This is a genomic window from Paenarthrobacter sp. NPDC091669 (genome assembly GCF_044756725.1).
GTDB lineage: Bacteria > Actinomycetota > Actinomycetes > Actinomycetales > Micrococcaceae > Arthrobacter > Arthrobacter bambusae_C.
The window spans coordinates 1-115,343 of record NZ_JBIVTK010000013.1 but is presented as its reverse complement, the minus strand read 5'-3'; the positions used below and the strand labels follow the sequence as shown (position 1 = coordinate 115,343).

The 115,343-nt window shown below is 63.6% G+C and carries 85 protein-coding genes, 3 tRNA genes and 1 riboswitch (1 of these 89 running past the window's edge); of the genes, 22 read left to right on the top strand and 66 right to left on the bottom strand.

Annotation, left to right across the window (positions count from 1 at the left end; all coding sequences use genetic code 11):
• The 5 genes from ACIQLI_RS19610 to rpsB all read right to left on the bottom strand — a co-directional run.
• On the bottom strand, positions 1–899 hold the 5' portion of the coding sequence (locus ACIQLI_RS19610; RefSeq protein ID WP_400391462.1) for a phosphatidate cytidylyltransferase. Its footprint begins 37 nt before the window's first position; the window shows 899 of its 936 coding nt (coding positions 1–899); it begins with the start codon at positions 897–899; its stop codon lies off the left edge, out of view.
• Complete coding sequence (gene frr / locus ACIQLI_RS19605) at positions 899–1,456, bottom strand: ribosome recycling factor (protein WP_159707894.1); 558 nt, start codon at positions 1,454–1,456, stop codon at positions 899–901. Before frr ends, ACIQLI_RS19610 begins: the two co-directional genes overlap by 1 nt.
• A 102-nt stretch (positions 1,457–1,558) precedes the next feature.
• Positions 1,559–2,296 carry a UMP kinase gene (pyrH, locus tag ACIQLI_RS19600; RefSeq protein WP_207596961.1) on the bottom strand — a complete coding sequence of 246 codons (738 nt, stop codon included), beginning with the start codon at positions 2,294–2,296 and terminating at the stop codon, positions 1,559–1,561.
• Between the two features lie 120 nt (positions 2,297–2,416).
• The gene (tsf, locus tag ACIQLI_RS19595; RefSeq protein WP_026541489.1) at positions 2,417–3,253 is read right to left on the bottom strand and encodes a translation elongation factor Ts; all 837 of its coding nucleotides are present in this window, start codon (positions 3,251–3,253) and stop codon (positions 2,417–2,419) included.
• Positions 3,254–3,373: 120 nt separating this feature from the next.
• Positions 3,374–4,276, bottom strand: a complete 903-nt coding sequence (gene rpsB, locus ACIQLI_RS19590; RefSeq protein WP_400391457.1) for a 30S ribosomal protein S2 — start codon at positions 4,274–4,276, stop codon at positions 3,374–3,376.
• Between the two features lie 407 nt (positions 4,277–4,683).
• On the opposite strand from rpsB, the gene ACIQLI_RS19585 reads away from it, so the two are divergent.
• The gene (locus ACIQLI_RS19585; RefSeq protein ID WP_400391455.1) at positions 4,684–5,193 is read left to right on the top strand and encodes a M23 family metallopeptidase; all 510 of its coding nucleotides are present in this window, start codon (positions 4,684–4,686) and stop codon (positions 5,191–5,193) included.
• Positions 5,194–5,230: 37 nt separating this feature from the next.
• On the opposite strand, the gene ACIQLI_RS19580 is transcribed toward ACIQLI_RS19585, so the two are convergent.
• The 6 genes from ACIQLI_RS19580 to ACIQLI_RS19555 form a co-directional block, all read right to left on the bottom strand.
• On the bottom strand, positions 5,231–6,421 hold the full coding sequence (locus tag ACIQLI_RS19580) for an acyl-CoA dehydrogenase family protein (protein ID WP_400391452.1): 1,191 nt from the start codon (positions 6,419–6,421) through the stop codon (positions 5,231–5,233).
• A 134-nt stretch (positions 6,422–6,555) separates the two neighbouring features.
• Positions 6,556–6,629 (bottom strand) — tRNA-Ile (locus ACIQLI_RS19575).
• Between the two features lie 84 nt (positions 6,630–6,713).
• A complete protein-coding gene (locus tag ACIQLI_RS19570; protein ID WP_400391449.1) occupies positions 6,714–7,910 on the bottom strand; it encodes a glycosyltransferase in 1,197 nt (398 codons plus the stop codon).
• A 109-nt stretch (positions 7,911–8,019) separates the two neighbouring features.
• Positions 8,020–8,925 (bottom strand): DMT family transporter, encoded by a 906-nt coding sequence (locus ACIQLI_RS19565; protein WP_354232262.1) that lies wholly within the window; start codon positions 8,923–8,925, stop codon positions 8,020–8,022.
• A complete protein-coding gene (locus tag ACIQLI_RS19560) occupies positions 8,925–9,548 on the bottom strand; it encodes a CDP-alcohol phosphatidyltransferase family protein (RefSeq protein WP_207596955.1) in 624 nt (207 codons plus the stop codon). The genes ACIQLI_RS19565 and ACIQLI_RS19560 overlap by 1 nt, the downstream gene beginning before the upstream one ends.
• Positions 9,549–9,595: 47 nt before the next feature.
• The gene (locus tag ACIQLI_RS19555) at positions 9,596–10,444 is read right to left on the bottom strand and encodes a phage holin family protein (RefSeq protein WP_400391445.1); all 849 of its coding nucleotides are present in this window, start codon (positions 10,442–10,444) and stop codon (positions 9,596–9,598) included.
• Between the two features lie 174 nt (positions 10,445–10,618).
• On the opposite strand from ACIQLI_RS19555, the gene ACIQLI_RS19550 reads away from it, so the two are divergent.
• The 5 genes from ACIQLI_RS19550 to ACIQLI_RS19530 all read left to right on the top strand — a co-directional run bounded on the left by ACIQLI_RS19550 (position 10,619) and on the right by ACIQLI_RS19530 (position 16,433).
• Entirely contained in the window at positions 10,619–11,848 is a 1,230-nt protein-coding gene (locus ACIQLI_RS19550; RefSeq protein ID WP_400391442.1) for a multidrug effflux MFS transporter, read from the top strand.
• Positions 11,849–11,871: 23 nt separating this feature from the next.
• On the top strand, positions 11,872–12,051 hold the full coding sequence (locus ACIQLI_RS19545) for a glycine zipper domain-containing protein (RefSeq protein WP_089594322.1): 180 nt from the start codon (positions 11,872–11,874) through the stop codon (positions 12,049–12,051).
• A 125-nt stretch (positions 12,052–12,176) separates the two neighbouring features.
• Positions 12,177–14,675, top strand: coding sequence for a bifunctional lysylphosphatidylglycerol flippase/synthetase MprF (locus ACIQLI_RS19540; protein WP_400391439.1), 2,499 nt, complete (start codon positions 12,177–12,179; stop codon positions 14,673–14,675).
• Between the two features lie 22 nt (positions 14,676–14,697).
• Positions 14,698–15,981, top strand: a complete 1,284-nt coding sequence (locus tag ACIQLI_RS19535) for an alpha/beta hydrolase (RefSeq protein ID WP_400391437.1) — start codon at positions 14,698–14,700, stop codon at positions 15,979–15,981.
• A gap of 44 nt (positions 15,982–16,025) precedes the next feature.
• On the top strand, positions 16,026–16,433 hold the full coding sequence (locus ACIQLI_RS19530) for a hypothetical protein (RefSeq protein WP_354232249.1): 408 nt from the start codon (positions 16,026–16,028) through the stop codon (positions 16,431–16,433).
• A gap of 48 nt (positions 16,434–16,481) precedes the next feature.
• Here the strand turns inward: ACIQLI_RS19530 and ACIQLI_RS19525 are convergent.
• The 9 genes from ACIQLI_RS19525 to ACIQLI_RS19485 all read right to left on the bottom strand — a co-directional run bounded on the left by ACIQLI_RS19525 (position 16,482) and on the right by ACIQLI_RS19485 (position 26,572).
• Positions 16,482–16,554: transfer RNA gene (locus ACIQLI_RS19525), tRNA-Asn, on the bottom strand.
• Between the two features lie 116 nt (positions 16,555–16,670).
• A tRNA-Asn gene (locus ACIQLI_RS19520) sits at positions 16,671–16,743 on the bottom strand.
• A gap of 53 nt (positions 16,744–16,796) precedes the next feature.
• On the bottom strand, positions 16,797–18,686 hold the full coding sequence (gene dnaG / locus ACIQLI_RS19515) for a DNA primase (protein WP_400391434.1): 1,890 nt from the start codon (positions 18,684–18,686) through the stop codon (positions 16,797–16,799).
• A gap of 59 nt (positions 18,687–18,745) precedes the next feature.
• A complete protein-coding gene (locus ACIQLI_RS19510) occupies positions 18,746–20,062 on the bottom strand; it encodes a deoxyguanosinetriphosphate triphosphohydrolase (protein ID WP_354232245.1) in 1,317 nt (438 codons plus the stop codon).
• A 64-nt stretch (positions 20,063–20,126) separates the two neighbouring features.
• Positions 20,127–21,308: a tRNA dihydrouridine synthase DusB gene (gene dusB, locus ACIQLI_RS19505; RefSeq protein ID WP_014921229.1), complete on the bottom strand. Its 1,182-nt coding sequence runs from the start codon at positions 21,306–21,308 to the stop codon at positions 20,127–20,129.
• A 136-nt stretch (positions 21,309–21,444) separates the two neighbouring features.
• Positions 21,445–22,944 (bottom strand): YibE/F family protein, encoded by a 1,500-nt coding sequence (locus ACIQLI_RS19500; protein WP_400391430.1) that lies wholly within the window; start codon positions 22,942–22,944, stop codon positions 21,445–21,447.
• A gap of 128 nt (positions 22,945–23,072) precedes the next feature.
• Positions 23,073–24,035: a GNAT family N-acetyltransferase gene (locus tag ACIQLI_RS19495; RefSeq protein WP_400391428.1), complete on the bottom strand. Its 963-nt coding sequence runs from the start codon at positions 24,033–24,035 to the stop codon at positions 23,073–23,075.
• A 2-nt stretch (positions 24,036–24,037) separates the two neighbouring features.
• Complete coding sequence (locus ACIQLI_RS19490; RefSeq protein ID WP_400391425.1) at positions 24,038–25,423, bottom strand: glycine--tRNA ligase; 1,386 nt, start codon at positions 25,421–25,423, stop codon at positions 24,038–24,040.
• A gap of 144 nt (positions 25,424–25,567) precedes the next feature.
• The gene (locus tag ACIQLI_RS19485) at positions 25,568–26,572 is read right to left on the bottom strand and encodes a DMT family transporter (RefSeq protein WP_400391422.1); all 1,005 of its coding nucleotides are present in this window, start codon (positions 26,570–26,572) and stop codon (positions 25,568–25,570) included.
• Between the two features lie 23 nt (positions 26,573–26,595).
• On the opposite strand from ACIQLI_RS19485, the gene ACIQLI_RS19480 reads away from it, so the two are divergent.
• A complete protein-coding gene (locus ACIQLI_RS19480) occupies positions 26,596–26,823 on the top strand; it encodes an RNA-binding S4 domain-containing protein (RefSeq protein ID WP_311214361.1) in 228 nt (75 codons plus the stop codon).
• Positions 26,824–26,906: 83 nt separating this feature from the next.
• Here the strand turns inward: ACIQLI_RS19480 and ACIQLI_RS19475 are convergent, their stop codons facing one another.
• Positions 26,907–27,557, bottom strand: coding sequence for an alpha/beta hydrolase (locus tag ACIQLI_RS19475; protein WP_400391418.1), 651 nt, complete (start codon positions 27,555–27,557; stop codon positions 26,907–26,909).
• 70 nt (positions 27,558–27,627) lie between these two features.
• Here ACIQLI_RS19475 and ACIQLI_RS19470 point away from each other — a divergent pair, with 70 nt between their 5' ends.
• The 3 genes from ACIQLI_RS19470 (at position 27,628) to ACIQLI_RS19460 (ending at position 30,158) form a co-directional block, all read left to right on the top strand.
• The gene (locus ACIQLI_RS19470) at positions 27,628–28,470 is read left to right on the top strand and encodes an SGNH/GDSL hydrolase family protein (RefSeq protein WP_400391415.1); all 843 of its coding nucleotides are present in this window, start codon (positions 27,628–27,630) and stop codon (positions 28,468–28,470) included.
• Position 28,471: 1 nt separating this feature from the next.
• Complete coding sequence (locus tag ACIQLI_RS19465) at positions 28,472–29,641, top strand: winged helix DNA-binding domain-containing protein (RefSeq protein ID WP_400391412.1); 1,170 nt, start codon at positions 28,472–28,474, stop codon at positions 29,639–29,641.
• 76 nt (positions 29,642–29,717) lie between these two features.
• Complete coding sequence (locus ACIQLI_RS19460; protein ID WP_400391409.1) at positions 29,718–30,158, top strand: hypothetical protein; 441 nt, start codon at positions 29,718–29,720, stop codon at positions 30,156–30,158.
• A gap of 39 nt (positions 30,159–30,197) precedes the next feature.
• Here the strand turns inward: ACIQLI_RS19460 and ACIQLI_RS19455 are convergent, their stop codons facing one another.
• Both ACIQLI_RS19455 and ACIQLI_RS19450 read right to left on the bottom strand, forming a co-directional pair.
• Positions 30,198–31,319: a homoserine O-acetyltransferase gene (locus tag ACIQLI_RS19455; RefSeq protein WP_400391407.1), complete on the bottom strand. Its 1,122-nt coding sequence runs from the start codon at positions 31,317–31,319 to the stop codon at positions 30,198–30,200.
• Positions 31,320–31,334: 15 nt separating this feature from the next.
• A riboswitch (SAM riboswitch) is annotated at positions 31,335–31,451 on the bottom strand.
• Positions 31,452–31,637: 186 nt separating this feature from the next.
• A complete protein-coding gene (locus ACIQLI_RS19450) occupies positions 31,638–32,978 on the bottom strand; it encodes a bifunctional o-acetylhomoserine/o-acetylserine sulfhydrylase (protein WP_400391404.1) in 1,341 nt (446 codons plus the stop codon).
• Positions 32,979–33,179: 201 nt separating this feature from the next.
• On the opposite strand from ACIQLI_RS19450, the gene ACIQLI_RS19445 reads away from it, so the two are divergent.
• Positions 33,180–33,818: a VOC family protein gene (locus ACIQLI_RS19445; protein ID WP_089594306.1), complete on the top strand. Its 639-nt coding sequence runs from the start codon at positions 33,180–33,182 to the stop codon at positions 33,816–33,818.
• Between the two features lie 121 nt (positions 33,819–33,939).
• On the opposite strand, the gene ACIQLI_RS19440 is transcribed toward ACIQLI_RS19445, so the two are convergent.
• Positions 33,940–34,713, bottom strand: coding sequence for a CPBP family intramembrane glutamic endopeptidase (locus tag ACIQLI_RS19440; RefSeq protein WP_400391401.1), 774 nt, complete (start codon positions 34,711–34,713; stop codon positions 33,940–33,942).
• 23 nt (positions 34,714–34,736) lie between these two features.
• On the opposite strand from ACIQLI_RS19440, the gene ACIQLI_RS19435 reads away from it, so the two are divergent.
• The gene (locus tag ACIQLI_RS19435) at positions 34,737–35,417 is read left to right on the top strand and encodes a histidine phosphatase family protein (protein WP_400391398.1); all 681 of its coding nucleotides are present in this window, start codon (positions 34,737–34,739) and stop codon (positions 35,415–35,417) included.
• A 24-nt stretch (positions 35,418–35,441) separates the two neighbouring features.
• On the opposite strand, the gene ACIQLI_RS19430 is transcribed toward ACIQLI_RS19435, so the two are convergent.
• The 5 genes from ACIQLI_RS19430 to ACIQLI_RS19410 are packed head-to-tail and all read right to left on the bottom strand — an operon-like array spanning position 35,442 to position 39,921.
• Positions 35,442–36,233 (bottom strand): DeoR/GlpR family DNA-binding transcription regulator, encoded by a 792-nt coding sequence (locus tag ACIQLI_RS19430; protein ID WP_354232218.1) that lies wholly within the window; start codon positions 36,231–36,233, stop codon positions 35,442–35,444.
• Positions 36,234–36,257: 24 nt separating this feature from the next.
• A complete protein-coding gene (locus ACIQLI_RS19425) occupies positions 36,258–37,112 on the bottom strand; it encodes a ketose-bisphosphate aldolase (RefSeq protein WP_400391394.1) in 855 nt (284 codons plus the stop codon).
• On the bottom strand, positions 37,094–38,062 hold the full coding sequence (locus ACIQLI_RS19420) for a hexose kinase (RefSeq protein ID WP_354232214.1): 969 nt from the start codon (positions 38,060–38,062) through the stop codon (positions 37,094–37,096). The genes ACIQLI_RS19425 and ACIQLI_RS19420 overlap by 19 nt, the downstream gene beginning before the upstream one ends.
• On the bottom strand, positions 38,059–38,994 hold the full coding sequence (locus ACIQLI_RS19415; protein WP_400391390.1) for an ROK family protein: 936 nt from the start codon (positions 38,992–38,994) through the stop codon (positions 38,059–38,061). Before ACIQLI_RS19415 ends, ACIQLI_RS19420 begins: the two co-directional genes overlap by 4 nt.
• Before the next feature lie 9 nt (positions 38,995–39,003).
• A complete protein-coding gene (locus ACIQLI_RS19410) occupies positions 39,004–39,921 on the bottom strand; it encodes an SIS domain-containing protein (RefSeq protein WP_400391387.1) in 918 nt (305 codons plus the stop codon).
• 352 nt (positions 39,922–40,273) lie between these two features.
• Between ACIQLI_RS19410 and ACIQLI_RS19405 the strand changes: the two genes are divergently transcribed.
• Positions 40,274–44,602: an endo-alpha-N-acetylgalactosaminidase family protein gene (locus tag ACIQLI_RS19405; protein ID WP_400391385.1), complete on the top strand. Its 4,329-nt coding sequence runs from the start codon at positions 40,274–40,276 to the stop codon at positions 44,600–44,602.
• A 67-nt stretch (positions 44,603–44,669) separates the two neighbouring features.
• Here the strand turns inward: ACIQLI_RS19405 and hutI are convergent, their stop codons facing one another.
• Together hutI and ACIQLI_RS19395 are read right to left on the bottom strand one after the other, a co-directional pair.
• On the bottom strand, positions 44,670–45,908 hold the full coding sequence (hutI, locus tag ACIQLI_RS19400) for an imidazolonepropionase (protein ID WP_400391382.1): 1,239 nt from the start codon (positions 45,906–45,908) through the stop codon (positions 44,670–44,672).
• A gap of 11 nt (positions 45,909–45,919) precedes the next feature.
• Entirely contained in the window at positions 45,920–47,017 is a 1,098-nt protein-coding gene (locus ACIQLI_RS19395) for an NAD(P)/FAD-dependent oxidoreductase (RefSeq protein WP_400391379.1), read from the bottom strand.
• Between the two features lie 132 nt (positions 47,018–47,149).
• Here ACIQLI_RS19395 and ACIQLI_RS19390 point away from each other — a divergent pair, with 132 nt between their 5' ends.
• Positions 47,150–47,866, top strand: coding sequence for an AAA family ATPase (locus ACIQLI_RS19390; protein WP_400391376.1), 717 nt, complete (start codon positions 47,150–47,152; stop codon positions 47,864–47,866).
• 117 nt (positions 47,867–47,983) lie between these two features.
• Here the strand turns inward: ACIQLI_RS19390 and ACIQLI_RS19385 are convergent, their stop codons facing one another.
• Both ACIQLI_RS19385 and tdh read right to left on the bottom strand, forming a co-directional pair.
• The gene (locus tag ACIQLI_RS19385; RefSeq protein ID WP_400391374.1) at positions 47,984–49,177 is read right to left on the bottom strand and encodes a glycine C-acetyltransferase; all 1,194 of its coding nucleotides are present in this window, start codon (positions 49,175–49,177) and stop codon (positions 47,984–47,986) included.
• A gap of 55 nt (positions 49,178–49,232) precedes the next feature.
• A complete protein-coding gene (tdh, locus tag ACIQLI_RS19380) occupies positions 49,233–50,279 on the bottom strand; it encodes an L-threonine 3-dehydrogenase (RefSeq protein WP_026547146.1) in 1,047 nt (348 codons plus the stop codon).
• Positions 50,280–50,386: 107 nt separating this feature from the next.
• Here tdh and ACIQLI_RS19375 point away from each other — a divergent pair, with 107 nt between their 5' ends.
• Positions 50,387–51,325 (top strand): LysR family transcriptional regulator, encoded by a 939-nt coding sequence (locus ACIQLI_RS19375; protein ID WP_400391371.1) that lies wholly within the window; start codon positions 50,387–50,389, stop codon positions 51,323–51,325.
• Between the two features lie 10 nt (positions 51,326–51,335).
• Here ACIQLI_RS19375 and ACIQLI_RS19370 read toward each other — a convergent pair whose 3' ends face one another.
• From ACIQLI_RS19370 to ACIQLI_RS19350, 5 genes are all read right to left on the bottom strand, one after another.
• On the bottom strand, positions 51,336–52,520 hold the full coding sequence (locus ACIQLI_RS19370) for a Gfo/Idh/MocA family protein (RefSeq protein WP_400391368.1): 1,185 nt from the start codon (positions 52,518–52,520) through the stop codon (positions 51,336–51,338).
• A 26-nt stretch (positions 52,521–52,546) separates the two neighbouring features.
• Positions 52,547–53,599 carry a LacI family DNA-binding transcriptional regulator gene (locus tag ACIQLI_RS19365; protein WP_400391365.1) on the bottom strand — a complete coding sequence of 351 codons (1,053 nt, stop codon included), beginning with the start codon at positions 53,597–53,599 and terminating at the stop codon, positions 52,547–52,549.
• Positions 53,600–53,655: 56 nt separating this feature from the next.
• Positions 53,656–55,314, bottom strand: a complete 1,659-nt coding sequence (locus ACIQLI_RS19360) for a sugar ABC transporter substrate-binding protein (protein ID WP_400391362.1) — start codon at positions 55,312–55,314, stop codon at positions 53,656–53,658.
• Between the two features lie 72 nt (positions 55,315–55,386).
• The gene (locus tag ACIQLI_RS19355; protein ID WP_207596922.1) at positions 55,387–56,310 is read right to left on the bottom strand and encodes a carbohydrate ABC transporter permease; all 924 of its coding nucleotides are present in this window, start codon (positions 56,308–56,310) and stop codon (positions 55,387–55,389) included.
• Between the two features lie 43 nt (positions 56,311–56,353).
• The gene (locus tag ACIQLI_RS19350) at positions 56,354–57,388 is read right to left on the bottom strand and encodes an ABC transporter permease (protein WP_400391358.1); all 1,035 of its coding nucleotides are present in this window, start codon (positions 57,386–57,388) and stop codon (positions 56,354–56,356) included.
• A 674-nt stretch (positions 57,389–58,062) separates the two neighbouring features.
• On the opposite strand from ACIQLI_RS19350, the gene ACIQLI_RS19345 reads away from it, so the two are divergent.
• Positions 58,063–59,058 (top strand): formylglycine-generating enzyme family protein, encoded by a 996-nt coding sequence (locus ACIQLI_RS19345; RefSeq protein ID WP_400391355.1) that lies wholly within the window; start codon positions 58,063–58,065, stop codon positions 59,056–59,058.
• A 13-nt stretch (positions 59,059–59,071) separates the two neighbouring features.
• On the opposite strand, the gene ACIQLI_RS19340 is transcribed toward ACIQLI_RS19345, so the two are convergent.
• The 5 genes from ACIQLI_RS19340 to ACIQLI_RS19320 all read right to left on the bottom strand — a co-directional run bounded on the left by ACIQLI_RS19340 (position 59,072) and on the right by ACIQLI_RS19320 (position 65,121).
• The gene (locus ACIQLI_RS19340) at positions 59,072–59,629 is read right to left on the bottom strand and encodes a DUF5666 domain-containing protein (protein ID WP_400391352.1); all 558 of its coding nucleotides are present in this window, start codon (positions 59,627–59,629) and stop codon (positions 59,072–59,074) included.
• A 74-nt stretch (positions 59,630–59,703) separates the two neighbouring features.
• Positions 59,704–61,212: an Asp-tRNA(Asn)/Glu-tRNA(Gln) amidotransferase subunit GatB gene (gene gatB / locus ACIQLI_RS19335; RefSeq protein WP_089594286.1), complete on the bottom strand. Its 1,509-nt coding sequence runs from the start codon at positions 61,210–61,212 to the stop codon at positions 59,704–59,706.
• Positions 61,212–62,774 (bottom strand): Asp-tRNA(Asn)/Glu-tRNA(Gln) amidotransferase subunit GatA, encoded by a 1,563-nt coding sequence (gene gatA, locus ACIQLI_RS19330; RefSeq protein WP_400391348.1) that lies wholly within the window; start codon positions 62,772–62,774, stop codon positions 61,212–61,214. The genes gatB and gatA overlap by 1 nt, the downstream gene beginning before the upstream one ends.
• 4 nt (positions 62,775–62,778) lie before the next feature.
• Positions 62,779–63,075, bottom strand: a complete 297-nt coding sequence (gatC, locus tag ACIQLI_RS19325; protein ID WP_089594284.1) for an Asp-tRNA(Asn)/Glu-tRNA(Gln) amidotransferase subunit GatC — start codon at positions 63,073–63,075, stop codon at positions 62,779–62,781.
• 543 nt (positions 63,076–63,618) lie between these two features.
• Positions 63,619–65,121 (bottom strand): SLC13 family permease, encoded by a 1,503-nt coding sequence (locus tag ACIQLI_RS19320; RefSeq protein ID WP_354232180.1) that lies wholly within the window; start codon positions 65,119–65,121, stop codon positions 63,619–63,621.
• A gap of 156 nt (positions 65,122–65,277) precedes the next feature.
• On the opposite strand from ACIQLI_RS19320, the gene ACIQLI_RS19315 reads away from it, so the two are divergent.
• Complete coding sequence (locus tag ACIQLI_RS19315) at positions 65,278–66,978, top strand: ATP-binding protein (protein WP_400391345.1); 1,701 nt, start codon at positions 65,278–65,280, stop codon at positions 66,976–66,978.
• A complete protein-coding gene (locus ACIQLI_RS19310; protein WP_400391342.1) occupies positions 66,971–67,630 on the top strand; it encodes a response regulator in 660 nt (219 codons plus the stop codon). Before ACIQLI_RS19315 ends, ACIQLI_RS19310 begins: the two co-directional genes overlap by 8 nt.
• Before the next feature lie 70 nt (positions 67,631–67,700).
• On the opposite strand, the gene ACIQLI_RS19305 is transcribed toward ACIQLI_RS19310, so the two are convergent.
• Both ACIQLI_RS19305 and ACIQLI_RS19300 read right to left on the bottom strand, forming a co-directional pair.
• The gene (locus ACIQLI_RS19305; RefSeq protein ID WP_354232174.1) at positions 67,701–68,093 is read right to left on the bottom strand and encodes a RidA family protein; all 393 of its coding nucleotides are present in this window, start codon (positions 68,091–68,093) and stop codon (positions 67,701–67,703) included.
• 57 nt (positions 68,094–68,150) lie between these two features.
• Positions 68,151–68,663 (bottom strand): GNAT family N-acetyltransferase, encoded by a 513-nt coding sequence (locus ACIQLI_RS19300; protein ID WP_354232172.1) that lies wholly within the window; start codon positions 68,661–68,663, stop codon positions 68,151–68,153.
• A gap of 299 nt (positions 68,664–68,962) precedes the next feature.
• On the opposite strand from ACIQLI_RS19300, the gene ACIQLI_RS19295 reads away from it, so the two are divergent.
• Positions 68,963–70,330: an LLM class flavin-dependent oxidoreductase gene (locus tag ACIQLI_RS19295; RefSeq protein WP_400391337.1), complete on the top strand. Its 1,368-nt coding sequence runs from the start codon at positions 68,963–68,965 to the stop codon at positions 70,328–70,330.
• A 37-nt stretch (positions 70,331–70,367) separates the two neighbouring features.
• Here the strand turns inward: ACIQLI_RS19295 and ACIQLI_RS19290 are convergent, their stop codons facing one another.
• The 19 genes from ACIQLI_RS19290 to ACIQLI_RS19200 form a co-directional block, all read right to left on the bottom strand.
• A complete protein-coding gene (locus tag ACIQLI_RS19290) occupies positions 70,368–71,576 on the bottom strand; it encodes an AAA family ATPase (RefSeq protein ID WP_400391334.1) in 1,209 nt (402 codons plus the stop codon).
• A gap of 10 nt (positions 71,577–71,586) precedes the next feature.
• Entirely contained in the window at positions 71,587–72,411 is an 825-nt protein-coding gene (locus ACIQLI_RS19285) for an inositol monophosphatase family protein (protein WP_354232169.1), read from the bottom strand.
• Complete coding sequence (gene ligA, locus ACIQLI_RS19280) at positions 72,408–74,726, bottom strand: NAD-dependent DNA ligase LigA (RefSeq protein ID WP_400391331.1); 2,319 nt, start codon at positions 74,724–74,726, stop codon at positions 72,408–72,410. Before ligA ends, ACIQLI_RS19285 begins: the two co-directional genes overlap by 4 nt.
• A gap of 42 nt (positions 74,727–74,768) precedes the next feature.
• Positions 74,769–75,377 carry a hypothetical protein gene (locus ACIQLI_RS19275; protein ID WP_400391328.1) on the bottom strand — a complete coding sequence of 203 codons (609 nt, stop codon included), beginning with the start codon at positions 75,375–75,377 and terminating at the stop codon, positions 74,769–74,771.
• A 97-nt stretch (positions 75,378–75,474) separates the two neighbouring features.
• A complete protein-coding gene (locus tag ACIQLI_RS19270; protein WP_400391327.1) occupies positions 75,475–79,929 on the bottom strand; it encodes an FtsK/SpoIIIE domain-containing protein in 4,455 nt (1,484 codons plus the stop codon).
• Entirely contained in the window at positions 79,926–80,630 is a 705-nt protein-coding gene (locus ACIQLI_RS19265; RefSeq protein ID WP_026541428.1) for a hypothetical protein, read from the bottom strand. Before ACIQLI_RS19265 ends, ACIQLI_RS19270 begins: the two co-directional genes overlap by 4 nt.
• A 45-nt stretch (positions 80,631–80,675) precedes the next feature.
• Positions 80,676–82,442, bottom strand: a complete 1,767-nt coding sequence (locus ACIQLI_RS19260) for a serine/threonine protein kinase (protein WP_400391323.1) — start codon at positions 82,440–82,442, stop codon at positions 80,676–80,678.
• The gene (locus ACIQLI_RS19255; RefSeq protein ID WP_400391320.1) at positions 82,439–84,439 is read right to left on the bottom strand and encodes a hypothetical protein; all 2,001 of its coding nucleotides are present in this window, start codon (positions 84,437–84,439) and stop codon (positions 82,439–82,441) included. The genes ACIQLI_RS19260 and ACIQLI_RS19255 overlap by 4 nt, the downstream gene beginning before the upstream one ends.
• Positions 84,426–85,352 (bottom strand): PP2C family protein-serine/threonine phosphatase, encoded by a 927-nt coding sequence (locus tag ACIQLI_RS19250; RefSeq protein ID WP_400391317.1) that lies wholly within the window; start codon positions 85,350–85,352, stop codon positions 84,426–84,428. Before ACIQLI_RS19250 ends, ACIQLI_RS19255 begins: the two co-directional genes overlap by 14 nt.
• Positions 85,349–86,935 carry an RDD family protein gene (locus ACIQLI_RS19245; protein WP_400391314.1) on the bottom strand — a complete coding sequence of 529 codons (1,587 nt, stop codon included), beginning with the start codon at positions 86,933–86,935 and terminating at the stop codon, positions 85,349–85,351. Before ACIQLI_RS19245 ends, ACIQLI_RS19250 begins: the two co-directional genes overlap by 4 nt.
• A complete protein-coding gene (locus ACIQLI_RS19240) occupies positions 86,928–89,423 on the bottom strand; it encodes a transglutaminase domain-containing protein (protein ID WP_400391312.1) in 2,496 nt (831 codons plus the stop codon). Before ACIQLI_RS19240 ends, ACIQLI_RS19245 begins: the two co-directional genes overlap by 8 nt.
• On the bottom strand, positions 89,420–90,823 hold the full coding sequence (locus ACIQLI_RS19235) for a DUF58 domain-containing protein (RefSeq protein ID WP_400391309.1): 1,404 nt from the start codon (positions 90,821–90,823) through the stop codon (positions 89,420–89,422). Before ACIQLI_RS19235 ends, ACIQLI_RS19240 begins: the two co-directional genes overlap by 4 nt.
• Positions 90,824–90,897: 74 nt before the next feature.
• Complete coding sequence (locus ACIQLI_RS19230; protein ID WP_089594270.1) at positions 90,898–91,869, bottom strand: MoxR family ATPase; 972 nt, start codon at positions 91,867–91,869, stop codon at positions 90,898–90,900.
• A 54-nt stretch (positions 91,870–91,923) separates the two neighbouring features.
• Positions 91,924–98,124 carry an Ig-like domain-containing protein gene (locus ACIQLI_RS19225; protein ID WP_400391305.1) on the bottom strand — a complete coding sequence of 2,067 codons (6,201 nt, stop codon included), beginning with the start codon at positions 98,122–98,124 and terminating at the stop codon, positions 91,924–91,926.
• Between the two features lie 157 nt (positions 98,125–98,281).
• The gene (locus ACIQLI_RS19220) at positions 98,282–104,398 is read right to left on the bottom strand and encodes an Ig-like domain-containing protein (RefSeq protein ID WP_400391302.1); all 6,117 of its coding nucleotides are present in this window, start codon (positions 104,396–104,398) and stop codon (positions 98,282–98,284) included.
• Positions 104,399–104,684: 286 nt separating this feature from the next.
• Positions 104,685–105,863 carry an adenylate/guanylate cyclase domain-containing protein gene (locus ACIQLI_RS19215; RefSeq protein ID WP_400391299.1) on the bottom strand — a complete coding sequence of 393 codons (1,179 nt, stop codon included), beginning with the start codon at positions 105,861–105,863 and terminating at the stop codon, positions 104,685–104,687.
• Positions 105,853–106,446, bottom strand: coding sequence for a PH domain-containing protein (locus ACIQLI_RS19210; RefSeq protein ID WP_400391297.1), 594 nt, complete (start codon positions 106,444–106,446; stop codon positions 105,853–105,855). Before ACIQLI_RS19210 ends, ACIQLI_RS19215 begins: the two co-directional genes overlap by 11 nt.
• Positions 106,439–107,362 carry a biotin--[acetyl-CoA-carboxylase] ligase gene (locus ACIQLI_RS19205; RefSeq protein WP_400391294.1) on the bottom strand — a complete coding sequence of 308 codons (924 nt, stop codon included), beginning with the start codon at positions 107,360–107,362 and terminating at the stop codon, positions 106,439–106,441. The genes ACIQLI_RS19210 and ACIQLI_RS19205 overlap by 8 nt, the downstream gene beginning before the upstream one ends.
• A 68-nt stretch (positions 107,363–107,430) precedes the next feature.
• Positions 107,431–108,309 carry an SDR family oxidoreductase gene (locus tag ACIQLI_RS19200; RefSeq protein ID WP_400391292.1) on the bottom strand — a complete coding sequence of 293 codons (879 nt, stop codon included), beginning with the start codon at positions 108,307–108,309 and terminating at the stop codon, positions 107,431–107,433.
• 212 nt (positions 108,310–108,521) lie between these two features.
• Here ACIQLI_RS19200 and ACIQLI_RS19195 point away from each other — a divergent pair, with 212 nt between their 5' ends.
• From ACIQLI_RS19195 to ACIQLI_RS19185, 3 genes are all read left to right on the top strand, one after another.
• Positions 108,522–110,105 (top strand): acyl-CoA carboxylase subunit beta, encoded by a 1,584-nt coding sequence (locus tag ACIQLI_RS19195; protein WP_207596893.1) that lies wholly within the window; start codon positions 108,522–108,524, stop codon positions 110,103–110,105.
• Positions 110,102–110,347, top strand: coding sequence for an acyl-CoA carboxylase subunit epsilon (locus ACIQLI_RS19190; RefSeq protein ID WP_400391289.1), 246 nt, complete (start codon positions 110,102–110,104; stop codon positions 110,345–110,347). Before ACIQLI_RS19195 ends, ACIQLI_RS19190 begins: the two co-directional genes overlap by 4 nt.
• 66 nt (positions 110,348–110,413) lie before the next feature.
• On the top strand, positions 110,414–112,096 hold the full coding sequence (locus ACIQLI_RS19185; RefSeq protein ID WP_400391286.1) for a DUF885 domain-containing protein: 1,683 nt from the start codon (positions 110,414–110,416) through the stop codon (positions 112,094–112,096).
• Positions 112,097–112,267: 171 nt separating this feature from the next.
• On the opposite strand, the gene ACIQLI_RS19180 is transcribed toward ACIQLI_RS19185, so the two are convergent.
• On the bottom strand, positions 112,268–112,603 hold the full coding sequence (locus tag ACIQLI_RS19180) for a hypothetical protein (RefSeq protein ID WP_400391284.1): 336 nt from the start codon (positions 112,601–112,603) through the stop codon (positions 112,268–112,270).
• A 1,061-nt stretch (positions 112,604–113,664) separates the two neighbouring features.
• The coding region (locus tag ACIQLI_RS19175) for an RHS repeat-associated core domain-containing protein (protein ID WP_400391282.1) at positions 113,665–115,343 on the bottom strand (1,679 nt) is incomplete at its 5' end.

Sequence of the window (115,343 nt, the reverse complement as noted above, 5' to 3'; positions counted from 1 at the left end):
ACAGGGGCCGCGAACACAATGGAGTCCAGGCGGTCCATGACGCCACCGTGGCCAGGCAGGATACTGCTCATGTCCTTGACGCCCAGTTCACGTTTGACCATGGACTCGGCGAGGTCCCCTGCCGTAGCTGCGGCCACCATGCCAACGGCCAGGACCAAGCCCACCCACCAGGGCTTGTCGAGGAGGAAGATACAGGCCAGGACGCCAATCAGCATGGCTCCACCCACCGACCCTGCGAATCCCTCCCACGACTTTTTGGGGCTGATTTTTGGAGCCATGGGGTGCTTCCCGAAGGACGCCCCGACGATGTACCCGAACGTGTCATTGGAAACAACCAACAGCAGCATGGACGCGATCTGCCATGCACCTTCGGGAATCCCATCCGGCCAAAAGCCCACAGGAGTGGGGCCGCTGGTGGTGTGCAAGGACAGCGACGCGAAGCTGATGAGGAAAGGAATCCACGCCAAGGTGAACACACCGGCGAACACGCTCCGGGGCGCACCAGCGGCGCTCTCGATGGAGCGCCACAGCAGGACGGCCACGGAACTCGCCGTCATGGTGAACAGCAAACCTTCCAGACCGCCGAAATAGGCCGATACCGGCATCACCAGGCTGCCAACCATCACGGGGATGATCGGCATCCTGGTGCCTTGGGCCTCAAGGGCCCGGAAAACTTCCCACACACCCAACACAGCAAAAGCCGTGGTGAGCAGCACGAAACCCAAGGGGAGGAAGAGCAATCCGCCCAAAACCGCCAAGAGCATGGAAAGCCCGACGCCGATGGCCGCCGGAAGGTTCCGGCCGGCCTTTGGCGTAGGGTTCGTCCGTACGCGCCTGGCGCGCTGAGGGGTATCGCGTGTCGGGACCCGTCCAGCGGGTGCCGGCTCAGCCTGGTTCATCAGACCTCGAGCAGCTCGGCTTCCTTGCGCTTGAGCAGCTCGTCGATGCTGTCAACGTGCTGCTTGGTCAGGGCGTCGAGCTCCTTCTCAGCGCGGGCACCATCATCTTCGCCGGCTTCGCCGTCCTTGACGAGCTTGTCCAGCGTGTCCTTTGCCTTGCGGCGGATGCTGCGGATGGAAACCTTGGCGTCTTCACCCTTGCCCTTGACAATCTTGACGTATTCCTTGCGACGCTCCTTGGTGAGCTCAGGAATGGTCACGCGGATCACGTTGCCGTCGTTCGAGGGGTTGGCGCCAACCTCGGAATCGCTCAACGCCTTCTCAATGTCGCGCAGAGCGGTTTTGTCGTAGGGCGTGATGAGGATGGTCCGGGCGTCGGGCACACCGAAGGAAGCCAACTGCTGGAGCGGCGTGGGGGTGCCGTAGTACTCGACAATCACCTTGTTGTAGAGACCGGGGTTCGCCCGACCCGTACGGATCGTAGCGAAATCGTCCTTGGCTACCTCAACCGCCTTGTCCATCTTTTCGCCGGCTTCGAGCAAGGTCTCTTCGATCACGGGTTTCTCCTCAGAAATAAGTTGCTGCCCTCATGCAGGCCGCAGTGCACAGTAAAGATCCGCCGTGAGAGGCGGAAGGTCCTAGAAATATCCTAGCCCTTGCTAGGGAGTAACCAGGGTTCCCAGCGTCTCGCCGAGGATGGCACGGGTAACGTTGCCCTCGCCTTCCATGCCGAAGACCACCATGGACAGTTTGTTGTCCTTGCACATGGTCATGGCCGTCTGGTCCATGACGCGGATGTCCCGGCGCAGGGCGTCGTCGTAGCTGAGGACATCGAGCTTCTCGGCTGTGGGGTCCTTCTTGGGATCGGCAGTGTAGACGCCATCCACCCCGCTCTTGGCCATGAGGACCACGTCAGCATGGACTTCCAGGGCACGCTGGGCTGCCACGGTGTCAGTGGAGAAGTAGGGCAGTCCGGCGCCTGCACCGAAGATGACAACGCGGCCCTTCTCCATGTGGCGGATGGCGCGGCGGGGAATGTAGGCTTCGGCAACCTGGCCCATGGTGATCGCGCTCTGGACGCGGGTTTCAACGCCTGCCTGCTCCAGGAAGTCCTGCAGGGCCAGGCAGTTCATGACCGTGCCGAGCATGCCCATGTAATCGGCGCGGGAACGGTCCATGCCGCTCTGGGACAGCTCTGCGCCTCGGAAGAAGTTACCGCCACCTACGACGATTGCCACCTCGACGTCGGAGACAGCTGCGGCGATCTGCTTGGCGATGGCCCGGACGGTTTCAGGATCGACGCCGAGCTTGCCTCCGCCGATGACCTCACCGGAAAGTTTCAGAAGTACACGTCGGCGGGTCTTCTCGGGCTGGATTGCAGTGTTGACGGTTTCCATGGTGCCTCCCGTTGGTGGACTCTGGCTAGATTATCGTGCTGTGGGTCCGCGCAGGTACTACCCGGACGGGTGCATGAAAAAGGGGCGGCCACCGAAGTGACCACCCCTTTTCATGAATTACTAGTTTCCTACGCGGAAACGGGTTACTGCGGTTGCCTTGACGCCGGCTTCTTCGAGGACCTGTGCAACAGTCTTCTTGGAATCCTTGGCGAATGCCTGGTCAACCAGAACTTCGCCCTTGTAGAAGCCCGTCACGCGGCCTTCAACGATCTTCGAAAGAGCAGCTTCGGGCTTGCCTTCAGCCTTGGCGGTCTCTTCAGCGATGCGGCGCTCGGACTCGACCAGTTCAGCCGGAACGTCGTCGCGGGTCAGGTAGTTCGGAGCCATGGCTGCAACGTGGACAGCGATGTCGTGTGCGGCGGTGGCAGCGGCTTCGCCTTCACCGTCAACAGCGAACAGGACGCCGACCTGGGCCGGGAGGTCCTTGGACGTCTTGTGCAGGTAAGCGTCAACCGTGGTTCCCTCAACGCGGGAGATACGACGGACAACAACCTTTTCGCCGAGGACAGCGCCCTCTTCGACAACAACCTCGGACAACGGCTTGCCGTCAACCTCGGTGGCCAGCAGGGTCTCGAGATCGGCTGCGCCGGACTCGACTGCAACGTTGAGGACCTTGTCAGCCAGCTGGATGAACTTGTCAGCCTTGGCAACGAAGTCAGTTTCGCAGTTGACCTCGATCATTACGCCAACGCCGCCGTTGACCTTGGCAGCAACCAGGCCTTCAGCAGTCGAACGGCCTTCGCGCTTGGTAGCGCCCTTGAGGCCCTTGATGCGGATGATCTCGATGGCCTTCTCGGCGTCACCGTTGGCTTCGTCAAGAGCCTTCTTGACGTCCATCATGCCGGCGCCGGTGCGCTCGCGCAGGGCCTTGATGTCAGCAGCAGTGTAGTTCGCCATGTGAACCCCTCTGTCTAGAATTTGTGTGTTTACGGACTGACAGGACGGCCGCCCACCATGTGAGCTGCCATCCTGTCAGTTGCCCCCGATGCTGTTTGCGGCATCAGGGAAGGTCCAGATTTACTTGGCTGCTTCGGCTTCGCCGGCTGCAGCTTCAGTTGCTTCGGGAGCCTCAGCTGCGGGAGCTTCTGCTGCCGGAGCCTCAACTGCGGGAGCTTCTGCTGCCGGAGCCTCGGTTGCTGCTGCTTCTTCGGCCTTGCTGCCTTCGAGGAGCTCGCGCTCCCACTCAGCCAGCGGCTCTTCCGGAGCTTCGGTGGTGCCCGTTGCGCGCTGGTTGCGGGCGATGAGGCCCTCAGCTACGGCGTCGGCAACAACGCGGGTGAGCAGGTTGACGGAGCGGATGGCGTCGTCGTTACCCGGGATCGGGAAGTCAACTTCGTCGGGATCGCAGTTGGTGTCCAGGATGGCAACAACCGGGATGTTCAGCTTCTTGGCTTCGTCAACAGCAAGGTGTTCCTTCTTGGTGTCAACAACCCAGAGAACCGAGGGAGCCTTGGTCAGGTTGCGGATACCACCGAGGTTGGACTCAAGCTTGGTGAGTTCACGCTTGAGGAGCAGGAGCTCCTTCTTGGTGTAAGCCGAGCCTGCGACGTCGTCGAAGTTGATCTCTTCGAGTTCCTTCATGCGCTGGATACGCTTGGCGACGGTCTGGAAGTTGGTGAGCATACCGCCCAACCAACGCTGGTTGACGTACGGCTGGCCAACACGGGTAGCCTGCTCGGCAATTGCTTCCTGAGCCTGCTTCTTGGTGCCGACGAACAGGACGGTGCCGCCGTGGGCGACAGTAGCCTTGACGAACTCGTAGGCGCGGTCGATGTAGGACAGCGACTGCTGGAGGTCAATGATGTAGATGCCGTTGCGCTCCGTGAAGATGAAGCGCTTCATCTTCGGGTTCCAACGACGGGTCTGGTGTCCAAAGTGGACGCCGCTGTCAAGCAGCTGGCGCATAGTTACGACGGGCATGCCGACGCTCCTTCCGGCAGGTCATTCATGAGAGAGCCCATGGGGCTGCTCTTACCCTGCCAATAGTTGACGGTTGTTTAGCTTTTGCCCGGATGGGCGCAGCTCCTGGCATCCATTGCGCTTCTCATCCGGAGTGAAGCCAAAGGCTTGTCCGGACCGCAAGAGGCACAATCCTCCGCAGCCAGAAGCCACGTGGCTTCGCTGGTGGAGGGCTGGATACGCGTAGTCAGCCTGGGACCCTCACATATCTGAATGAGACATGTTCCTGAACAAGCTTGAGGGCACAGCAAACTGCTCCACCAAGTGTACTACAGCGACCCCACCTGTTTGACCGCGATCGCAGCCCGTTGTCCACATACGAAAGACCGGGGATCGACCCGCCGCGGTCTCCCCGGAAGGCTTGGTCCATGACCCTTGCAAAGTCCTTGACGACCCTGCTGGCTGCCCTGGCAATGGCTGCGGGCGCACTCGGCGCATCCGCGCCGGCTGCGCCGGACCCGGACTCCGGCCGGTGGAGTTGGCCGCTCTCCCCCAAACCTGGCGTGCTTCGGATCTTCGACCCGCCGGACAAACCGTGGCTGAGCGGCCATCGGGGCGTGGATGTGGGACCAGCGTCCGACGGCGGAAAGGTCACCGCGCCGTCGGACGGCGTGGTGACCTTTGCCGGCGTCGTGGTTGATCGTCCGGTACTGACCATCGATCACGGCGATGGCCTCAAAAGCAGCTTCGAACCCGTAACCAGCGAACTCAGAGCCGGCGACGTTGTCCGCAAAGGCCAAGCCATAGGAACCTTGGAACCCGGACATTGCGGCGTCAGCACCTGCCTGCATTGGGGTGTTCGCCGGGGCGAGGACTATCTGAACCCGCTGGGTTTCGTGGCGGACCTGCGTCCGTCAATCCTGCTCCCGCTCTCCTGATTCCCCACCCAGCGGGACACCGCTGTTGTCAGGACTCCTAGACGATGGCAGAAACGCCCGTGATGGCCCGGCCGGTGACCAGCGTATTGATCTCGTGTGTGCCCTCGTAGGAGTAGATGGCCTCGGCATCGGAGAAGATCTTGGCCATCCCATAGTCCGTGACGATCCCATTGCCACCCAGGATGCTGCGGCCCAGGGCGACGCTTTCGCGCATGCGTGCGGTGGTGAAGGCCTTGGCCAAGGCTGACTGCTCGTCCTTGGCGACTCCTGCGTCTTCGAGTTGCGCCAGACGGACCATCATGCCCATGGAAGCAACGGTGTTCCCGAGGATCTGGACCAACTGGTTCTGCACCAACTGGAACGCGGCCAGCGGCCGCCCGAACTGCTGGCGCTCCACGGCGTAACTGCGGGCGACGTCGAAGGCTGCCATTTGAAGCCCGACCGCCTGCCACGCGACCGCCAAACGCGTGACCTTGAGGACCTTGTTGGTGTCCCGGAAGCTGTTGCCGTTGGCAAGCTTGAAGAAGTCCGGCACCACCACGTTGTCCAGGGTGATGTCCGCATTCTGGACCGTACGAAGGGAGATCTTGTTCTCGATCTTGCTCGCAGAGAAGCCGGGCAGCGTGGTGTCCACCAGGAACGCCTTCACCTGGTTGTCGGTCACGTCCTTGGCGTAGATGACCACCCAGTCGGAGAAAGTAGCGTTGCCGATCCAGCGCTTGGCGCCATTGAGGATCCAAGTGTCGCCGTCGCGCTTGGCCGTGGTCCGGGTGCCGCCGGCAACATCAGAGCCGCCCAACGGCTCGGTGAGGCCGAAAGCGCCGATCTTCTTCAGCGAATAGATGTCCGGGAGCCAGGCATCTTTCTGCTCCTGGGAAGCGAGGGCTTCAATGGAGCCGGTGAACAAGCCGTCGTGGACACCCATGAAGGTAGCGATGGAAGCATCCGCCCGGGTCACCTCCGCATGCAGCATTCCGGCGAACAGGTTCGAGTACCCCTGGCGGCGGACGGGACTGACGAGGTCCAGTTCGCCGAGCTTGGGAATGAGGTCCATGGGAAACTCGCCACGGTTCCAGCAATCCACGGCAATGGGCTTGACCTCGCGGGCCAGGAACTCGCGGACCTCAGCCAGGCGATCCTGCTCTTTTCCTGTCAGCATCTGCTCAAAGGCATAGAAGTCGCCGTCGGCATACGGAAGGTTGGTGGCGTCGAATGCAGCGTTGGACATATTCGCTCCTTCAAGGGTGGTCACCTGCGACCAAGACTAAGTTACTGATGAGTAACTTACCGCACCCGGGGCGGAACGCAAAAGAGCTGTGGCCGACAATCATTGATTGTCGGCCACAGCTCTTGCGTGAAAAGTAGGGCTACTCGGACTTGAACCGAGGACCTTAGGATTATGAGTCCCGCGCTCTAACCAGCTGAGCTATAGCCCCGTGATGCCCGGAAGAGCCACCGCAAAGGAGCAGATCCGGGCAAAGCACTCCAGCAATTCTAATAGCTGCCGGGGAGTGCTTTTGTCACACCACTTTGTCTTCGTAAGAGGCCCCGCGGTAGAGGTCCTCGAACGTCTGGAGGGTGCCGTTGAGGCTGTGGGGCTCCACCATCTCGCGGCTCAACTTGCCCATGGCTTCCAGCTCGTGCTTGGGAAGCTCCACCAGCTTGGTGATCTTGGCTGCAAGTTCATCGCTGTCATTCGGGGTGAAGAGATAGCCGTTCTCACCATCACGGACCAGATGCGGCAGGGCCATGGCGTCGGCCAGCAGCACCGGAGTTGACGCAGACATGGCTTCCAGGGTCACCAGTGACTGGAGCTCGGCTGTTCCGGGCATGCAGAAAATGTCGGCCTTGATGTAGGCCTCGCGCAAGTCTTCGTCACTGGCGAGTCCAAGGAACCTGACCCTGTCCCCCAGCCCCAGCTTCGCTACCTGCGCCTCAAGGGCAGGACGGACTTCGCCGCCCCCCACGATTTCCAGGTGCACGTTCAACGCCGGGGACGTCTTTGCTACGGCGTCGATCAGGACGTTGACATGCTTTTCCTCGGCCAGACGTCCGGCAAACAGCACCGTGGGGTTGGTGTGCGGCTCAATGGTCTCGCCGGGCTGGAGTTCGTAAGCCGAGGAGTCAATGCCGTTGGAGAGCGGCAGGACCTTACGCAGGAACGCGTGCTGGTGCATGGCCTTGGCAGCGAGTGGAGTGGGCGTGGTGACCACATCGGCCTGGCTCATCACCTTGCCCATGTCCTTCCAGGAGATGCGGCCAACGATGTTCTTGAACCACTGCGGGAACGGCAGGAAGGGATTCAGGTTTTCCGGCATGAAGTGGTTGGTGGCAACAACCCGGATGCCACGCTTAACGGCCTCGTACAGGACCTGCTCGCCAATCATGTAATGGCTTTGGATGTGGACGACGTCCGGCTGGACTTTGTCGAACAGCAGGCTGATTTCCTTCTTGATCTCCCACGGGAAGCAAATGCGGAAGTACTCATGGGTGAAAACGCCATGGGAACGGAGCCGGTGGACAGTGGCTTCGTCGCGGAACTCCGTGAAGCTCTTGCCCGTGTCCGGACGGCAGGCCAACACGTGGACGTTGTGTCCTCGTGCCGTCATTCCCTTGGCCAGGCGGTAGCCAAACTGAGCGGCACCGTTGACGTGCGGCGGGTAAGTATCCGCAGCAATCAGAAGAGTGAGGGGCTTGTTGGTGTCGGGAATGGTCACGTGGAGAACTCCTGATGTTCACGGTGCGGACAGCACTGCTTGTGGCAATACTGCGGTGTCGCCGGGTTGCCGGTCCGCGTACAGCGGCGGCGCAAGGTACAGCTATGCCCTAGGCCTTCTTGGCGGCAGCCGCCTTCGCGTCTTTCTTGCGTTTGGTGACTTCCGGATGGTGCCGGCTCAGGGCAATAACACCCACGATAGCAAGCGTTGCCGCCACAGCCATGGCGATGGCCATCACGGCGTGGACATCGGGACGAAGCTCACCAAGGATCACAATGCCGATGGCGATGCCCACCATGGGGTCAATCACGGTCAGTCCGGCGATGACCAGGTCCGGTGGCCCGCCGGAGTAGGCACTCTGCACAAACCAGGATCCCAATCCCCCGGCGGCCACGATGGCTATGAGGGTGTACCACTGGACGTTGAGCAGGAACAACCCGTTGGGATCCAGCAGGTGCTTGCCGATGATGCGGGTCAGGACGGCAACAAAACCGAACAGGACACCAGCACCCAGGATGTAGATGAAGGCACTCATCCGGTGTTTGAACAGGACAGCCAAAGTTCCGAAGATGCCCACGGCCAGGGCCAGTAGGAGCACAATCGTCAGCTCGTCCTCGCTGTTGACGTGATGGTTCTCTTGCGTAACGAAGACTGCCAGCAACACGAACAGGGCCGACCCCGTGACACATGCGCTGATGGCCACCACAGTTGCACGGTTGATGCTCAGACCCTGGTCCTTGGCGTTGACCACCGTGGTGATCACCAGGGCAATGGCACCAATGGGCTGCACTACGGTGAGCGGGGCAGATACCAGGGCGATGGCGTTCATCCCCATTCCGAGGGTAAGGAACAGCAGCCCGAGCATCCAACGGGGATTCCGCAGCAGCCTCAGGAAACCGTTGGAGCTCAGCGCCAGGCCGCCGGTATCGGCTTTGACTGCGCTGCCCTGCCGTTGGGCGCCTATGGCGAGGAAGAAGGCACCAAGTACTGCAAGGAAAACCGCCAACCAGACCATCAGCCGTGTCCGCCGTCGTCGTTTTTCAGTTCTTTTCCCTTACGCAAGATGGCCCAGAAATAGTTGTAGGCCGCAATCCAGTGTCCCAGCAACCCGAAGCCCAGGAACGTCCAAGCGGCCACGAAGTAGACCTCAGTGAACGGGATGGGCAATTTGGAGAGGACAAGCAACGGAGTGCCCAGCAGCAACAGCGCCGTGCGGATTTTCCCAATGACGCTCACTGGAAGGTCCGGGTGGCTGCGGAAGTAGATCAGGGAAGCAATGGCCAGGATGGCGTCCGGAACCAACAGCGCAGCCAAGTACCACCACTGCACGACGCCGGCAATCGCCAACGTGAAAGCGACGGCCAGCAGCGCTGCGCGATCGGCCATGGGATCCAGGATGCGGCCCAGCTTGGAGGTCTGGTCGAAGCGCCGGGCGATGTAGCCATCAACCCAATCGGTGCTGCCCATGATCACCAGCACCAGGACGGCGAAGCCGTACTCCTGCTCCGACAAAACGAGCCACACGAACAGCGGGACCCCCATGAAGCGGAGGACCGTGAGGATGTTGGGGACAGTGAAGATGAGGTCGTGGTCAACCTGCGGCCGGTCAGGGTTCGAGCCGGCACCGATCAATTTCACGCGTTCCCCCTTCCTCGTTGTCAGTGTTTGGCGCTGCGGTTATCTACCTACTTTTTCAGCAGCTTCCGCAGGGCAACAACGAAGACCACTGCAGCCGTGGCAAACGCAGCGAGGTCCTTCCACCGGGCGGCGAGCCGCTCGGTGAGGCTTTCGGGGACGGAGTCTCCGAGGTCGGCAAACTTCGCCGCAGCGAAGTCCTTGCCCTCTTGGAGCTTTCCGCCGGCGCTGTTCAGCAGGGCCTGGCCCTGCTTCTTGACGTCCAACTGTTCGCCGAGCTCGTCGCGGACCCCCGTCAGGTGTTCGCGGCGCTTCCTCAGGCGCGAGCGAAGCTCCCCTTCCGTGGGTGCCTTGACGGCGTCCGCCTCCTTGGCAGCTTCCTTCGCAGCCTTCTCTGCCTTGGCCTTTTCCGCTGCAGCTTCCTTCTCGGCCTTGGCCGCCTTGGCAGCGGGCGAGTTGGGATCGAGGATGGACTCATCGAAGGCTGAGCCCTCTTTGGCAATTCCAAGATCGTGCTTGATGCCGCGGATGGTGTCCTCGGGCACCAGGGGCATGGCCTTCTTGAATTTGGCGACTCCAATAAGGGATGCAATAGCCACAATAATCAAGAAGAATGCTGCGACGATCAGCGCCGCCAGCCATCCCGGCATGATGGTTGCCAGTCCCAGAATGGCGGCAACAACGAGAGCGATCACCAACAGCGCAAGGAAGACCAGGGCCACGCCAAAGAAGGCACCTGCTATCCCAACCTGGGTGGCCTTGCGTTTGAGTTCCACCTTTGCCAAGGCAATTTCGTCGTTGATTTGCCGTGGGGCCAACCGTGCAACGAGCTTGAGGGTCTTCGGCAAAGTACGAATGGCAGGTCCTTGACTGGTCCGGCCGGTGTGACGTCCACTCATGGGTTCCGCCTAACTGCTTTCCTCTGGGCATCGTATGGGGCGAACGCGGACTGAAATCTCTCACCGCGGACACCTGTCCTCAAAGCTATCATTCAGGTTCCTGCTGAACTTTCGGGACCACACTGCGGCGCGCCCGTCATACGCCCAATAAATATGATCCGGGCCATAGGATAGATGATCGTGACCTCTCCCATTGCTCCGGGCGACTCCCTGAGCCGACGCGAAAAACTTGTCTACATTCTCCTGCTGGGTGCACTGACTGCGCTGGGTCCCTTCACGATCGACCTTTACCTCCCGGCGTTCCCGGCGCTGGAGGAGAGTTTTGACGTTTCTGCTGCGGCCATCCAGCTCACCCTGACGGGAACCACCGTAGGCTTCGGGCTGGGCCAACTGGTGGTAGGTCCCTTCAGCGATAAAGTGGGGCGCCGGCTCCCGCTGATCCTTGCCACGGCCGTCCACATCGGTTCCTCGCTCGGGGCAGCGCTGGCAACAGACATCGGGATGCTGTCCCTGTTCCGAGTCCTCATGGGCATCGGCGCGGCAGGCGGCGGCGTAGTAGCCATGGCCATGGTCAGGGACCTGTTCCACGGCTATTCAATGGTCCGCATGTTCTCGAGGATGTCACTGGTCAACGGCCTCGCTCCCATCCTTGCCCCAGTTATCGGCTCACAGTTGCTGCTGGCCTTCCCGTGGCCCGGTATTTTCTACTTCCTGGCCGCCTACGGGTTGCTGGTCATCCTTGCCTCCATCTTCTTCATCCGGGAGACGCTGCCCGCAGCGCAGCGCGGCAAATCCACCATCACGGTGGGGCAGCGCTACAAATCGGTCCTGACGGACCGGATCTTTGTGGGCATGGTGCTGGTGGGAAGCCTGAACTTCGGCGGTTTGTTCGCCTACCTATCCGCGTCCACTTTCCTGTTCCAGGACATCTACGGATTCTCCCCGCAGGAATACGGTCTCCTGTTCGGCATCAATTCGCTGGGCATTGTTGCGGGTGTCCAGATCAGTTCCCGCCTGATCAGGCGGGTGGCCCCGCAATGGATCGTGGCCGGGGCAACATTGTTCATGCTGTTCACTGCCCTCGTGATCGTAGTGCTTGACCTCTTGCACGTCGGCCTCTGGGGCATCCTCATTCCGTTGTGGTTCTACATCTGCGCCACCGGCTTCATGTTCCCCTGCGTCCAGGTCCTGTCCCTCGCCAATCACGGAGCCCAGGCCGGCACGGCAGCGTCCCTCCTGGGGGCATCCCAGTTCATGATGGCCGGAATTGTCCCGCCGGTAGTGGGTTGGCTGGGCGTCAGTTCCGCTGTTCCCATGGGCTCCGTCATGGCTGTGTGCATCACCGGTGCCATCGCCGCACTCTGGCTGGTGGTCCGGCCCCGTACCGTTCCCTCCATCCATTAGGAAGCCACCCGTAGGCTGACACCATGACCAAGAAACCGCACCGCAACGGCAGGGGCCTCTTCCTCGGCGCCCTGCTTGGCGCCACTGCCGGCGCGCTCATCGGCCGCGCCGCGGGAAGTGCCCTGTTCGGCGCAATTCTCGGTGCCGTGATTGGCGCCGCCGTCCTTTACCGGGTGAACCCTGGCCCCTGGAAACGGGACTAGGCCCGCCGCACCAAACGCGACCCGCCGCCGTCGGGACTGTCCAGCCTCTCCCCTTACAGCGTCCCGCAAGGCAGAATGGTGGCCAGCCGGGCTAACCGGTGCCGGACCGGTGAAGGGGACATCACATGAGCGCGGCTGGTGGATTGCGGGGAGGTTTCCGCGGCTGGGCAACAGTGCGCCGGCTGCCCCTGGCACTGGGCCTGGCATTACTGCTGTGGATCCTGGGGGCTGCGACAGGGAGCCTGCTGAATGGACCCAGCGAGGCGTTGCTGGACCAAGTGGGGCTGGGATTGGCAGTGGAGCCTGGGCCGTGGTGGTCAATCTTCACGTCGGCGTTCTTTGCCTCTTCCCTGTTGGACTACCTTGCCTGCGCGGCCGCGATCCTGGTGGGCGTGGGAATCGCCGAGCGCGTCATGGGACCTTGGCTGGCGCTTGCAGCCTTCGTGGCGGGTTCGGCCCTCAGCGCCTTGGTCCTGGTGGCGCTTGTTGCGTTCGGAACCGACGCCAGCGATCAGTGGCTCAGCTTCCTGGGCGGCGAATACGTTGTTGGAGCCTACGGCGGCGCTGCTGCCGCGCTGGGATGCTCGACGGCGGCGCTGGACGCCCTGTGGCGCCGTCGGCTGAGGACGTGGCTGCTTGCCGCGACGCTGATGTTTGCCCTGTTTGTTGGGGTAGCCCAAACCCTTCAGGCGCTGGCCGGAGCAGTGATGGGCATCCTGGCGGGCTGGGCCGTCCAGTCACTGATGCTCCGCCGCAGGGCAGGTTCCCTGCATTCCTCGACTCTCCGTGAGACCCGCTTTCTGGTGGGCACTGTGGTGGGTGTCTTCGCGGTGGGACCTTTGCTCACGCAACTCACCGGCACGTGGGAAATAGGCCCTCTGTCCGTGGTTTCGGACGTCATGCTCCAAGCCAGCCCCGACGCCGATGAAGTCAAGGAGGCCTGCAACAACGACACCAACTGCGTCACGTTGCAGGGCATCGTGGGCGTCCAAAGCTTCGGCGCAGCAATCCTGACGCTGATTCCGGTCCTCTTGCTGCTTGTTTGCGCCGAGGGTCTCCGCCGCGGCCGCCGGCTCGCCTACCGCCTGACACTGGTGATCCAGGCGTACCTCGCAGCAGTGACGGTCCTGTCCATCGTCCAATACGTCACCGATCCGGACGTCGCCCTGGGCGATGACGATTTCGGCTACCTCCTGCTTTATGCAGTTCCAGCGGTCCTCGCACCGGTGATCATCGTGGCATTGCTGTTGGCCAACCGCCACAAGTTCCGGGTGGAGTCCAGCGATGCCGGATACAGGGTCCTGGGCAGGACCTCCCTGATCCTGGCAGTCGCCGCAATAGTTCTCTATGTGGCGTTCTGGTTCGTCGAAGGCAATCCGGGACGTTCCACTCTGTGGGACCTTGCCGGGCAGTTGACCCACATCCTGGTCCCCTTCCCCGTTCCGTTTGTGGTGGCCCTCCCCCAAGGCCTGCTGAGCACCGTGGTGTACGGGCTGGGCGGGGACATCATCTGGCTCTGCATCCTGGTGCTGGTCTTGAACAACTTCCGGCGGTTCAGGATGCTTGCCACAGATCCTGCAGCGGATCTGGGGCACACCCGGGAACTGCTCCATGACGGCGGCGGCACGCTGTCCTGGATGGCCTTATGGGACAACAACCAGTACTGGTTCACCCCGGACCGCAAGGCCGGCGTTGCCTATCAAGTGCACAACGGCGTGGCCTTGACGGTTGCGGGTCCTTTCGGCGCTGAAGAGCACCACGCGGAAGCAGCCACGGGGTTCCTGAAGCACTGCGCCGGCCTGGGACTCACCCCGTGCTTCTACTCAGCCACTGCAGAACTGGACGGCCCGCTCCTCCCCCGTGGGTTCCGCAAGCTGGAAGTGGCGGAAGAAACCCTTCTCAACGTCCAGGCCATGACGTTCAAGGGCAAGGAGTGGCAGAACGTGCGCACCGCCCTGAACCGTGCAGGGAAGTTGTCCATCAGGGACCACTGGTATCCCTACCAGGGGATGCCGCCGGGAGTCAGGGCCCAACTTGCAGAGATCTCCGAAGAGTGGGTCGCTGACAAAGCCCTCCCGGAAATGGGCTTCACCCTGGGCGGCCTGAATGAGCTGAAGGATCCCGAAGTCCTCTGCTGCGTGGCCCTGGACGACGAGGGCTTGGTCCATGGAGTCACCAGTTGGTTGCCCGTGTTCCGCAACGGCGTCATCTCGGGATGGACCTTGGACTTCATGCGGCGGCGGACCACCGGTTTCAAGGGCGTCATGGAGTTCCTTATCGCCTCGGCCGTCACCCACTTCAAGGAAGACGTCCCCCGGATCTCCCTGTCGGGCTCGCCACTGGCCAATGCCGGGGCTGACACCGTGGAGGGCGACCGGAGCTCCCTGGACCGTGTCCTGGCGCTGCTCGGCAATGCTCTGGAGCCCATGTACGGCTTCAAGTCCCTGGCCGCCTTCAAGTCGCGGTTCCAGCCTGAGCACCGCACCCTGTACATGTACTACCAGGACCCCTTGGCGTTGCCATCCATTGGGATCGCGGTGGGCTCCGCCTACCTGCCGGGCCTCTCGCCCGCACAAAGCGCAGGCCTCCTGAGACAAATGGTCGCCAGGGAGCCCGCAACATGAGAAGCGGGCGGAGTTCCTAGCCATGGACGACCTCCTGAAACTTGAGATCAGCGGCCCCGTGGTCATGACCATTGCCGGGGTGATCGGCGTCGTATTCTTCCTGGTGCTTTTTCTCAGGCCGTCAGCCCGGTGGGCGCGGACCGCGATCATTGCCGTTGTGTCCGCTGCGCTGCTGGGGTGGCTGACGGTGTGGATCATCGAGGACGTCATGGACGTCTTCCATGTGGGCCTGACTCCGCGCGTATGGTTCTGGGCCATCTCCTGCTTCGCAGCGCTGGGACTGTCCGTGGTCAGCTTCCGCCACAGCCGGGCGTGGCGGAAGGCGGTGGCTGCAGTATCCATCCCCGTTTTTGTCCTCGTCGCGGGGCTCGGCATCAACACCGAGTTCGGGCTGAACAAGACCTTGGGCTCGGCCCTGGGGATTTCCACTGAGGGCGCCATCCAGTTGAACAAGCCCAACCCGGACGCGTCCATCCCGGCAGGACCACTCTGGCAAAGCTGGAAACCCCCGGCCACCATGCCGCCCAAGGGCAAGGTGGGCACCCAGGTGATCCCGGCGACGGCCTCCGGCTTTAACGCCAGGCCCGCAGGCATCTACCTGCCTCCCGCAGCCCTGACGGACAATCCTCCCCCGCTGCCCCTGTTCGTCCTCATGATGGGCCAACCCGGCCTTCCCGACCCCCAGTACGTCTCGGCAGCCCTGGATGAATTCGCTGCAAAGAACAACGGCCTGGCGCCTATCGCGATCGTGGCCGACCAGATCGGCCCGGACGAGAACGACAACCTCTGTTTGGACACCGCCAAGTACGGCAACGTAGAGAAGTACATCAATGAGGACGTAGTGAACTGGGCCAAAGCCAACCTCACCATCCTTCCGGACCGGGAGCATTGGACCATCGCCGGTTACTCCAACGGCGGCCAGTGCGCCATCTCTTTCGCCGTCAAGTACCCGAAGATGTGGGGCAACGTGGTGGACATCTCCGGCGAAGAGTTCCCAGGAGCCGAAGACCCGGCAGGCAACCTCGCAACCATCTTCGGCGGCAACCAGGCGGACTACGACGCCCAGAAGCCCATTAACATCATGAAGGGCAAGCAGTTCCCTGATACGACAGCCGTTTTCACCGTCGGCTCCGACGACGTGACGTATGTGGCCGCAGCGAAAGCTGTCTCCGCCGCGGCAGAGGCGGCAGGCATGACGGTGACGTATTACGAGGTTCCCAACGGCGGCCACGTGGGACTGGCCCTCAACGCGGGCCTGACCAAGGGTTTCGAGGTGCTTTACCCCCGGCTGGGACTCTCCCGCTAGGGCTTCCCCTGTTGTGGGCCACGAACCGGCGATAAAGTTGGGGTGTGCCACATTGGCAAGAGCTGCAGCCGCTTCCGGCACCGTGGCAGCGTCGGGATGAACGCATCCTGCCGCTGTGGTGGGACCGTCTGTGCTCGGTGACCAGCCCCCAGTCGGCTGCCCTCTACGCTGCAGGCCTCTTCACGGACGACCGCCGCCGACCCATCGCCCAGTGGTTCAACCCCGAGGCCGACGCCGCACTGCTGGTTGCTCCGGAGACTTCCCCTGAGTGGCCGGTCCAGCGATTCGGAATCTTCTATGCCCCGCCCGGTGGCGGCTTCACCCGCGTCTACTCAGCCCCGCACGAGTGGCATCCGCGCGAACCCAGGACCCCGCCCACTGAGCAGGATTCGTTCCTGGCAGCTGTGGCCGAGGCCGCCCGTTTCCTGCAAGTGGAGATGGATTTCGTCTAGGAAAAGATGAACCCCGCACCGGCGTGACGCCGGTGCGGGGTTCTGATGCTCCTCCGACTGGACTTGAACCAGTAACCCTTCGATTAACAGTCGAATGCTCTGCCAATTGAGCTACGGAGGAATGAAGCGGTTATGACTTTAGCAAAGGTTCTACCGGAATGCGAAATCGACTCCGGATACCCCTCGGGGGTATAAAAATACCCCCGTTCCGAAGAATCGGAACGGGGGTATTGTGCGCTCCTCCGACTGGACTTGAACCAGTAACCCTTCGATTAACAGTCGAATGCTCTGCCAATTGAGCTACGGAGGAATGAAGCGGTTACTAGCTTAACAGGGGCCCGCCGGAAAACGAAATCGAGGTTCTCAGCCGTCCGATCGCAAGGAGCGGCGCTCCATTTCCAGCAGCATCAACTCACGGTTCAGCCGCTGGAATTCTTCCGGATTGGCGCCTGCATCCAGGCGTTGCAGTTGGCCCATCTTGTCTGCCTTGATGCGCGTGATCTGCAGCTCGAAGAGTCGGGCAAGGATATCGCGGCAGTACCGCTGCATGGCCTCCGGTGTGCTGGCGGGCAAGGGTGTCACTGCCAACTCGGACACCAAGGGCCGCAAAGGCTCGGGAACTTCCTGGCGTACTTGCTCCACCCACGCCACGGGATCGGCCGCGTGGGCAAGTCCGGCAGCCCGCACGGCAGTGTGGACCGCCGCATACGCCGGGGTGGCGAAGTGCGAGGCCTCGAAACGCTCCCAGGCTCCCCCGGCCAGCACTCCCGGTTCCTGGAGGACAACTTCCAGCGCCTGGCGTTCCATACCCGCAATGGGGTCCCTGGGATCGGGCCGTTGAAAGACCGGACTGCTCGACGGCGGCACTGCCGCGGCCGATTGCCCGCCTGGGCCGGCCGGAGCCGGCGCATTGCCACCTGATGCGGCGCGCTTGGCGGCCGCCCCGACGTAGCTGCTGACTTCCTCGATGGGCATACCCAGCCAGCCGGCCAGGTTGCGCGTATAGCCGGGCCTCGTGGCGGAATCCCTGATCTGCGCCACCACGGGAGCGGCTTCGCGCAATGCCGCCACACGGCCTTCAACCGTGTCCAGGTTGTGCCGGCGAAGCGTGGCCCGGATGGCGAACTCAAAAAGGGGCTTCCGGGTACCGATGAGGTCACGCACCGCGGCGTCGCCCTTGAGCTGGCGGAGATCGCAAGGATCCGCACCTGAGGGCTCCACCGCGACGTACGTCTGGGCCGTGAAGCGCTGGTCTTCCTCGAAGGCCCTCAGAGCAGCCTTCTGCCCTGCGGCGTCGCCGTCGAAAGTGAAGATGACCTCGCCGCCGCTGCCGTCGTCCGAAAGGAGCCGCCGGGCTACCTTGATGTGTTCGGTACCGAAGGCAGTACCGCAGGTGGCTACCGCCGTCGTGACTCCTGCCAGGTGGCAGGCCATGACGTCGGTGTACCCTTCCACCACCACCAGTTGCCGTTCCTTGGCGATGTTCCGCTTGGCGATGTCGATCCCGTAGAGGACCTGGGACTTTTTGTAGAGCGTGGTTTCCGGGGTGTTCAGGTACTTGGGACCCTGATCGTCCTCGTAGAGCTTGCGGGCGCCGAAGCCGATGGTGTCCCCGGCGATGTCGCGGATGGGCCAGATGAGCCTCCCCCGGAAGCGGTCATAGATGCCCCGGTTACCTTCGGAGAACATCCCTGTGAGTTTCAACTCAGCGTCCGTGAACCCGCGTCCGCGGAGGTGCTTCAGCAGTGCGTCCCAGCCTTGGGGCGCATATCCCACGCCAAAATGCTCGGCAGCGGCGCGGTCGAAACCGCGGCCATCGAGGAAGTTGCGCCCTTCGGCCGCGCCGGGGGTCAGCAGCTGGGCGCGGAAGAACTCGTCGGCGATCTTGTGGGCGTCCAACAGACGCTGTCGCTTTCCCACTTCCTCGCGGCTGGGACCGGTGCCGCCGTCCTCGTAACGCAGCTCGTAGCCGATCCTGGCGGCAAGCTTCTCGACAGCTTCGTGGAAGGAACTGTGGTCCATCTTCTGGACGAAGGAGATGGCATCGCCGTCCTCGCCGCAGCCGAAGCAGTGGTACCTGCCCACTTGCGGTCGAACAGTGAAGGAGGGCGAGCGTTCGTCGTGGAAGGGGCACAGGCCCTTGAAACTGCCCAGCCCGGCGCCCTTGAGGGTGACGTACCCGTCAACGACTTCCTTGATATCCGTGCGCTGGCGTACTTCGTCGATATCTTCACGTTTGATCAGGCCAGCCACGTCACCATCCTAGTCGCTTGCCCTTGGAGTCCCCGCCGTTAACGTCAGCGACTCCAGAGTTACCAGAGTGACGGAAGGCTGCCCACAAGGCGTTCGTAGACGGCCAGCGCGGAGACGTCCGTCAGCGAGGCGACCTGGTCGATCACCACACGCAACCGCGCGCCGTCGTCGGGGGCGTCACGCCAGTCCGCGGCGAACATCGGCTCCAGGTGGCGGTCGCCCGAGGCATTCAAAACACCCACGAGTGCGTGCAGCACTTCGCGCTGGCGTTCGTACACCGGCTGGCGGTGGTCGGTGGAGATGACAAACGTGGTGGCCAAGCCCTTGAGCACCGCGATTTCGGTAACGGTGTCCTCGGGAACCATGAGCTCAGCGTCATAGCGGGTCAGGTTGGCCGGGCCAAAGTGGGCCCGCGTGGTTTCCATGGCGCTTTGGCAGAACCGGCCGATCAACTGGCTGGTCATATCCTTCAGTGCGGCCATCGATTTACGGCTGCCATCCGCCTCACGGACCCAGACCTTGGTGGCTTCCAGCCGGGCCAGGGCGGCATCGATTTCGGCGGGGTCGTTGTGCGGCAGGTACCACTGTTTGGTGTAGCCCACCACGCGCGCCCGATGATCCGGGTTGTCCATCCATTTGAGCTGGAAGTGACCGGCTACGATCGCGTCCTCGACGTCGTGGACCGAGTAGGAAATGTCGTCCGCCAGGTCCATCACCTGGGCCTCGATGCAGGAACGGTTTCCCGGGGCGCCCTCGCGCAGCCATTCAAAGACCGGAAGATCATCCTCGTAGGCGCCGAACTTGCTGGTGCGGTGGCCATGGATGACGGGAGCGTCGACGGCGGACCACGGGTATTTGGACGCGGCGTCAAGGCTGGCGCGGGTCAGGTTGAGCCCTGCCGGCCTTCCGTCCTCGGCCAGCACTTTGGGTTCGAGCCGGGTCAGCAGGCGCAGTGTCTGGGCGTTGCCTTCGAAACCACCAATGGTGTGCGCCACTTCATTCAGCGCGGACTCGCCGTTGTGGCCGAAGGGCGGGTGGCCGAGGTCGTGGCTCAGGCATGCGGTGTCCACCACATCCGGATCGCAGCCAAGGGAACGACCCAGTTCACGGCCCACCTGGGCCACTTCCAGGCTGTGGGTCAGCCTGGTCCGGACAAAGTCATCAGTGTCCGGGGCAACTACCTGTGTTTTTGCGCCGAGCCTGCGCAGGGCCGAAGAGTGCAGGACCCTGGCGCGGTCCCGTTCAAAATCGGAGCGATAGTTGCTCTTGCGCGGCTCTTCAACCCACCGCGCGGAATCTGCCTCGGCGTATCCGGGGATGGCCAGCACAAAATCGTGGGCCGTCCCGTCGTGGCCAAGTATCGCTTCGGTTCCCATGGGTATCTGCCTCCTTCAAGCGCCGGGGTGTGGAGCTTCTTGAGTCAGTCTTACACGTGTGAGGCTAGCCGCCCGAAACGTCCAGCTCCGCAGCCGAGATATCCGCGCTTTGTTCAGCGTTCAGCTGACGGCTCACCAGCCAGTCTTTGGGCAAGGCCGGCTTCTTGGGCGAGCCGGCGCGGCCTCGGGGTCCCTCGGAATCGACTCCCGGGTAGGGCGAGTCCATGTCCAGTTCATCAAGGTATTCGCGCAGCACCTCAAGGGTGGGGACCGTAGCCAGTTTGGCGCGGAGTTCGCCGCCCACCACGTAGCCCTTGAAGTACCAGGCCATGTGCTTGCGAATTTCGCGGAGCGCCTTGTATTCGTCGTTCCCGAACGTTTCCACCATGAGTTCGGCGTGCCGGTAAACCCCTTCAGCCACTTCACGGAGTCCGGGGCGGTGCCGCTGGTCACTGCCTTCGAAGGCTGCCTGGAGGTCACCGAACAACCAAGGGCGGCCCTGGCAGCCGCGGCCCACCACCACGCCATCCACGCCGGTCTCCCGCACCATGCGGACGGCGTCCTCCGCCGACCAAATGTCGCCGTTGCCCAGCACGGGGATATCCGGGAGTGCTTCACGGAGACGGGCGATGGCGGACCAGTCGGCTTGTCCGGAGTAGAACTGTGCGGCCGTGCGTCCATGAAGGGCGACGGCGGCCACGCCTGCGTCGCGGGCGATGCGGCCGGCGTCGAGGTACGTCAGGTGGTCCTCGTCGATGCCTTTGCGCATCTTGATGGTCAGCGGAATACCGCCCTTGGACGCTTCTTTGACAGCCGTCTGCACGATGGAGGTGAAGAGATCGATCTTCCACGGGAGCGCCGAGCCGCCACCCCGCCGGGTAACTTTGGGCACGGGGCAGCCGAAGTTCAGGTCGATGTGATCCGCGCGGTCTTCTTCCACGAGCATGCGAACCGCGGCACCTACGGTCACCGGATCCACACCGTAGAGCTGCACGGAACGGACTTTCTCGTCCTCATCGTGCGAGATGATGCGCAACGATTCCGGCGTCCGCTCCACCAGTGCACGGGAAGTGACCATCTCGGCCACGTACATGCCGCCACCGTATTCACGGCAGAGCCTGCGGAAGGCCGAGTTGGTGATGCCCGCCATGGGGGCAAGGATCACCGGGGTGTCCACGGTGATCCCGCCGAGCTTCAGGGGCGGGAGCTCGAGCTTTGGTGCGGGGGGCGTTGCTACTACAGTCACCTATCCATTGTTGCAAAGCGAGGCAAATCGGCGGGATACCTTGCCGGAATCCGGCCCCGTTCGCCCGGCTCTGCACCGTCCGGCGACCAGTTCTGCACTGACCGACGAGTCGAGTGAACGAGGACCGGATGCAGCTCTACTTCGTTTCGTCCCTGGCATGCCGCTCCGCTTCCCGCTGGGCGCGGCGGCTCCCCGGACGCGCCAGCTGGCCGGGAGCGTCAAGGCGCTCACCGGCGTCGTGATCTGCTTGCGGACCGGAACCCACGACGGCAGCAGCGGCCGCCAGCGAACCGGTATCGTTCAGCTCGTCGGCAGTCACTGACGGCCCGCCCGAAGTGGCAAGGCGCTTCATGCCGGTGGCCTTGACCACCAGGACGGCGATCAGCGTGGTGACGGGGATGGCGAGGACCAGGCCGATGGATCCCACCAGGGTCCGGATGACTTCCTCGGACAGCTCGGCGCTGGTCAGCGCTTCGGCCAGGGGGCGGTCGTACAGCATCACGATGATGAGGATCGGCAGGGCGGCGCCGGCGTAGGCAAAAGCGATGGTGTACACCGTGGAGGCGATGTGGTCCCGACCGATCCTCATGGCCGAGGTGAACAACTTGCGGGCCGTGGTGTTGGGCGCCAGTTCATACAGTTCCCACACGGCAGATGACTGGGTGATGGTGACGTCGTTGAGCACGCCAAGTCCGGAAATGATGAGGCCGCAGAGGATGATCCCGGAGATGGAGATCTGCGGTGACATGTTCACCAGGGTGGAAGCATCGTGGTTTCCCACGCCGGCCAGGTTGGCGGCGTCGGTAGCCCAAGCCGCCAGCAACGCGGTAATGCTGAGCCCAAAAATGGTGCCGAGCAACGCCGTTGATGTCCGCGCCGAGAATCCGTGCGCGAAATACAGGACCCCGATCATGATCACCGTGGATCCCACCAGGGCCAGCAACAGCGGCGGCTTGCCCTCCACCAGGCCCGGCAGGATGAAGCTGACCAGGACGAAGTAGGCACCCACCAGGCCAAGCAGCGCCCGGAAACCCCGCCAGCGGGCCACAGCGATGACAACCGCCGCATACAGGACGGCCAGGATGGCGATGGGGATACTGCGGACGAAGTCGACGAAGACGTAGGCCGGAGCCCCGCTGCCCGCGTTGGCGCCTTGGACTGCGGAGAGGTTCAGGTACCTGATGGAGTCCCCCACGTCCACGCCGTGGGACATGGCCACATCAGGGTTGATGACCACCTTGACCACGTCCCCGCCCTTGTCCGGCTCCGTGAAAGCGAACGTGCACTGGGATCCGCCGGCCTGCCCGCCCTGGTTGGGGTCGGTTTGACCGGTGTTGGGCTGTCCGGTGTCAGGTTGGCCCGTGTCGGTTTGGCCGGTTTGCGTGCAGCTTTCCACCACCACGCTCTGGATCCGCCCGGTATCGAAAGTAACGCCCGGGGCAGCCTGGTACGGGCTCGAGAACGTGATTCCCTCCCGGCTTCCGGAAGGCCACATGACCATCATGGCCACGAGCGTCAGGACGCCCAGCGGAACCAGTATGGCCGCCAAAATCCAGTTGGCCCTCTTCCGCGAGGCAAGGGCCTGCGGTGTTGGCTCGGAACTTTCAGAATGTCCGTGGGAGTGACCGTGGCCCATCAGCAGCAAAACCTCATGCCCTTAACCCTACGCGGGACCAGGCCCACTGCAGAGCTCAGCCATAAAGCACAGAATCCCGTGCCGCCCGCAGGAAGCGGGCAGCACGGGATCCCGTGGATCACCACGGGTCAGTCGCTGACGATCAGCGTATCCGCGCCGCGCACGTGGGCTTTGCCCGATTCCAGCAGTGGCCCCAGAACGGTCCGGAGAGCAGTCATGGATTCGTCCACTTCCAGCAGCACCGGGTGCTGGTAAGCGATGAGCGCCAAAAGATCACGCACCGCCGCCGCTGCATCCTCGGCCGACAGTTGGGGGTCATGCCCCAGGAAAACATCCGACGGTTCGTCCGAGTTACCCTGGGCGTAGCTGATGGCGAAGGCCTGGATTTTGCCCTTGCGGGTTGTTGGAACGCCTTGGCCAAAAGCACTGGCTTTGGGCGCGCGCAGCACGATCGCGCCATGGGCTCCGGTCAGGTCATGCAGGAACAAGCGCTGCACCGTGGCGATGCTGAGCTCCCCGGGGCTGTCCCAGTGGTGGACGTGCGAGTAGTACTTGCCGACAACGTCACTCAACTCAACCGAACCCGTCGCCAGGTCCTCCACGCGCTCGGACGCGGCTTCCTCGGAACCGTCACCGAACCGCGGCAAGGACAGGGGTTCGGGCTCCACTACCACCAGTTGCGACCGCTGGATGGGCGCAAGTCCCGCCGCCGCTGCGAAGGCCGCACCGGCGGTGTCCGGCTCCACCTTGCTGCGCAGTTTGGAAACGCCCGACGGCGAGTTCCCGGCTTCGCGGCGAAGCATGGTCAGCAGGGTGGCACCCACGCCTTCACGGCGGTGGTCCCTGGCAACCTCGATGTATGCCCAGAGTCGTTCCGGGTGCAGGGATGCCTCGTGGACCACGCCGGCGGCTACAGGGATCCGAACACCGTCCACCACGTCTTCGGCCACGATGCAGCGGCGCCAAGGCTGGTTGCTGGACGGCGCCAGGGCCGCACGGAACTGCTCAGCGGGAAGGGTCTCCGGGCCGCCCCAGATTTCCAGGAGGGCGAGGTCGTCGCCCTCCTTCCATTCGCGGTACTCCAAAGCCATGGCTACGCGCCGATCAGGCGTGCTGCAAGGTAGCCCTCAACCTTGTCCAGGGACACGCGTTCCTGGCTCATGGTGTCGCGTTCACGGATGGTGACGGCCTGGTCTTCCAGGGTGTCGAAGTCCACGGTGATGCAGAACGGCGTACCGATTTCATCCTGGCGACGGTAGCGGCGGCCGATCGCACCGGCGTCGTCGAAGTCGATGTTCCAATTCTTGCGCAGCTGGGCGCCCAGCGCCTTGGCCTTCGGGGACAGGTCCTCGTTACGGCTCAGCGGCAGCACGGCAGCCTTGACCGGAGCCAGGCGCGGATCAAGCTTCAGGACGGTGCGGACGTCGACGCCGCCCTTGGCATTGGGTGCCTCGTCCTCGGTGTAGGCGTCGATCAGGAACGCCATGAAGGAACGGGTCAGGCCTGCGGCGGGCTCGATCACGTACGGGGTGTAGCGCTCGTTGGTGGCCTGGTTGAAGTAGCTCAGGTCCGTGCCGGAGGCCTCGGCGTGCGTTGACAGGTCAAAGTCGGTGCGGTTGGCGACGCCTTCGAGCTCGCCCCATTCGGAGCCCTGGAAACCGAAGCGGTATTCGATGTCCGTGGTGCCCTTGGAGTAGTGGCTGAGCTTCTCCAGCGGGTGCTCGAAGAAGCGGAGGTTCTCCTCGCGGATGCCCAGGTCCGTGTACCAGGACATACGTTCCTTCATCCAGTACTGGTGCCACTCTTCATCGGTGCCGGGCTCGACGAAGAATTCCATCTCCATCTGCTCGAATTCGCGGGTACGGAAGATGAAGTTGCCCGGCGTGATTTCGTTGCGGAAGGACTTGCCGATCTGGCCGATGCCGAACGGCGGCTTCTTCCGGGACGTGGTGAGCACGTTGTTGAAGTTCACAAAGATGCCCTGGGCGGTTTCGGGACGCAGGTAGTGCATGCCTTCGTCGCTGGCCACCGGGCCCAGGAAGGTCTTCAAGAGGCCGGAGAATTCCTGCGGCTCGGTCCACTCGCCACGGGTTCCACAGTTGGCGCAGGCGATGTCCTTCAGGCCGTTTTCTGCCGGGCGGCCCTTCTTTTCCTCATACTCTTCTTCGAGGTGGTCAGCACGGTAGCGCTTGTGGCAGGAAAGGCATTCAACCAGGGGGTCGGAGAAGACGTCCACGTGGCCGGATGCTTCCCATACCTGGCGGGGAAGGATCACGGAGGAGTCCAGACCTACTACGTCCTCGCGGCCGCGGACCATGCTCTGCCACCACTGGCGCTTGATGTTCTCCTTCAGCTCAGCACCGAGGGGACCGTAGTCCCACGCAGAACGAGAGCCACCATAGATTTCACCGGCCTGGAAGACAAAGCCCCTCCGCTTGGAGAGGGAAATGACCTGGTCAAGGACGGATTTTGCTGCCATGGGTAACTCCATTTGTTCTACAGGGCCGCTGGGTGCGGTCCGCGGTGGTTTGCCCCGGATTCCGGACGAGGTTGTCCGGCGGGGTGCTGGGGGAAAGTTTGCTGCAAGTACCCGAAGATACCTGAAAGTGCTGCGACTCCTACCCTACCGGCCTTTGGCCGGGCCGCTCCGTGCGAAGGCGCCTTTGGGCCAGGGCAACGTTGCCACAATGATTGCGGCCAGCGTCAGGACCGTACCGAGCACCGTGGGCAAGGCGACTACCGCGCCGGGACTGGGGATCACGACGTCGAGCACCAACGAGCCCACCAACTGCCCGGCAATCATGCCCAAGCCGGTGATCAGCACGCCGAGGCTCCTGACCAGGAGGGCCGCCAGTCCGATGAAGAGGCAGCCCATGGGACCGCCAAGGTAGTACCACCACTCGGCAGGCAGCGGATTACCGGGTCCGGCGACGGCCAGCTTGATGAGCCACGCGATCCACAGAATGGCCGATCCGGCGATGAAATTGACCAGGGTGGCGGCAATGGGTGTTCCGTAATGGACGGTGGCGGTTCCGTTCATGGCCTGCTGGAAGCTCATGAAGAAACCTGCCGCGAGTGGCAGGAGGACCGGAAGCGCCAACGAAGCGATGTCCGCATCCCCACCGAACCGCGGCGAGACAGCCCGGGCGACGGCAGCCACGGTCAGGACACTGCCGATCACGCGCACTCCCGTGATGGCGCGTTTACCGCCGGGGCCGATGCCCATCCGGTCCACGAGCAAACCACTCAGGGTTTGTCCCGTGACGGCCGCGACTGTGAACAACGCGACACCCAGCAGGGCGACCGTGAACGACTGCGCAAAGACGAACAACGCGCCGATGGCACCGGCCATGACGTAGAAGCGGGGAAAGCTGCGGTTCCGGACAGCGGGGATGATGCGCTGCAGGCCCGCCCTTCCCCTGGGGGTTGCCAGTGAAATGGCTGCGATCAGCAGGAGCCCTGTGGTGAAGCTCACCACAGATGCGGCGATGCCGTCGTCCAATTTCGCGCCAAGGGCCCCATTGATCCGCGCTTGCAGCGGGATGACCAAGCCTGTTGCTACAGCAAGAGGGAGGCCAACGGCGAGCGGAAGGGTAGGGCGGGGTGAAGGCTGCGGCACTTTCACCACACTACTTCAGGCATCATTGCTGTATGAGCACTCCGGAAATTGAAGAAATCCCCATCCGCGACGACATGATCCGCCTTGGCCAGCTGCTGAAGCTTGCCAACCTCGTGGAGGACGGCGTTGAGGCTACGGAGCTCATCAAGAGCGGCTTGGTCAAGGTCAACGGTGAGATCGATGACCGCCGCGGCCGCCAGCTCCACGTGGGCGACACCGTGACGGTCAACGGCCGGACAGTCCGGATCGCCGCCGCCTGACGCCCCTGGTTTTTGTACAGATAACGCCCTTTTGAATGACTTTTAGGGGCGTTATCTGTCCAAAAAGTCATTCAGTCAGTCAGTCAGTCAGTCAGGACTTTGTGGGTCAGGAACTCGCCTACGTGGCCGATCTCCTGCTGGTTGATGCCGTGCCACATTCCCGTATAGAGCACCTTGGTCAGGTCAACGTGCTTCCGGACCCACCCCATGGTGTACTCGATCTTGTCCTGGGTGATGACGGGATCCTGCTGGTCCCGGCCCCAGAACAGGGGCACCGATCCGTCCAATTCGTGGTCCCGGAAGGCGGAGTCAGCCCCGGCGTCGATCACAAAGCCTGACAGCCCGACGACGGCGGCAAAGTCTGCGGGACGGTAGCGGAGCATGGTGGTCGCCATGGCCATACCCATGGAGAAGCCCAGCAGGGTGACCGAGGAGTGGTTGGCCTTGACAGTGTCCAGCCACTCAAGGGCGTACCCGGCCGCGAGTTTCACGGCGTCCAAGGAGTAGTCGATCGATGCCGTCAGCGGGAACCACGTGAAGCCGGGCCCCATGGGCATCGGTGCGCGAAGGGCAGCCACCACGAATCCGTCAGGCAGCAACCCTGCCAGGCTGAAGAGGTCGTCCTCATTGGAGCCGTAACCGTGCAGCAGGACCAGGAGCGGTTTGCCTGCACGCTCAGCTTCGTCATGGGACCACAGGACAACGGGCGCGGGGAATGCGGGGGCTTCAGTCATGGTTCCATTCTTGCAGTTACCCACAAGTAACAACCTACGGTGGCGTAGGTTCGCGGTAAGGGGGCAGGATATGAGCGTGAGTGAGAACAATCAGTTGTTGAAAGCCGGCGATCCTGTCCAGAAGCACCCGTGGACCCGTTACGTGGCACTGGGTGACTCCTTCACGGAAGGCATCGGTGACCCCGAGCCCCGGAACCCCGGCGGTCACCGCGGTTGGGCGGATCGCGTGGCCGAGGAACTGGGCCGGAGCCAGGAAGACTTCGCGTACGCCAACCTTGCCATCCGTGGCAGGTTGCTGCAGCAGATCATCGATGAACAAGTGGGTCCCTGCTTGGAACTGCAGCCTGACCTCGTGTCGATCTCAGCCGGCGGCAACGACCTCATCCGGCCCGGCGGCGATCCCGACCTCCTGGCCGAAAAACTCGATGCCGCCGTGGGAGAGCTGAGCTCGGGCGGCGCCAGTGTGGTCCTGTTCAACGGTCCGGACACCGCAGCTTCGGTGCTGGGGCGGATCCGCGGCAAGGTGGCCATTTACAACGAGAACCTCAGGACCGTGGCCGCACGGCACGACGCCGTCATTGCGGACATGTGGTCCTTGCGGCAGTTGGCAGATCCTCAGATGTGGGATGCGGACCGCCTCCATTTCTCACCGCTGGGCCACCACACCATCGCCATGATGGTCCTGGACTCCCTCAACGTCCACCACACCCTTGAGCCGCTGATGCCCAAGCCGCTGCCGCCGCGGACGTGGCGCGAGGCCCGCTCCTCCGACCTCGTCTGGGCACGCGAGTACTTTGTCCCGTGGGTCATCCGGCGACTGCGGCACCAGTCCTCCGGTGACGGCATTACCGCAAAGCGCCCGACGCCGGGTCCCGTCTTCGGGCCCAGCGGTACCTTGCTGCCGCGGCGCTGACATGACGGCACTGGCTGACGGCCCAGGCGTGACCGCCGAGACCATTCACAGCATTCGGCTACGGCGGCAGCAACTGCGGCCTCCCTGCGCCGAAAGCCCCGGAGAAGTGGTCCGGAATCTCCTTGCCGTCCAGTCACAAGAATTCCCCTATGCCCGGTGGACCCTTGCACAAAGGACACCTGCTTCCACTTCCCCGGACGTGGAACAGGCCGTCGCCGAGGGAAGCATCCTGCGAACCCACATCCTCCGGCCCACCTGGCACTTTGTGCACCGGGACGATCTTGGCTGGCTGATGGGACTCTCCGCGGACCGCCTCCATCAGGGAAACAAAGGCATGTACCGCCAAACAGGGATCGATGAGGACTCCGCCGGCCGAAGCGGCCTTATCCTTGCTGCAGCCGTTGCAGATGGAGCCCATAAGACCCGCGAGGAATTGGCCGAAGTCTTGGGACAGGCCGGCTTTCCCAGCAAAGGCCTGGGTTTCATCTACCACCTCATGCACGCCGAAATCAGCCGCATCCTGGTGAGCGGCTCCCCCATCCGCTCTCCCGGTGGCGCCCTGAAACAGACGTATGCCCTTTTCGAGGAGCGTGTGCCGGGGTTCGTTCGCACGCCATTGACCGGGGAGGACCGTGAAGAGGCCCTCGGAAAGTTGGCGCTCCGGTACTTCGGCAGCCGCGGGCCCGCCACCATCAAGGACTGCGCCGTGTGGTCAGGGCTGACCATGAAGGACGTAAAGCTGGGCCTCCAGGTTGCCGGGACACTGTCGCCCGGCGCTCTGGCTACGGTCAGCCTGGACGGACTGGAATTTTACCTGAACCCGGAAGACGTCGGCGTGCTCACCAATGCCGGGGGCCTGTCGCGTCCGCATGACGCAGGAGTCCCCCGCATCGACCTCATCCAGTGCTACGACGAATACGTCATGGGCTATTCGCAGTCCCGGCACTATCTGGGCGGGACTGCCCCATACTTCCCCGAGGACAACGGGCCCATACACGTGGTCCTGTTGGATGGCAGGTTGGCCGGATGGTGGCGCCATGGATTTTCCGGCGGAGCCTGCCAACTGGATGTCCGCATGAACCGGCCCGCAAGCCCTGCCGAACAGATGGCCCTGGACGCTGAAGTGGAACGATATGGGCGGTTCCTGGGCATGGAGACCAGGCTCCTCTGAAAGGTTCACTGAAGGCGCCCGGAGTTCCCGCCGTACGACCGGTCTAAGCTGGGATAAGACCTAGGAGGCCTGCACTGTGAACAATCTGATCTTCTGGATCATCGTCTGCTCGTGGCTGATTCCGCTCGGGATCCGCATGTACAACCGTTCCCGCGCGCGTCGGATCCAGAACGAGAACTTCCGCGGCCCCGGCTACCCGCCACAGAACCTGCCCGGCCCCGGCTATCCGGCACAGCAGGACTACCCTCAGCAGGATTACCGGGGGCAGCAGAACTACCCCTCGCAGGGCTACCCGGGCTACCCATCCGGGCCCACCGTCATCCGCCCTGTGGATGACGCACCGCAGTCCGGGCCGCCGTCGAACCCTTCATCCCCCACGCCCTTCCCGGCCACCAACGGTTCGGAGCCGCAAGGCTTCCGTGCCCGCAAGCTGGCCGAGCTGGACGCGAAGTTCAGCAACGGGGAGATCGCCATGGAGGATTACATGAAGCAGCGCGGCGACATCATGAACGGCTAGGCTGACGGCCGACCCGGCGCTTTGCAGCCGACGCTCAACCTAGGCGAAGAAGGCTCCGCGGAGTTGCGCTGAGAGCTGGCCGATTTCCGTCAGGAACCCGTCGTGGCCGATCGGCGCTTCAATGACGTGAACCGGAACATCACCCGGCAGGGCTTCCGCCAGTTCCCGTGATTGCGCCGGGAAATACAATCTGTCGCTGTCAACCGCCGCGACGAAGAACTCCGCAGTGGTACGCGACAATGCGGCCTCCAGCGATCCACGGCCACGTGCGACGTCGTGGGACATCAGGGCCTCGGTGATGGCGATGTAGCTGTTGGCGTCAAATCGTCGGACGAGCTTTGTTCCCTGATGGTCCAGGTAGCTCTCCACCTGATAGCGGCCACGCTCCCCCAGGACCGCAGCGGCCAGTGGTTTCTCTTGGTGCTGGGCTTCCCGGCCGAAGCGGAAATCCAATTCCAGCGCAGAGCGGTAGGTGATGTGGGCGATGCGCCGGGCCAACGCGAGTCCGTGTTCAGGGGCGGTGCCACCGTAGTAGTCGCCATTGTTGAAGTTCGGGTCCTGGCGGATGGCCAAAGTTTGGGCCTGCGCAAAGGCGATCTGCTCCGCCGTGCTGTAGGCACCCACGGATATCACGGCGCAGCGTTTCACCCGCTCCGGGAAGGTCGCTGCCCATTCCAACGCGCGCGCGCCGCCCATCGAACCGCCCAACACGGCATGCCAGGCCTCGATTCCCAGGGCTTCGGCCAGGCGCGCCTCGGCCTCGGTGCTGTCGCGCAGGGTGACCAGGGGGAACCGGGAGCCCCAGGGACGGCCGTCCGGCGCCTCTGAGGACGGTCCGGTGCTGCCGTAGCAGCCGCCCACAATGTTGATGGAGACGACAAAGAACCTGTTGGTGTCGATGGTGGCACCGGGGCCTACCAGCTGCTCCCACCACCCTTCTTCGTCCGTGGCTCCCCGGGCAACGTGCGTGCTGCCCGTGAGGGCATGCTGGATGAGCACGGCATTGGAGGCATCGGCGTTCAGCTGCCCCCAGGTCTCATACGCGAGGACGACGTCGGGCAGGAATCCTCCCGCTTCAAGGTCCAGCGGCCCAATGGCGGCGTACTTGACGGTTCCGTCTTCTTCCCCGGATTTTGGAAGTGCTGTAGCAGTAATGGTCATTCCTTTGACACCTTAACCTCGCGCTTGCCCGTCGCCTTGCGTGCGAACAGGCCAGGTCTTCACCCGGGGCACCCCACCGCGGAGGAGGGTTGCCGGCCAGCAAGCCGGGGCTATGCGCTGGCACTCATGACCTAATACGAAGAGTCTAGGAAATGCAGGGCGGTTCTGGCGAAGAATGTGACAACAGTGTGACGGTTCAGGGCCATTTCGTTCACGAATCAGCACTCCGGAATGCCGCCCGGCGAATAATCATCGGCCCGGGCGGCATTCCGGGAAAGGCGTCAGGCGCGGTCCCGCCTTCAGCTTTCAGGGCCGGGTTCAGGCTCCCTTGGCGGCCCGGAAGCCTGCTTCGAGGTCCGCGATAATGTCATCCACGTGCTCAATCCCCACGGACAAGCGCACCAAGCCGGGGTTCACGCCGGCCACCAGCTGCTGCTCCACCGTCAGCTGGCTGTGCGTAGTGGACGCCGGGTGGATGACCAGCGAGCGGACATCGCCGATGTTGGCAACATGCGAGTGCAGTTCCAGTCCGTCCACGAAGCGCTTGCCCGCCTCAACGCCGCCCTTGATGTTGAAGGCAACAATGGCGCCGGTGCCCTGGGGGCCGTATTTCCGGCCACGGTGGTACCACGGGCTGGACGGCAGGCCCGCATAGGCGACCGATTCGACGTCGTCGTGGGCTTCCAGCCATTCGGCCACCTTGGTGGCGTTGGCTACGTGACGTTCGACGCGCAGGCTCAACGTCTCCAGCCCCTGGGCGATCAGGAAGGCGTTGAACGGGGACACAGCGGAACCGAGGTCGCGAAGAAGCTGGACCCGGGCCTTCAGCACGTAGGAGAGGTTGGCGCCAAGTGCACCGTCCTTGCCAAGATCGCGGGCGTACACCAGTCCGTTGTAGCTCGGGTCGGGGGTATTGAAGCCCGGGAAGCGCTCCGGGTCCTTGCCGAAGTCGAAGTTGCCTGAGTCCACAATCACGCCGGCGATGGCAGAACCGTGGCCACCCAGGTACTTGGTAGCGGAGTGGACCACGATGTCGGCGCCCCACTCGATGGGACGGATGAGGTAGGGAGTGGACAGTGTGTTGTCGACGATGAGCGGCACGCCGGCTTCGTGGGCGGCGCGGGCGACGCCCTCAATGTCCAGTACGTCCTGGCGCGGATTGGAAACAACCTCGCCGAAGAACAGTTTGGTATTCGGCTGGACGGCGTCACGCCACTGGTCCAGGTTGTCCGGGTCCTCCACGAAGGTCACCGAGATGCCGAATTTCTTCAGGGTATGTGCCAACAGGTTGTAGGTACCGCCGTACAGGCTGGGGCTCGCCACGATGTGGTCGCCGGCCTCAGCGATGTTGAGGATCGCGAAGGTTTCCGCCGCCTGGCCTGAGCTCAGCAGAAGGGCGCCCAAGCCGCCCTCGAGGCTCGCGATCCGCTGCTCCACGGCATCCTGTGTCGGGTTGCCGATCCGGGTGTAGATGGGTGCGAGCTCGGCCAGGGCAAACCGGTTGGCTGCGCTCTCGGCACTGGGGAACACGAAGGACGTGGTCTGGTAGATCGGCAGTGCCCGTGCTCCCGTCGCGGAGTCGGGCTCCTGACCTGCGTGGATCTGGCGGGTTTCGAAAGACCATCCTTGGGACATGGAGTTCTCCTGTTCGTGGCGCATGGGTTCTGTGGAAACGTGCTGCGTGTGAGCTGGGGCCAGTCTAGGAAGTGTCCGGAGCCTAAGACAGCTTTGTGACGCCGGTGGAATCTTTCGGTCTTTTCGCGTCCCTGCATGACGCCTGCGGGCACCGGTTATACACATCCCACCTTAGTTAGGCTTGACTTAGCTGAGACCCCGATCACAAAGTGCCAAGATGAAGCCATGCGCATGGATCACGTCTCTTACGCCTGTGAACGAGATGGCCTTCTGGCCACTACCGAACGAATTTCCGCGGCACTGGGAGTGGACGCTGTCCGGGGCGGAGTGCACCCGCGCTTCGGTACCCGGAACATGATCATTCCCCTTGCGGATAACAAGTACCTGGAAGTGGTGGAGGTCCTGGACCACCCCGCTTCCGACAAAGCGCCTTTTGGCCAGGCAGTTCGTGCCCGCTCGGCCGCCGGTGGTGGCTGGATGGGCTGGTGCGTCGCTGTTGACGACCTGGCACCGTTCGAGGACCGCCTTGGCCGCTCCGCTGTTCCGGGCAACCGCAAGTTCCCTGACGGCCGCGAACTGGTGTGGCAGCAGATCGGCATCCTGGGCTTGATCGCAGACCCCCAGGTCCCGTACCTGCTCAAGTGGGAGGGCGACCCCTCACTGCACCCGTCCAGGATCTACGAAAGCGACGTCAAGATGTCCAGCCTCACCATTGCGGGCTCGGCGGAACGCGTCACAGAATGGCTCGGAGAACCGGTGGAAAAGCCGCTTGAGGACGTCGCTGTCCAGTGGATGGCACCGCACGGCACTCCGGGAATCATGTCAGTAACTTTCGAAACCGCCTCCGGAGCCGTCACCATCTGACCGCCCCATCCAACCGGGCTCGTCCCGGCACCGGTCATCCCTGTCCGGTAAGAACTTCGGCCGCCATCAGCGGGTGCCAATGACGTCACCCACTGATGGCGGCCGGATATTTTTAAGCGCCCTATCCCAGGCCCATCGCCTTGCCGAACAGGCTGAAGCCCACAAACGCCACGATGTCCAGCAATGCGTGGGCAATCACCAAGGGCATGACCCGCTTGGTCTTGGTATAGATCCACGCGAACACCAACCCCATGACCACGTTGCCGATGAACGGCCCGAAGCCCTGGTACAGGTGGTAACTCCCCCGCAGGACGGCGCTGACCACAATGGCCACGGGCATGCTCCAACCGAACTTCCCGAAGCGGTCCATGAGGTACCCCACCACGATCACTTCTTCCACGATCGCGTGCCGCATGGCCGAGAGGATGAGCACTGGTACGGTCCACCAGTAGGCGTCCAGGCCGCTGGGGACAATCGCCGTGGTGATGCCGAGGGCCCGGCCGGCGGCGTAGAGGCCCAGAGACGGAATTCCGATCACGGCAGCAAGTCCCACACCGTGGAGCAGGTCCTTGCCCGGCCGGGCAAAGTTGAAGCCGAGCCGGGCGAACGCCGAGCCGTTGTCGCCGTCGCGGTTTGACTGGATATGCGAAGACAGGAAGTAGAACACCAGGGCCACAGGCACCAGGGCGAAGATGATGTCCAGCAGTTGATAGGTGAGGTCAAAGTATTCGCGGGTGCTTTGGGACCGGTTCAAGGTGGAGGTGGCGTCGGCCAAGGGAGCCCGCGTCATCTTGTCCAGAAGCTGCACCACGGAATATACGGCCGACTGGCCCAGGGACAGGCCCAATACAATAAGTACTTCGGCGCGCAGCCGTCGGCGGGAAGCAAGGAACATGTACCCACCCTATGCTTGGTGGGATGGGTGCCCCAGCGAGAATTTTCATGATCCGGCACGGCCAATCCGCCGCGAACGCCGACACGTCCATCTACAACCGTGTGCCGGACTACCGGATCCCACTGACCGAACTCGGTGTGGAGCAAGCCCGCATTGCCGGTGAAGACCTTCGCCGGAAGCTCGACGGGCAACAGGTCTGCGTCTACGTTTCACCGTATTTGAGGGCGTACCAGACCTTGGAGGCGTTGAACCTGGGCTCGTTGATAGAACGGGTCATTGAGGAACCCAGGCTTCGCGAACAGGACTGGGCCAACTTCCAGATTGCCGGGGAAATCGAGGATCAAAAGGAGCTCCGCAACCTCTACGGCCACTTTTTCTACCGGTTCCGCGAAGGTGAATCCGGTTCCGATGTGTATGACCGCGTGTCGTCCTTCATGGAGACGCTCTACCGCCACTGGCAAAAGCCCACGTATGCGCCGAACGCCCTCCTGGTGACACACGGACTGACCATGCGCCTTTTCTGCATGCGCTGGTTCCATTGGACGGTTGAGTACTTCGAATCCCTCAACAACCCGGACAACGCCGAGTTGCGCACACTGATCAGGAACGACGACGGCCAGTACACCCTCGATTCACCGTTCAGCCAGTGGGTGCCCAAGGATGTTGATGATTCGGTGCTGCACGCACCCAGAATGCGGTTCTAGCCGGCGCACCCACCCTGCCGGTGGCTAGCCGGCTGAAGCGACGATGACTTCCGTGCCCTTGGCTTCGAAGGCGGCCTTGTCCCCGGCACTGATCCCGGCATCGGTGATGAGGTGCCTGAAGTCGTAACCCGCCATGGCAGCAAAGGAGCGGCGGCCCACTTTGGAGGAGTCAGCCACCACGTAGGACTCCGTGGCGCGCCGTGCCATCACGGTGTTGACCATGGCCTCACCCTCGTCGGTGATGGTAGGACCGAGGTCCGGGTCCACGCCATTGACGCCGATGAAGGCAATGTCCAACGCTACTTTCTGCATGATGACGTCCGTGTAGGGACCCACGAGCTCGTAGGAGCGCGGATTCAGGATGCCACCAGTAACCATGATCTTGATGTTGGGCCGGACCGCCAGTTGCGAGGCAATATTGATGGCGTTGGTCACCACCGTCAACGTGGGCCTGTTGGAGGGCGCGTTGAGGTCTTCACGGGTGGAGAGCAATTGCGCCAGGGCGGTGTTGGTAGTGCCGCCGCTGAGGCCAATCACGGCTCCGGGCCGGATCAGTGCGGACGCAGCCTGGGCAATGTCCTGCTTGGCCTGGGCGTGGTCGTCACGGTTGTAGCGGCCCGGGAGGTCATAGGCCACCGATCCTGTGGTGGCGCCACCCCGGGTCCGGCTGAGCAACCTCTGCTTGGCGAGGCTGTCCAGGTCTCGACGGGCCGTGGCTGGTGACACGCCCAGACGCGTCACGATGTCCTCGACTTCCACATGGCCGGACTCGGCCAGGAGATCGAGGATGGCGGTCAGCCGATCGGTGCGCGTCATGACGAGCCTTTCGCGGGTTCGGAGCTATTTCGCTTTGGCGAACAGCGTCAGCATACGTGCGGACTCCAGCACAAGGGCATCCCGGCCGGCCTTGAGGTACTTCCGGGAATCCACCACTTCAGGGTTGGCATCGAGGTACTCACGGACGGCGCGGGTAAAGAACCCGTTCAAATGTGTGGATACGTTGATTTTAGTCATACCCGCGCCGATAGCGGCTACGAGCATCTCATCTGTGACGCCTGAGGAGCCGTGAAGGACCAACGGTTTTCCCACAGCGGTCTTCAGCCGGGTGATCAGGTGGAGGTCCAGTGCGGCGCTTCGTTCGGTCATGGCGTGGGAGGAACCAACGGCCACAGCGAGCGCATCCACACCGGTGGCGTCAACGAAAGCCCGGGCCTCGGCGGGGTCGGTCCGGACACCCGGCGCATGGGCACCGTCCTTGCCTCCCACTTTGCCGAGCTCGGCCTCCACGTAAACGCCTCGCTGGTGGGCGTAGGCGGCGACACGTTGGGTGACTTCGACGTTCCACGCGTACGGCAGATGCGCGCCGTCGTACATGACCGAACCGAAGCCAAGGTCGACCGCAGCCAGGGCGAGGTCCTCGGACTCCGCATGGTCCAGGTGCAGGGCCACCGGGACGGCGGCGGAGCGGGCGATCGCCAGGGCGGCTGACGCGATCGGTTCGAGCCCACCGTGGTACTTGGCGCAGTTCTCGGAGATCTGCAGGATCAACGGAACACCGGCCGCTTCGGCTCCGGCCACCAGGCCCTCGGCTGTTTCGATATGGATGATGTTGAACGCACCTTGGCCTGTGCCGGAGGCCGCGGCCTTGTCCATGAGTTCCCGTGTGTTGACCAGGGTCACCGGGTCTCCTTCCATGTCACGATCAGTTGGTCTTGAAGTTCCTGGTACCGCGGCGAAATTTCGCCGGCGGCCGGCATGAGCACGGCAGCGGCGGACCACGCGGTGGCCCGGCGGAGTATTTCGCGCGGTTCCGTAATGCCTTCGGCGAGTGCGACGGCGGCAGCCGCCACACCGGCGTCGCCCGCCCCGGTGGGGTTGCCGCTCAGCGCTTCAGGCAGGCGCGCGCTCCAGTAGCCGCCGGGAGCGGCGTGATCGAAGGCGAGCATGCCGTCTGCACCGGCACTGACGAGTACCGTCCGTGCGCCCATGTCGATCAGGGCGAGGGCGGCTGCTTCAAGGCTGGATTCCCCGGTCGCTTCGGCCAGCTCGTGATGATTCGGCTTGAGGATGTCCGCACCCGCCTTGGCTGCGGCGATGATTCCGGGACCGGAGGTATCGATGATGGCCGGGATACCGGCGTCGTGCGCCAGGCGCACCAGCTCCGGGTAGAAATCCGCTGGAGCACCCGGTGGCAGGCTTCCCGAACCGACCAGGACGGAGGCCGGCAGGTTTCGGTTTCCGCTGACGGCCTCAACCACGGCAATCCGGAGTGAGCGCCAGTCGTCCGGCAAGAGTGCCTGGCCCTCCTCGTTGAAGATGGACGTTTCGCCGGCGACCGTATCCACCAAGGCGATGCTGCGGCGGGTCTCGGCGGCGACTCCCACCAGGGTGTGGGGAACCCCGCTGGTCCAGAGCTCAGCGGCAAGGGTCTGCCCCGCGGCGCCGCCGGTGGGTGCGATGGCCAGGACGGGATAGCCCAGCTGGTGCGTCACACGGGCAACGTTGATGCCCTTGCCGCCGGCCCGGCTCAAAGGCGTGGGCACACGGTGGCTGGCGCCCTCGGTGATTCCCTGCACGGCATAGGTCATGTCGATGGCCGGATTGGCGGTGACGGTGATGATGCGGTTCACGTTGGCTCGCTTCATTGTGCTGCTCCCAGGAGTGCGCGCGCGTTCAAGGCCGCACCCAGCAGGCCGGCGTCTTGCCCCAGTTCGGCCCGGATCAGCTGTGGGCGTCGCTGGAAGTCAAGGATGCCGTCCACCTTGGTCCGGAGGGGCTCCAGCAGTTGGTCACCGGCTTCAGCCAGGCCACCGCCGATCACCACCGCTTCGGTCCCCATGATGTTGACGCACTGGCAGATGGTGAAGGCGAGGGCATCCACGGCGTCGGCCCAGATACGCGCGGCCAGTTCATCGCCGTCTCCGGCCCTGAGCAGGACACCGCGGGCACCGTTCACCCTGTTCCCGGAGGCCCTGTAATAGCGCTTGGCGATGGCACCGGCCGAACCGACGGCTTCCAGGATGGTGGAGCCCGTAGAGTCGGGTCCGGCGTCGGGGTCCGGGACCTGCGCATGGCCAAGCTCACCGGCGAAGCCGCCGGCCGTGACCGCCTTGCCGCCGGAGAAGACGGCTGCGGCGATGCCGGTTCCCACCACCATCACCACAACGTCGTTGAACTCTTTGGACCCGCCAAAGGTGTGTTCCACAGCGGCAGCTGACCGGACATCATGGTCAAATGCCACGGGGATCCCCAGCCGTTTTTCGGCTTCGGCCGTGAACGGGAAATTACGCCAGCCGAGATTGGCGGAGTAGACGCCGACGCCGGCCACGGAGTCCACGATGCCCGGGACGATGATGCCGGCCGCTTTGGCGGGGACCTCCGGGAATTCGGCAGCCAGTTCGGTTTTGAGTTCGGCCAGCCTGTCCAGGACCGCTTCGCCGGGGCGTGCGGGATCCAACGGTGTAGGAACGCGGCGCATGCCCAGAACTGTCCCACGGGCATCCACCAAGCCGGCCTTGATGTCAGTCCCGCCAACATCGAAGGAGAGGACCGGTGATTCTGCGGCTCCGAGAACCATGACGGAAGCCTAGGCGGAGGCGTCGAGAATGACGGAGCGCGTCAGGTTGCGGGGCAGATCCGGATTCAGGCCACGGACGCGCGCACGCTCCAAGGTGACCTTGTGAACCCTGGCCAGCTCAGCCAACGGGTGCTTGTCGGTGTGGATGTAGAGGGCGCCGGTGACGGCCATGTCGCCGTCCAGCCCTTCAGGCTGGGCCCCGAACAACCAGGTGACGCGGCCCGGCGCCGCGATGGAGATGGGCCCATGCCGGTACTCCATGGCGGGATAGGACTCAGTCCAGCCCTGTACAGCCTCCCGCATCTTCAAGCCTGCCTCGTGGGCCAGCCCAACCGTCCATCCAGTGCCGAGGAAGGTGAACTGCTCGGCATCCAGGAGTTCCTGCGGAACCGGCGCGCTCACGGCGTCGCGGGCATCATTGATGGCCTGCTGCACATCGATGTCCAGGCTGGTCAGCAGGTACACCAGCGCTGTGGTGGCAAACCGGGTCTGAACCACCGAACGCTCATCGGCGTACTGCAGTCCGATCACGGCGTCTGCCAGTTCGATGATCGGGGATGTGGTGTCGCCGATGATTGCCACGGTGGGGACGATCCCCTGCAGCTCAGCCAGGATCTCAAGTACCTCAGTGGTGGTGCCTGACCGTGTAATGGCCACAACGGCGTCGTACTGGCGATCTGCACTGTTGCTGTTAAGGAAAGCTTCGGAAGCGGCGAAGGCATCGGTGACGCCCTTCCCGGCGGATTCGCGGGCGGCAGCGTAGCTCTGCGCCATGAACCAGGATGTCCCGCAACCGATCACGGCGATGCGCTTTCCGTCAGCCGGGAGCAAGTCCTCGGCACGGGCTTGCTGGACAGCCCGCTGCCATACGTCGGGCTGGGAAACCAGCTCTTCCTCCATGAAGGCGCCCAGTGTGTTCTCGCTCATCGTGTGTTCCGCTCCCGCTCAGCTTAATGACGTTTTCTGATCTATAGAAACACTAAACGATCATTTTCGATCTCACAAGGATCATCCACGGGGGAAGCCTGCTCATTGACCGCGCGCGGCCGGAATAGGCAGCCGGCCGCGGAAAGCGTGTGCCGGAGTGTGCATTTAAGTTAACTGCTTGTTAACTCTTGTCAACTTCTGTCCCGTGCAGCAGTCTTAGACAGTCCGCAAGAACATGATCGTTACCGGTTCGGAAAAATCAAGAAGGAGCATCATGCCCGGCTTGTCATCCCCCAGACGCCTCGCATCGCTGAGTTTGGCCTGCGTCGTCGCCTCATCCTCACTCGGCCTGATGGCAGTTCAACCTGCCACGGCAGCCCCATCCTCCCCTTTCGCTCCGTTCGCCCCGCAAGCAGACATCGTCAGTGCTGCCGATGCTGCCGTCATCGCCTCCGGCCAGCTCGCCGTGGAGGTCTCCACCACCTTCCCGCAGGTCCTCGGCTACACCGACCCCGTCACGAAGGCCCGCTTGGACGGCAACATCACCCGGCTCAGCACCATCACCCTCAATGGCGTGGAATACACGGTGGCCGGTTCTTCCACCGGGTCCGGAAACGACGCCCGGGAGTACGTGCTGACCGTTCCGGACTTCGGCAACGCCGTCATCAAGGCCCGGCTCTCGGTCAAGAAAAACGTGGTGTCCTTCAACGTCACGGAGATCAAGGACTCCGCTGATCATCAGGTCAAAACCTTGCAACTCCCCCGGCTGAACCTGGTGACCGTCGGATCCACCCAGCCCGGGGCGCAAGTCTCCACGGCCAACCTGTCCGTGGACCGCAGCGTCACCGGTGACGAATTCACGCCCATCACCACCGCGACTCCCTTGGATGCCACCGCCAAGAGCTCGGCTTACGCACTGGCAAACACCGCCACCTTGGGTGCCGCCGTCGAATCCAACGCACTGTACGACACGTCGTCGGGCCCGGGAGCGAAGGACCGCGGCCGCTTCTGGCGCCAGGCAGTCAGCGATGGGGCCGGTGGCGTTTCCATGGGTATCGCCAGCGGCCAGTGGCTCTACCGCGCAGAAGGCTCCTCAACCACCGAGGAACTTCCGTGGACACGCGTGGCCATCACCAGCGATGCCAATGCCGACGGCGGTGTGGACTGGCAAGATGCAGCGATCGCCATGAGGTCCATCCAGGTCAGCCCCAACAAGGCCGAACAAACGCCGGACAACGTGATCACGCACATCCCGTTCAACTTTGCTTCGCAGGCAACCCACCCGTTCCTGAGGACCTTGGATGACGTCAAGCGCATCGCCCTGGCCACCGACGGACTGGGGCAGGTGGCCATGCTCAAGGGCTACACCAGCGAGGGGCACGACTCCGCCAACACGGACTACGGCAACAACTTCAACGCCCGCGCAGGCGGACTGGAAGACCTCAACAAGCTGGTGAAAGAGGGCAAGGACTGGAACGCCAGCTTCGGCGTCCACATCAACGCCACGGAAATCTACCCTGAAGCCAAATCCTTCAGCGAGGACCTGTTGCGCGCGGATAAAGGCCTGGGGTGGAACTGGCTGGACCAGTCCTACTACATGAACCAGCGCGAGGACATTAACTCCGGCAAACTCGCCCAGCGCATCAAGGAACTACGCGAAGTCACGGACAAGAACCTGGACTTCGTGTACGTGGACGTCTACTACGAATTCGGATGGCTCGCCGAGCGCCTGCAGCAGGAACTGGTCAAGAACGGCTTCCGGGTGGGCTCCGAATGGGCCGACCACCTCTCCCGGAACAACACCTGGTCCCATTGGGCCAACGATGAGAAATACGGCGGCTCCACCAACAAGGGCATCAACTCGCAGATCCTGCGTTTCATCAACAACACCCAGTCGGACGTCTGGAACCCCGATCCCAAGCTCGGCGTGAGCCACATTGTGGAGTTCGAAGGCTGGACCGGGCAGAACGACTTCAACGCTTTCAGCGAGAACGTCTGGACAGCCAACGTGCCCGCCAAGTTCCTTCAACACCACCAGATCACCAAGTGGACAGCTGACCGGATCGACCTCGCCGACGGCGTGGCTGTCACCGGAAACACGGCAGCAGAACGGAATATCACCGTGGATGGCACCTCAGTCCTACAGGGCGGAAACTACCTGTTGCCGTGGTCGTCCAAGGAAAACGGCAAGGCCGACAAGCTCTACCACTACAACCCCGCCGGCGGTGCCAGCACGTGGCCGCTCACCAAGGAGTTCGCCAAGGCCGACACCCTGGAGCTGTTCAAACTGACAGACAACGGCCGCGTCAAAGTTGCCGATGTCCCCGTAGTCAACGGCCAGGTGACTGTCGCCGCAGATGCCAAACAGCCCTATGTCCTGTCTCCGAAGAACAACAAAGCTGAATTGCCCAAGAAGGCCACCTTCGGCGAAGGAACGGCCTTCAACGATCCCGGCTTCAACGGCGCAGACCTCTCCCCATGGAACCCCGCCGGCACCGTCACGCAGGTCCGCGATGACAAGGGTCGCCGCTTCGCCGAATTGGGGGCAACGCCGTCGTCCATCAGCCAGGAAATAAAACTGGACGCCGGAACCCAGTCCGTGAGCACCTGGGTGGAAATCCAGCCCGGCAAGACCCGACCCACCACGCTGTCCGTGGACATCAACGGCAAGACCGAAAGCGTCACCATTGATTCCTCCAACGCCGGAAACTACGTCGCCGGCGACGAGAAACACGGCACAGCATTCCAGCGCATCCGTGTACTGGTGGACGTTCCCCACAAAAACGCCAAGGCCAAGGTCACCGTCTCAGCGGCCGACGGCGACGCAACAGTGCGCGTCGACGACTTCCGTGCAGTGAAAACCGCCCGGGTGGCCACCACCGGCGTGCTCAGCGAGGACTTCGAAAACGTGGACCAAGGCTGGGGGCCCTTCGTGAAGGGCAATGCTGGCGGCTCCACGGACCCGCGCACGCACATCACCGAACGCAACGAACCGTTCACACAAAAGGGCTGGCACACCAACGTGATCGACGAGGTACTGGACGGAACGTGGTCGCTGATCGCGCACGATGAAAACCGCGCACCAGACGGCGGACCGGGCATGGTGTACCGGACCACGGAGGCAACAGTTCCGTTCCAGGCGGGCCGCAAGTACAAGGTGTCCTTCGACTACCAAAACTCCAAGGACGGCCAATACGCTTGGGTTTCCGGCTACGACTCGCAAGCCGGTCCCGCAGTGACAGGCAGCCAGGCCATCGCTGCCGCAACGTCCACCACACGTTTCGAGCAAACCCTGGATACCGGCTTCTGCGGAGACTACTTTGTGGGACTGCAGCGCACGGGCAGTGCAAATGGTTCGGACTTCACCCTGGACAACTTTCTGGTGGAGGATCTCGGCGCTTCCGAATCCGTCCCGGCCTGCGCACAGCTCTCAGCGTCTCTCCAGGGCGATGTTGTCCAGCAGGGCAAGGCCCAGGACTTCGTCACCACGTTTACTTCCGACGAACCAGCCGCCATCAGCGACCTCGCCGTCACCCTTGCACTGCCTCAAGGGTGGACTGCAACCCCGTCCACGCCTGCCACTTCCTCGACGCTGCCAGCCGGCGGCACTCTGACCACCACGTGGAAGATCACCGCACCGGCTTCGGCGGACGGCGACTACCCCATCACGGCTACCGCCACCTATGGCACCACTTCTTCGCCCGCAGGCAGCCGCACCATCAGCACCACCGCGGCCGTCCGAACACTGCCCAAGCCTCCGCAGGCCACCGTGTTCGCCAGCGACCACCCGTGGGTCAGCGCCACCAATGGCTGGGGCCCTGTGGAGAAGGACCAGTCCAATGGTGGAACCGGGGCCGGTGACGGCTCTCCGCTCACACTGAACGGCACGGTATACGCCAAGGGTCTGGGAGCCCACGCCAACGGCACGGTCCGCTACTACCTGGGCGGCTACTGCACCGCCTTCACCGCGACCGTGGGCGTTGACGACGCCCAACCGACGCGGGGAAGCGTGAAGTTCTCCGTGGTGGCTGATGGCACCACCAAGGTGACCACACCGGTTCTGGGCGCTGCGAGCGCTCCCCTGCCACTCACTGTGGACGTCACCGGAGCCCAGTACGTGGAACTGGTGGCCAACGACGCCGGCGATTCCAACGGCAACGACCACGCTGACTGGGCCGACGCCAGGTTCACCTGTTCCTCCACCTCACAGGAGCCCCCGGCACCCGTGCTGTCGGGCACCGTGTTCGCCTCCGACCTGCCCTGGATCGGCAGTACCAACGGTTGGGGACCTGCAGAACGGGACCGGGCCAACGGTGAGCAGAACGCCGGCGACGGGCCCGCACTGCGGCTGGACGGCGTCGTGTACTCCAAGGGCATTGGCGTCCACGCCGACTCGAAGGTCAGCATCGCCACCGAGGCCAAGTGCAACGCCTTCACCGCCGTGGTGGGAGTGGACGACGCCAAGCTGAACAAGGGCCTGCACGGTTCCGTGGTGTTTATTGTCAAGGGAGATGGGCGCGAACTGCTGCGGACCCCCGTCCTGAGCGCGGACTCCGCCGCACTCCCCCTCACCGTGGACATCACCGGTGTCCGCAACGTCGAGCTGGTCGCTGACAAGAACGGCGACGACGCCGGCGATGACTGGGCGGACTGGGCCGACGCGAAGTTCAGCTGCGCGTAGGTCTTTTCACCCCTCACAACAGGGGGCGGTGTTCCTACCGGAACACCGCCCCCTGTTTTGTGTTGTGTTAGACGGCCCGTACGCCGGCCCGCCACACGGAATGAGTCAGCGGGATCCCCGGTCGGTAAGCCAGGTGCGTGGCCGATGGTGCCTTGAGCAGGTGCAGGTCCGCCCGGTGTCCGACGGCGAGCGAACCCACCGCCCGTTCGCCGTCGACGTCGTTCCCGGACTCCCGGCCCAACGCCAAAGCGCCGCCGTATGTCGCCGCCCGGACGGCTTCGTGGACGCTCAAGTGCATTTGCAGCACAGCGGTGGTGACGCAGAAGGCCATGGAGCTGGTGTAGGAGGTCCCCGGATTGCAGTTGGCGGCCAGGGCGATCTGGACGCCGGCGTCGATCAATTCACGGCCGGGCGCCAGGGGCTGACGGGTGGAGAGGTCGCAGGCGGGAAGGCAGGTTGCCACTGTGCCCCGGGGGCCCGTTCCGGTGGCCGGATCCCAGCCCGCCCAGGTTCCCGCGAGGTCCCGGATGTCCGGGTCCGACAAGTAGTTGACGTGGTCGACGCTCGCTGCGGCGAACTCTACGGCGAGGGCAACACCTGGGCCCTCGCCCAGCTGGTTGCCGTGGACCCTCAGGCCCAGGCCGGCGTCGCGCGCTGCGGTCAGGACCCGACGGGACTGGTCTTCCGTGAACGCGCCACGCTCGCAGAAGACGTCAGCCCAGCGGACGTACGGGAGGACGGCGTCGAGCATGGGCCCGCAGACCAGGTCCGTGTACTCTTCGGGATCGGAGCCCTTCGGGACCAAATGCGCGCCCAGGTAGGTCACTTCGTCCACTTCGGCTGCGGCGATGCGGGCGCTGCGGGCCTCGTTCTCCACGTCCAGCCCGTAACCGGTCTTGCTCTCCAGGTAGGTGGTCCCCTGAGAGACTGCCTCGGCCACGCGATCCCGTACCAGGCGGGTGAGTTCGTCATCGCTGACGCTGCGCGTAGCACCAGTGGTCACCGCGATCCCGCCTGCGCTGTAGCTTTCGCCGGCCATGCGGGCTTCGAACTCGGCAGTGCGGTCCCCTGCGAACACGAGATGGGAATGCGAATCCACCCAGCCCGGCAGGACGGCGCGGCCTTCGGCGTCGATCATTTTGTCCGCAGCCGGAGCGTCTTTGGCAGCGCCGATCCAGGAGATCCGTTCTCCTTCGATCACCATCGCGGCGTGCTTCAGGACCCGGTGTTCAAGGTCCTGGGTCATCAGTTCGCCGATGTTGGTGATGACTGTGCTGCCGCTGTTCCCGTTCCTGTTTCCGCTCATGACCCTATTGTTCAGCGCCGGATCGACCAACGCACTGCCGCCAACTGCTCCGCTGTCCGGGATTCCGGACTGTCGTCGTGAACGTTGCCGAGGATCAGTCCTGCGGCCAGCTCCGCAATGGCGGACGATGTCTGGAAGCCGTAGCCGCCTTGCCCTGCGAGCCAGAAGAAGCCCGGCGCTTCTGCGTCGAATCCCACCACTGGAATCCCGTCTGCAGCTTCTGTCCGGAGGCCAGTCCATGCCCGGTCCACTGAGTGGATGCCCAAGGACGTCACGGCGTTGAGTTTGCTGATCAAGGCCTCCACATCACCTGCGTAGGGCTTGGCATCCTCTGCTCCGCTCGGCACGGATTCCGACGGCGAAATCAGCACCTGGTTGCCCTCGGCACGGAAATAGAACGTGTCGTCAGCGGCACACACCATGGGTGTTTCCGGCGTCAACGGGGAGTCAACGTTGACGATTGCAGCCGTCCGTCGGTACGGCTGCAGTCCCAGTTTCTCCACCCCGCTGATGACGGCAAGCTCGTCCGCCCACGCACCAGCGGCGTTAACCACGACGCCGGACTGGAACCCTTCGGTTCCCGCGCCCACCTGCCAGCCGCTCCCCAATCGCTGGGCGGAGTGGACCTTGGCTCCGGTGATGATGTCCACGCCCGCAGCTTCCGCTGTGCGGCGGTGTTCCTCCAACAGGAGCGGAGCGTTGCAGCCGAAGGAGCCGCTATCCAGTCCTGCCGCAGTGAACGAGTCGGGGTTAAGGGCCGGACACAGACGCATTGCCTCGTGGTGGGTGATGGCGTGCATGTTGCCGCTGGCCTCGGCGCGGACTGTTTCTTCGTCACCCACCAGCATGAAACCGCGTGGCGTGAGGATGGGTTCGGCCGCCTGGGAATCCCGGGCAGCCAACATCTCCAAGGTTCGAATCGTCAGCTCCTGCACCACTGCCGGACCGTAACTGGGGATAAGCTGCCGGGCGGAACGCGACGACGTGTGGAAGGCCAAGGACTGCTCGGCCTCAACAAGTGCAACCGTGCACTTGCCTGCGAGAGCCGCCGCCAAGGACAGTCCCCCGATGCCACCGCCTACGATTACCACGTCATAATTCGAAGCCATGGCTCCATCCTGTCAGAACCGATGCTCTCTCACATCCCGCGCCCTTCCGCCGAACGCTCTCGCACACTCACTTCTCGATGCACGCCGGGTCCCTGCGGCCTCAACGTCGGCCAGGGCTGCAACAATGACGGCATGCACCGCAACCATCCCATCCGGCGAGTGACGGAAGATCCCACCAACGCGCTGGACCGCCGCCGGTGGCCAGCCAGCCTGCCACCGGTAACCCAGCTTCTGGATCAAGGTCTGGATCTGACGCCTGCAACAATCCTCGTGGGCGAAAACGGTTCCGGTAAGTCAACCGTGGTGGAGGCCATCGCCTTGGCCTACGGTTTGTCCCCGGAGGGCGGCTCAACAGGGGCCCGACACACCACCAGGTCCACGGAATCCGAACTGGGCAACCACCTGCAACTCATCCGCAATGCCGGAAGCAGCAGGCGTGGTTACTTCCTCCGTGCTGAGACCATGCATGGTTTTTTCACCTATCTGGAGAAGAACCCCAGCACGTTCGGCGACTTGCCCTTCCACGACATGTCCCATGGAGAATCGTTTCTTGAGCTCGCAGTTGACCGGTTCCGCGGGCCTGGATTATGGGTACTGGATGAGCCGGAGTCAGCGTTGTCATTCACCGGCTGCCTCAGCCTGCTGTCAGTTCTCAAGGAGTTGCTGGTCGGAGGCAAATCCCAAGTGATCATGTCGACGCACTCGCCACTGCTTGCTGCCCTTCCGGGCGCCCAGATACTTGAAGTCGGGCAGTGGGGCTTACGCCCCAGGCAGTGGGCCGACCTGGATCTGGTCACCAATTGGCGATCATTTCTGGACGCCCCGGAAAGATTCATCCGGCACCTTTAGCACGGGAGCCGATGCTCTCTCACTCTCGTGAAGGAAGTGAGAGAGCATCCGCCTCAAGCCCGAGGGACGTGAGAGAGCATCCGTCTCAAACCCGAGGGACGTGAGAGAGCGTTGGCCTTAGGCGATTGCGGCGCGACTCTTGACGAACGCCTGAACGCACGCTTCGACGTCGTCCGCGCTATGCGCAGCGGAGAGCTGCACGCGGATCCGGGCCACGCCCTTCGGCACTACGGGGAAGCTGAAGGCCGTGACGAAGACGCCGTTGTTGAGCATTTCGTCGGCTACCTTGGCAGCCACCACGGCGTCACCGAACATTACGGGGATGATGGCGTGCTCGCCGTCGAGGAGCTCGAAGCCTTCCTCGCTCATGCGGCGGCGGAACAGTGCTGCGTTCTCGAACAGCCGGGTACGGAGTTCGCCGGATTCCTGGACCAGTTCGATCGCCTTGATGGTGGCTGCAACGATGGCCGGGGCGAGGGAGTTGGAGAACAGGTACGGGCGCGCCTTCTGGCGCAGCATGGCGACGATCTCGCCGCGGCCGGAAACGTAACCGCCCGAAGCTCCACCAAGGGCTTTGCCGAATGTGCCGGTGTAGATGTCCACACGCTCGGAAACGCCGGCATGCTCCGGGGTGCCCGCGCCCGTGGGGCCCATGAAGCCGACGGCGTGGGAGTCGTCCACCATGACCAAGGCGTCGTGTTTCTCGGCGAGGTCGCAAATGGCCTCGAGCGGCGCGAGGTAACCATCCATGGAGAACACGCCGTCCGTGACGATGATCTTCCGGCGGGAGCCTTCGGCCTCCACCAGCTTTGCCTCGAGGTCCGCCATGTCCTGGTTGGCGTAGCGGAAGCGCTTGGCCTTGCTCAGGCGGATGCCGTCAATGATGGACGCGTGGTTCAGGGAGTCCGAGATAATGGCGTCTTCGGGGCCAAAGAGTGACTCGAACACGCCGCCGTTGGCGTCGAAGCAGCTGGAGAACAGGATGGTGTCCTCGGTCCCCAGGAACGTGGAGACGCGGGTCTCCAGTTCCAGGTGCAGGTCCTGGGTTCCGCAAATGAAGCGCACGGACGCCATGCCGAAGCCGCGCTCGTCCATGGCGGACTTTGCTGCGGCGATGATGTCCGGGTGGTCGGCCAGGCCCAGATAGTTATTGGCGCAGAAGTTCAGCACTTTGTTGGCGGGCTGGCCGAGCTGGCCTGCGGCGATGTGGCTGGCCTGCGGGGAGTCGATGTGGCGTTCGGTCTTGAAGAGGCCGGCGCTGCGGATCTCGTCCAGTTCGCCTTGCAGCTGGTCTTTGATGGCTGAGTACATAAGGGGTGCTCCTAAAGTTGAGGGGGCCGCGGGTCGCGTACCAGTTCAGGTCCAGTTACAGTTCAGTCCAGTCGAGGACCACTTTGCCGCCCGTGCCGTTCCGGGCAATCTCGAAGCCCTTCTCCCAGTCCTTGGCAGAGAGCTTGTCGGTGACTACCGCGGAGATGTTGCGGTGCAGCACGGGGTTGGAGGACAGCATGGCGCTCATCGCGTACCAGGTCTCAAACATCTCGCGGCCGTAAATGCCCTTGAGCGTGAGCATGTGCGTGACGACCTTGCCCCAGTCGATGTCGATGGATTGGCTGGGGAGGCCGAGCATGGCGATGCGGCCGCCGTGGTTCATGTTGTCGATCATCTCAGGCAGTGCGGTGGGGTGTCCCGACATTTCCAGGCCGATATCGAACCCTTCGCGCATCCCCAGTTCCTGCTGGGCGTCGCGAACGCGCATCTTGGAGACGTCGACGGCCAGGTCAACGCCCATCTGGCGGGCCAGTTCCAGTCGCGGAGCGGAGACGTCCGTGATGGCAATCTTGCGGGCACCGGCATGGCGGGCGACGGCGATGGCCATGAGTCCGATGGGACCGGCACCGGTGATCAGCACGTCTTCGCCGACCAACGGGAAGCTCAGCGCGGTGTGGACGGCGTTGCCGAACGGATCGAAGATGGCACCGAGTTCCGGGGTGACGGATTCATCGTGGTGAACCCAGACGTTGGTTTCGGGGATGACGACGTATTCAGCAAAAGCACCATCGCGTTGCACGCCGACGGAGACGGTGTGGATGCACATCTGGCGGCGTCCGGCGCGGCAGTTGCGGCAGATTCCGCAGACCACATGGCCCTCGCCGGAAACCCGGTCCCCTACCTTGACGTCGCGGACGTCTTCGCCAATTTCCACGACTTCGCCATAGAACTCGTGGCCGGCGATGAGCGGCGTTTCGATGATGCCCTGGGCCCAGGCGTCCCAGCTCTGGATGTGCAGGTCGGTGCCGCAGATACCGGTGGTCATCACACGGATCTTGACGTCGCTGGGGCCCGCCTCGGGCTCAGGACGTTCGACGAGTTCGAACCCTGCGTGGGGTCCGGATTTGTAGAGAGCCTTCATGGGATTCCTCACTGCCGGGGCTGCTTCGCTGCTGCTGAGTCCATTAGAGCCCCGGCAACGATTTAGCACAACTAGATTCTTCTCAATCAACGATTTAGGATTTGCTAATGGAAATACACCAGTTGCAGATGCTTCGTGAGCTTGGCGACCTCGGCAGCGTGAAAGCGGTGGCCGAGACGCTCATGGTCACTCCGTCGGCCGTTTCCCAGCAGCTCGCACTGCTGCAGAAATCGGTGGACGTGCCGTTGACGCGCAAAGACGGCAGGGCTCTGGTGCTGACCGACGCCGGCCGCGTCCTCGCCGAGGCGGGTGCCGCCGTCGTGAACGCCATGGCAGATGCGCGGGCAGCAATTGGCGCCTATCACGATGCTCCGGACGCGCCGGTGAGCGTGAGTGCGTTCCACAGCGCGGGGCAGGCGCTGTTCGCGCCGTTGGCGGCGCTGCTGGCATCCGGGACAGCGTCCGACGGCGGGAAGTCACCCCGCCTGCGACTGTCCGATGAGGATGTGGCCCAGGAGGACTTCCCGGGGTTGGCCGCACGGTACGACCTCGTTTTGGCACACCGGATGGACAACAGCCCGCAATGGCCGGAGGACAAGGTGGCGGTGATTCCACTCGCAGACGAGCCCCTGGACATCGCCCTCCCCGCGGATCATCCACTGGCGGCCCGGCCGGACCTGGAGCCATCCGACGTCGTGGGTGAATCCTGGGTGACCAGCCGCGATGGCTACTCCCCTGCGGACGTGTTGGCCGCCGTCGTCGCCGTCAGCGGACGGCCGGCCGAGGTGCTGCACCGGATCAACGACTATTCGACCGTTGCGGCGTTGGTTTCCGCGGGCGGGGCGATCGGGCTGCTGCCGCGGTTCACAGCGCGCCGCGTGTTGGATGCCGGAGTGGTGCTGCGTCCGCTGTCCGGCGTGAATTCGGTGCGCAAGATCGACATCCTGGCCCGGCCGGAGACCCTCAAACGGAAATCGGTCATGACGGTTTGCGAGTCACTTCAAACCGTCATGACCGAGCTTGTCGAGCTATCCAGCTCCCGCTAACCGCGGGCCGTCAGTCGCGGACCAGGGCGGGCTGGCCGGCGTCGAAGTACTCCACCAGTTCGGCAGGGAGCTCCGGGACCTCGCGCGCAGAGCCGTCGCTGCGGAGTGATTCCGCCGCAAGGATGCCGGCCACCACTGCCTGACGGGCTGCTATGGGACTCGTCTGCGTTTGGCCGCCTTGGGACGCAAAGCGCAGGAACTCCTCGATCAAGCGGGGATCCGCGCCACCGTGGCCTCCTTCGCCGTCCTGGATGGTAATCACCTCGTCCGGTGCCGCGTAGCCGGATGACCGGCTGGTCCACACATTGATGGTCTCGCCAGGTCCGTCGCCGAGGTTTTCGATGCGGCCCTTGGTCCCGATGACGGTGTAGTTGCGCCAGTAGTCGGGTGTGAAGTGGCACTGCTGGTAGGAGGCAAGCACGCCGTTGTCCAGCACCATGTTCATCATGGAGATGTCCTCGACGTCGATCACTTCCGCCAGGTCCTTCTGCTCCGTGGGCGGCCAGTTGTCCATGGAGAACCAGTCACCCATGCGTTTTCCGGCGTTGTTGCTGCGGTTCGCGACGTCACCGTAGACCGCGAGATCGCCGACGGCGGCAACCCGCTTGGTGTAGCCCCCGGCAAGCCAGTGGATCACGTCGATGTCGTGGGCACCTTTTTGGAGCAGAAGTGAGGTGACGTTGGCGCGCTGGGCATGCCAATCCTTGAAGTAATAGTCACCACCGTGTCCCACGAAGTGACGGCACCAGACCGCCTTGACCTCGCCGATCCTGCCGTCCTCGATGAGTTGGCGCATCTGCACTACAACCGGCATGTGCCGCATGTTGTGGCCCACGTACAAGCGCGTGCCGGTTTCGTAGGCCGTTGCCAGGATCCGGTCCGCAGCCTCAATGGTGATGTCCAGCGGCTTCTCGCAGAAAGTGGGGATGCCCGCCTTGAGTGTACGGACCGCGACGGCGGCGTGCTGGTTATCGGGGGTCAGGACCAGGACTGCGTCAATCCCGCTGGTCAGGAGTTCCTCCAGATCCCCCGTAACGCGGGCCGTGGGGATCCGTTCTGCAGCATCTGCCCGGCCTCGTTCGCTGAGGTCGCAGACGATGGTGACCTCAGAGCCCTGGCCTGGCTTGTGGGCGTGTTTCCAGAGCCCTGAACGCAAGCCGAAACCCACGATGCCGACCTTCAAATCCTTTTCCATGGTGTGCTGTTTCCTTCTGCTGTTTCTTAGTAAAGTCTGGTTGCGGCGCTGCGGTGCGGCGCCGATTCACGCACGAACAAATGCCACGGGAAGTCAAGGAAGTCGGGTTCCTCAGCTGCGGTGGTGTCAGCAGGGCCGGTTGCCCGCCGCAGGAGCAGCCGGGCAAGCTTGTCGAAGAAATCCACTGGACCTACGGTGCTGAGCGAGGGTGACATCCGTTCACCCTCCACGGTGTTGCCCACGCCGATGATGTCCACATCGGTGCCTACGGACAGACCCAAACGCTGGGCCGCATTGATGGCGCTGACGGCTGCGTAATCCGTGGTGGCATAGATGGCGGTTGGCCGGTCCGGCATGCTGAGCACCCGCGTTGCGGCGGCATACGCCCCTGCGCTGGTGCCATCGAACAACCCCACGTAGTCCTCGCGTTCTGGAATGCCGGCCTGCTCCAGCGCCTCGGTGTAGGCCCGGTAACGGGTGCCGCCGGACGTGCCGGCCGCCGTCGCGGGAGTCAAGCAGGCAATCCTGCGATGGCCGTGGAGCAGGTGCTCCACGGCCATACGGCAGCCTGGGCCGGCAATGGACCGAATAACGTCGAAGCCGTCCGCTGCGACCTCTTCGTCAAAAACCACCAGGGTGGTTCCGTGCTCCGCCAGCTTGCGCAAGGCACCCCGCTGGTCAGGACGGACGGCGTCAACGAACACGGCGTCGGCGTTGTGCGTGCCGAGCACTTTGACCCAGTCGGCGTCTCCGAGGATCATCGGTGTGATTCCCAAAGGACCGGCCGCCTTTTGAACGGCCTCGATCACGGACAGAGACCAAGGATCGGACAGCATGGTGAGCGACAGGATCACAGTATTGGTGCGGCCTGTCCGGATGGCCCGGGCCGCCTGGTTGGGGCGGTACCCCAGCCGCTCCGCAGCCGCCTTGACCTTTTCCGCCGTCGGATCCGAAACTCCAGGTCCGCCGTCACCGCGGCGGCCGGACAGCACGTAGGAGACCGTGGCCGTGGACACTCCTGCCAGTTCGGCCACCATGCGGATGGTGGGCCGGACTCCGGTGGTGCTTGCTTTTGCCATGGTTCCCCCTGCTGGTCTTCTCTGTCGTGGCGCGTTGGTTCGTTGTTGGTTTGAGGCTAGCTTCTGAACACCGGCACGTTGGGGTCCAACGCGGCCTGGTACTCATCGCGCATCTTGTCGCCGCCTTCGCTCTTCCAGCGCTTGACGGCATCCTTGAGCTCGTCGATCTTGGCGCGGCCGGTAATGATGTCCACTACCTTGTCGCGAAGCTGCTTGGTGATCTTCGCTCCCACCTTGGCGTTGGTGTCCGAGTAGGAACCGTTGGTGGGGTTGCGCCACGCGAATTCGAGGAGCTTTTCCTCCTGCTGGCTGACGTAACGGGTGTCGTCGTCGAATCCCGGGTTGAAAATGACGTTCTCCGGGCTGGACATGATGTTTAGCGCCGAAACCAGGCCTGGTGCGTTGGTGGTTCCTGTTTCGGTGCGCGCCGGGTTTCCGGAGCCATCGATCGTGTAGTCCTCGCCAAGCTCGCCAAAGTTCTTCTGCATGTACTCCACCGTGCCAAATGGCGCCGACAGGTAGTTGATGAGCGCCAGCAGTTCGCGGATCTTGCCCTCTTCGGCCTTCTTGAACGGCGTGAAACCCACCGTGCCGTAGCCCATGTCGTACACAGGCTTGACCTTGCCGTCGGCACTGAAGGGAATGAGGACATCGAACTGGGCGGTCTTGTTCAGGGCACGGTAGCTGCGGATATCGTGCGGGCCCACCACAACCTGCGCGGCCACACTTCCGTTGGCCACACGGGAGCGGATGTCCGTGGCCTTGGAATCCGGGTAGAACACACCGGCGGCGAACATCTTGGCAGTGAACTCCACACCGGCCAGGTACTCGTCGGTTTCATACAGGTGGGTCAGCGTGCGGTCCTTGTTGACGGCCCAGCTGTTGGGGGCGCCAAACCATTCCGTGACCATGTGGAGGGCGTTGATGTAGGCCGGCTCCAGCGCATACTGCTGGTCACCCGGACGGGTTAGTTCCTTGGCCTTCTCCAGGAATTCGTCGGCGCTGGAAGCTTCAAAGCCGCCAACCTTGGACCACATGTCGTGGTTGCCCAGGTACACCTGGCCGAACGGGGTACTGGGGATGGGAGCTCCCCAGATCTTGCCGTTCACGACGGCGGTCTTCCAGGAATCGGGCTTCAGTGCGGCCAGGTTGGGGTACTCCAGCACGGCGTCACCGGAGAGGTACGGCGTCAGGTCCTGGAACTTGGCCTCCAGCATGGGGCCGACGTTGGGGATGCCCTGGTTCGGCGGTACCCACATCATGTCCGGGAGATCGTTGCTGGCCAGGACCGTGGCGAATTTGGCCGGGTAGCCGTCTCCAATATCTTCGGCGATCTGGAGTTCCAGGTCCCCGCCGAGCTTGGCGTTGAGCCGCTGCCAGAAGGGATTGTCCTTCAGGCCCGGGCTCATGGTGTCGAAGGTTTCGGTCAGGCCGGTCACCTTGCCCTTGAGCGGCGGGGTCTTCACGGACTGCACAGCGGTGGGCAGCTTGAAGTAGCCGGCTTGGAGGCCCTTGGCGTTGCCCGCGATGTCCGGGGTGACGCCGGTGAACTCCTTGTACGTGGGCAGCTTGACCGACGCGGAGGCAGCGGCGCCTCCGTTGCTCGCGGTTCCGCCACCACCGCAGGCGGACAAGCCTGCAGCGGTCACGGCCAGGCCGGCGAGGCCAAGGAAACCGCGGCGGCTGAATCCAGCCTGAGAGGTAGTGCTCGTCATGGCATAACCCTTTCTGGTTACTTGCTTTTCTCTGAGGTTTGAGTGCTTTGTTTTCTGGACTTTGGGAGGGGGCTAGCCCTTGACGGCGCCGGTGATGACGCCCTTGGCAAAGTGCTTCTGGAGGAACGGGTAGACCATCAGGATCGGGACCAATGCCACGACAACTACGGCCATTTGGATGGACTGCGGCGGCGGGGTGGTGGTGATTCCCAGTTGGTCCGCCGCACCACTGCCCTGGACCACGAAGTTGCGGAGCAAAAGCTGGATGGGCCACTTGCTGTGATCGTTGATGTAGAGCAGGGCGTTGAAGAACGAGTTCCAGAAACCGACCGCGTAGAAGAGCCCGACGACGGCGATCACGGCTTTGGACAGTGGCATCACGATGCGCCACAGGATTTGCCAGTCGTTGGCGCCGTCGATCCTGGCACTTTCGATCAGTTCGCCCGGGATATTCATGAAGAACGATCGCATCACCACAAAGTTGAAGGCTCCAAAGATGCCCGGGAGGATCAGCGACCACAAAGAATCGAGCAGGCCCAGTTGACGGATCATCAGGAACGACGGGATCAGGCCAGGCGCAAAGAGGAGCGTAAACAGGACAGCGAGAATCACCGGTCGGCCAAAGAGCACCGTGCGGCTCGTGGCATACGCCATGGTGATGGTCACGAACAGGGCCAGGATGGTGCCCACTGCGGTGACCAGCATGCTGACGCCGAGCGATTGCAGCACCATGGGGCCTTTGAAGATGGTGGCGTAGGCCTCCAGCGTGGGACGCTCGGGCCAGAGCACGAAGCCGCCTGCCTTGACCAGTTGTTCGGTGTCAGCGAGGGATGTCGACACCACCAGCAGGATGGGCGTGAGGATGGACAAGCTGAAGACGACCAGGACTATGGCTTTGATTGTCTGGTACAGGGCGGAAGGCTTCTCCTTCCACACCGGGCGCTTGGGGTTGTAGCTAAGCTCCCGGGGTTTCCTGGTAAAAAGTGTTGTTGCCATGGGGGTTCTCCTTGTGCGGCAGGCGCGCGGGTCAGCGTGGCTGTCAGCGCACTTGTTTTGCGAAGATTCCGTCTTCGCCGAAGCGGTGGGCAAGTTTGTTGGCGCCGTAGATCAGCAGCGCGCTGACCACGCCCTTGGCGAGGCCGGCCGCAGCACCTGAGCTCCAGCCGCCTCCTACTACGCCGGTGTAGTAGGTGAAGGTGTCCAGCACTTCCGCGGCCCCGGCGCCCACAGCGTCACGCTGGAGGATGAACTGTTCAAAGCCGACCGAGAGGATGTCGCCGATGCGCAGGATCAGCAGGAGCACGATGACGGGCCTCAACCCGGGAAGGGTGATGTGCCACATCCGGCGCCAGCGACCGGCACCATCAGCGGCGGCAGCTTCGTACAGCGAAGCGTCGATGCTTGCGAGGGCTGCCAGGAAGATGATCATTGCCCAGCCGGCGTCTTTCCAGATCATCTGGACGACCACCATGACGGGGAAGGTTTCCGGGTTGGTCATGAAAGGAATGGGATCCATGCCCCAGTCCCTCAGCAGGTTGTTGACGAAACCTGCGCCGCCCAACATCTGCTGGAAGAACGCGATCACCAGGACCCAGGACAGGAAGTGCGGCAGATAGGCGATGCTCTGGAAAATGCGGCGCACCCGGGTACTGATCAGTGAATCCACGATCAGCGCCAGCACCAGCGGCACCGGGAACAGGAAGACCAACTGCCAGGCGGCCAGATACAGGGTGTTCCAGAACGCATGGATGAAGTCCGGATTCCCGAACAGGTCCACGAAGTTCTGCCAGCCGACCCACAAGCTGTCTCCGATGCCCAAATACGGCTGGTAGTCCTGGAACGCGATGACGTTGCCCAGGATGGGGATGTAGAAGAAGAGCAGCAGGAAGGCCACACCCGGGACCATCATCAGCAGCATCTGCTTGTCGCGTCGCAGGCGGGACCGGAAACTCTGCTGCGGGGGCTTGCTCCGTTTCCGCTTCTTTGATCCGGCCCCAGGGGCGCTCCCCCGTGCCGGCGCCGCGACCCGGCGGGCTTCGGGCAATGCCGGAGCCTGTTCCGTCGTCGAGTTCATGGTGTCTCCTCAAGTGCCAAGCCGGAACCATCAATGTGATTCAAGCCACGCTCGTTAACCGTTTAACAAACCATAAGTGACCCGCGTCTCTTTTTGCAAGAACATGATCGAAACTGAGTGCAGAAATCACTTTTCGTCACTTCGGGTGGGGGTTGGGCTGGCTTGGGGGGTGGGGTTGTGGTGTGGGTGGGTTGGGGGGGATGGTTTGCGCTGAGGGTGGCTTGTGGTGCCGGGCGCGCCCCAAGTCTCCTCATTGGGGCTCTCCGCACCCGTTCACGCCGATCGCCCCCGTAAGAACCGTGGCGCGGGGCGGAAACGGGTGCGACGCCCGGGCACAAGTGGTGCACAGGGCGGAAACCGGTGCGACGCCCGGCCACAAGTGGTGCGCGGGGCGGAAACGGGTGCTAGTTGGGGTGGACGTGGCGTGCGGTCGGCGTTGGCCCGTGGTGCCGGGTGCGCCCCAAGTCTCCTCATTGGGGCTCGCCGCACCCTTTCACGCCGATCGCCCCCGTAAGAACCGTGTCGCGGGGCGGAAACGGGTGCGACGCCTGGCCACAAGTGGTGCACAGGGAGGAAACGGGTGCGTGGTTGAGGCGAGTGCAAGGAAGGAGCCTCTGGCAGGCCACCGGACCCCGCTAAAGTACAAGCAGTTGGTTTTCAGACAGAAGGTGGACATGGCAGATTGTTGCAGCCCGGGCGCCGGCGCCCGGGAACACTCGACGCCGGGGCTGACGCTCCCCCTGCGCGCGGTGGGAGGACACCCGACCACCGTTACAGCCGGGACCACTCAAACCAACCAGACCAACGACGCCCAGATCCCCGGCGGGACGTTCACCATGGGCGACCCGTTCAACGAGGGCTATGAAGCCGATGGTGAAGTGCCCCTGCACGAAGTATCCATCTCAGAATTCCGGATCAGCGCGACCACCGTGACCAATGAAGAGTTTGCCGGGTTCGTCGACGCCACGGGCCACCGCACCGAGTCGGAAAACTTTGGAACATCAGCCGTGTTCCACCTCGCCGTGAAAGCGGAGCCGCATGACATTCTGAACCGGGTCAACAACGTCCCATGGTGGCTCAATGTCCGCGGCGCCAGTTGGGCCCATCCGGCCGGACCTCTTTCGAACTGGACAGATATCCCTGACCATCCCGTCACCCACGTGTCCTACAACGACGCCCTGGCATACTGCGAATGGGCCGGCCGACGACTACCGACGGAAGCCGAGTGGGAGTACGCGGCCCGGGGCGGGTTGGCCGGGCAGCGCTACCCGTGGGGCAACGAGCTCCACAACAACACATCCGGCACCGCTGCGCACAACTGCAACATCTGGCAGGGCGATTTCCCGTCCCGCAACACCGAAGACGACGGCTACCTCACCACCGCACCCGCCAGGTCCTTCAGCCCCAACGGCTACGGGCTCTTCCAAACCAGCGGGAATGTGTGGGAATGGTGCAGCGACTGGTTCCTGCCCAAGTACTACAAGACCTGCCTCGCGCAGGGAACGCTCGAGGACCCGCAGGGCCCCACCATCGGCCGGGGCAGGGTCATGCGCGGTGGCTCGTACCTCTGCCACGACTCTTACTGCAACCGCTATCGCCTGGCTGCCCGGAGCTCGAACACCCCGGACTCAGCCAGCGCCAACCTGGGCTTCAGGACTGTGGCGCTGTAGCTGGTTTGCGCGGCTACTTGGGCCCGTGGCCCCTGTGCCCGTGAGCGCCTTTGAGGCCCGCAGGCAACTCGCCGGATACGACCCTGGTTGCCGTAACAGCATCGCCCTCCCGAGTGCCGCTGACGCGCACGGTATCGCCGGGCTTGAGGTCGGCCGCAGTAGCTGCGGGCAAGGACGGCTTAGCCTTGCCGTTCCTGCGCCCGGGAAGGTCGGGTGGAACCGTGGAGATCCGGGTGTCCGCGCTGATGACGTAGCGCTGCGTGAAGCCATCCTCACTCTTCACAGTCACCTCTGAATCGTTGACCGCTTCGATGGTTCCAGATTGTGTGAGGACCGTACGGTAGCTCCCGTCCTGCTGCTTCACGACGTGTTCGCCGTGAATAGCCCGCCCGCGCCCGTCAGCGGACTTGGCGTTACCCAAAGGGGTCGGGCCGGCTGAAACAGAAGCGCTCGACGGCGTGGGGCTGGGCTGGGTGCCCGCCCAGACAGCGGCGGCCCCGCCACCGCTCAGGACGACGGTGATCCCGCTGGCAAGGAGGGCCTTCCGGAGGCCCGGTGAGAGTGTGGCCATGCATCCATTGTGCGCCCAAAAAGCAAAGTAGGCCGCAGTAAAACTGCGGCCTACTTTGATGGGAAGAACGGGTGTTAGCCCTCGACGCCGAGCTTCTCCAGGATGAGTTCACGGACTCGTCCAGCGTCAGCCTGTCCGCGGGTGGCCTTCATAACGCCGCCAACAATGGCGCCGATGGCCTGGACTTTGCCGCCTCGGATCTTCTCGGCGACATCCGGCTGTGCTGCCAGTGCTGCATCGATGGCTTCCAGGAGGGGACCGTCGTCGGACACGACCGCAAGGCCGCGCTTCTCTACGATCTCCGCCGGGGTTCCTTCGCCGGCGAGGACGCCGTCAAGGACCTGGGTGGCCATCTTGTTATTGATTTTGCCGTCTTCAACCAGCTTGTTCAGCTCCACGATGACCTGCGGCGTGACACCCAGCTCGGAAGGATCGACGTCGGCCACCTTGGCACGGCCCACGATCTCACCCATCCACCACTTACGGGCAACATCTGCGGAAGCACCGGCCGCAATGGTCTCCTCGATGGAGTCCATGACACCGGCGTTCACCACGTCGCGGAATTCCAGATCCGAGTAGCCCCAGGCTTCCTTGAGGCGCTTGCGGCGCTCGGCCGGCGGCTCGGGAAGGGTGGCGCGGAGTTCCTCCACCCACTCACGGGAGGCGACGACCGGAACCAGGTCCGGCTCCGGGAAGTAGCGGTAATCGTCGGCGTCGGACTTGGGCCGGCCCGACGTCGTCGAACGCGTGTCCTCATGCCAGTGGCGCGTCTCCTGGATGACCGGCTCGCCGGAGTCCAGGACGGCAGCGTGGCGCTGGATTTCGTAACGCACGGCGTGCTCGACGGCGCGCAGCGAGTTCACGTTCTTGGTTTCCGAACGGATACCGAAGCGTTCCCGGCCGTGCGGGCGCAGGGAAACGTTGGCATCGCAGCGGACGTTGCCGCGCTCCATCTTGGCATCGGAAACACCGAGGTTCTTCACGATCTCGCGAACAGCAGCGACGTACGCCTTGGCCAGCTCGGGTGCACGGCTTCCGGCCCCCTCGATGGGCTTGGTGACGATTTCCACCAGAGGCACACCGGAACGGTTGTAATCCACCAGTGAGTAGTCGGCACCCTGGATGCGGCCCGCAGCGCCACCCATGTGGGTCAGCTTGCCGGCATCTTCCTCCATGTGGGCGCGTTCGATTTCCACGCGGAAGACCGTGCCGTCCTCGAGCTCGATGTCGAGGTAACCGTCGTAGGCGATCGGTTCGTCGTACTGGGATGTTTGGAAGTTTTTGGGGGTGTCCGGGTAGAAGTAGTTCTTCCGGGCGAAGCGGCAGGACTCGGCGATCTTGCAGTTCAGGGCAAGGCCGATCTTGATGGAGGACTCCACCGCCGTCTTGTTCACTACAGGCAGGACGCCGGGCATGCCCAGGTCCACTTCGTTGACGTTGGTGTTCGGCTCGTCACCGAAGACGTTCGGTGCGGAGGAGAACATCTTGGTCTTGGTGTTGAGTTCCACGTGGACCTCGAACCCCAGGACGGGATCGTACTTCTCCATGGCCTCTTCGAAGCTCAGGGTTGCGTCGACGGACATTAGTTGGAACCTCCGGCGGTGTTGGATACTGCACCGAGAGCAGGCGCCTGCGCAAGCATCGGACCGCCCCACTTCTCTTCGAGCATGGATTCAAGGACCGCACCCACGCGGTACAGGCGGGCATCCTGGCGGGCAGGAGCCAGCAACTGGATGCCAACAGGCAGGCCGTCTTCGTCAGCCAGGCCGCCCGGCAGGGACAACCCCGGAATGCCAGCGAGGTTGGCGGGGATGGTGGCGACGTCGTTCAGGTACATCGCCAGAGGATCGTCCAACTTCTCCCCCAGCTTGAACGCCGTGGTGGGCGCCGTGGGCGAGATCAGGACATCAGCCTTGGCGAACGCGGCGTCGAAGTCACGCTGGATCAGCGTACGGACCTTCTGTGCCGAGCCGTAGTAGGCGTCGTAGTAGCCGGCGCTCAAAGCGTAGGTACCGAGGATGATGCGGCGCTTCACTTCGTCGCCGAAGCCTGCGGCACGGGTAGCACCCATGACGCGCTCGATGGTCATGGGACCGTCCTTGGGCAGGACGCGCATGCCGAAGCGCACGCCGTCGAACTTGGCCAGGTTGCTGGACACCTCGGAAGGCATGATCAGGTAGTAGGCACCCAGGGCGTACTTCAGGTTGGGACAGGAAACCTCAACGATTTCGGCGCCGGCATCCTTCAGCAGCTGCAGCGACTCGTTGAAACGGTTCTCGACGCCGGCCTGGTAGCCCTCGCCGTGAAGTTCCTTGACGATGCCGATCTTCATCCCGGCAACATTGCCCACCCGGGCAGCAGCAACAAGATCGTTGAACGGGTCGGTCAGCGACGTGGAGTCGAAGGGATCGTGGCCGCCGATGACTTCCTGCAGCAACGCCGAGTCCAGGACCGTGCGGGATACCGGGCCGATCTGGTCCAGCGAGGATGCCATGGCAATGGCACCATAACGGGACACAGCACCGTAGGTCGGCTTCACGCCAACAGTTCCGGTGACAGCGCCCGGCTGGCGGATCGAGCCACCGGTATCGGTACCGAGGGCCAGCGGTGCTTCGAAAGCGGCGACGGCGGCAGCGGAGCCACCGCCCGAACCGCCGGGAATGCGGTCCCGGTCCCACGGGTTGCGGGTAGGGCCGTACGCCGAGTGCTCCGTGGAGGAACCCATGGCGAATTCGTCAAGGTTGGTCTTGCCAAGGATAGGCATCTTGGCCGCGCGCAGCTTCTTCACCACGGTGGCGTCGTACGGGCTGTGCCAGCCCTCAAGGATCTTCGAACCGGCCGTCGTGGGCTGGCCGATCGTGACAATGAGGTCCTTCACAGCGACCGGCACACCAGCCAGGGCGTGCAGTTCCTCGGCAGCAGCACCACCGGCTGCGCGGGCAGCGTCCACCTCGGCTGCAACAGCCAAAGCCTCTTCGGTATTCACGTGCAAAAATGCGTGGATACCGTCGGCTCCGCCATCAACAAGGGCGATGCGGTCAAGGTGCGCCTGCGTCACCTCGACGGCGGTCACCTCGCGGGAAGCCAACTTCGCGGCGAGATCGGCAGCGGAGTGGTGGATGAGTTCGTTCTTCAGTTCAGTCATGTGATTAGCCCTCATCCAGGATTGCCGGGACCTTGAAACGGTTCTCGTAAGCATCCGGAGCACCGGACAATGCCTGCTCAGCCGTGAACGTGTGGCCCACAACGTCCTCGCGGAACACATTGGTCAACGGAATCGGGTGCGACGTCGCCGGGACATCATCCCCCGCAGCTTCGCTCACGCTCTTCACCGAATCCACAATGACAGCAAGCTCAACAGCCATCCTGTCCAGTTCTTCGGCACTCATTTCAATGTGAGCCAGACGCGCAAGATGCGCGACGTCGTCACGGTTGATCGCAGCCATGGATCTCCCCTGCAAAGTTCAAATGGTTTTCCGAACCAGTCTACTTGTCCGCGCAGGACGGTACCGACGGCGAATGGGTGAGCTGCGGCGGCGTTGGCGCCTTTCGGCGGCTGGCGAGACGCTCCCTCGGCTGCTCGCTCGTTCCTCGCTTAGACGCAGCCTACGGGAGGTCCCGCCTGCCGCCGATGTGCCAGACCCCCTGACGCTGAACCCACCAAGCGCCAAACCACCTCCCCCCAACCAAAAAGACCCTGAGCGGACCATGTCGGACTTTGCTTTCCCGTTGGGTTGGGGCCGTTGGCTGGGTGGGCTTGATTCGCAGTGCTGGGCTGAACTTCCTTTGGCGTGCGGGCTGAAGCGGGTGGCCCTCTCGCAAAAGGACCCAGGCATCCGGAAGCGTGCGTCAAAGCGACGAAGGAGCAGCACGCGGAGGATGTCTGGGTTCTTGGCGTCGGAGGGCGGCCATTTCAGGCCGCCCTCCGGAGGATTGTCTGGGCCGGTTTGCGCCTGCGGCGCACCCTGCGTTGGGCGCTGCGCGGCAGGTCAGCCGATGCCGATTGCTCCGGTCAGGACTCCGACTGCCAGCATGACCACTGAGACGACTGCCGTGCGCCAGAGGACCTTCTTGTGGTGGTCGCCCAGGTCCACCTTGGCCAAGGAGACCAACAGGAGGATCGCGGGAACCAGGGGGCTTTGCAGGTGGAAGGGCTGCCCGGTGATGGAGGCGCGGGCCATATCCACTGCATCTACGCCATAGTGCGCTGCGGTTTCGGAGAGTACCGGAAGGACACCGAAGTAGAAGGCGTCATTGCTCATGAAGAAGGTCATGGGGATGCTGAGCAGTCCGGTAATGATCGCCATGAACGGACCCATGTCTGCGGGGATGATCTGGACCAGCCACTCAGACATCGCCTTGACCATGCCGGTGCCGTTGAGGACGCCGGTGAGGACTGCGGCGGCCATGACCATGCTGACGACGGCGACGATGGACGGTGCATGGGCGATCAGCTGGGCGCCTTGGTCCTTGACCTTGGGGAAGTTGACCAGCAGGGCGATTGCGGAGCCCACCATGAACACGAACGGCAGCGGAACGATGTTGGCCACCAGGACCACCATGACGGCGACGGTCAGGCCCAGGTTGAACCAGAACAGCTTGGGACGCAGGGTGGAGCGGTTGGGGTCCAGTGCGGTGTCCGCCATGGCAGTGTCGTGGTCGTCCACCAGCGTGGCAGGGTCTTCGAGAACCGCGACGCCGGAACCTCCGCCGGTTCCCGGCTTACCTGCGGTTGAACCGTTGCGGCCAAAGCCGAAGCGGCCGGCGCCAAAGCCTGAACCCGGACCCGAACCTGCGGCGACAGAACCGCCGCGGCCGGTGCCGCCGTCGAACGCTTCAGAGGGATCGGCGACGTCGCCCCAGATCTCGGGGGCAGTGGTGCGGAGGCGGTTGCGTTCCTGCAGGCCGAGCAGCCAGGCGAAGACCAGGACAACGAGTAGGCCAACGATGAGGGACGGGACCATGGGGACGAAGACGTCGTTGACATCAAGGTTCAGGGCGGTCGCAGCGCGGGCGGTGGGCCCGCCCCACGGGAGGATGTTCATGGTGCCGTTGGCGAGGCCGGCCACGCAGGTGAGGACAACGGGGCTCATCTTGAGTCGCAGGTACACCGGGAGCATGGCTGCAGTGGTGAGGATGAAGGTGGTGGAACCGTCGCCGTCCAGGGAGACCGCTGCGGCGAGGATCGCGGTACCGAGGACAACCTTGGCGGGGTCGTTGCCCAGCTTGCGCAGGATGAACTTCACCAGGGGGTCGAACAGTCCGACGTCGATCATCAGGCCGAAGTAGATGATGGCGAACATGAGGAGCGCGGCCGTGGATGTCATGGACTTCATCGAGTCCATCACCATGTCGCCGATGCCGAGGCCTGCCCCGGCGAAAAGACCGAAGACGGTAGGGACGATGATCAGCGCCAGGACCGGCGTCAATTTTTTGGTCATGATCAGGACCATGAATACCGCAATCATTGCGAATCCAAGCAAAACCAGCACGGCCGGCTCCTTACTACTGTGAATGGCGCCACGTCGGTGTGATGCGCACTACAGACGATATGGTGGCGCCGGTCACGGGCAGGGGTTTCCGGGAATTGTTGGGAATACTGCTCGTTGCGAACGTTTTGCGCATTGTGCTCAGTGATTCAATGGATCATGCGGTTTTCCACCCAGACCCTTCTCCTCCAACTGGGGGTTGTCCTGCTGGTGGTCCTGCTCAGCGGTACCGTCCACGCCTGGCTGGTGTACGAACGGATCGGCACCGAAGCCGAGAACCAGGCGCTCACCCTTGCCAGGACGGTCGCCGCAGATCCCAGCATCAGGTCCGGCGTCCAGGTCATCAGCAAAGAGGAGGGAACGCCTCCCCCGGAAGTCCTCGCCGTCGGTCCCCTGCAAGCGGCTGCCGAGGCGGTACGGGCACGCACCGGCGCCTTGTTCGTAGTCATCACGGACGAAACAGGGCTCAGGCTGGCCCACCCGGAGACTGGACGGCTGGGTGAACGCGTCAGCACGGATCCCTCCGTGGCACTGGGCGGTGAGGAAATCACTACCCGCAACACCGGCACTTTGGGACCGTCGGCCGGCGCCAAGGTGCCGGTTTACTCCCCGGACACGTCCGGCGCAATCGTGGGCGAAGTCAGCGTGGGTTACTCCGTGGAGTCTCTTAGCAACAGCCTGGCCCGCGACATCGTACCCATTGCCCTCACCGCTGGCGGAGCTCTGCTTGCCGGCGTCCTGGCCTCGTTCCTGCTCCGCCGCAGACTGCAGCGGCTCACCCTCGGCCTTGAGCCCGAGGAAATCAGCACCCTCGTCCACGACCAAGTCGCAGTACTCCAAGGAGTGGACGACGGCGTGATCGGTATCGCGGCGGACGGGCGCATCTCCGTATTCAACGCTGCGGCAGCCAGGCTTCTGGACATGCCCGATGCCACCGGGCAGGACTGGGCGTCCGCCGCCGTTCCCGGGCAACTCAAGCAGCTCACCCAGCCCGCAGCACGTGACGCGGAGGCTGTGGAAATTGTCGCCGGCGGAAGGGTCTTGGTGGCCAGCGCCCGCAAAGCCTGGCATCGCAAGGAAGACCTTGGCTGGGTGGTCATGCTCCGCGACCGCACGGAACTGCAGCAGCTCACCCGCCAACTCGACGCCGTAGGAACCATGTCCACGGCCCTCCGCGCCCAGCGCCACGAGTTCGCCAACCAGCTCCACACGATCGCCGGTTTCATGAGCATCGGCCAGTACGAATCGGCCAAGGAATACTTGGCCCGGATCTCAGCAACGGGCCCCTTGAAGTTCCCGGTGGAGCAGGCTGAACTCCTGCAGGACGCGTACTTGCAGGCGTTCGTCGGCGCCAAGGGCGTGGAGGCTTCGGAGCGTGGCGTGGCCCTCCGCGTCGGGCCCGAAACACTGGTCCGTGGGCACGTGGCCGACCCCCAGGACGTGACCACAGTGCTCGGCAACCTGATCGACAACGCGGTGAGCGCCGCCGTCGCAGGCTCCGCTGCGGAGCGTTGGGTGGAGGTTGAACTGTTGGACGAGGCCACCACAACCGGCGGGACCTTGCACCTTGTGGTGGGAGACTCGGGCGACGGTCTGGGGAGCCTTGATCCCGAAGAGGTCTTCGCAGAAGGATTCACGACGTCCGAACAACCGGTACGCTCGGGGGCTGGACAAGGTTTGGGGCTGGCGTTGGTTCGGCAGTTGGCGCGAAGGCGCGGCGGCGACGTCCGGGTTTTGGAGCCCGGCAGCCACGGCGGTCCGGGGGCGGTGTTCATGGCCACCATCCCCGGCGTCATGGATTCCGCAGAGCACACGGGCACGGGGGCCGATTCGATGGTGGGAAAGGACAGCAGTGGCTGAGGATTTGAGGGTTTTGATCGTGGACGACGATTTCCACGTTGCAAGGCTCCATGCCGCCTATGTGGATTCCGTGGCCGGGTTCATGGCTTTGGCGCCGGCGGGATCCGTGTCCCAAGCGCTGCAGGCGATCCACAGCCTCCGCCCGGACCTGGTGCTGCTGGACGTTTATCTGCCGGATGGCTCCGGCCTGGACCTGCTGGGCCAGTTGGACGTCGACGCGGTGATGCTCACCGCGGCCTCGGACGCGCACTCCATCAAGGTTGCCCTTCGCCGCGGCGCGCTGGGGTACATGCTCAAGCCCTTCACCGCAGAGTCCCTGTCCCAGCAACTCCGGTCCTACGCCAGGTACAGGAGGATCTTGGGCCAGCAGACCGCCGTGGACCAGACCACCATTGAACGTGCCAAGCGCTCCCTGATCCCCGGTGACGTCACCCCGGCCGCGAAACCCCGCTCGGCAACCGAGGCGGCCGTCCTGGAATCACTGCTTCCCGGCGAGCAGTATTCAGCGGCCGAGGTGGCGGAACGGGTTGGTGTTTCCCGGGCAACAGCGCAACGGTACCTGTCCTCGCTGGCGGACGATGGCGCCGTCGAAATCCAACTACGCTATGGAACCACGGGACGGCCGGAACACCGCTACGGCGTCCCGGCCTGACCCAAGTAAGTAGCATTTGTGCGCGTTTTGACGGCTCATAACGCGCACAAATGCTACTTAGTTGGGTGCGCTACGCGGACTTCTGTGCCACGAGCTCAATCTCCACGAGCATTTCGGGATCGAGGAACGGCAGGACGTGAACCAGGGCCAGCGTGGGACGGATCTCGCCGAACACTTCACCGTGCGCTCGTCCGGCGTCTTCCCACTTGCTGATATCCGTCAGGTACAGCTTGGACTGGACGACGTCCTCGTAGGAGAAGCCCGCTTCTTCGAGGACAGCGCCGAGCTTCTCCAGGATGTACTTGGTCTGCGAGTAGAAGTCCTCGCCCACAATGCCGGCTTTGCCATCAACGACCCCGGAGGCGGCCGTCGCCGAAATGAAAAGGGTGTTGTCCACCTGGACTGCGCGGGAGTATCCAAGGGTCTGTTCCCAGACCGAGCCCGTGCCGAATGTCTTGCGCATGCCGCGCCTTCCTGTCGCTTTCGCTCGGTCCGGTGACCGGCGTTTACGAAGGAAACTTTATGACTGCGGAAGGTCCAGCCGGTAAACGAACAGCTTTATGTCGGTACCGGGGACAAACCAGTCGCGATGCGGTGCGCGGTCGAAGCCGGTGCGCGCGTAGAGGGCGTTGGCGCTTTCCCAGGTTGCGCCGGTGGTCAGCGAAACGGCTTTGATGCCCTCCATGGCCTTGGCCTGATCGACGACGGCCTGCACCAGGGCGCGACCGGCACCGGAACGCTGGACGGCCGGATCCACCACGAGGGTACGCAGTTCCAGTTCATCTTCCAGGCCAATGTCAGAGAAACCGCCACCAGCAGGAGCCGCCGTCACGGAACCGATGACTTCACCGTTGCGCTCTGCCACCAGGATCTCCGCGTGCTCCGCGCGTCCGGCCACGTCCTGGAGCTTCTGCAGGTACGGGTGATCGGCGTCGCCGTAGTACCCCGCGGTGACGTAGGACTCCTGCGTAATGCGGGCAACGGCGTCGTAGTCTTCGGGCAGGGCGGGACGGACGGTAATCGGCGAAAGCACCTACCAATGGTAGTCGGGTTCCCATGGCCAACGCCGCCAAAAGGGCCTTTCCGTGATGGAACTATCAATCAGGTTGGGAACGCACGACGCCGGATGGTTGCCTCGCCCGGTTCGCCTGCGGAGCCGGCGGGCTCGGTTTTGTGTTGCCTCCCGTGGCGTCGGATGGAGCCGCGTTGCGTGCCGTGAACTCCGGTTTCGTGCTGTTGCGGGGACATGTCGAATCGCTGGCGGAGGGCTTCGGACCCGTGCTTGAGTTGCCACACACCGGCCCAAAACCCGTCCTGCCCCGAGGAGAAACCATGACCCCGCCAGACCGCCAATTGCACCTCAACGCGTTCCTGATGAGCACAGGGCACCACGAAGCATCGTGGCGCCTGCCCGAAAGCGACCCCCTTGCCTCTACCAAGGTGGAGCACTACCAGCACCTGGCCCGCACAGCCGAACGCGGAAAGCTCGATTCCATCTTCTTCGCTGACTCCCCCGTCCTCTTTGGCGAGGTGGGCCGCCGTCCTGCGGGCAAACTGGAACCAACCGTCCTGCTGACGGCCATCGCTGCGGCCACGCAAAGGATCGGCCTGATCGCCACCGCCTCCACCACCTACAACGACCCCTTCAACCTTGCCCGACGTTTCGCTTCGGTGGACTGGGTCAGTGGTGGACGTGCAGGCTGGAACGTCGTCACGACGGCGGGACCGGACGCCGCGCGCAACTTCGGTGTGGATGACCAGCCGGCCCATGCCGTCCGATACGAGCGCGCCGCCGAGTTCATTGAGGTGGCACAGAAACTCTGGGACAGCTGGGAAGACGACGCCGTCCTCGCGGACAAGGCCGAGGGCGTCTGGGGCGATGACAACAAGATCCGGGTCATCGACCATGAGGGCAAGCACTTCCGCGTCCGGGGTCCGTTGAACGTTCCCCGTTCCCCGCAAGGCCACCCATTGATCGTGCAGGCCGGCTCTTCCGAAAACGGCAAGAAGCTGGCGGCGCAATATGCCGAAGCCGTCTTCACCGCCCACCAGACCCTGGCCGACGCCCAAGCCTTCTACTCGGACCTGAAGTCAGGCACCGCTGCCGTAGGCCGCGACCCGGAAGGCATCAAAATCCTGCCGGGGATCGTCCCCGTCATCGGTTCCACTGAAGCCGAGGCCCTGAAGCTTGAGCGTGAACTGGACGAACTTATCAAGCCCGAATACGCCCGGGAGCAGCTGGCCAAGACATTGCGCCTCAAACCTGAGGACCTCCCCCTGGACCGTCAACTCCCCGCGGATCTGCCCTCCGAGGACGACATTGAGGGTGCCAAGAGCCGCTACACGCTGATCGTCGAGCTGGCCCGCCGCGAACAGCTCACCGTTCGCCAGCTGATCGGCCGACTGGGTGGAGGCCGCGGACACCGCACCTTCTCCGGAACACCTGAACAGGTTGCCGACGCCATCCAGGACTGGTTCTTTGCCGGAGCCGCGGATGGCTTCAACATCATGCCGCCGGTGCTTCCGTCGGGACTTGAGGTCTTTGTGGACCAGGTGGTGCCGATCCTCCAGCAACGAGGACTGTTCCGCACCGAGTACACCGCGTCCACGTTGCGTGGGCACTACGGACTGGCCCGGCCGGAGAACCGTTACGCAGGCGCCTCCGCGCAGCAGCTCACGTCCATCGGATCGGCATTCTGAGCCTGGTCCAACGCATGACGTGCGGCGATGGCCCCGTTCAGCGCTTGGGCCAGGTCCACAACGGGCCTTCCAGCGAGCCCAGGCCCTTGATCCTGGTTTCGCCAAGGTCCTTATAGAGCTCATGTTCATGGGCGGCACCGCTCTCGCGGAGGGAACTGAGCAGAGCCTCGGAGTGGGTCACCACGATCATCTGGCTGTTGGCACTGGCCTGGACAATCAGTCCGGCCAGTGCCGGCATCAGGTCAACATGGAGGCTGGTCTCGGGTTCGTTCAGGACCATGAGCTCCGGGGGACGCGGAGTCAGCAGCGCCGCGGTCAGCAAGAGGAACCGCAGGGTTCCGTCCGAGAGTTCGGCAGCCTTCATGGGCCGCAGCATGCTCGGCTGACTAAGCTCCACACTGAACCGGCCGTCGTTAACGGCGATTTCCAACCGGCTTCCGGGAAAGGCATGGTCGACGGCGGCATCCAACTGCCGCTCGAAGCCGACCTCGCGCAGTGTTTGCAGAGCAGCAGCGAGATCCCTGCCGCTGTGATGAAGCACGGGTGTGCGGGTTCCGAGCTGAGCCTGACGTGCGGGCGCGTCGGCGTCCGTTCGGAAGTGGTCGTAGAACCTCCATGAACGGACCGAGTCACGAACCCGCAGAACCTCCGGCGCCCTGTCCTGGTCCGATACCTCCGTCAGCATGCTCTGGAAGGTGTCCAACCTCCTGGATAACTCCGTCCACCCGCTGCCCGGTCCGCGCAGCCTGGCCAGGCTTCCCTTCCGGTCCACCAACAGTGAGCCCGGCCGTGCTACAGGGCCGGAGAAGATCTGCTCCCGTTTTATTTCGGGGTCCAAGCTGAAGGCGGACGGCCGGGGCCTGCCGGTTTCCTGGTCGAATCCAGCACCGCCGGGCGTTGGCATTCCCAGGTCCACCAGATATCCAAAGTCGTCCCCGGAGTAACCCAACTTCAGGCTAACGGACTCACGCCGGACCGTTCCCTGGACAGCCACGTCACCGCTGCGCATGGCCTTGCTGGTGGACTCCGGGCCGGCCCACAGCGTGGAGGCCAAACCGCCGTCGCGGGCAAGTGAACCCACCACATTGCCGGAGTCGCCCCCGGCACACTCTGCCAACAGCCGCAACGCACGGTACAGCGAGGACTTTCCGCTGCCGTTGGCACCGGTCACGATGTCCAGGCCATGCAACTCCATGGCGAGGTCCCGGATGGACCGGTAGTTGGCAATGGCGAGGGTTTTGATCACGGGCTGGTGGCTACAAAGGAAACTTGCCGGACAGTTCCAAGGCACCGGCGCACATCCAGGCCGCCAAGCGGTCTTCGGTGCTGGGCCCACCGTTCAAGGGACTCTCCAGCCGTGGTCTGCGCACCCAGCAGCCTGCCTCTTCGGCGATCAGCGCACCGGCGGAGAAATCGTGCTCGTTCAGGCCACGTTCGCCGTAGGCGTCAAAAGTGCCGTCTGCCACCAGGCAGAGATCCAGGGCCGCAGAGCCGAGCCGCCGGACGTCAGCAAAACCCTCCATGAGCTCAGCGAGCCCGGCCGACTGGTCTGCGCGAGTAGCGGGATCGTAGCTGAATCCCGTAGCCAGGATCAGTCCCATTCGTCCCTGGACAGGACCTGCCAAGCGGGTGGTCTCCCCACCGACCTCCAGCCAGGCTCCTTGTCCGCGGGCGGCCGAGTAGACGCGACCCAGGGCAGGCGCGTGGACCACCCCGGCCAGCCATACGCCGTCGGAATCGGCTACGGCCACAGAGGTGGCGTAGTAGGCGATGTTCCGAATGAAGTTGGTGGTCCCGTCCAGGGGATCAATGGACCAGCGATACCCGGATGGGTTGTCCGGCCTGGTGGTGCCGTGCTCCTCGCCAGTGATGGTGTCGTTTGGCCGCTCTGCAAGGATGGCTTCGCGGACAGCATTCTCAGCCGCGACGTCGAAGGCCGTGACCCAGTCGCCGGCCTCGCCCTTGTTGCTGGTTTCGAGCCCATCGCCGCCCGTGCCGCTGACGGACCGCTGCGCGAGCACAGCAGCACCCGCAGCAGCGGCACGTTTGGCTACGGCCAGGAGCCCGTTCGCATCCGTCACTCGGAGACCGCTTCCGCGGCGTCATCGTCAGGCGCGGTGTCGGCTTCAGGCGCGGTGTCAGGCGCGGCTTCGGTGTCTGCTCCGGTGGTCGCGGGTCCCTTGTCCAGCAATTCCCGGAACCCGTCCTCGTCCAGCACGGGAACACCCAGTTGCTCCGCCTTGTCCAGCTTGGTGCCGGCGCTCTCGCCGGCCACCAGGTAACTGGTCTTTTTGGATACGGAACCGGACGCCTTCCCGCCTCTGATGATGATGGCTTCCTTGGCTTCGTCCCGGCTGAAGTTGGGCAAAGTACCGGTAACAACAATGGTGAGGCCTTCAAGCGTGCGTGGCACGGACGTGTCCCGCTCGTCTTCCATCCGCACGCCGGCAGCTGCCCATTTGTCCACGATCTCGTTGTGCCAGTCCACGGCGAACCATTCCTGGAGTGCCACCGCAATGGTGGGACCCACACCGTCCACGTGGGCCATCTGCTCTTCCGTGGCATTCCTGATGGCGTCCATGCTGCCGAAGGCGGTCGCCAGAGCCCGCGAAGCCGTGGGGCCCACGTGCCTGATGGAGAGCGCCACCAAAACACGCCAGAGCGGCTGCTTCTTGGCTTTCTCCAGCTCCACGAACAGTTTCTCGGTGGTGGCCGTTGGCTTGGACGGGGACTTGGCGGTGCCCTTGGTGTAGAAGTACGGAACCAGCTCATACTCGCCCGTGCCCACGCCCTTGGAGCGCTTCTCCCTGCGGATCAGGACGTCGGCCAGGTCCTCACGAGTCAGGCTGAACAGTCCCGCTTCGCTGGTCAGCGGAGGCGTCTCGGGCTCCGCCGGCTGCGTGAGGGCAATGGCAGCTTCCCACCCCAAAGCTTCAATATCGAACGCGCCACGGCCTGCGAGGTGGAACACGCGCTCACGCAGCTGCGACGGGCACGACTTCGCATTGGGGCAACGGATGTCCACATCGCCTTCCTTCGACGGCGCCAGCGGGGTGCCACAGGAAGGGCATTCTGTAGGCATCACGAATTCCCGGACCGGTGGATCCTGTTTGTCACGCAGGGCCAGCACAGGGCCCACAATTTCGGGGATGACATCGCCGGCTTTTCGAAGGATCACGATGTCACCGATCATGACGCCCTTGGCCTTGACCACATCCTGGTTGTGCAGCGTCGCCATGCCCACCGTGGAGCCGGCCACCTTGACGGGTTCCATCAAACCGAACGGAGTCACCCTGCCGGTACGGCCAACGTTGACGGCGATATCCAGGAGCTTGGTGTGGACCTCTTCCGGCGGGTATTTGTACGCAGCAGCCCACCTTGGAACGCGGGAGGTGTAGCCGAGGGCCCGTTGGGTGGCGAAGTCATCAATCTTGACCACAATGCCGTCGATCTCATGTGCGAGGTCGTGGCGGTGCTCGCCGTAGTGCCCAATGAACTCAAGGACCTCGTCAAACGAGTCCAGAACCTTCAGGTAAGGGCTGGTGGGCAGCCCCCATGCCTCAAGGAGCGTGTAGGTTTCGGACTGGCTCTTGGCTTCCAAGCCCTCGCGGGCGCCGATGCCGTGGACGTACATGCTCAGGGGCCGCTTGGCGGTTTCCGCTGGATCCTTTTGGCGCAGAGAGCCAGCGGCAGCGTTGCGCGGGTTGGCGAGAGGTGCTTTGCCGGCGGCCACGAGGGTCTCGTTGAACTCGACGAAGGCCTTGGAGGGGATAAAAACCTCACCCCGGATTTCGACTTCAGAGGGATACCCGGACCCGGTGAGTTCGCGTGGGATTTCCTTGATGGTCAGGACGTTGTGCGTGATGTCTTCACCAGTGGTGCCATCGCCCCGCGTGGCCGCACGGACGAGCTTGCCGTCGCGGTAGAGGAGGTTCACGGCGAGGCCGTCGATCTTCAACTCCGTCAGCCAGGCAATGGGCGGAACGGAGTCTCCGAGCTTGGCCACGGACGCTTCTGCCTTCCGCACCCAGGCCTCAAGCTCGTCCAGCGAGAAGACGTCGTCCAGGCTGTACATCCGTTGCAGGTGCTCCACGGCAGCGAACGCCGAGGAGACCTCGCCGCCGACTTCCTGCGTGGGGGAATCGTTGGAGACAAGCTCCGGGTGGAGGGCTTCCATCTCCTCCAGACGCCGGTACAGTTCATCAAACTCGGCGTCGGATACCGTGGGTGAGTCTTCCTGGTAATAGGCATACCGGTATTTGCGGACGAGGTCGGCCAGTTGCTCGTACTCATCGCGCAAAGACTCCGAAGGTGGGTTCCCCTCTGCTTCCACGACGGCTGCAGCTGCCTGTTCGCCTGTGGTTTCTACCGGATTCGCAGTTTCTGGTGTGCTCACACGTCTATCTTGCCGCAAGCCAACGACATTTTTGCGGCGCGGCTAGTGCGAAGAGAGCCGGTTCTTGCTCCACAGGGCAAACGCCAGGCCGCCCAGGCCCACCATGAGAACGGCACCCAGGATGCCGAACAGGCCCAGCATGTTGGGGCCGGAGATGGACGTGCCCACCATGGCGGCGGCCTGCGTCTCCTTGCCCTTGTCCACGGGGGTGTTCCAGTTGGACGACTTGGACGGGCTGGGGCTGGCCGAGCTGGGTGTCGCAGAAGGCGAGGCCGACGGCGTCGCTGACGCCACGGTCGCCTCGGGGGTTGGCGTGGGTTCGGACGGGCCCGACGCCGGACCGGTCACCCGGGGTGCCACCGTAACGAACTGCGTGACTACGGGCTGTGGCGCCTGGACAGGCGGTGCGGGAGCGGCCGGTGCAGGCGCAGGTGCTTTCGGTGTCTCGCGGACACGGGTCGGTTCCGGCTTGGAGGTGGGCTTCTTGTCCGCTTCCGGAGCCAGCGCAGGCTGTGTGGGAGACGGATCGTCGGCTCCCTCAGTGGGCGCACAGGATATCTTCCCGCCGCACGGAGCAGCGTGGACGGCGGCAGCGGGCGCCAACAGCAGGCCAGCGGCCAAAAGAACGGCAGGGACAACGGAGTGTCGCATCAAAGTAACCTCAGCCGGGGCGTTGGGGCGCCGCCAGTTTTCAAGAAGTTCGGGTGTTTTGTGAAATCCTCCTACATCCGCCGCGCTGCGGCAAATCCTAGCTTCGGTTCTCCGGAGGCATGGCGATTTGCAGTTTGCGTACCTTGCCACGTCCAACAATGTAGCCACGGCCGGGAATGAAGTCGGTGCTGATCCTGCCCAGGGAGGTGTTGAGGAGGCTATCGCCTTCCACGTCTCCAGGGTTGAGCAACAGCCCACGGCGCCCGGACTTGAACGGCTGCGCCAAGGACCAGGCCTGGGACCAGGTGGACGTTTCAGACTCCCCCACCACCCACTGATCGGCCTTGATGGCCGCCGTGACCAGGCGCCCGACCCCCGATTCGGCCAGTGTGTCGGTGAACTCGGTCAGGCCCTCGATGAAAATGGCCATGCTGCCCGGGTTGTCCGAGGCTTTGTCGATCAGGTCATCCACGACATCGGAAACCTCATCCGGACCCACCAGCGAACGGCTCCAGATGTTCAGCGACGCAACAGCGGAACGGCGCGAGCCGATGTAGATCAGGTCTGTCCGCGGGTTGGAGCGGCGCAAGGCGTACGCCAGGGTCACCAGCGCCACCGTACGTCCGGCACCCGGAGGGCCTGCCAGGAGGAGCGAGCCCTTGGCGGCGATGGCCGCCGAACCCAAGGTCTCGTCGTCGACACCAATAATCGGGTTGTCCGGAGCGCCGGTGGGCAGGATGTCCAGATCCACCAGCTCCGGGAGGCGTTGGATCTGCGGTGCCTGCTCGAGTCCTTGACGGACCATGGCCTGGCTGAGCTTGGCCACTTCGCGCGCTTGCAGTGCCAGGTTCGAGTTGCCGCCCAGCACGGCGAGCTGGACTTCGAGCCCATCCAGCAACCCGCGCCCGGGAGGGGAAGCGGCGTTCAGGACGTCCTTGGGGACGTCCAGGGTCATGTAGTCGTCTTCGGAGCTGAGGCGCAGGACCAACCGCTTCTGGATCGAAGCAAGGAGCGACGCCGGAACAGAGTTGGTGCGGTCACCGCTGACGACCAGGTGGATGCCCAGGGGACGTCCGTCGGTGGCCAGTGTCAGGAAGATGTCCCACAGCGCGGACAGCTTGCTGTATTCGTATCCTTCCCTGAAGGAGGACATGCCATCGACCAGGATGAAGATGCGCTTCTCGTCCGGCCGGTTGGCCAACTGCCGGTACTCCACGATCGTGGAGGCCCTGACTTCGGCGAACCGGGCAGCGCGGTCGTCGGCTGCTTCCTTGAGCCAGCGCAGCAGGCGTCCGACGCGTTCAACGTCGTCGCCATTGATGATTTCACCAACGTGCGGGAGTCCGTCCAGCATCTTCAGGCCGGAAGAACCGCAATCGATGCCGTAAATATGCACGGGACCGCCACGGGGTGTGACGGCGGCAGCGATGGCGATACTGCGCAACGCAGCCGATTTTCCTGATCCGCCCGTGCCGTAGACGGCCATGTTGCCGTCCTTGTCCGGTTCGTAGAACACGGTGGGCTGGTCCTGGTGGGCGGGATCGTCTGCGACGCCCAACAGGAGCCGCTCATCCGTCCGCGGATTCGGGAGCTTGGAGAAGTCGTAGGTGGTGGCGAGTTCGTTGAGCCACGGCTTGCGCGGAGGCTCGATCGAGAGGACGTCCGCGGCACGGATGATGTTTTGCGTCATCCGGGCGATGTCGTTCGGCCCCGCGGGTTCTTCCTCTACCTGGGCCACCAAGGGCGGCTCCCAGGTGGGCCCGGAGCCGAAGGCCATCTCCACGATGTCGATCCGCGGACGCTGCGGTTTCTCAGTGGTCCAGCCACCGGCATATCCCGTCTGGAAGCCCTGGATCCGCCCGGGGCCGGTCTTCGCGGCGCCACGGCCCGGGATGGAGGGATCGAAATAAGCGGCGGTGGGAACACCAAGAATGTCCACGGCATCCACTTCATCGGCCATGCGCAAAGCGACGCGGAGGTTGGTGTTGGCACGCAGGTTGTCCTTGATGACGCCGGCAGGCCGCTGCGTGGCAAGGATCAGGTGCAAACCCAGGGAACGGCCACGGGCAGCGACGTCCACCACGCCGTCCACGAACTCGGGAACTTCGGTAGCCAATGCTGCAAATTCGTCCACGATGATAATCAGGTACGGCGGGGCCTCGGGATCGGCTTCGCGTTGCAACGCCAGCAGGTCCTTGGCCTTCTTGCGGTTCAGGAGCCGTTCCCGATAGTGCAGTTCGGCTCGCAGGGAGGTCAGCGCACGGCGGACCAGGTGGGGGGACAAGTCTGTCACCAGTCCCACGGTGTGGGGCAGGTGGAGGCAGTCCGCGAATGCCGCGCCGCCCTTGTAGTCCACGAACAGGAAGCTGACGCGGTCCGGGCTGTAGGCCGCAGCCATACCCATCACCCAGGACTGGAGGAATTCGGACTTGCCGGCACCAGTGGTTCCTCCCACCAGAGCGTGGGGTCCCTCGTTCTTCAGGTCGAGGTAGAACGGTTCCACGCCCTTGGAGCCAACCAAAGCCCGGAGGCTGCCGCTGTCCTTACGGTTGGGCACGGACGAGGCATGGACCGAGTTGTTTTCCTGCCACCGCTCGGCCACAGCCTGCGGGTTGTCCATCAATTCCTTGCCGATCAACGTGGCGTAGGAAACGGCGCGCGGGAGGTCGGAGTCGTCGTCGAGCGGGTTTCCGACGTCCACCAGCGGCGACATCATGCGGGCCAGTTGCGTGGCGAGGTCCGCATCGAGGCTCTCGCAGCTCACGGGATAGGTGTGGCGGCCCAGGCGGACCTGGCCTGTGGTGGTGCCGTGATCGCCGTCGACGGAAAGGAAGTCGCGGCACGCTGCGGGGAGGGACTGCACGTTGGCCGCAACCCACATGATGTGCACACCGTGGTCAGGGCCGCGCTCCACCAGTCGCGTGAGGCGTCCGCGGTCCACGGGAGCATCGTCTTCGACGATCACCAGGACAGCGGGCACAACGGGGGCCGGGATTTCTTCGTGCTCGTTCTTGAGCCCGGGGCGATGCTGCGGACCTGGTTCCTTGGCCATGGACTCGCGCTCTTCCACGAGGCTTTCCAAGCGGGACAACAAAGCAGCACCGGCGCCAGGGCCTGCGGCGAGGTGGTCTCCGGAAAGCGGGCTGTGGCCTGAACCGACATGCGGGAGCCACTGAAGCCAGTCCCAACGTTCACGGGAACGCGCCGAGGTCAGCGAGGTCAGGACAACCTCTGCAGGCGAGTGGAGGCCCACCAGTTGGAGCACCATCCCGCGGGCAACATCATCCACCACGCTGCGGTCCCCCGCCACGCCGAACGATCCGGAGGTCCGCAGTTGGGAAACAATGGGCACGCCCTCGATGACCCGGACCTGCTGGAGGCATTCCTGGATTTCCCGCATGTACTGCGGTTCGGTTTCGTTGGCGCCCGGCTCGTCGAAGGGGATGCGCGACGGCGCGGAGCCCAGCCCGAAACGGACGCCCAGGAAGTGCTGGTGTTCGGGACGGTTGGTCCACAGCAAAGGGCCAAGTTTGTAGATCGCGTCCACGGTATCGCTGACGGAGGGCGCTTCCTGGAGCCTGACGGCGCGCTCGATGTTCTGCTGCCGGTCGATGTCCTCGCGGAATGCCAGCATGGCGGCCTTGAACTGCTTGTGACCTTCCTTGGCCTGGCGTTTGCTCTGCATCTTGTGGTCTACGTAGTGCCCCACGATGAACAGCGGCATCATGGCCATGAAAAGCACAGAGAGCAGGTTCTGGGTGACGGCAAAGAGCACGCCGCCCATCAGCAGCGGCGCCACCAGCATGATGTACGGGAACGGCTGGTGCTCGGGCCGTTTGGGACCCGCCGGCGGCACGCGTTTGGGTGACTCAAACCTCGGCAGGACCCGCGGTGACCGGTTGAAGTCCACCAAGGGCGACGACGGGCCGCCACTGTGGTTCCGGGACAACGCCACCACTCCCACAGTGGTATCGCCCAAAGTGACCGTGTCAGAGGATTGCAGTGTTGCCCTCGTGACGGGCAACCCGTCCATGAGCAGCCCGTTGGCCGAGTTCGTATCCACGATCTCCACGGTCTCGCCCACTGTGACGCGGGCATGGCGCTTGGACGTCAGCGGGTCGGACAGCCTGATGTCGGCGTCCCTGTCCCGGCCGATGTAGCTGGTGCCGAAAGGCAGCGAAAATTCGCGTCCGACGTCGGGCCCTGACATGACGCGCAACGTCGCCGCTGCCGGTCCCCTGTTGGTGCCGTTGGCGTGGCCGTTCGAGGCAAACTGTTCGCTGACCTGCGCGAGCGAGACCTTGGAACCGGGCCGCAACCCGGACTCCAACAAGTTGTCGGTGGGTCGCAGGACGTGTCCGGACAGGCCACCGCCAACAAACGCTTCGTCCACGCTGATGGACAGGTTCGACGGCGCTTCGGTCCCCTTCCGTGCGGGGTCGGCGGCCCAAAGTTCGGTAGCAATGTCAGCAACGGTGGCGCGACCATCCACCGTCACGGCGAGGTCCTTTGCTTCCGCAGGATCACGCCGCAAGGTCAGGCGAAACTTCATCCTTCGTCGACTCCAGTCATTTTTTCAAGGAGGTGCAAATCGGCCGGGGTCACCAGATGCGAGGTCACTGCGTGCTCCACCAGGCGGGCGCGGCGGTTGGTGGCGAGTTTCCCTGCACCACCGCGCAACCCAACCACTCCCACGCGGTCCAGTTTGTCGCACACGTTGTCCAGCTTGCGGTTGAACCGTGTCAGGGCCCAACCCAGCCGTTTCGCAGCCTCCGCCGAGGAGGGAATGGCGCTGAAGCCTGTGCCTTCGCGGCGCAGCATTGGCTCGGCCAAGGCAACGATCAGGGCCTTCTGTGAGTCCGTGAAGACCACAGGGCCAATGGTGGTGTCCCCTGCCTGGTCCTCTTCGCGGGCCTCATGCCGGAACGACGGCGTCTTCAAATGGACGGCGAATTCATACGTCGTGGGCCCGGCCGTGAAGATCACGTTGGTGTGGCTGAAAACCAACGGGATCCTGGCACCTGGCGCAAGCCAGGCCTGCATGCCACCGGAGCCATCCGCGATAGTGGCAGACAACATACTGCCCACGTTGCTGAGCCACCACATGCCGTCGTAACGGGCGATCTGCAGGAAGCGTCGGTGCAGATACGGGTTGTCGTCGACCTCCAGGTCACCTTCACGACCAATGTCAAAGACGTCTTCGTCGGATGGTTCGTACCATTCCCCACAGAAATCTATTGCTAGATCCCCCATGATCTGTGCCTCCTCAGTCGGCGGTAAGTAAGTGTCATCTGCCGGCTACCCGTCCAGGCAAGCGATGGAGCCCGGCCCCTCAGGCGACGCGCTGCCGTCCGACCGGACGATGATGACCTGCACGCAAATGGGCGGCTCACCAAAGCCGGAAACGAAGGCCTTCTCCGTCTGCGTTGTCTCGTAGGCGCCGTCAGCCTTAGCCGATTTGGTGCGCCACTTGTAGGTATCGCCCTCTTTAGGCTGCGGGTTCTTCCAGGAAAAAACGATGATGTTCGGATCCTTGGTATCCCGCGCCGCGGCCAGTGCCTCGACGTCAGGGACGCTGCCACTGTCCAAGGGATCGGCCGGGGCCTTGCTCGCAGTTTCCGTCGGGGCCACTTTCGGTTGTGCCGATGAACCCAGGACCATGCCCACCACGACGGCGACCACCAGCACTGCTGCGCCGGTGACGGCGAGCCATAGGTTGCGCTTGCTGTGGTCGGCTGCCGGGACGTCGTCTTCCGTTGTCGACGCCCCTGCGGAGGCAGCAGAGCGGCTGACGGTTGCCTCAACGTCCGGCGCAGCTGGCGAAGCCTGCCAGCCTCGCAGGACCGTGGATTCGGCGACGTCGGGTTCCTCTACCGCGCTGTGCTCCCTGACGGGGGCGTGGAATTGCGGCGGAGCTTGCTGGGTTGCGCCCGGCTGAGTCTGCTGAGCGTGGGCCGGGCTGGGCTGGGTGGGACTTTGCGGGGCCTGACCCGGCTGGAACGTTTGCGGCGGGGAAGGGCGTGCAGGAGCCTGGGTGGCGCCGGGAACGGTGGACGGGAAGGTCCGCGCGGGGAATGTGGGCGCCGATCCCGTGGTGGCTGTCCCCGACGCGTCCGGATCAATCGAAGCAATGCTCCGGACCCGGGTTTCCTCGAAGTTGTCGTCCGGATGATGATCGTCGCCGTGCCCGGGTTCTTCAAGCACCTCAAACGGTGTCACGGACAGGTTCAGCTCTGTTTGGATCCGCTGGAGCGCCAGGGCAAAAGCATGCGCCGACGAGTAGCGGGACCCCGGTGACTTCGCCATGGCCGTGGCCAGGACCAGTTCCAGGGACTCCGGAACATCCGCCCGCCCAAGCCTGGGAAGGGGCGAGTTGGTGATGCGCGAAATCAGCTCGCGCTGCGAATTGTCCTGCCCGGGAAGGACAAAAGGCGAACGGCCTGCCAGAAGCGTGTACAGGGTGGCACCCAGCGCCCAAATATCAACGGGAACCCCGTCCACCGCGCCACCCCGGAACTGCTCTGGCGGCGACCACGGAATGGACATGCCGGCGTCGTCCTCGGTGTCGGCGCCTATGGTGCCGGAGATACCAAAGTCCGTCAGTGCGGGCCGGTTGTAATCGGTGACCAGGATGTTGGCCGGTTTGATGTCCCGGTGGACAATGCCGGCCCGGTGCGCGGTCTCGACGGCGGACGCCACCTGGATGCCGACGGCCAGGACCTCGTCCACGCTGAAGCGCTGACGGCGGTACCGGACATCAAGGCTGGGACGGGAGCAGTACTCCATGGCGAGGTAGGAGTGGCCGCTCTCCGTAATCTCGGCTTCGAAGATCGTCACGATGTACGGGTGCGACGACAACTGGGCCATCAGGTTCGCCTCGGACTCGAAGCGTCGGCGTGCGCCCTCGGTCTTCAGGTCTGACAGCAGCACTTTGACGGCCACTTTACGGCGGGGCCTGTCTTGCTCATACAGGTAAACATCCGAGAAGCCGCCGGAGCCCAGCAGGCTCACATACTGGAATCCCGGAATGGGTGGAGGCGGCGCGGGGGGCCTCTTGGAACTCAAAGAATCTCCTCGAAACGCAATGAAATGTCGTCACCCAACTCGGCGATGTCGCCGTCCAGCAGGATGGCCATTTCGTTTTGGGCAAGGCGGCGGGGTGCCTGGCCTTCCCTGATCAACACTGTTCCGTTGGTTGCCTTCAGGTCGCACAACATGACGTGCCAACCCTCCAGCCTGACCTCGACGTGGGAGCGGGAGATGTCCCCTCCGGGACTCTCCACCTGAACCAGCCTGGGCATGGTGCCGCCCTGGACACGGGAAACGGAAGGTTGCCGTCCAATGATCAGCGACTGGTCAAGATCGATCAGCTCGCCTGTGGAAAGGCGCATGCGGCCAAGACGCGGACGTTGGACCTGCTGGGCATCGCCGGATAGCGCCGTCCCGCAGACAGAACACTGCGGATACGTGGGTGGATTCGCATGCCCCTGGGAGCACACCCGTGCCAACACGCTTGGCCCATGGGCAACCGCAGCTTCCGGGGCAGCAGATGCCGGTTCGGCCGCGTCCTCGTTCCCGGCAGCCAAGCTGCTTTTCATGATGGTCTGGCCGTCATGGTCTGAATCTTCGTCGACGACGCCTGCGGGAGGTGCAGATGGCCAGGCACCCGGAAGCTGCGGGGCAGGGTCCGTACCTGGCTGTGAAGGGCCGGCTCCCGTGGACGGTACCGACCCTATGGACGGAACAGCGGGCGTGCTCGAAAGCCCAGGCGGGGCACTGGCTGCCTCCGGCGTGGCGGGGCTGCTGCGAAGCCAAGGCACGGAATCGATCAGCCCGGACCCTTGCGGGGCTGACGAGGGTTGCTCAACGGATTCCCGGGCTGCCGGCTCCGGAGCGGGGAGTTGCTCAACAGGGGTTTCCGGAGTGCGGGCCTCCGGTGCATCCGGCGTTTTGGATGCAGGGGCGTCATGGTCATCGGAGTCTTCTTCGACCCGGACAGCCGCGTCTTCAATGTTCCGCATCACCGTTTTGTCCCACAAGTGATCGTAGTTGGTGGTGTTTTCCAACGTGGGCATCAACGGATCGGTGGTGCTGGTGTGGACAGCTGGCTCCTCAGCCGCCGCTTCCCCGGCATCGTCACTCGTTTCCGGGCCTTGCAGGTTATCGGGATGCGGGAGCGCTCCCGGTTGCGAAGACTCACCTGCCGCGGGGCTCTCCCCCGCCGAGGCAGATCCCACGGAAGCCTGTGCCGCACCGGCAACCGATCGGTCTTTCGGAGACCCGTCGGTCTGGGGAAACTCGTCGGCTTTGAGAGATTCGTCGGTTACGGGAGACTCGTCGGCCGCCGACTGGCCACCTGAGGCCCGGTTGTCGGAGAGCTGGCCGTTGGAGAGTTTTCCGGCGGAGAGTTGGCCCGGTGCGATGGTCAGCCCAAGGTCAGCCTCGGTGTAACCGATCATGGTTTCATCGGAAACCCTGTCCTGAACGGCGGGCTGCTCTTCGCTGTCCTTTGCCGGTTCCTCCAGTTCCTCCAGTTCCTCCAGCGGAACGTCTGTTGCGTGGATCGCGGGCCCCCCATCCCGGACGGATTGGCCGGGTTGGCCGGGGGCAGCTTCGAGTACTGACAACAGCACCACGCCCTCTGTCAGGGGCAAACTGTTCAACGGCATGCCGGAGGCGGAGCCGCCCCCGATCCGGAGGCTGTAGGACGTTGCGCCTGCGAGCCTGCGCTCTGTCCAGGTGGTGACGTCACGGCCGGTGAGCTGTTCAGCGCCCGATTCCACCTGGACCAGCAGTTCGAGATCACCACGGAGGAACACGCGGAGCGCGTCCTTGGAATCGATGATCCCGAACGGAGGAATGCGGCTCAGCGAGACACCAAAGGCGTCCGTCACCTCGTGAAGGACCTCATGGGCCTCGGGAGCAGATGCCAGCAACTCCCAGACGGTGTCGATCAGCGCGTGCGGAGTATCCGGACCAAGGAGAACCACGGTCCCGTTCCGCACAACGCCAAACCAGTCGCCTTGCTTGTAGCGGGTCAGCGAAAGGTTACTGCTTGCCATCGGCGCCTTCCTCCTGGTCAGCCGCGGATACTTCGTCCGCGCCGTTCACCCAGGCTCGTGGAAGGGTGTCCTCTTCAACGTCGGAGGCAACCTCGGGGCGGGGCGCGGTGGTGGCGATGCCGGCGTCGTTCATGACGTTCTTGGCGTCCACCACGATCACGGTGACGTTGTCCCGGCCACCGCTTCGCAGGGCAGCCTGGATCAGAGCGTCCACGGCATCCTGCGGATGGGCGACGGTGCTGAGGATGCGGAACATGTGGTCATCGCCCAATTCACCATTGAGGCCGTCGGAGCAGACCATGATCCGGTCACCTTCCTGGATGGGAAGCAACCAGAAATCGGCCTCGGTCTCATCCCCGGTGCCCAGGGCACGGGTCACTACGTGGCGGCGGGGATGAACGGTTGCCTGCTCCGCGGTGATGTCCCCGGAATCCACCAGTTCCTGCACCTCGGAGTGGTCCACGCTCACCTGCGTGAACTCCCCTTGGCTGAGGCGGTACGTCCTGGAATCTCCGATGTTCATCACCAGCCAATAGGGCAGGCCCATCTGTTCCACCACCACGACGCCGGACAGCGTGGTTCCGGCACGGGCTCCCGTGGCGTTGCGGATGGCTGCGTCAGCCCTCAACAGGCAGGCCTGCAAATCAGCTGCAGATGCGGTCCGCACGCCGGCAGCAAGTTCGGGGGCACTGCCCAAGGCCCGGACACACATGCCGCTGGCAATTTCACCGGCCTCATGTCCGCCCATGCCGTCCGCTACCGCAAAGACGGGGTCTGCGGCGATGAACGAATCCTCGTTCAGTTCACGGCGCAGGCCGCGGTCGGTACCGTACCCGTAACTCAGGCCAAAGGATGACCCGCCTGAAGGGACGCCGGCTTCGGCATTGGCAGGGGTGGCCGGCTGTGAATTCATGCTTGTCCTAGGTGGAAGGAGCGGTCCCCAAAGTGAACAGTGGAACCGGGACGGACCAAGACTGCCTGGCCCGGATGGAGTCGTGTCTGGAGACCGTCAGGCGTGGTGACAGCGCTGCCGTTGGTGGAGTTTCGGTCGGTGACCCAGACGCCGTCGCCATCCACCCTCAGATGCAGGTGGGTTTTGGAGATGGACCGGCCGGGATCGGCAACCGGCAAAAGTTGCTCTACCCCTTCCCCTGGCTGCGCAGCCGGGTTCCTCCCCAGCAGGACCGAGCCGCCGAGTTGGACGTCCTGGCCGTCATCAATCCGGATCCGCAAGACCGCTTGTGCCCGCGCAGTGCCGGGGCGCATCTGGGTCCGCTCCACGTCGTCGTCGGGGTGGCCGGCAAAGCCGGCAGCCGGCGCGGACGGTTGCTGGATAACGTGGGGCTGCGGCGTCACGGGAGCCAACTGTTGTGCAGCCGTCGTAGGCCGTGGTGCCGACGGCGGACGCCACTGGTTGGGGTCATGTGAGGGCTGCTGGGCAGTGGGCACCACGGGAGTCGCCGGCGCAGGCGCGGACTGCCCGAAACCGGCCGGACTGGCCGCAGGGGAAGCGGCAGCAGCCGGAGTGGGCCCGGTTGCCTTGGCACCGGTAGTTGCGCCGGTGGGGACCGGAGAAGCCACCGGCTGCACGGGCGGGAGATCCATCGGCGCGAAACTGTAGGGGCCCTGGATGCCACCCGTGGCCACGGGGTTGCGTCCTGCGTTGACGTCGAACACCAAAGACTTCGCGGCCTTGTCCTGCCAGCCGCGCAGCTTGCCGTCCTTGTCCCAGGAATTGGAGACCACCACGAGGACAGCCCAGACAACACCCAGGAGCATCAGTGGAAGCCCGATCCACAGCACCAGGGTGATCAGGCCAAGGGCGGAAAGAACCACCGAAGTGATTCCGCCAAGGAGCAGTACGCCGCCGGTGATGATGCCCCGGACAAAAACTGCACCGGCCCCTGGAGCGTAGCCCTCGGCATCGGAGCTGCGGATTCCCATGAGCTGGTTGCCAATGGTGTTGCCGGACTTGGCTTCGAGTGCAAGCAACACAAAAATGTAGACCACCGTCACACCCAGGCCGATGCTGCCCAGGAGGACCAGCAGGCCCGTGTCATAGACAATGAAGCCGTTCCTGCGGGTTTGCGTGATGCCTGCGATGCCGATGGCGAAGGTGGTGGCAAGGACTGCAATGGGGCCAAGCCAGTCCAGAACAGCAGCGCCCAGCCTCTTGCCTGCGGATGCGGGCACCAAGTGGAGCTTGGTGGTCATGGTGGTCCCTCCCCCTGGCCCAGTGATACGGTCCGGCGCCGTGGTGGTTCCCGGAGGCGCCGGGTGCGTCGGCGACGCCGGCGCCGACACTACCGAGATACTACCGGGATCGGGCAGGCCCTGCCGGGTTGCGAACTCCAAAGCCGCCCTTTGGGCGTGGTTGATGTTCCCTTCCTTGCGGGCTCCACGGTTGCTCAACGGGGATCCGCACTGCGTGCAGAACGTGGCCCCGGGAAGGACCGCATGCCTGCAGGCCGGGCAAAGTTCGGCCTCATTATTCATTCGTGGTGTCCTTCTTGAACGGCAAGGTGAAGCGACGGCGCGTCGAGGGATCGGTGGTTGCCTGATTCCGTCGCCGGAGGGCAGCCCGTCCGTCCGACAGCAAGGACCGCGGTGAGAACCGGGCCTGCTGCCGCTTCCAGAAACCGACGCTTCCCGTGATGTCGGTCAAGGACGAATCGACGATCTCCCAATAGTGCTTGACCTCGTCCTCGCTCGGTTGGCCGGCGCCAAAGACTGCGGCATCTGCGCGGTGGGCCAGCATCGTGGTGGTGCCGCCGGCGTTCGGGAACGCCTCCGAGATAACGGTGGCCGATTCACGCCGCGTTGACTTGGTGTCGATCGAGGCACCCATGTCGGTGGCGAGGCTGATCACTTCGTTCCACCCACCGCCGACCCGCTGGGCAGGATGGCCATCACGGAAACGTGCCTTCCGGCGTCGTGCTTTCAACAGAAGGATGAGCAGCAGCGGCACGGCGAGTATCCCCAAGGGGATCAACGCAACACCGATGGCTGCCAACAGCGGTCCCCAGAAGAGCCATGGGTTGTTCTTCTTCTCGTCGGCGTCCAAGGCATCCGGCGTGGAGTCCGGCGGCAGGTCCGCGGGTTCCTGCGGCGGGGGCGGCGGCTGCAGCACCTGCGGCTTGGGCTTGGACTTGTTCTCCGGGTCCGGCGGGATGGGGACGTTGTCCTTGGGCGGAGTGGGGTCGAACGCAACCCAGCCGACGCGGTCAAAGGCCACCTCGACCCAGGCGTGGACGTCCTTGCCGGTGATCTTGATGTCGCCGGCACCGTTTTCGGGGCTCTTGGGATCGGGGTAGAAGCCCATCACTACGCGCGACGGGATGCCGAGGTGCCGGAGCATGAGGGACATGGAGACGGCGTACTGTTCGTCATCGCCCAGCATCTGTTTGGCGGAGAGCATGTTGCGTACACGTGCGGCGCTGTGGCCGGGAAGGCTGGGAAGCTGTCCCTCCGTCACCAGGCCGTTGCTGAACGCACCGCTCTTCTGGAAATGCGCTTCGATCTGCCGCACACGGTCAATGGCCGTTGGCGCATCGGCGGACAGTTCATTGGCCTGCGAGGCAATGATCGGCGGCACCTCCTGTGCCTCCGGCAGCGTCAGCTTCGCGAAGTCGTACTGCGTCAGCTGGCCGTGCTCCAGGGTGCCGGGGTCGGAGACCTGGACCGTGTAGTTCTCGCCTTTGGACAGGCCCTTGGTGGTGACCGCGGTGTCCGTGCCGGCGTTGAAGTATAGACCCGACGCCGCACCGGACGTGTCCGCGAATCTCATGCCAGTGGTGTGCCGGCCACCCGGAACGAAATACCCCTGGTAGTCCTCAACAGTGATGTCCAACGTGTAGTTGGTGCCCTTCACCGGGCTGCCGGTCTCAGCCAGCGTATTGAGCGAACGGGCGTCTCCCACTTTGCTGAAGTTGCCGGAGCTGTTGGGATCCATGGTGTAATTCAGGCCGTTGAAGGCATCCAGCGCGGCGAGGCGCACACGAGCGTCCTTGGGCAGGCCCTTCACCGTGAAAAGTGTGCTGTCCTTCTCGTCCTTGACGAAGTTCCGGAAGCTCGCCAAGGGAGTGATGTAATCGCGGGGGTCGAACGGTGGGACGATCGTGTTGCGCAGCACCTTCCGGTCGTCGCTGGCAGTGACAATCGGCGACGCGATGGCGGTGACGCCGACGGCGACGGCGATCACGGCTGCAGCAGTCCCCAACCGGCGGAGCTGGCCGCGACGCGCTGCACCGGCGTCGGAATCCGGCCTGTTGGCCGAGACAGTCTTGGTGCTCCGCTGCCGAAGGACATCGCGGCGGAACGTCGCCCACACGATCGAGACAATGGTCAGGGAGACACCGCGCTCCACGTTGAGGAAGCCGGCGCTGGTGCTGAAGGCGATTCCCGTCACGAACAACACCAACACAGGCAGCAAAGGCCAGTACGGGCTCTTCAGCCGCCAGGTCAGCATGCCAGCGGCCAAGGCGGTCAGCAGCGAGCTGAGGAACGGCACGATGAGCATGCCGTTGGCAGTGCCCACGGGAACGCCGACCGTCAGCATGTCCTTCCAGGAAAACACCACGCCCAGCAGCAGCGTCCGCAACGAATCAAGGCTCGGCAGGACGCCAAAGACCGCTGAATCCGGAACAGCCAGGGCAGAACCGAACAGCATGTAGGCGCCAAAGGTTACGGCGGCAGTAATCAGCAGGCCCAGGCGAAGATGGGCGTTCAGGACCGCGATGCCCAGTCCAAGCAGCACACCGCCGAGGCCGGCGACCAGATAGTGCGGGTCTCCCCCGAAACTCAGGCTGAATCCGAGGACTCCCAGGAACAGCAACACCACGAGGGCGCCGCAGTCCACGGCGAAGTGCCACAGCGGGCGGCCATCGGCAAAGATCGACCCCCCTCCGGCGCGGTTGGAGCGGCCTGTAGACCTGGCTCCTTTGGCGGCGCGGGGACGCACGCGGAGATTCGGTGCGGTGCTCATGCTGCCGCCTTTCGAAGAACAATGGCCAGATCGTCCAGGTCGCCGACAGTGAGGACCGTCAGGTCGGCGATGTTGGCCCTCGTCGGTGCCGCGCCGGGTTGGACACGCACCGCCAGGCTGCGGACCCCCGGGGGCACCGATGCGGCACAAGTTCGGAGCTGGGTTGCAGTGACGTGACTGCCCACGACGAAGAACACCACCGAGGCGTTCGGAACGGCGTCGGAGAGGTTCCGGGCGAGGTCTACGGCGGTCTTCCGCATGGGTGCCCCGACAATCCGGGTAGCGTCATCGAGCAAGTTGCGGCCGGTTTCGCAGCGGAGCGGTCCCTTTTGGGTCAGGACGTCGAGATCGCGTTGTTCGCTGATGGCCTGGCGTCCGATGGATGCTGCCACGGAGATGGCCATCTCGAACTCCGGCTCGGATTCGTATTCGTCCGTGTTGATGGACAGGGCGATGGCGAGGTGTGCGCGGCGGGTTTCTTCGAACTGGCGGACCATGAGTTTGTTGGTACGCGCCGTGGTCTTCCAGTGGATATGGCGCCGGTCATCACCGGGGACATAGTCCCGCAGGGCATGGAATGAAACGTCGGCGCTGGACAGCTCAGTGGTGGGCATGCCTTCAAGGTCGCGGATGAAGCCGGCGGCAGAGCTGCCCAGCGACACCGTGCGGGGGTGGACGAACAGGTCCACGGGTTCGGTCCACATGACGCGACGGCGGAGAAGGTGCAGGGGGTCCGCGCGTACCGAACGGACCGGGCCCACCACGATCACGGCACGCCGGGCCGTTGGGATGGTGAAGAGGTCCTCGTGCACCTGCGCCGGCTTCATGCGGGGCAAATGGAACACAGCAGTATTGGCGCCGACGGGAAGTTCCAGCGCGGCCGGCAGCAACGGCCGGGTGGAGACGTTGGACACCGCAATACTGCCCACCGCATCATCGCCCACAGCCACACGTGTGCGGGCAAGGTCCAGGACCACGCCGTAGGCCGAGCGGCCCACGATGAAGGCAATGGCCAGGACAAACAGCAGGAAAGCCACCATCGCTGCGGCCTTCGCTTCCTGCCAGCCCCACGCCTGTCCAGCCCACCAAAGTCCGATCGCTGCAGCAAGGACCATCCAGCCTAGCAGGCTCACCACGGCGAGGACCGGCCACACGAACTTCAGCCAAACGGCCCGGACGTTGCGCCAGGCCGGTGAGAGGAACTCGGCGGCTGTTCCCGCGGCTTCGGCCCACACGGCGGCAGGGTGCAGGGAGCTGGGCTTGCCCGGTTTCCCTGGACGGCCAGGGCGGTTGCCTGGTTCGCTGCGGGATGTACGGGCGCCGCGGATCTTGCCGCTTACAGCGGCCGTTGCACGCTTGAACGAGTCAGCAGCCCTGGTCAGGGGTGTGCTGGAGGACATGTGGAGGCCTTTGTTTGAGCTGGGGTGCAGGTTGGGGGTGCGATGAGCCGAACCGGCTCGTGCGGTGCCGCGGACTAAGCGGTGGCGCGTTGCTGGGGGGCGGCGACGTCAGCCAGAACGCGGGTGAGGACAACGTCAGGCGTTGCACCGGAGAATTCCGCCTCAGGATCCATCACCAAACGGTGGGTCCACACCACGGGTGCCAGTTCCTTGATGTCATCCGGAAGAACGAAGTTGCGGCCCTGGCCCGCGGCCCACACCTTGGCGGCACGAACCATGGCAAGTGCACCACGGACGGAAACACCAAGGCGGGTCTCGGAGGCGTTGCGGGTCTCCTCGCACAGCCGGGAGATGTATTCCAGCACAGCCGTGTCCACGTGGGTGGTGGCCGCGAGGTCTGCCATGTCAGCCACCGCCTGCGTGGTGATGAGCGCAGTGAGCTCCTTGGACCGGTCCTTCAGGTTGGCCCCGCCCAACAGCCGCACCGTGGAGGCGTGGTCCGGGTAGCCGATGGACGTCTTGATCAGGAAGCGGTCCAGCTGTGCTTCCGGCAGGCGGTAAGTGCCTGCTTGCTCGATCGGGTTCTGGGTTGCCAGCACCATAAACGGCCGGCCTGCCTCATAGGTGGTTCCATCCACGGTCACTCTGGATTCTTCCATGACTTCCAGCAGCGCAGACTGGGTCTTCGGCGACGCACGGTTGATTTCATCAGCCAGGACGATGTTGTTGAACACCGGACCCTTGTGGAATTCGAACTTCTGGGTCTTCTGGTCGTAGATGGTCACACCCGTCACGTCGGACGGCAGAAGGTCAGGCGTGAACTGAATACGGTTGTGCGAACCCTGGACTGTTGCAGCCAGGGCGCGGGCCAACGAGGTCTTGCCCGTGCCCGGTGCATCTTCAAACAGGATATGGCCCTCGGCCAGCATCGCCGTGAAGGTCAGCCGGATGACGTGCTCCTTGCCGAGCACCGCCTTGCCCACATTGGCCACGAGCTTCTCGAACGTTTCTGCAAACCAGGCGGCCTGCTCGTTTGTCATGGTCATCGGTTGATCCTGTTCCTTATGTATCGGTGGGGGTTTGAAGTTGTTGCCATGGGATTAGCAGCCGCCGGGGCGGGGCCCGTAGAGGTCCACTGTCGTGGACTTCACGAACCAGCCGTCCTTCGGGGAACCCTGGAGCCGGTACCACGGCGTGCCGTTGTTGTAGATGTCCTTGGTGCAATTGATGGTGATCTTGCCCCAGGAGCGTTCTACCCAGCCCACACCACATTTCGCGGGACTGCCGGGCGTGTAGCTGTCCGTTTGCCCGGGCTTACCCGGGCAGGTCCGGACAGTGCTGGCTTCCACCTGAATCTCTGATGCCGGCGGGTCCGGCGGCGGTGGCGCAGATCCGCTCCGGGACGTGTCGCTTCCGATGTTGCCGGCCTGGCCACCGCTGATGGCGCGGACTCTCAACGTTTTTGTTTCGCTGAAGCCCACGGTCGTAGAGAAACTTCTCTGCGTTGTGTCTGTCCAGCCGCCGCCTTCAAAGCTGTACTGGTAGCCGGTGACCGGCCTGCCGTTGCCGCTGGGCTGGTTCCATGTCCAGGACACCGTCTTGTCGCCGACGCCGCTGCTCTTGCTGCCGGTAACTGTCGGTGCCGCCGCAAGCCCATAGGGGTTCACGGTGTTCGATGCCGGACTCCTGTCGCCAGGCGTGGGGTTCCGCGAGGAAACTGCCCACACCACCACAGCCGTGTCTTGGCCGTTCGGTGCCGCTACAACGCCGCCCCCGGCCGGGATCTCTCCGCTGCCGGCGCCGGACGTCAGGGCATACCTATAGCTGATCTCATTGGCGGTGGCTCCGTTGCGTTCCTTCTGTGACAGTGGGTTGAAGGCCACACGGATCTTGCCACCAGCCGCGTTGGTTTCCAGCAGTGCTGCCGTAGGCGCAGCTACCATGCCTGGCTTGCCTGCTGCGCGGACCGCCGCCGACTGCTGGCTGACACCGCTGACGCCGGCCTTGTTGGTTGCCGAGACCGTGAAACTGTAGTCGGTTTCGCTGTTGTCCACGGTGACATTCTGGGAGGTCGCCCCCACCGACTGGGTGGCCACGACGGCCCCGCCCCGGTACGTGGTCAACGTGTAGGCGGACACGGCGTCGCCGTTGTTGTTTGGTGCAGCCCATGTCACCTGGAGTTGGCTCTGCCCGCCAAGGGGTTTTGCACCTGCAACTGAAGGCGCAGCAGGCGTCGCCGGCACACCAGCCGGCGTTTCCGCCGCAGAGTAGGGGCTCCACTCGGACGGTTCCTTGGCGTCGTTCCGGGCCAGGACGCGGACCTTGTAGGCCACGCCGTTGGTCAGTCCGGACCAGACGTGGCTGTTGCCCGTGAGGTTTTGGATCTGGGGATTCTGTCCGGCCGGAGCCGGCGAGATCTCGAGGTCGTAGGACTTGATGGGCGAGCCCTTGCTGCCAGGAGCACTCCAGGCCACCGAGAGTTGCTTGTCGCCAAACTTCAGCGTGGGAGCAATCGGGGTGTCGGGCTTGACGTCCGGACGGACTTCGGCGGAGACCGGAGAGCGCTCGGATTCGTTGATCGCATTAGTGGCGGTGACGGCAAAGTGGTACTTCACGTTGTTGGTCAGCCCGGTCAACGTACACGTATTCGCGGGACAGTCCTGCTTGAAGCCGTTCTCCCCGTACACCGTGTACTTGGTGATGGGTGAGCCACGATCTGCCGGCGCGTTCCATGTCAGCAACGCTGTCTGGTCGCCCACGCTTTGAGCCAGCGGCGTGGTGGGCGCGGCGGGCTTGTCCTTGACGGTGAGGCGGATGCGGGCCGTGGCGTATCGCGAGGTTTCGCCCGTCTTGTCGCCCACTACGTAGGCAACAACCATGGTCCCGGTGAAGCCCGACGACGGCGTGACGGTCACGTTTCCGCCGCTGACCTCTGCCGTGCCTTCGCCCGTCTCAGTGACCGCAGAGATGATCTTCAGCGGGGTATCCGGGAACGGGTTGGAGTCGTTCGCCAACGCATTGACCGTCACGGAATTCCCGGATTTCGCATCCGGTTCAAGGTCGTCATTAGCCACCGGCTTGGGTCGGTTGGAGGCCGTCAATGACAGTTTGTACGTCGCGACCGCTTCGAGGCCCCGCGGATCCTTCGCTTTCACCTGGACCGTGCCGCCTTGACCGATCTGCACCGAGTCTTCGGCGGAGACCTTCAGGGTCTTGCCGTCAAGGCTCACCCTGAATCCACCCGGGGCTGCACCGGCCAGCTCATACTTCATGTTCTGAACGTCGTCGGAATCGGGATCCGACGCGAGTTTCTCCAGGTCCAGGCTGGCCGAGTCACCCTTGGGAACGTCCACGTCGCTGCCCAGCAGCACCGGCGGGTTGTTCTTGTTCGGATCCGGCAGCACCTTGGTGCGGATGCTCAGGGTCGACTTCAAGCCGTTGGGGTCGTCGGGGCCGCTTCCGTCAGTGACTTCGAAGCTGATGGAACCGGGACCAACGTATTCAGCGCCGGCCGTGTACTTAAGTGCCGTTCCATTGCCCGCTACGGGGTCGCTGCCGTCGGCACCGATGAGTTTGATGCGGTCCGCCTGGGTCAGCCGCGGCGACTTCCCCTCGCGGACCTTGACCCATTCGGCCAGGTTCACGGTGACGGACTGGCCTGAAACCAACTCCACCACATCATCCTTGGCGAGCGTCGGAACCTGCTGCCCGATGCCCGGAACCCAGATGATGGCAGTGGACTTCTGGCCGTCCACATCCTCCACGGTGTACGGCACCAACTGCGGCTGCTCGGTGAGGTCCACCACCACGTTGCCTTCGGAACCGGGACGGGCCGTATCCAAGCCTGTGGTGACCTTGAGGTTCTCCCCCACGCCGTCCGGATCCTCGTCGTTTTTGAGGACCGGAACGTCCACGGCGGTCTTGCCCAGTGTCTGGGCTGACGTGACGCGGTCATCGCGGGCGATGGGAGCCTGCAGCGGAATGTCGTTCTTGACGTTCACCCTGATGCTGGCCTGGCCCACGGCGTCCCGGTCATCGGCTACGGAATAGCGGACGTTGACCGTCCCCTCGGCCGCAGGAGCGGTCACCAGGACGCGACCGCTGGTCTTGCTGACTTGGGCCTCGAGGCCTGCATCGGCTTCAATGCTGTCCGTCAGGATGCGGATGATGTCACCGTCGGGATCGGTGTCGTTGACGGTGGCGTCCACGGCGATCTGACGTCCGGGACGGACCTGCACTTCGTCATCCACCGGGGCAGGCTTCTGGTTGTCTTCACCGCGGGGCGCGACGCCGACAGTCACCGTTCCGGTGTTGACCGCACCTTGGCGGTCAATCACCTTGTAGCGGAACGTGTCGGTTCCCGCGCCATCGCCGGCGGCGACGAAATCGATGAAGCTGCTTCCCGCCGTCGCAGTTCCCATGGTGGGTGTGCTGTCGATGCCGGTCAACTGGACCGAGTCGCCGTCGGGGTCGATTCCGTCCAGCGGTACCGGAATCCGGACGCTGCCGCCGGCCACTACGCGTGCGGTGAGGTTCTGCGGCTGCGGACGTGAGTTCTGTGCGCCTTCGAGCGGCAGGATGTGGATGGTGACGGCTGCCGCGCTCTTCTGGCCCTGCGGGTCCACGGCGTTGTAGATGGCACGCACGGTCTTGGGAGTGGGGCCGGCAATGAAGCGCAAGGTCTTTTCGGAAATGAACGCCTTGCCGTCCTCGTCCGGAATGGTCTGCGCCAGTACGGGATCGACGGACAGTTCTTCACCCTGCGGGTGCGTGTCGTTGTCCAGGACCGGAATGGTCACGACGTCGTTGACCCGGACGTTGACTTCGTCGGGTTTCGGCTGGGGAGCCTCGACGACGGCGGGGGCCGGCACCGGGACGACGCCCACGGTGCCTGTGGCCGAGCCGCGGCCGTTCGACATGGTGTAGCTGAACACGAACGGCTCTTTCGCGCCAAGGACATCGGTAACGCGCAGCACGCTGTGGTCAATCACGCTGACCGAAGCGGACGAGCCGTCGGGGACGGTGACGGATTGGAGGACCAGCACGCCGCCGGAAGGATCGGAGTCGTTGGCCAATGGATCCACCAGCACGCTGCCGCCCACGGGGAGCAGAGCGACGTCATGAACCGCGACAGGCGCTCCAGAGTCCTTGCCTGATTCGACGTCAACACGGATCAGGCCTTGGCTGCTTTGGGGCCCGTTGCTGGCGATGTAGGTCAAGTAGATCGGGCCCGGCGTGGTGCTTCGGAAGGTGAACGTACCGCCGTCGGTCACTGGACCCAGCTCCGCCGGTCCGGCGGCTTCTACGTGGGCAACGCGCAAGGCGCCGCCATTGGGGTCGACGTCATTCTTGAGCGGTGCGATGACCAGGTCCTGGCCGACTACCGCCGTGACATGGTCGGCGTTGACCACCGGCGCCAAGGCGCCGGGGGGCTGAACGTTGACAACGATCCGGCCCGTGGTGGTGGCCCGGCCGTCCCACACGGTGATGGTGACGTTTTTCTTGCCCGGTGCTGCACCCGAGTCCTGGTAGGTGAGCAGGCCATCGCGACGGACTTTCACCTGGTCCTGGTCGTTGTCCGTCTTGGCATCCAGGAGGACGAGGTCGTCTCCGTCGGGATCCATCCAGTCGGTCAGGATGTTCTGGCTGACGGATTTGCCCTGCTCCACCAGCATGGTGGTGGGCTCGCCGCGTTTGAAGAAGGGAGGCTTGTTTTCCTCCGGAGCCACGACGCGCAGCGTGACCTGTCCGCCGGCGGACAAGCCGCGTCCGTCCGAGGCGTTGTAGTCGAAGGTTTCCGTTCCCGGCTTCGCGTCAGCGGGGACCTTGATCTGGAACGCTGAGCCACCGTAGATGTTCTCCAGCGCCCCGGATTTGGGTCCGTTCGCACCTACCGCAGCGGTGAGGACATCGCCGTCGGGGTCTGAATCATTGTCCAGGATGCTGAGGATGGAGGTCCGGCCCGGCCGGACACCGAACTCGTCCGGCTTGGTTTCAGGCGCACGGTTGGGCTTGGTGCGGTCCGGGAGAACGTTGATGGTGTTGTTGTCCGCGGACTCCTGGTCCTGGTCATCGGACTGGTTCTTGGGCGGGACAACATCGTCCCAGTTGTTCACGAGCTGCATGTTCTGGTTGACCAGCCACACACTGCCCGAGTTCACGTCATTGAGGACTACGAGGTCGCGGTTGACGCGGAAAACGTAGCTGGGTGAAGCACTGGCCTTGGGGACGTCGTTTTTCTTGTCGTCCGCGTCGTTCTCGCAGTCGCGGACATACTTGTTGGCCCCGGACCAGGCAGCGTGAACGCATTTGCCCACCTGCACAGGTGCTGCCGGGATGCCTTCGCCGTCGGCATTGACGGTTGCAGCGGTGGAACCGTCCAAGGGCTGCTTCAGGAGGGCTTTGCGCGTGGCGATGGCAACGAAGCTGCTGTCTTCGCCGCTCTGCTGCAGCTTGGCTTCCCGTGCATCCTGCAGCTGGAGTTTGCGGCCGCCGGGCAGGAACAGGTTCCCGGAACCCGCATCAAGGACAACAGGCTTGTCCCCCACTACGGCAATCTGAAGGTCGCCGGCGCCTTTGAGTTCGTCCACTTTGGTGACCTGCGAGTCAGTCCGCTCGCCATTGGGATCCACTGTGGTGACGGTGATTTCGCCCTTCCCCGGATCCGCTGTGTAGATGCGGTTGTCGGCGCCCACTGCGGAGACCAAGCCTTGGTCCCCTGTCAGGACAGGCTCCGTGCCTTCTTCGTCGAAGCCGTTGACCGTGGAGGGAGACAACGCCCATACCTTGCCGCGGGCGGGATCGGTCACCGACAGTACGGTGGAGCCATAGCTCACCTGCGACGACGACGGCAGCTGCTTATCGCCGCCAAGCTTCAGGTTCGCTGCTGAGACCTGGTTGATGGTGGAACCGGCTTCGTCGTCGACAAAGACGTTGCCGTCATGCTGCAGGACATCAAAGGTGGTGGTTGCCGGAGTCACGGCACCATCAAGAACACGCGACGGGTAATTCAACCGGCCCACGGCGTTCTTGGTTTTGCTCACCACCCACACGCCGCCGTCGTTCAAATCCACCTCAGTGGTCTTGAAACCCGGGTACAGCACAGCCCCGGCGATCAACAACGCGCCCGCTGCGGTGCCAGCAGTTCCCGCTATGAACTTTTTGTTTTGACGCCTTGTCAGCCCCAGCTTGCCGAAGAAATTTCTCACAGCCCCAAAATTCCCTTGATATACAGCCGCCCCCCAGCGGCGTCCGGGCCAACCGACACATGCCGGCAGCCGTGCATTCCGCAGTACCCCCATACGGCGGCGGAATTTTCAGTCCCTAAGACTATCCCACGCACCCCACGTCCAATCGAGGACACCCGAGACCGGGCTATCCATTGGCTTTGACAGACTACGGCCTTAGCTACCGGCTGCGCGATGGGGAGATCTGCCCCGCGCCTGACCTTTATAACGGTCAGCACGGGGGCGCTCCGATGCCTGCGGGGTCCGGAAGGTGGGTGTGACCTGCGATGATGTACCGGCCCACGTTGCGGTAGGAGCCGGATTCGATCCTCCACCAACGGTGCATGCCGGTCCAGTTATCCGTTTGGTCAATGTAACAACGCACCACAATGGGGCCTTGATCGGCGGAAGCCATCCATGGCGGGGTGTTGTTGCTTTGCCCGTCACACGTTTTCCTGTTCGGATCGTAGTTGGCCCCTCCTGCTGTAAAGCTGCAAGACCGCACCACCGCGCCTGGGTTCATAGTGGTGGTCCACTCCCCCTGGCGTCCGGACTTGGCACTGGTCGACGCCAGGCCGCCGCCCGTGCCGAGAGAGTTGAACGTCTGCACCGTGATGCTATGTGCTTCTTCCCACCCGGCAGTGTTGATCGTGCGGCTACCGGAGGCTCCTACCGTCTCCCAGCCCCCACTATCGATGCGGATCTTCGTCGTCTTGACGTCATTGGTGGACGATGAGGGAGATGACCAATTGAAGGTCACCGATTTCTGGTTCACGGCACCGTTTGACCCCGACGCCGAGGGCGTACCCGGCGCACCAAATGGCGTGGCGGATGGCGCGGCAGCGGCATCGGAACTGGGCGCCACGGTTGAATGTGCCGTCACTGTCACAGTGGTGGCCTGGCCGTTGGCGAACCCTCCTACGGTCTGCCCGGGCTGGATGGCACCGGAACGTCCGCCTGCGGAGTAGGTGTAGCTGACTTCGTTGGCCTTGGAGCCATTGCGCTGGGTATCGCCGAGCGCACTGAAGTTGATGGTGAGCTGGCCACCAGCGGCGCCGGTGTTGGCCGGCGTCGCGCTGACGTTTTGAACGGTACCCAGTTTTCCGGTGGCCCTTCGCGGCGGTGACGCGGCGCTGACCAGGCTCTTGCCTGCTTTGTTCTCGGCCTGGACAGTAAACGTGTACGCCGATTCGTTGGTGGAAACCTTGAAGGTGGCTGTCCGGACGTTCCCCGGAATGGTCTGAGTCTGGGTGGTGCCGCTGCCACCACTCATGGTGACGTAATAGCTCTTGATGGGGTCACCATTGATGCCCGGCTCAGCCCAGTCGACGCGGAGCTGGTTTTGCGCACCGACTGCGGACACCACAGTGGTACTCGGCGGCGCCGGTGTTGCGGGGATACCGGCAGGGTGGTCCTCGGCTGAATACAGCCCCCAGTCGGACGGGCCAAGATCGTTGACGGCCTGCGCGCGCACTTTGTACTTCACACCGTTGGTCAGGCCCGGCCAAGTGTAGCTGAGGCCGGTGACATCGTTCTTGACGGCAATGCCGTTGGCGGGCGGCGGAGAGATCTCCAGGTTGTAGTGCTTCACCGGTGAACCCTCGGTTTTGGCAGGGGTCCAAGTGATCGCCAGGTCCTTGTCGCCGGCCTTGACCGTGGGCACGTCCGGGGGCGACGGCTTCTCATCCGGAGTGATCTCGTTGGAGGGCACGGAGGGCTGGGATTCGCCTACCTCATTGGTGGCAACCACGGTGAACACATACTTGACGTTGTTGGTCAGTCCAGTCAACGTACACGTCGTCGTGGGGCACTCCTGCTGGAACCCGGCCGCTTTCACCGTGTACTTGGTGATGGCTGCGCCATTGTCCGACGGCGGCGCCCACTTGAGGACAGCCGTTTTGCTGCGGACGTCCGTAGCCACCGGCGCCGAAGGAGCATCGGGCTTGTCCCTCACGGTGATCCGGACACGGCCCACGGCTTGCCGGCTGGGATCATCGGTCTTGTCCTTGATGGTGTACCTGACTACCAGGACCCCCTTGAAGCCGTCGGCGGGCGTCACCGTGATGGAGTCGCCTCCAATGGCAGGCTCGCCTGATGCGGATCCGGTTTCCACCACGGCGGAAAGCACGGTCAAGGGTTCGCTGAAGGGGTTGAAGTCGTTGCCCAGCACATTGATGGTTTCGGACTGGCCGGCGTTGGCCTTGTCGAGGACATCATCGTTCGCTGCCGGTTTGGGTCGGTTCGATGAGACTACGGAGACGGTAACGGCTGCCTTCGCAGGCTCCGAGCGGCCATCGGTCACCTTGAGCGGCACGGTCCCGCGGGCGCCGGGGTTCAGTGAACCCCCGGGGGTGATTTTCAGGACCGTACCCTCCACCCGCGCGTCGAATCCGCCGGGCAGGTCACCGTCCACGCTGAACGTGAGCTTGCCTTGGTCCTGCTCATCGACGTCCGCGGCAAGGTTGGCCAGGTCCAGTTCGGTAGTGTCCCCCTTTGGCGCTTCAATCGCAGCTCCACTGAAGGAGGGGGCGTGATTGGCGTTGGGGTTCGGGAGCACCTTGGTCTGGATGGTCAGAGTGGACTTCAAGCCCTCGACATCGTCGGGACCACTGCCGTCGGTCACTTCGAAGGTGATGGACCCGGGCCCCACGTACTCAGGCCGGGCCGCATACCTCAGCGCAGTACCGTCACCAGCAATGACGTTGGTGGAGTCACCGCCCAGGACACGGATCTTGTCCGCCACCGTGATGCGGGGTTGACGGCCGTCCCTGACCTTGACGTGATCTTGAAGGGCCACAGTAACTTCCTCCCCCGCGGTGACCTCCACGATCTCAGTGGTGGAAAGCGTGGGGTACTGGAGGCCCTGCCCTGGAATCCACATGACGGCGGTGGCTGACTGCCCGTCAATATCGGTGACGGTGTACGGAATCAACTGGTCCTCGGGCAGGAGTGTCACCACCACGTTGCCTGCGGTGCCGACTCGCGCATTCGGGTTTCCGTCCGGCAGGGAAATGGTGAGGTCCTCCGCCACGCCGTCGGGATCGGAATCGTTCTTCACCACCGGAACGTCAACCGCAGTCTTACCCAGGGTCTCGGCCAGCGTGATTCGGTCGTCCACTGCCACGGGAGCATGGAGGGGCGCGGTCGGGCTTGTCTGGACACGGATGACCGCGGCCGCTTCAGCCTTCTTATCGTCCTGAATCCGGTAGCTGATGCTGTCCGTGCCGGCTGCACCCGGCGCCATGAGGACCACCTTTCCTGCGGCAGCTTCAACCTGCAGTTCCGGTTTGGCCTCGAACGCAGACACCAAAGCGATGGGGTCGCCGTCGGGGTCTGAATCGTTTTTCAGTGCGTTCACCGCCACCCGTCGTCCGGGCCGGACATCGATGACGTCGTCCACCGCAATGGGCTTCTGGTTATCGGCTTCCGCAGGCGCAATGCCCACGATCACCGTGCCGGTGTTCTCCGCACCGATACGATCCCGTACGCGGTAGCTGAACGTGTCAGTGCCTGCAGACGTGCCTCCGGCGGTGAACTCGAGGTACCCATCCCGCAGGATGGCTGTCCCCAGCTCGGGAGCTTTATCGATGCCCATCAGTTGCACCGAGTCGCCATCGGCATCGATACCGTCCAGGGGAACGGGGATCCTTACCGTCATCCCCGCAACCACGCGGGCTGTCAGATTCCGGGGCTCCGGCCTGGTGTTGGTGGCGTCGTCGCGGGCGCGGATGCGGATGGTGACTTGCTGCGAGTCAGTTTGGCCCGAGGCATTGCTGACCTTGTAGATGGCATAAACGGTGGTGGGTTCCTCGCCAGCGATGTAGCGCAGGGTGTTGCCGGCAAGGAAGATCCGTCCGGCTTTTTCGTCCGGCTGCTGGGCCAGGACCGGGTCCAGCGTCAGTTCTCCACCATTGGGATCCGTGTCGTTCTCCAAGACCGGGATGGTGACGACGTCGCCGGCACGCACGGAGACCTCGTCCGGTTTGGCCTGCGGTGCCTGAAGTTTGGTGGGCGCCGGGACAACCTGGACTGAAATATCCCCGGTTGCGGAGGCTTTGCCGTTGGAGATCGTGTATTTCAACGAGAGCTGCCCTTGGGCCCGGATGTCGGTGATCTTGATGACCGAGTGGTCAAGGACCGCGACCGAAACCGGGAGCCCGTCGGCTGCCGTGACCGACTGGACCACCAGAACGCCCCCGCCGGGATCCGAGTCATTGCCCAACACATCAACCACAGTGCTGCCACCGCTGGGCAGGAGCGCTATATCGCGGACAGCAACGGGCGCACCGTCACTGTTGCCGGAAACGACGTCGACACGCACCAGCTGCTGCGCACTCGCGGGCCCGTTGGTCACCATGTAGGTCACATAGTGGGGACCCACGGTCGTGGAATTGAAAGTAAAGGTTTGCTGGTCGGGCCCCACCACGGCTGTTGACTGCGGATCCGGCTGTGCCTGAGCCAGCCGCAACGTGCCGCCCTGGGGATCGGTATCGTTCTTGAGCGGCGCGATCACCGTGTCCTGGCCCGCCACCGCAACTACGTGGTCCGCGTTCGCGATCGGCGGCAGTGCGCCGGGAGCACGAACGTCAACACTGATCTGCCCTTGGGTGGTCAGCGACCCGTCCGAAACACTGACAGTCAGCGTTTTACGGCCCGGCCCCGCCCCCGAGTCCTGGAAGGTGAGCAAGCCATCAGGCCTGATCCGCACCTGGTCCGCGGGATCGCTGCTGGAGACGGCGACGGCAAAGATGTCATCGCCGTCGGGGTCCAACCAATCGGTGAGGACAAACTGGCTGGCGATCTTTCCGGACTGGACCACCACGGCGTTGTTCCGGTTGGGTTTGGGCTGGGGGGCATTGTTTTCCTCCGCAGGCACGATCCTCAGGTCGACGTCCGCGCCGCCTGTACCGCCACGGCCATCATCCACCGAATACTTGAAGGTTTCGGAGCCCGTGGTTCCTGCGGGGACTGCGATCTGGAAGCCGGTGCCACCGTAGACAGCGGACAAAGCGCCTGACTTCAATGGCTCGCTGGTGCTGACCGTGAGGACGTCGCCGTCGGCATCGGCGTCGTTGTCCAGGACGGGCAGGACAGTGGTCTTCCCGGCCCTGACCCCGAAGGCATCAGGTTTGGCTACCGGCACGGTGTTGGGTTTGCTGCGGTCCGGAAGGACTGTCTGCTGGACTTCATCCGCAGAGTCCTTCTCGGCGTCGTCCGAGGTCTGCTGGGGCGGGATGACGTCATCCCAGTTGTTGACCAGCTGCATGTTCTGGTTGACCATCCAGACGTTGCCTGAGTTGACGTCGTTCAGCACCACGAGATCGCGGTTGACCCGGAAAACGTACGACGGCGACGCACTCGCCTTGGGAACGTCGGACCGCCTGCTGTCTGCCTCGTTGGTGCATTCCCGGACGTATTTGTTGGCACCGGACCACGCTGCGTACGTGCAGGATCCCAGATGCACCGGCGCGGCCGGAATCCCCTGACCGTCCGCTTGGACCGTCTTGGCGGTCCCGCCGTCCAGGGGTTGCAGGAGCAGTGCCTTCGGTGTGGCGATGGCGACGCTGTTGGCGTCCGGGCCGCTCTGCTGCAGCTTGGCTTCCCTGGCATCGTCCAGATGCACCCTGTTGCCCCCGGGCAGCACGATCTCGCCTGTGGCCGCATTGAGGACCACTGCTTTGTCGCCGACGGTTGCCAACTGGACCTCGCCGTCGGCCTTTAAGGCGTCGTCTTTCCTGACCTGTGAGTCCACGGACTTACCGTCAATGTCTACCTTTGTGGCCGTCAGTGTCCCGGTTTTCGGGTCCAGCGTATGGATGGTGTCGTCCACACCCACCACTGAGACCACACCGGGCGACTGCTCGAACAAGGGTTCCGACTCGTCGCTGAAACCGCCGATGGAGGTGGGCGAAACAGCCCAGACTTTGCCCTGGGACGGGTCGGTGACAGCCAGTACTTTGTTGCCGAAGCTCACTTCCGCGGAGCCCGGCAGTTTTTGGTCGCCGCCGAGTTTCATATTGGCTGCACTGACGGGGTTGATGGTCCCGCCGTCCGCGTCATCGATGAAAATATCGCCGGCCTGCTGAAGGATATCGAAGTTGGTGCTGGCCGGGGTCACTGCCCCATCCAGCGACTTGGAAGGGTAGTTCAGCCGGCCGGCCGCGTTCTTGGTCTTACTGACCACCCAGACGCCGCCGTCGTTCAGTTCCACCTCGGTGGTCTTGAACCCCGGGTAGAGGATGGCACCTGTTACCAGGACAGCCGCTGCGGCAGTGAAGGCAGTGGCTGCGATGACCTTACGCCGGCGGTTATTGGCACGGCGTTTTCCGGACCCATCAGGCAGAGCCATCCAACATTCCCCCACAGTTCAGGCAGCACGAAGCAGCCGGCGCCGACCCCCACGGCGAAACACGACACGATCAACGCACAGCCTACCGGGTTACTCCATCGATTAGCTAAGTCGTGACGTGAATCGCACACTGAAATCCCGCCTCAACCCCCGCACGCTCTCTCACATAACAGCCCTTAAAGCCGATCGCTCGCTCACTTTCCTGAGGAAAGTGAGCGAGCGTTCGGCTCAAGCCCGAGGAAAGTGAGAGAGCGTGCGCCTTGAAAGGCGGGCTGTCAGAAGGCGCCTAGTCCAGCACGAGTCCCTTGCCGCGGCCACGGGCCAGCATGACGGGATGAATCTCGCCGAAACCGCGAACATTTTCAGACTTCTGCGGAACCAGGACGAACCTGTCATCCTGCCCCAGCGCAGCGGCTGTCATGGCATCCACCAAAACGGTGCCGGGCTGGGCCAGGGTGGTGAGGCGGGCAGCGAGGTTGACGGTTGGTCCGTAGATGTCGCCCAGCCTGGACAGGATACGGCCCCAGACCATGGAGACGCGGCATTGCGGCAGGATTTCGTCCTCGGTGAAGGCCTGCGCCAACGCCAGGGAGATCTCGGCCCCGGCTGCGGGCGTCTCGGCAATGTAAAGGACTTCATCGCCCACGGTCTTGACCAACCGGCCGCCACCCACGGAGATAATTTCGGCGCACTTGTTCTCAAAGCGCTGTACCAACTGAGCGAGGGTCTTCTCATTCATGCGGCGCGAGAGGCTGGTGTAGGAGACGAGGTCGGCGAAGCCCACGGCCCGCGCCAGGGGCAACGGCGAATCGTCCTCGTCGCCCTCGCGGCCTTCCTCACTGGCTTGGAGCCCGGCTTCAGCGCGAACCGCCAGGCGTTGCACACCTGCATTGAGTTGACGGCGGTAGGAGTAGACCAGGATCTCTTCGAGCGAGTCCACCAGGCCGGGCAGCTGACCTACCAGTTGCTTACGGGCCACGGCATCCGGAATGCCCTGCTCGGACACCATGTCTTCCACCAGGGCCTCTATCTGCCAAACCACCATGCGGTCCGTCATCTGCCCGATCGACCGGGTGACAGAAATGGCGGCTTCCTCGGTCAGGACGCCGGCCCGGACAAGGTCCAGGATGGTGGACAACGCCGCCTGGTCGCGTTCCGTAAAAGCGACGTCTTCGTCGCCGAAGTTCGGGAATCCCAACGCACGCCAAATTTTGCGGGCGGACAGAATGGATACCCCTGCCCCTGCGGCAACTTCACGACGACGAAGCTTACGTTCGCCGCCCAGCAGCTTTGATTCCAGTGCTTTGATGGCCAGTCGCTCGGCAGACATGACGCCCGTGGGCGGACCGCTCTGCACCGCAACCGGAGCAGGCCCCGCGTCGGTGTCCTCATCCACGGAAGGTTCGGGAACGGCGTCGAACTCCCGGTCCAAGTCCTCGCCGGACTGCTGATCCTCAACGCTCATCTCTTCCACCTTCTCTCAGCTCCCATGGCAACTGGTCATAGTCCGTCAATACTTGGCCCTCAAAAACCTCACCTTGCGGGAGTTCGTCCATCGCGTCAAGAATGAATCCCCGGAATTTCGCGACGTCCGGAACATCCGCCAGGATGGCCGTTCCGGAGTGCCCGGTATCCAAGGATATATTCCCGGAGTGCAATGTCCGTTGGAGCATGCTCTGGTGGACGCCCACGTTGCGGACCGCCATGAGCGATACCTGCCAGTCTCGGCGTCGAAACATTCCATATTTGGCAAGTATCCGTCTGCTCGTCAGGATGTAGCGGACGGAGTTCCAGCGCATGACGCGGCGCAGGCTGTAAGCCAGCAACAACCATGCTGCGAGTACCAAACACAGGCCAACCAGCCATGGTGTCCATTCCACTGTAATTAACGGCGCCACTCGCTGGGCATTTCCTTTGACAATCCAGGCGCAGGCATAACCGGTGAGGGCAGGTGCAACCAGGAAGGCAAGCACGGGAAAGAAGAGGGAGCGGGCCTGTTGGCGTGTGATGGTGATGACCTGCTCTCCAGGAAGCAGCTCTTTACGCATAACCGCTTTCTGTGGCGCGCAGGTGCACCACATCACCAGCTGTCACAACATGTTCCCTGCCGCCGTGGTCCACCACCAGCAAGGAGCCGTGCTCGTCCAAACGCGAAGCATGGCCCACAAGCTCGTGATCTCCCGGCAAGTGTGCCCGGACCTCCCGGCCCAACGTCACCATGGCCGACTCGACCCGCTTGTGGAGGGAAGGTCCGCCGGCCAGACCGGCAGCGGGGTCCCCTTCTGAATTGCAGAAGCTACGGTAAAGCCGGGCGAAGCGGGACAGGTAGCTTTTCAGCAGCGCGGTGCGGTCCGTCGTCGTGGCCCCTTCCAAGGCCAACGACGTAGCTGTCTTGACCGGCAACTCCTCCTCAGCCAGCGTCACGTTGAGGCCCACTCCGAGGATCACTGCGGGAACCGAGCCATCGCCGATGTTTGTCATCTGCGCCAGGATGCCCGCGATCTTGCGGCCGTTGACCAGGACGTCGTTGGGCCACTTGATATCGGCTGTTACCCCGGCCGTTTCCTGCAAAGCCTCGCGCAGGGCGACCGCAGCAAGAAGGGACAACCACGAATAACTCTGCGTTGGTACCGGCATGCCCTCTGCCGTAACAGGACGGAGCACTATGGACACCGACACCGCTGAACGCTCAGGCGACTCCCAGTGCCGGTCCAGCCGTCCACGCGCCGCCGTCTGGTGTTCGGCGGTCAGAACGGAAAGGTCAGCCCACTTTTTGGGCTCAACGGTGACCGCCCGTACCAGGTCCTGGTTGGTGGACCCTGTGGACTGGACAACGGTCAGTTGCGAAATGCCCGTGGCAGACAGGAAGTCCGACTGCAGCAACGCTTCACGGTCCAAGGCAGGCCGCTCGGGACCGGCGGCTGGGAGGTGGGGTTCGCTGCTGTCTGGCTGTTCGGCATCCATAGCTGAATCCTATCCAGTTACGGCGGTCCGGGACGGCCCACGGTCCTGAAAAGCGGCTGGGAATCCGCCTAGAGAAAAATGTCCGGAACCAGGCGGTCTTCGGGCGCTCCCAGGCTGTACGGCGAAAAGTCCGACACACCGGCAGCTGTCAAGACCTCTTCGTCGGTGAAGAATTTGCCTGTTGCCCCGGAACCGGTCAGGACAGCATGTGCGGCATCGGCCATGATTTCGGGGCCTCGTGCTGCTTGCACGATTTGCTGCCCGCCGGGCATGTTCCGGATCGCGGCTGTATCAATCAGCGTGCAAGGCCAGAGGGAGTTGACCGACACGCCGTCGTTCTTGAGCTCTTCGGCCAATCCCAGGGTGGTCAGGCTCATTCCGTACTTGGCCATGGTGTAGGCAAGATGCATGCCGGCCCATTTCGGGTCCAGGTTCAGGGGCGGGGAAAGGGTGAGAATGTGGCCGTGGCTGGATTCCCTGAGCGCCGGCAGCGCCAGCTTGGAGAGCAGGAAGGTGCCACGGACATTAATGTCCTGCATGAGGTCGTAGCGCTTCATGTCCACGGCATCGGTGCGGGACAGGTCGATTGCCGAGGCGTTGTTAACCACGACGTCGATCCCCCCGAAACGCTCGACGGCGGCGGTTACTGCTGCGGCGACGTCGTCATCGTTGCGGACGTCCCCGACGAGCGGCAAGGCCTGGCCGCCGGCCGCCACCAATTGATCCGCGGCGGTGAAGACTGTGCCTTCGAGTTTGGGATGGGGGTCCCCCGTCTTGGCCATGAGCACGATATTGGCGCCATCGCGGGCCGCGCGGGTGGCGATGGCCAAGCCGATGCCCCGGCTGCCGCCGGACATGAGGATGGTCCGGCCCTTGAGCGAACCGGTGGCCACGTAGGGAGTTTGCGTCGGCGCAGGTGCGCGGGAAGCGTCGTTGCTTGAAGTCATGGGGACACTCTAACCCAACTATGTTACTGACGGGTAACATAGCGATGGCTTTGGCTTGGACGCGGAAAATTGTAGGGTTTCTACAGCAGTTCGCGGCTAAGGCGTCACTAGACTGGCCTGCGGGGCCTGTTCTTTGTACGGAAGCTACTTAAGCTTTGGGACCAACACCGAACTGCGCCAGCGAAAATCAGCTACAGAGCCGGAGACACTTGATGAGCCACGATCTGACAACGACAGCGGGAAAGATTGCCGACTTCCGCGACCGCCAGGCCCGTGCAGAGCAACCTTCCGGCCCGGAAGCGATTGAGAAGCAGCACGCACGGGGCAAGAACACGGCCCGCGAACGCATCGACCTCTTGGTTGATCCGGGCTCCTTTGTCGAGTTCGACGCCCTGGCAGTCCACCGCTCCACCGCCTTCGGCATGGAGAAGAAGAAGCCCCTCGGCGACGGCGTGGTCTCCGGATACGGCACCGTTGATGGCCGCCTCATCGCCATCTACAGCCAGGACTTCAGCGTCTACGGCGGCTCCCTGAGCCAGGTCAACGGCGAGAAGATCGTCAAAGTCCAGGAATTCGCCCTCCGCAACGGTTGCCCGGTTGTGGGTATCAACGACGGCGGCGGCGCGCGTATCCAGGAAGGCGTGGCTTCGCTGGCCATGTTCGCTGACATCTTCCGCAACAACGTCCACGCTTCCGGCGTGGTCCCGCAGATCTCCCTCATCATGGGTCCGTGCGCCGGCGGCGCCGCCTACTCCCCCGCCCTGACCGACTATGTGGTCATGGTGGACAAGACCTCGCACATGTTCATCACCGGCCCGGACGTCATCAAGACTGTCACCGGCGAAGACGTGGACATGGAAACCCTTGGTGGTGCCCGCCAGCACAACGCCACCACCGGAACCTCCACCTACCTTGCCTCCGACGAAGCAGACGCGATCGAATTCGTCCGCGAACTCCTGGACTTCCTGCCCTCCAACAACCTGTCCGAAGCACCCGTGGTGGAGCACGACCAGGAACTGGAACTCAACGACGACGACCTCGCCTTGGACGCGCTGATCCCCGATTCCGCCAACCAGCCGTACGACATGCGCAAGGTCATTGAGCAGATCGTGGACGACGCGCACTTCCTGGAAATGCAGTCCCTGTACGCCCCCAACGTGATGATCGGCTACGGCCGCGTTGAGGGACACACCGTGGGCATCGTGGCCAACCAGCCCATGCAGTTTGCCGGAACCCTGGACATCTCCGCCTCGGAAAAGGCTGCCCGCTTTGTCCGCCACTGCGATGCGTTCAACATCCCCATCATCACCCTGGTGGACGTCCCGGGCTTCCTGCCCGGCAAGGACCAGGAATTCCAAGGCATCATCCGCCGCGGCGCCAAGCTCCTCTACGCCTACGCCGAAGCAACGGTCCCCAAGCTCACCGTGATCACCCGCAAGGCCTACGGTGGCGCGTACATCGTGATGGGCTCCAAGAAGCTCGGCGCAGACCTGAACCTCGCCTGGCCCACCGCCCAGATCGGCGTCATGGGCGCCCAGGGTGCCGTGAATATCCTGTACCGTCGCGACCTTGCTGCTGTTGCCGAAGCCGGCGGTGATGTCGAGGCCAAGCGCGCCGAGATCATCCAGGGTTACGAGGAAGAACTCCTCAACCCGTACCAGGCAGCCCAGCTGGGCTACGTGGACGCCGTCATCGCTCCGTCCGACACGCGCCTCCAGATCATCCGCGGCCTCCGCGCCCTCCGCGACAAGCGCGCCAGCCTGCCCACCAAGAAGCACGGAAACATCCCGCTGTGACCACGCCGAAGCATCGCGCCGATTCGGCGCCGGACGCCGCGCCCACTGAACCACTGTTCTCTGTGGTCAAGGGCGAACCGACATCCGAAGAGCTCGCGGCGATTGCCGCCGTCGTGGTTTCGCTCGGTACGCAGCAGGAGGCTGCCGCAGCCAAGCCGAACGTCCGGCATTGGGTGCGACGCCAGCAGCTGCGGCTGGACCCGTCACCGGGCCCTGGCGCATGGAAGCGCAGCCGCGGCTAGTTTTCCCGCACGTAGAAAAGTTCAACAACCCTTTCACGTAAGCGGTGTCGCGGCTAGGCTCTGTGGGTGACTACTGCAAACACTCCTGTACGCCCGAAGTCCGCCATCGATGCCGTCGCTGACGCGTACACAGAAAAGTTGATCGAACTCAATCCCAGCTTCGCCACCACGCTGGGCTTGCCCGGACACGAAACCGAATATCAGGACTACTCCCCTGCCGGTGCCGAGGCTCATGCGGAAGCCACAAAGTTGGCTTTGGATGCCTTGGCAGGCCTTGAGCCGTCCGATGATGTGGATGCTGTTACCCTCGACGCCATGCGCGAGCGGCTTGGCCTGGAATTGGAGATCCACGAGTCGGGTTGGGACCTCGCCGACCTGAACAACATTGCCTCTCCTGCCCAGGACATCCGCGCCATTTTCGATCTCATGCCCACCGACACCGTGGAGCAGTGGGAACACCTTGCCGGCCGTGCAGCCAACGTTCCTGGCGCCATTGAAGGCTACATTGAGTCGCTTCGCTCCGCTGCTGCCGATGGAAAAGTCGCCGCCGCCCGCCAGGTCCGAATCGTGATCGAGCAGACGGGCCGCTACGCCTCAGAGGACGGCTTCTTCGCCAAAATGGCCACCAACGCTGCTATTGATGGCTCGCCGCTGCCCGCCGAGGTTCAGTCAAGGCTCGACGCCGGGACTGCGGCCGCGCGTTCTGCGTACAGCGCCTTGGGTGGATTCCTTCGGGACGAACTCCTGCCCCTGGCGCCGGAGAAGGACGCAGTCGGGCGCGAACGCTACGCGCTGGCCTCGCGTTCATTCGTTGGCGCCGAAGTAGATCTGGAAGAGACCTACGCTTGGGGCGTCCAGGAACTTGAGCGGCTCATCGGCGAGCAGGAGAAGGTCGCGGCGCAGATCAAGCCCGGCGCCTCCATTGAAGAAGCCAAGGCCATCCTCAATAGCGACCCTGCCCGCCAGATCAAGGGCACCGACGCCTTGAAAGCCTGGATGCAGGAACTCTCCGACCGCGCTGTCTCCGAGCTGGCCGATGTCCACTTCGACATCCCGGACGTCATGAAAACTCTTGAGTGCATGATCGCCCCCACCGACGAGGGCGGCATCTACTACACCGGCCCTTCCGACGACTTCTCCCGGCCCGGACGTATGTGGTGGTCAGTGCCGGCAGGCGAAGACACCTTCACCACATGGTCCGAAACCACCACCGTTTTCCACGAAGGGGTGCCCGGCCACCACCTCCAAGTCGCCACGGCAACCTACCGCCGGGAACTGCTGAACAACTGGCGCCGCAATGTCTGCTGGGTCTCCGGCCACGGTGAAGGCTGGGCGCTCTACGCGGAGCAGCTCATGTTGGAACTGGGCTACCTCAAGGACCCGGGCGACCACATGGGCATGCTGGATGGCCAACGGATGCGGGCAGCCCGCGTAGTGTTCGATATCGGTGTGCACCTGGAACTGCCCGTCCCCGAACGTTGGGGTACCGGCACCTGGACGCCGGATAAGGGCTTCGACTTCCTCAAAGCCAACCTCGACATCAGCGAAGGCCAGCTTCAGTTCGAATTCACCCGCTACCTGGGCTGGCCGGGACAAGCTCCGTCCTACAAGGTGGGGCAGCGTCTGTGGGAGCAGATCCGTGCCGAGCTGGAGTCCCGTGAAGGCTTCGATCTCAAGTCCTTCCACAGCAAAGCCCTCAACGTCGGCTCGGTCGGTTTGGACGTGCTGCGCAGGGCCCTGCTGGGCTGATCTGCTTGAGTGCCCCCGGCCCGAGGCCGGACATCCTCGGTGTGCTGCTCCTTCGTCACTTTGATGCACACTGCCGGATGCCCGGTCTTGGCCATGGGTTCTCGGAGACGGTCGGGATTAAGGCGAGTCCCCTGCGGCAAGGGCAGGCGGGTTTATGCTGCAGTGGGCGGTTCAATCAAACTCGATAAAGTCCCGTATCGCTGCGATCAACCATTCATCCATTGAGGCGTATTCCTTTGCCGAATGACGTAACGCCGCCCCAGTTGCATCCCGCATAACGTCGTAGTCATCGACGACTACGACGTGTATGCCAGTCCAGCAGGCCACATCATCATTGTCGGTCCTCCGTGCAATGGGAACCAGGCTCCATCCCGGAAAAACCTCATCAAGATGCTTCATTCGCTGTGCCTGCTCTGCACCGCGTAGAAGTTCCCACGGTTCCAGATCGACCATCCCACACTCAATCATGCGCTCATCTAGAGCAGGCAATACAACATTCTGCGTCAATGGTTTTCCTCCGAATTGCTGTCAATCCCATCTGAATTTTAGAACTGGCCTAACAGTTCATTTGATATGTTGAAGGAGTTCTCTCAACTGACTTTCAGCGGCATCGATGCGCCAGACTAGTTCCTCACTATAAATTGTCTCCAATACGACCGATATGGCCGCCCCTATGGCATCAGCTTCTCCTTCATCGACAGCTACAGGAAACAGCCTTCCTCATAACAGTCAAAAGATCGATGAACTCCCCAGCAACCCGGATGGGGTGTGGGGCCCGGGTCCGGTGAGGTAGCCACCGGCTCCGCTGATCGCCCCTTCGACACCGTTCTCGACGGCCAACCGGACCACAGGGTTCGTAGCCGCCTTCGTCACGAGTTTCCCGGCCAGCATTCCCGCACCACCGCCGAGCATGCCGAGGCCGCCGGAGATCGCGGCCTAGCCCCAGTTGACTTCGCCGGTGGTCGCTTTTTGGATGACTACGTCGGCGCCGAAGCTCATCAACCCCATGCCCACGACCTAGCCACCGGGGACAAACATCAACGCCGCCCCGCCCACCACAGCAAGGCCTTTCCAGCGTAGGCGTAAGGGTCCATCCCAGCCCGCTCCGACGATCGGGGCGGGGGTTGGTGAAGAGGGAGCCCAGGGTGGTGGGGTCGTAGGCGCGCTTGATGCCGCGATCCGCAGCGCGAAGGCGCGTGCCCCGAACTGGCTCTAAGAACTTTTCCGACCGTCAAATGTAAGTCCGGGCACCCGCATCACCCAAGGGAGAAGGTCCGTATCAGCAAAGACATGAATTGAATATCCTGCCGTAAAATGAAAAATTGGATTCGAAACCCCAGGAACTTCTTCGGATATGGTCATCAGGAAGCGTCCAACCAACCTCTCTGCCTCTCCGTCGAGAAGGTCAGATTCCCAAGGAAATGTTCCCTCGGGAGTTTCAAGTGTCCACGGGCAGTTCAGTGCCAGTGACCAGTTTTCGCCCATTATGCAAACGAACGGGTCGTTGGCTTCAACACGAGTCACCTGCAGCGGAAGAGCCGCCCTTAGCAGAGAGAATTGATCAGCTATCACGGCGCCAAGTTAATGTGAGTGCGTTCTCTTACGAAGAGCGCCCTTTCAGGCCTGGTGAGTCCTCGTGGTGGCTGCACTGGCTTTCCTGTGAAGGGATTGATCGACCCATCGTTGGCATTTGTAAATGAAGCCCTAAGCTGGGCGTCGCCTGAAGGTTCCATAATGCGCACTAGACTACCATCGGGCATGGTGTACATCATGCCCGGCGAGGACGTCGGCTCATTGGGAAAGCCTGCTCTTTGAAATCCTGTTTCCAACGTGGAACGACTCGTCGGTATGATGACGCCGTCTGCACTAGCAATATATGCCGATCCAGACAGGTTGGACGAACCCATCGGCGTGGCGGGTAAGTCGCCTAGGCGGGTCGTGGGCGGGGCCGGGAGGTCGACCCTGTTGGCGGCGCCACCGATAGGGAGTGCGCCTGTTCCTCCGCCGAGGGCTGTTGCGCCCAGCAACCCGGTTGGGGTGTGCGGTCCTGGTCCAGTGAGGTAGCCCCCGGCACCACTGATCGCCCCTTCGACACCGTTCTCGACGGCCATCCGGACCACAGGGTTCGTAGCCGCCTTAGTCGCGAGTTTCCCGGCCAACAATCCCGCACCACCGCCGACCATGCCGAGGCCGCCGGAGATGGCTGCTTGGCCCCAGTTGACTTCGCCGGTGGTTGCTTTTTGGATGACGACGTCGGCGCCGAAGCTCATCAATCCCATGCCCGCGAGTTGTCCGCCGGGGACGAACATCAACGCCGCGCCACCCACGACGGCAAGGCCGCCGACGACGTATTCCCAGTTGTCTCCGAGCCAGTCGCCTGCTGCGGCGAGGGCGCCGCGGGAGGAGCCGTCGTAGGCTTTCAGGTCGGCGTCGGTGAGGGGTCGCAGGCCGGTGGGGTCAGAAGTGTTGAGGGGGTTGTTTCCGGCGTAGGCGTAGGGGTTGCCGTCCCAGCCCGCGCCGAGGACGGGGGCTAGGGGGTCGGTGGAGAGGAATCCCCGGGTGGCCGGGTCGTAGGCGCGTTTGCCGAGCCATTCGAGTCCGGCGATGTCGATCCCGCCACCTGCGGTCAGGCCGATCCCGGCGGGCAACACACTACCGAACCCAGCAGCGGAACCAACCCCTGTACTGGTTGGTGTGGGGCTGCCCGGGTGTGGGGTGGTGGGGGTTCCGAGGACGGCCCAGGGATCGTGCTGGTCCGTGGGCCGGGCGGCACGCCACCCCTGCGCGGTGAAAGCGTCGCCGATGCCGGTGACCCCGCCGGGCAGGGACAACACCTGGGTTGTGTTGATCCCGGCCAGGGTCGGCACGGGTGCTGCGGTGTCCCACCACAACGGTGTCCCGTCCACGGTGGCGAGTTCACCGAGCGCGTCGACGTGGAGCCAGTGCCGGAACACCTCGGCCCCGTCCCGATCCTTTTCGATGGTGCCGGTGAGGTAGCCGGTGGGGCCCCAGGCGTATTCGGTCCAGGACCCGTCCGGGTCGATCACCCTGACCCGCCTGCCCAACCCGTCATACACATACTCGGTGACCGAACCATCAGGTTCCGTAACAGCAAGAAGCTGCCCTGCGGCGTCATAGGCGAAGGTGCGTGCCCCGGTGGGGGTGGTTTCGCGGAGCAGCCGCCCACCGGCGTCGTATTCCCACCCCACCACCGCAGCGGTGGTTCCTGTTTCTGTGGTGGTGGCGG

Bases quoted from the DNA above. Each gene is read 5' to 3' on its own strand.
- ACIQLI_RS19390 (WP_400391376.1), top strand. From the start codon at position 47,150: ATGCACCGCAACCATCCCATCCGGCGAGTGACGGAAGATCCCACCAAC.
- gatA (WP_400391348.1), bottom strand. From the start codon at position 62,774: ATGACTGAACTGAAGAACGAACTCATCCACCACTCCGCTGCCGATCTC.
- rpsB (WP_400391457.1), bottom strand. From the start codon at position 4,276: ATGCCCGTCGTAACTATGCGCCAGCTGCTTGACAGCGGCGTCCACTTT.
- ACIQLI_RS19580 (WP_400391452.1), bottom strand. From the start codon at position 6,421: ATGTCCAACGCTGCATTCGACGCCACCAACCTTCCGTATGCCGACGGC.
- ACIQLI_RS19245 (WP_400391314.1), bottom strand. From the start codon at position 86,935: ATGAATAATGAGGCCGAACTTTGCCCGGCCTGCAGGCATGCGGTCCTT.
- ACIQLI_RS19200 (WP_400391292.1), bottom strand. From the start codon at position 108,309: ATGACTTCAAGCAACGACGCTTCCCGCGCACCTGCGCCGACGCAAACT.
- ACIQLI_RS19550 (WP_400391442.1), top strand. From the start codon at position 10,619: ATGATCGTGACCTCTCCCATTGCTCCGGGCGACTCCCTGAGCCGACGC.
- ACIQLI_RS19315 (WP_400391345.1), top strand. From the start codon at position 65,278: ATGCGGTTTTCCACCCAGACCCTTCTCCTCCAACTGGGGGTTGTCCTG.
- ACIQLI_RS19350 (WP_400391358.1), bottom strand. From the start codon at position 57,388: ATGAACTCGACGACGGAACAGGCTCCGGCATTGCCCGAAGCCCGCCGG.
- ACIQLI_RS19375 (WP_400391371.1), top strand. From the start codon at position 50,387: ATGGAAATACACCAGTTGCAGATGCTTCGTGAGCTTGGCGACCTCGGC.
- ACIQLI_RS19440 (WP_400391401.1), bottom strand. From the start codon at position 34,713: ATGTTCCTTGCTTCCCGCCGACGGCTGCGCGCCGAAGTACTTATTGTA.
- pyrH (WP_207596961.1), bottom strand. From the start codon at position 2,296: ATGGAAACCGTCAACACTGCAATCCAGCCCGAGAAGACCCGCCGACGT.
- gatB (WP_089594286.1), bottom strand. From the start codon at position 61,212: ATGTCCGTCGACGCAACCCTGAGCTTCGAAGAGGCCATGGAGAAGTAC.
- ACIQLI_RS19430 (WP_354232218.1), bottom strand. From the start codon at position 36,233: ATGACGCGCACCGATCGGCTGACCGCCATCCTCGATCTCCTGGCCGAG.
- ACIQLI_RS19275 (WP_400391328.1), bottom strand. From the start codon at position 75,377: ATGCGACACTCCGTTGTCCCTGCCGTTCTTTTGGCCGCTGGCCTGCTG.
- tdh (WP_026547146.1), bottom strand. From the start codon at position 50,279: ATGAAGGCTCTCTACAAATCCGGACCCCACGCAGGGTTCGAACTCGTC.
- ACIQLI_RS19470 (WP_400391415.1), top strand. From the start codon at position 27,628: ATGAGCGTGAGTGAGAACAATCAGTTGTTGAAAGCCGGCGATCCTGTC.
- ACIQLI_RS19555 (WP_400391445.1), bottom strand. From the start codon at position 10,444: ATGAGTGGACGTCACACCGGCCGGACCAGTCAAGGACCTGCCATTCGT.
- ACIQLI_RS19545 (WP_089594322.1), top strand. From the start codon at position 11,872: ATGACCAAGAAACCGCACCGCAACGGCAGGGGCCTCTTCCTCGGCGCC.
- ACIQLI_RS19540 (WP_400391439.1), top strand. From the start codon at position 12,177: ATGAGCGCGGCTGGTGGATTGCGGGGAGGTTTCCGCGGCTGGGCAACA.
- ACIQLI_RS19360 (WP_400391362.1), bottom strand. From the start codon at position 55,314: ATGACGAGCACTACCTCTCAGGCTGGATTCAGCCGCCGCGGTTTCCTT.
- ACIQLI_RS19435 (WP_400391398.1), top strand. From the start codon at position 34,737: ATGGGTGCCCCAGCGAGAATTTTCATGATCCGGCACGGCCAATCCGCC.
- ACIQLI_RS19495 (WP_400391428.1), bottom strand. From the start codon at position 24,035: ATGGCTTTGGAGTACCGCGAATGGAAGGAGGGCGACGACCTCGCCCTC.
- ACIQLI_RS19195 (WP_207596893.1), top strand. From the start codon at position 108,522: ATGAGCCACGATCTGACAACGACAGCGGGAAAGATTGCCGACTTCCGC.
- ACIQLI_RS19500 (WP_400391430.1), bottom strand. From the start codon at position 22,944: ATGGGCCACGGTCACTCCCACGGACATTCTGAAAGTTCCGAGCCAACA.
- hutI (WP_400391382.1), bottom strand. From the start codon at position 45,908: ATGAGCGGAAACAGGAACGGGAACAGCGGCAGCACAGTCATCACCAAC.
- ACIQLI_RS19425 (WP_400391394.1), bottom strand. From the start codon at position 37,112: ATGGAAGGAGACCCGGTGACCCTGGTCAACACACGGGAACTCATGGAC.
- ACIQLI_RS19405 (WP_400391385.1), top strand. From the start codon at position 40,274: ATGGCAGTTCAACCTGCCACGGCAGCCCCATCCTCCCCTTTCGCTCCG.
- ACIQLI_RS19490 (WP_400391425.1), bottom strand. From the start codon at position 25,423: ATGGCAGCAAAATCCGTCCTTGACCAGGTCATTTCCCTCTCCAAGCGG.
- tsf (WP_026541489.1), bottom strand. From the start codon at position 3,253: ATGGCGAACTACACTGCTGCTGACATCAAGGCCCTGCGCGAGCGCACC.
- ACIQLI_RS19370 (WP_400391368.1), bottom strand. From the start codon at position 52,520: ATGGAAAAGGATTTGAAGGTCGGCATCGTGGGTTTCGGCTTGCGTTCA.
- ACIQLI_RS19240 (WP_400391312.1), bottom strand. From the start codon at position 89,423: ATGAGCACCGCACCGAATCTCCGCGTGCGTCCCCGCGCCGCCAAAGGA.
- ACIQLI_RS19220 (WP_400391302.1), bottom strand. From the start codon at position 104,398: ATGGCTCTGCCTGATGGGTCCGGAAAACGCCGTGCCAATAACCGCCGG.
- ACIQLI_RS19340 (WP_400391352.1), bottom strand. From the start codon at position 59,629: ATGGCCACACTCTCACCGGGCCTCCGGAAGGCCCTCCTTGCCAGCGGG.
- ACIQLI_RS19365 (WP_400391365.1), bottom strand. From the start codon at position 53,599: ATGGCAAAAGCAAGCACCACCGGAGTCCGGCCCACCATCCGCATGGTG.
- ACIQLI_RS19480 (WP_311214361.1), top strand. From the start codon at position 26,596: ATGAGCACTCCGGAAATTGAAGAAATCCCCATCCGCGACGACATGATC.
- ACIQLI_RS19235 (WP_400391309.1), bottom strand. From the start codon at position 90,823: ATGTCCTCCAGCACACCCCTGACCAGGGCTGCTGACTCGTTCAAGCGT.
- ACIQLI_RS19305 (WP_354232174.1), bottom strand. From the start codon at position 68,093: ATGCGCAAGACATTCGGCACGGGCTCGGTCTGGGAACAGACCCTTGGA.
- ACIQLI_RS19210 (WP_400391297.1), bottom strand. From the start codon at position 106,446: ATGCGTAAAGAGCTGCTTCCTGGAGAGCAGGTCATCACCATCACACGC.
- ACIQLI_RS19205 (WP_400391294.1), bottom strand. From the start codon at position 107,362: ATGGATGCCGAACAGCCAGACAGCAGCGAACCCCACCTCCCAGCCGCC.
- ACIQLI_RS19465 (WP_400391412.1), top strand. From the start codon at position 28,472: ATGACGGCACTGGCTGACGGCCCAGGCGTGACCGCCGAGACCATTCAC.
- ACIQLI_RS19265 (WP_026541428.1), bottom strand. From the start codon at position 80,630: ATGGGGGATCTAGCAATAGATTTCTGTGGGGAATGGTACGAACCATCC.
- ACIQLI_RS19455 (WP_400391407.1), bottom strand. From the start codon at position 31,319: ATGACCATTACTGCTACAGCACTTCCAAAATCCGGGGAAGAAGACGGA.
- ACIQLI_RS19225 (WP_400391305.1), bottom strand. From the start codon at position 98,124: ATGGGGGTACTGCGGAATGCACGGCTGCCGGCATGTGTCGGTTGGCCC.
- ACIQLI_RS19385 (WP_400391374.1), bottom strand. From the start codon at position 49,177: ATGTACTCAGCCATCAAAGACCAGCTGCAAGGCGAACTGGACGAGATC.
- gatC (WP_089594284.1), bottom strand. From the start codon at position 63,075: ATGGCTGCGATCAACCGTGACGACGTCGCGCATCTTGCGCGTCTGGCT.
- ACIQLI_RS19565 (WP_354232262.1), bottom strand. From the start codon at position 8,925: ATGGTCTGGTTGGCGGTTTTCCTTGCAGTACTTGGTGCCTTCTTCCTC.
- ACIQLI_RS19450 (WP_400391404.1), bottom strand. From the start codon at position 32,978: ATGCGCCACGAACAGGAGAACTCCATGTCCCAAGGATGGTCTTTCGAA.
- ACIQLI_RS19585 (WP_400391455.1), top strand. From the start codon at position 4,684: ATGACCCTTGCAAAGTCCTTGACGACCCTGCTGGCTGCCCTGGCAATG.
- ACIQLI_RS19510 (WP_354232245.1), bottom strand. From the start codon at position 20,062: ATGGGAACCGAAGCGATACTTGGCCACGACGGGACGGCCCACGATTTT.
- ACIQLI_RS19445 (WP_089594306.1), top strand. From the start codon at position 33,180: ATGCGCATGGATCACGTCTCTTACGCCTGTGAACGAGATGGCCTTCTG.
- ACIQLI_RS19215 (WP_400391299.1), bottom strand. From the start codon at position 105,863: ATGAGCGTTGAGGATCAGCAGTCCGGCGAGGACTTGGACCGGGAGTTC.
- ACIQLI_RS19230 (WP_089594270.1), bottom strand. From the start codon at position 91,869: ATGACCATGACAAACGAGCAGGCCGCCTGGTTTGCAGAAACGTTCGAG.
- ACIQLI_RS19420 (WP_354232214.1), bottom strand. From the start codon at position 38,062: ATGAAGCGAGCCAACGTGAACCGCATCATCACCGTCACCGCCAATCCG.
- ACIQLI_RS19255 (WP_400391320.1), bottom strand. From the start codon at position 84,439: ATGGCAAGCAGTAACCTTTCGCTGACCCGCTACAAGCAAGGCGACTGG.
- ACIQLI_RS19410 (WP_400391387.1), bottom strand. From the start codon at position 39,921: ATGAGCGAGAACACACTGGGCGCCTTCATGGAGGAAGAGCTGGTTTCC.
- ACIQLI_RS19395 (WP_400391379.1), bottom strand. From the start codon at position 47,017: ATGGCTTCGAATTATGACGTGGTAATCGTAGGCGGTGGCATCGGGGGA.
- ACIQLI_RS19250 (WP_400391317.1), bottom strand. From the start codon at position 85,352: ATGAATTCACAGCCGGCCACCCCTGCCAATGCCGAAGCCGGCGTCCCT.
- ACIQLI_RS19475 (WP_400391418.1), bottom strand. From the start codon at position 27,557: ATGACTGAAGCCCCCGCATTCCCCGCGCCCGTTGTCCTGTGGTCCCAT.
- ACIQLI_RS19270 (WP_400391327.1), bottom strand. From the start codon at position 79,929: ATGAAGTTTCGCCTGACCTTGCGGCGTGATCCTGCGGAAGCAAAGGAC.
- ACIQLI_RS19295 (WP_400391337.1), top strand. From the start codon at position 68,963: ATGACCCCGCCAGACCGCCAATTGCACCTCAACGCGTTCCTGATGAGC.
- ACIQLI_RS19535 (WP_400391437.1), top strand. From the start codon at position 14,698: ATGGACGACCTCCTGAAACTTGAGATCAGCGGCCCCGTGGTCATGACC.
- ACIQLI_RS19415 (WP_400391390.1), bottom strand. From the start codon at position 38,994: ATGGTTCTCGGAGCCGCAGAATCACCGGTCCTCTCCTTCGATGTTGGC.
- ACIQLI_RS19345 (WP_400391355.1), top strand. From the start codon at position 58,063: ATGGCAGATTGTTGCAGCCCGGGCGCCGGCGCCCGGGAACACTCGACG.
- ACIQLI_RS19355 (WP_207596922.1), bottom strand. From the start codon at position 56,310: ATGGCAACAACACTTTTTACCAGGAAACCCCGGGAGCTTAGCTACAAC.